The sequence below is a fragment of the Sphingobacterium faecale genome, from assembly GCF_016746095.1.
GTDB classification, from domain to species: domain Bacteria; phylum Bacteroidota; class Bacteroidia; order Sphingobacteriales; family Sphingobacteriaceae; genus Sphingobacterium; species Sphingobacterium faecale.
In genome coordinates, this window is sequence record NZ_JAERTY010000007.1 from 115,344 (window position 1) to 230,115 (window position 114,772).

Below are 114,772 nucleotides of genomic sequence, written 5' to 3' on the forward strand. Positions count from 1 at the left end.
AAGAGATCTAATTACTCCATACTCAATACTCAATACAAAGATAATGTTAAGCATTAAAAATTTACATGCGTCTATAGAAGACAAACAAATATTAAAAGGATTAAACTTAGAAGTTAAACCAGGAGAAGTACATGCTATTATGGGGCCTAACGGCGCGGGTAAAAGTACTTTGGGAAATGTGCTTGCAGGTAGAGATTCTTATGAAGTAACAGAGGGAGTAGCTATGTTAGATGGGATCGATCTATTAGATCTGTCTCCAGAAGATAGAGCTCGAGAAGGGTTGTTTTTAGCTTTTCAGTATCCGGTGGAGATCCCTGGTGTATCTAATATCAACTTCCTGAAAACAGCGGTTAATGATATTCGTGAGTATAAAGGATTGCCTCCGATGGAAGCCAAAGAATTCTTGAAAACGGTAAAGGAAAAGCAACAATTAGTTGAATTCTCAGCTAATTTAGCGAACCGTTCTTTGAATGAGGGATTTTCTGGCGGTGAGAAGAAACGTAATGAGATTTTTCAACTAGCCATGTTAAATCCGAAATTGTCAATTTTAGATGAGACAGATTCAGGTTTGGATATTGATGCGTTGCGTATTGTCGCGAATGGAGTGAATCAGCTTCGCTCAAAAGACAATGCATTTGTCGTAATTACACACTACCAGCGCTTATTGGATTATATCGTGCCGGATTTTGTACATGTACTCTATGATGGACGTATCGTGAAAACAGGAACAAAGGAGCTGGCATTAGAGCTCGAGGAGAAAGGTTACGATTGGCTTAAAGAGTTAGAAGCTCAATAAGGCTAGTCGGAAGATATAGAGAGGGCTTTGAATATTGTTCGGGGCCATTTACAAAAAATAGATTCGCTTTGAAGGATTTGGTGTCGGGCGGGTTGAAAAATAATAACATGAGTACTATAGTAGCAAATTCTTTATTCGAACAGTTGGCTTCTACTTTTCAAGAGTTGGAATCGACTAATGAACCTTCATCGTTAAAAGAGATACGAAAGGGTGCCTTTGCTCAATTCGAGCAGCAGGGATTCCCTACGGTGAAAAATGAGGATTGGAAATATACAAACATCCATAGTCTAGTTAATAAAACTTATTTATTGAACGAAGATGTGGATGTGTCGGATTTGGATTTTAGCCAGGCGGATATTCCTGGATTAGATGCGCATCGTATTGTATTGATTAATGGGCAATATGTACTTGCTTTTTCTTCGTTGGAAGATGAGGTCGGTGTTACGGTAAAACCAATTGAGGAAGCGGTGTCAGAACAAGCTTTTCAAAAGCACTTTGCTCAACATGCAGATAAAACAGGAAGTGCTGTAGTAGCATTGAATACAGCCTTACATACTTCCGGACTCTATCTAGCTGTAGGTAAGAATAAGATTGTTTCCAAACCTATTCAGATAGTTCACGTAGCTACAGGTAGTAGCGATTTTTTTGCACAGACTAGAAATTTGTATGTCATCGAAGCAAATGCCGAAGTAGAGATTATTGAGTCTTTTATTACCTTGGAAAATTCTGCAAAGAACTTACAGAATAAGGTAACGGAGATTGTGTTAGATGAAAATGCAAAAGTTCAACACTATTACTTGCAGCTAGCATCTGAGGTTGGACATTATATCAACCATACTGAAGTTTATCAGGCAAAGTATAGTCTTTACAATAACTATAACTGTAACTTCCCTGGGGTATCTTTTGTGCGCAATGATATTAATGTGCGTCTAGATGCAGAGAATGTAGAGTCCCATTTGTATGGTATTAATCTATTAGCTGACAAGCAGCTTGTGGATAACCATACAATTGTAGATCATATGAAGCCTCATTGTGAGTCTTACGAGTGGTATAAGAATATTCCACAGGACGAGTCTACAGCCGTTTTTAATGGTAAGATATTTGTTCGCGAGGATGCGCAGAAAACAAATGCTTTCCAACAGAATAACAATATGTTGATTGGTGATAAGTCGACCGTAAACACAAAGCCACAATTGGAAATATTTGCGGACGATGTCAAATGTTCACATGGTTGTACTATGGGACAGTTTGATGAGGAGGCACTTTTTTATCTGCGAGCGAGAGGAATTGGAGAAGAATCGGCACGAACATTACTAGTCCATGCATTTGCATTTGACGTGACTTCCAGATTCTCTAATGAGGTCGTAAGAGAATATGTTGAAAATTTGGTCTCTAAAGGGCTTGAGAGAAAGTAATTAATAGTAGTGTAGTTTATATGAAAGCGTCTAGGATTTTTCTTAGACGCTTTTTTGTATGTTATTCTTTGGAGATATTTTGTGTTATTGGAAGATTGAATGGTACACGAACACTTGATACAGGATTGATTTTTTAGACTAAGAGTAAGCTCTTCGAGAATTTTGGCGAACTCCTGCTCTGGAGAAGTTGGTTAGTAGGAACGGAAGGTGAGATCGGGGATTGATAGAGCCACCTATCTATCATTTGGGATGAGTCACTTGATATAAAGAGGATGCTCGTTAGCTAAAAGAGTTTACTATTTTATAAGCGGAGCTCGCGTATGGTTTATAACAATAAGTTGTCAGAGGTATAGAACAATCCCTTTTTGTCTCTGTACGAGCAGTATATTGTCGCGAATTAGCTGTTTGTGTATTGAAGCTTTCTTTGATGTATACATACCCAGCTCTAGTTCGGAAGGAGTAAGCTTTATTTTTTAAAGAGTTTGCTGTCGGAGAGATTGATAGAGGTCATTACCTATAAAAGGGATGTTGTTATGTTAAAGGGTACTTTTCGGTACAGCGGTGCTAATATTTGATATAAAGGTTTGTTTTTCGGCAAAATTATTTTGAGCCCCCCCCCAATATTGGCCTAAAAACAAACCTTTTTCGTGTTTTTCAGATGCATCTTTGATATGTTAAACATTTTTCATCATGATTACACCAAATTACTATTGTAAGACTGCAGCAGAGTTGTTGAATTACGCAGAACACATTTTTCAAAAGATGACAGAGAGTAAAAATCTGTTTACGAATCCTGTACCTAGTTTAATTATATTCGAGGGCGTTTTAATTGGATATCGCGATGCTTACGCGGAGGCAGTTCACCGGGATATGCGTGCGGTTGTTATTAAAGGTCAGAAAGGAAAAGAGTTACAGGAAGTGATTTATCGGCTATCCCATTATGTAGATGCTGTAGCGCAAGGAGACCCAGCTATTATATTGGCAGCAGGTTATCGCCCATCGCAACCGACCACTCAGTCTGTAGGTCGGACACCTCAGGCACAGGGCTTGCGGGTAAAAAATGTAGGGATTGGTACGTGTGCGGTTCAAGTGAAAGTTGACCCTTGGAAACCAGCGAGGCTCTATCAGTACATGTATCGTAAGAAAGGAACCGTAAATTGGAATAGTACCTTATGGGGCAGCTCTAGAATCGAGCTTGAAGGATTGGAAATGTTAAAAATGTATGAGTTTAAGGTTTCCTACCTTGGGAGGGATGGCGTAGCCAATTTCAGTGATATTATTACTGCACTAGTGGTGTAGCCTGTTAGGTATACAATTTGCCAAAGAAATAGAACAGGAAAAGATTATACTACCAACGAAAAAATAATTTATAAAAATAGCTCATAATAAAAAAGCTCCGAAATTTCGGAGCTTTTTTATTATGAGCGAAAGACGAGATTCGAACTCGCGACCCCAACCTTGGCAAGGTTGTGCTCTACCAACTGAGCTACTTTCGCTTGTTTAGTGATACAAAAATAAGGTATTTTACGATGCTTGTCAAGAGGAATAGTAAAATACTTAAAGAGATTTGTATAGGGCATCTACACAGTTTATTCCGTCGATGGCCGCGGAGACAATTCCTCCTGCGTAGCCGGCGCCTTCAGCACAAGGGTAGAGTCCTTTTATCTGGGGATGCTGTAGCGTTTCTTTATCCCGAGGTATCCTTATCGGAGACGAAGTCCTTGATTCTACTCCGACCAAGATTGCTTCGTTGGTATAATAGCCTCTCATCTTTTTGCCGAATATAGGCAGCGCACCACGAAGAGCCTCGTGGACAAAGCTAGGGAGGACCTCGTTAAGATCTGCTGATTTGGTGCCAGGTTTGTAGGAGTTGACAGGCAGGTCTTGGGATAATCTGTTTTCGACAAAGTCAACCATACGCTGCGCAGGAGCTACAAGCTGGCCTCCTCCTAATTGGTGGGCTTTCTGTTCGACTTTTCGTTGGAAGTCAAGAAGAGCGAATGGGTTATTGAGGGCATTGGGAATATCTTCTAGGTTGATCTGGATGACTGTTCCTGAATTGGCCGTAATGTTATTTCTTTTAGAGGGCGACCAACCGTTAACCACGATTTCATCGGGTTCGGTTGAACAGGGAGCTATAATTCCTCCAGGACACATACAAAAAGAGAAAACACCTCTGTCATTCACCTGTTCGACAAGACTATAATAGGCAGGAGGAAGATTCTCGTGGCGCGTACTGCAGTGATATTGAGCTTGGTCAATAATGGATTGAGGGTGTTCTATCCGTACTCCTAGAGCAAAAGGTTTGGCTTCAAGTTGCCAATTCTTTTCCCGAAACAATTCATAGATATCCCTTGCTGAATGCCCCGTTGCCAATAGGATATGATTGGCTTCAAATCGTTTGCCATCTGCTGTTGTTACCGCAGTGACCTCATCAAATTGAACTATGATGTCGTCGACCCTGCTGTCAAAATGGATTTCTCCTCCCATTTCTAAAATGCGGTTACGCATATCTTCAATAATATGGGGAAGCTTGTTGGTTCCGATATGAGGGCGGGCATCTACTAAGATATCCGCATCTGCACCATGTTCTACGAATATGGAAAGTACCTTTTCTACGTTTCCTCTTTTGTCCGATCGGGTATACAATTTACCATCCGAGTACGTGCCGGCACCTCCTTCTCCAAAGCAGTAGTTGGATTCTGGGTTTACTACTCCGTCCCGATTGATTCGGGCTAAATCCCTACGACGGTCTCTTACGGTTTTACCTCTTTCCAAGACAATTGGCTTTAGGCCAATTTCCAAACAACGATAGGCAGCGAACAAGCCAGCAGGCCCAGCACCGATAATAATTACAGGCTTGGCATCCTTTACCTGTTGGAGATTTGATGTGAATTGGTGCAGAATGGGAGATTCGTCTATGAAAAACACAACCCGTATTCTGTATACAACGGCTCTAGACCGAGCATCAATAGAGCGTTTACGAATATGGATGCCCTTGATACGATTGGGACTGATTTTTAATTTAATGGATCCTTGCTGGATAATATAATTTTCGTCCTTGATAAAGTCGGGGCTTATTGCCAATTCAATCTCTTTCTGCATACTGTGTTAAGTTGGGTTTTTATCCCACAATCGAGTACAAAAGTAACAATTTAGCAGACATATATCGATATCAAAAAGTTGGCATTAGCTTTGTTTTTGAAAACTAATTTGTACTTTTAAGGAACTAGATTTAAAATAATTCATATGAATAGATTATTAATTGCAATTATCGGGTTGTTTACTGCGCTTTCTTTTAGTTCATGCGGTTATAATACCATGGTTTCTAAAGATGAAAATGTTAAAGCGAAATGGGCACAGGTTGAGAATGCTTACCAAAGACGGGCTGATTTGATTCCAAATCTGGTTTCGACAGTCAAAGGTGCTGCACAACATGAACAGGGTACTTTGACTGCTGTGGTTGAAGCAAGGGCCAAGGCAACCTCTGTCAGCGTGAACCCTGAAAATCTGACAGAAGAATCTATTGCAGAGTTTCAAAAAACACAAGACGCATTGTCGCAATCTATCGGACGCTTATTGGTCAGTGTGGAGGCTTATCCTGATTTGAAAGCCAATCAGAGTTTCCAAGAATTGCAAGCCCAATTAGAAGGAACGGAAAACCGTATTTCTGTCGAGCGGAGGGCATATAATGAAGCTGTTCAGGATTATAATACGACGGTGAGAAGTTTTCCGAATAATATTGTAGCTGGAATGTTTGGTTTTAAATCAAAAGGAACATTTCAAGCTACAGAAGGTTCTGATAAAGCACCTACAGTATCTTTCTAATGTTTTATAAAAAACAATTATTGTTAAGATAGGGGAGGATGGGTATTGGTGTCCAGTACTCATCTTTTTTTTATAGATTTTAAACTGGCATCGCATGTCTATTTTAAATACAGAGGAACAAGAGCGGATAGCGCATGCTGTCAGTCTAGCTGAAAATAAAACTTCGGGGGAGATACGTATTGTGGTCGAGAATGTGGTAGGTGATGTTACTGTGCTTGAGAAGGCCTCACAGTATTTTCAAGAATTGGATATGCATAAAACAGCACTACGCAATGGCGTACTGATCTATGTAGCTGTTGTTGATCACCAATTTGCTATTATTGGTGATATTGGGATTAACACACGTGTGGACAAGGATTTCTGGGAAGCCACAAAAGAAAAGATGCTGATTCATTTTAGAACAGGAAATTTCTTTGCGGGCTTAGTTGAAGGGATACATCAGGCTGGCGAGCAACTTCATCTTTTCTTTCCCAGACAGAAGGATGATATCAATGAACTGCCGAACGAAGTGTATTTTGGAAGGAATTAACCCTCCGTATTCTATTGGGTGTTCCTATCTTAAATAGTCTCGAAAATAGCGTGGTGACTGCTGTGGTGCTAGGCTCAAAGTATCTCTTTCTAGAGAAGGTTATATATTCAAATAAGCGATTTCAATGAAAAATACCAGAAAAATCTTCTATTCGTTGATTTTAAATATGGTGGTTTTGTTTCTACTATCTTTTGTTTATGCATCAGTAGCTATAGGCCAGGAGTTTCCGTCGGTATCAAAAACATTGGTCACCGATTATACCAATACGCTGACTTCTTCCGAAATACAGGCTTTGGAACGTAAGCTCGTAGCATTTGATGACAGTACCTCTACGCAGATAGCGGTTGTATTGGTTAATTCTACCGGTGGATACGATATTGCTGACTATGCTGTTCGTTTGGCACAAAAGTGGGGGGTAGGGAGCAAAAAATATAACAATGGCGTTATGTTGCTTGCAGCTATAGGTGATCGTGCTGTTACCATTCAGACAGGTTACGGTATAGAAGGGGCGATACCAGATGCCATTGCTTATCGAATCATTGAAAATGATATTAAGCCAGCATTTCGTTCGGGTGATTACTACCAAGGGTTGAATGAAGCAACTAGTTCTATTATTTCTTATACGAAAGGAGAATATAAAGCTGAGCCTAAGGCTTCGTCCGAATCGGGGGGGAGTCGTATTGGGGGGCTGTTTATAATTATCGTTATTTTTATTATTATCTCCTTGATTTCTAAGGGAGGAGGGGGGCGTAATAAAGGACGACGGGTTATTGATGGTAAAGGATCTTCTGATCTTTTCTGGTGGATGTTGTTAAATGGATTAGGTGGCGGTTCCCGAGGTGGTTCAGACCGAGACGGAGGCTTTGGTGGCGGCTTCGGCGGCGGTAGTGGCGGTGGTTTTGGAGGTTTTGGTGGCGGAGGTTTTGGTGGCGGTGGCGCTAGTGGCCGTTGGTAATAGAATATGGAGTAAGTAAAGTTAATTAAATATAGATATGATGAAGAAAATGTTAATGTGTAGTATTGCTATGCTACCCGCAATGATTTTTGCGCAGGAACAATATACGATCAAAGGTAAAATAGGAAGTTTTAATGCGCCAGCTAAGGTGTATATGCAATATAGAGACAATGGACAAGAGAAGCTTGACTCGGCTTCCTTCTCAAATGGAGAATTTAAGTTTAACGGCGTTGTGAATGAACCGTTGCAGGCCTATCTAATCTTGTCTCCAGAAGGCAAGGCACTACGGCAATTGCAGGCACCGGATTTTGGCTCGTTGTACCTTTCTAAAGGAGTGATATCTGTTGTTGGTAATTCGTTGAAGGAGGCTAAAGTCTCGGGGAATGCAATCAATGATGAATTTGCAAAATATCAAATAGCGGGTAAGGACTTAGCTACAGCAATGGATGCGCTGAATAGTGAGTTTTATGCTGCGACCGACGAGCAAAAAGGAGAAGAGACGTTTATTGCTTCTTTGCAAGAGCGAGCACAAGATATTTATAAGAAGCAAGAACTCGTAGATAACGAATATATCAAAGCAAACCCTAATAGTTATGTAACACTTACACTTTTGGATGAGAAAATAAGTCCTGAAAATGTACTTGAGTTAGAGACAAATTTCAATGCTTTGTCTCCAGCACTGAAGGCAACAACAAAGGGCAAGGCCGTGAGTGCTAAAATCGAGTCCATGCGTAAATTGGCGGTAGGTATGCCTGCACCTGATTTTATATTACCTGATACGGCAGGGAATGATATTGCACTTTCTTCTTTGAAAGGGAAATATGTACTTGTTGATTTTTGGGCTTCATGGTGTGGGCCTTGTCGCCATGAAAATCCATTTGTGGTAGCTGCTTATAATAAGTTTAAAGATAAAGGTTTTACCGTGTTTGGAGTGTCCTTGGATAATCCGGGAAAGAAAGATGCTTGGACAGCTGCCATCGAAGAAGATAAGCTGGGACAATGGCAGCATGTGTCGGACTTGAAGGGATGGAAATCAGCTGTTGTGGAGCTGTACGCTATTAACGGTATTCCTCAAAACTACCTGTTGGACAGGGACGGGAAGATTGTAGCATCCAATTTACGTGGGGAGGCTTTAGAAGCGAAACTGGCAGAGCTGCTTAAATAATATTCCTTAAATTGAAGAAAGGGCTGTCTCCATTATTAGGAGACAGCCTTTTTTTTGCATTGTGAGGAGATAATTTTGATGAAGAATAGTGATCAACGGAATAAATGATAATTATAAAAAAATAAATAGGATGGAAAGCTTAACAGAAAAGGAACTATTAGAAATACAGGGAGGCTATAGTCTGGGAGTAAGTTATATCTCGTGTGAGGTGATGATCTTGATGTCCAAGAGTTGGATTCGCAAGAAATGAAAATGGTTGATGGTGGTATTTGGCCAACAGTATTAGGTGGATTGTTGCTTTATGGCATAGTAAGTGCTATAGAGAATCCAAAAGAATTTCGTGACGGTTTTTTAGGGAGATAATTTAAATGAGACTTGAAATGGAAAATTTAAACGAACAAGAGATGATCAACTGCAACGGTGGTGATGCAGGATCAAAAGCAGGAGCTAAATTATTCGGTCGCGCAGTAGGCCTCGCTATCGGAGGACCGATTGCAGCAGCTTATTATGCTGGATGTGATTTAGGTTGGTGGTAGTATACTATAAAAGGACTGGATCTCTATGAGGTCCAGTCCCTTTTATTTTTTCAATATTAATAGAGGCGTGTTTACGAATGAAGTTTGATATTTATTTTTATAAAAGGCCACATACGTATATCATTGTATTACTTACGGTTTTCTATGCTTTAAATAGACATTTCATACGTCCTTATATTAGAGCGGAGTATCCTGATTGGAAAGTTGTACAGTTGATACTCAGTTCGTTGCCTAATTTTTTAGGGTCTCTTATATTGTATATTTTTATTACACGTATTTTGATCGGATATAATGGACTAAGAGCCTCTTTGTTTATTGTAGGCTACTCCGTTTTCCATGAAGTCATAAATGTCTGGTTGGACAATATTCGATTCGACTGGAATGATATCATGGCAAGTATATTAGCTGTTATTGTTTCAGGGTTAATTGATTATACCATTTCCCTTAAAAGACTGAGCGCATAGTCTATCGTGTTGATATTGCTCAGTGCTATTCTTAACTGTCCCTTTACTTCTTTTAAGTTGCTGATGCTTGGGTGCTTTTGTACAAAAGCCAATACTTTACCAAACTGATTGGATTCAAAGTAAGCGGATTTAGGATTGTTGACAAAATACCCCTTGAGCGTCTGCTTTTTAAATGAAATCTTTTCGAAACCTATTTCTTTGCCAAGCCATTGTAATCGTAGCGTATTAAATAGCTCGAATACTGGAGGAGGAATAGGACCGAATCTATCTTCTAGCGCTTTTATAAATGTACCTAGCTGTGTTTCATTTTCTAGTTTGGCTATATCGTTATATAGATTGTAACGTTCGCTTATATTAGTCACATATTCGTCCGGTATCATTACTTCCAGGTCGGTGTCGATCTGCGTAAATGTCACATATTTCCGATTTTGTTCATCCTCGAAAAGCTCACTAAATTCATCTTCTTTAAGTTCTTGTACAGCTTCGTCCAAAATCTTATTGTACATTTCGAATCCTATTTCTGCAATAAAGCCAGATTGTTCACCGCCCAACAGATTACCCGATCCTCGTATATCGAGATCGCGCATGGCTACGTTGAACCCTGATCCTAACTCTGAAAACTCTTCAATGGCGGATAGACGTTTGTAAGCCTCTGGTGTCAGGGTGGAAAGAGGAGGGCTGAGCAGGTAACAAAATGCTTTTTTATTGGATCGTCCCACACGACCTCTCATCTGGTGCAGATCACTCAGGCCAAACATATGGGCGTGGTTGATGATAATTGTGTTGGCATTGGGGATGTCCAAGCCTGCTTCGATGATGGTCGTTGCTACCAATACGTCAAAATCATGATTGATAAATTTTAGCATTACATCCTCTAGATCGTCGCCTTCGAGTTGTCCGTGTGCAACGCCAACTTGGGCTCCAGGGACTAGTTTTTGAATCATAGCCCCTAATTGTTTGAGATCCGCCACCCGGTTATGTATAAAGAATACCTGTCCACCACGCTCTAACTCATAGGCTACGGCTTCTTTTATCAGGGTCTCGTTGAATACGTGCAACTCCGTTTGTACAGGCTGACGGTTCGGAGGCGGAGTCGAGATAATGCTTAAATCTCGAGCGCCCATAAGTGAAAAATGTAATGTGCGCGGTATTGGGGTAGCTGTCAATGTTAATGAATCGACATTCGCTCGCATAACTTTTAACTTTTCTTTTACAGATACCCCAAATTTCTGCTCTTCGTCAATAATCATAAGTCCCAAATCCTTAAATTTTACATCTTTACTAACAAGTCGATGTGTACCTATGATAATGTCAACTTTGCCTTCTTCCAGTTTTTTTAACGTTTCTTTTATTTGTTTCGTTGTTTTAAATCGGTTGATGTAATCTATGTTGGCAGGAAGTCCTTTCAGACGTTCAGAGAATGTACGATAATGTTGTAGAGCGAGGATGGTTGTAGGAACCAACACGGCGACCTGTTTGCTGTCTGCAACAGCTTTAAAGGCAGCTCGAATAGCTACTTCTGTTTTACCGAACCCTACATCCCCACACACCAACCGATCCATCGGGTGAGGAGATTCCATGTCCCGTTTGACATCTGCGGTTGACTTCTCTTGGTCGGGGGTGTCTTCATAGATAAAGGAAGCTTCAAGCTCTTTCTGCAGGTAGGTGTCTGGGCTGAATGCATTTCCAGTCTGCGCCTTACGAATCGCATAGAGTTTGATGAGATCTCTAGCGATGTCCTTAACTTTTTTCTTCGTTGTTTTTTTAAGCTTATCCCAAGTGTCTGTTCCTAGTTTATTCATCTTTGGGATAGCACCTTCTTTGCCTGAGTATTTAGAGATCCGATTTAAGGAGTTAATGTTAACATATAGCAAATCATTGTCTGCATAGACTAGGCGTATCATTTCTTGGGATTTGCCATTTACATCTACTTTCTCAAGGCCTGCATATTTCCCTACGCCGTGGTCGATGTGAGTTATGTAGTCTCCTGGTTTTAAGTCTCTCAGTTCTTTTAGGGTAATAGCCTGAGACCGTTCATATCCTTTTTTTCGCTTATATTTATAATAGCGATCAAAAATCTGGTGATCGGTATAGCAGGCTAATTGGATCTGATCATCACGGAATCCCTCACGAAGAGCTTTGTAGATCGGAGTAAAGGAAATAGTTTTGTCTAAATCTTCTAAGATGGCGTAGATACGCTCGATCTGTTTGGTAGAATCGGAGAATATGAGATTATTTATTCGCTTTGTCTCGTTCTCTTTAAAGTTATGTATCAAAAGATTGAAATCCTTGTTAAAGGAGGGTTGTGGATGGGTATCAAATTGTATGATGTGATCCGCTTTAAAAAAGAACTGTTTTCCAAATTCTACATTGGGAAATTCAAATAATAAAGCACTGAAATTTTTGTCATCGGTGAACGTAAATCGGGGATCTACCCATTCGGCGTTATTCTTAATTTCTGCTTCCGAGAGTGCCTTCCAGAATTGAGAAGCCTTTTTATAGCCGTTGGATATGATGTCTAGTGTGAACTGAACATCCTTTATCCATATTATTGCTTGTTGATCTATGTATTCCAGTAGCGATATGTGATTGTTGGCTAAGAATTTTGCTTGAACATTGGGCACAATTGTCACCGTATGTATGTTGTTGACCGACAACTGTGTTTCGATGTCAAAGGTTCGAATACTTTCTATTTCATCCCCAAAAAATTCGACCCGATAAGGAAGATCATTGGAGAAGGAAAAGATATCCACTATACCCCCTCTTATTGCAAATTGTCCTGGTTCATAAACAAAGTCTACGCGTTCAAAATCATACTCATATAGAAACTCATTAATGAAATCTATGCCCAATTTTGTGTTTTGAGTAATCGGAAGTGTATTTTTCTCTAGATCAGAGCGGTTTATAACTTTTTCAGCAATTGCCTCTGGGTATGTCACGACAATCTTTGGAAGCCCTGTATCACGATTTAGCGAGCTCAATGTTTCAGCGCGTTGTAGAACATGGGCACTATCAAGTTGGGTAAATTCAAATGCTTTTCTGTAAGACGTGGGGAAGAATAGGATCTGTCTGTCGAATAGACTTTCTAAATCACTCAAGAAATAAGACGCATCTTCATGGGTAGGTAAGATAAAGATATAAGGTCTTTCTTCTTCTCTATATGCAGCAGTGGCTATCATTGCATCTGCCGATCCAATTAATCCTTTTAGGTGTATTTTGGGATTTTTTTGCTGAATAGATTGTACAAATGTAGTTAGCTGTTCTGTTTTTGCGTATTGTGATAAAATTTCTTGAATGCCCACTTGAATAATAGTTTTTGTAAAATTAAGAATTTTTGACAGGTTTAAGTTGTGGTGTTATCTAGACTTTCTTTTATTTCTTCTAAAATGGAAGTGTTTTCCTGAAGATCAAACTGAAGATCTTCATGTAAAGCCATTATGTTGTTATATGTTGTTTTAATCCGGGTAATTATATATTTATGTAACTTTGTTGCTGCTTGGAGGTGACTTTTCTGGTACAATACAGGATATTGCTGATAGGGGTAAACAAGTATAAACAATCGACATTCTGCTGTGCTGAATTTGTCTTTTGTGACTTTTTCGTGCTCGTTGATTAATCCGCTTGCTTGTCTTAGAATATTGTTGAGTGATTTGTAGTTGGAAAAAGAGGCGCTGTTTGAGACTTGTCTTGCAGTATCGTGAAATAGGCCTTTTAATTTTTCTTTTAAGTATTCAATTCTATTTTCAAGATCATATTCATTCTCTAATAACTGGTAATGCAGCTGTTTTAGTAACATTTTGTCTTTATTGATTAGACGTATTAAGAGTTTGTCTTTTTCTTTTTGAGAAAGGCAAAGTACTGCAGATCTGAGCTCAAGGTCTTTATGTAGGGACATGCTGTAAATTTACGTATTGTAATTGGATTTAACTCATTTGATGGAGAAAGGATGGGGAAGATATTTGAGTTATTTAGCTGAATTTTTTCTTAAGCTATTCTTGAATTCCAGGGTTTTTATCTATGTTTGAATGATATAATATTCTAAACTATTTGTAGAATGGTGCTGAAAATAAAGATGGATGCGACATAACATATTCCTACCGAATCTATTTCTGTTTTTTGTAGTCACAGTAGTGCTTTTTTCCTGTAATGGATCCTATGACAAAAGAAAGGAGGCCGATTATAGTGAAGCATTGGTGCGCTCACTGTTGCTGAGGACACAGGGGCTGCGACTTGATACCTTAGAAACCGAACAGTTTATTAAGTCTGTAATTAAATCTAAACAAGGTGACTCTTCAGGTTTGGTTGCCTATTATGGAATTTTAGGGAATATTTCTGCAAAACAATATGATCGATTAAATCCTCGTAGTGAATCTTATTATCAGCATGCTCTTGAACTTGCCAATAGGGAGGATTTGCGGGTAATGAAGATTTGGAGTTTGGTCAACTATGCCTACTACTTTTATACCTTTAGGCAGACTGAAAGAGCATTGCCCCTGTTTATGGAGGCAACTTTTTTGATTGATACTTTGGGAGAGGACTATGTTATCTTGCCAGAGGATACCTTCAGGAAATTAGGTTTCTTTTTCGGTAACCTAGGAAATTATGAAGACGCTATTTATTATCTGGGAAAAGGAGATCGTTACGCAACAATATTGGCTCCGAGAGAGCGGGGTGCGTTGTTGGATAATTTGGGGCAATATCATCTGTATAATCGAGATACAACTATTGCACTTAACTACTTTTTAGAGGCAGAATCACTGGCTTTAAAAGCTAAAGATTATGTACGATATGGCAAAGTATTGGGCAATATCGCTTTGGTGCACTTGGGAAGGGGAAACTATGAACAGGCATTGGCTCTAGTTAATCGGGATCTACGATACTCAGAGGCGGCTAATAGTGTTCAGAATACAATGTATGCACAGGTCTTAAAAGCAAAAATTCTTTTAAAAATGGATAGTGTTACTGCTGCCTCTGAGATGTTGAGAAGGGCAGAGCTATATGCCAATTCAAAGATTTATTTGAAGACTGATGTACTCAGGATCAACCGCTTAAAGCTTGATATTGCATTAAGAAAAAAGGATGAGGGACAGGAGCTTTTGATACGCCGTAAACTAGAGCTTTTAGAAGGGCTTGTGACAGATTTGGATGGAGAGAGGACTTTGTTACAAAATAAGTGGCAGGTTGATAAGGAGAAGAAAGAGAAAGCACTTCTCGAAGCAGAGTCTGGTTATCAAGTAGAACGATATAGAAGGGTGATACTGAGTACTCTTGTGGTAATGGTAGCCTTGGGTTTATTTATCGTTCTTTCTTATTTCAAACGCTTGTCGAAAGCTCGGGAATTAAAGTATGAAAAAACGGTGGTCGAGTTACAGTTGAAAAAAATATCGGTAGATAAGAAGCTTTCAATGGCCAATGAAACATTGGAGTCATACAAAGAATATCTTGCAGAAAAGAATAGACAGATTGATAATCTCCAACGAACTATTCATAGGATTAATGATTCTGAATCTCATTATTTAGAGAGAGAGAAAGGGTTATTGCAAGAAATCTTAGATTCTCACCTTTTGACAGAGGAAAACTGGGCAAGTTTCAGAAGATCTTTCGATGCTCATTATCCTATGTTTTACCTGAATTTGAAACGCGATTTTCCTGAATTAACAGATTCTAATATGCGTTATATCATTTTAACTAAGTTGGGGCTCTCTGTAGTAGAAATATCGAATCTATTAGGGATTTCGACAGAATCTGTCAAAAAGAGTAGACAACGGCTAAAGAAAAAAATGGGGGATCGTTTTAGAGAATTTGAACAGGCTATATATCAATAGTTTTCTCGTGAATATGCTATATAATTGAAAAGTACCATTTAATAGGTTGATTACACCATTAATAATGGTGTTATTAGTGTATTTTTGTATATGGTTGGTCGAGTACCTATAATTGAGCAATGCACGGTGTCAAGTGGCGTGAATAATGATGTCACAGTCGAAAAATTGAGCGACTATTTGGTGCGTAATGAAAATCTGGTTTTTCCGCACCGACACAATTTTTACCATTTTCTGCTGTTTACTGCGGGTAGTGGCCAACATACTATCGATTTTGAAGCTTTTAATATTGAGTCCTGGCAAATTTATTTTATGTCTCCCGGTCAAATTCATACCTGGAGTTTTGAAGGAAATATGGAGGGGTTTGTCGTTAATTTCAATAAGGATCTTTTTAAGACGTTGCTGATAAATCCAGATTACTTATCCCATTTCTCTTTTTTTTCGGGAGTAGTAAAAGACGAGGTTTTTGTTGTCGATGTAGATAAGCAGAAAATAGTGGAGGATGTGTTGGAGAAAATGCGTCATCATCAGAATGATAAAGGGCTTATCTCCACGTCGCTGCTGTATTTGTTTCATCTGTTGGAGGCAGGAAGAGAACGTAATACGACTTTTGAAGCGAATCGATATAATCATACGCTGTTGAGAAACTTCTTGCAGCTTATCGAATTGAATTATAGAAAACTAAGGTTGCCTAAGGATTATGCTTCTTTGTTGTATATTACACCTAATCATTTAAATGCACTGTGTAAAGAGTTGCTGGGGATGTCGGCAGGAGAGGTTATACGGGATCGGGTGATTTTGGAGGCAAAACGGCTGCTTGTTATACGAGATTTTTCAATAGCTGAGATTGCTTATGAATTGAACTTCAATGATAATTCTTATTTTACGAAGTTCTTTAAAAAAATTGAAGGAATGACTCCTGAAGAGTTTAGAAAGAAAAATTATAATTATGGAAAATAATAAAGAAATAACAAAACAATATACTTTGCCTGGTGAATTTAAAAGTGCGATAGATGGGAAGTGCCCACGTTGTAGAAAGGGAGATATGTTTAACGCACCTTTGTTTAGTTTCAAATCGCGTAAGATGAAGAGTCACTGTCCACATTGTGGCTTGAAGTTTGAAAAGGAGCCTGGCTATTTTTACGTAGCGATGTATGTGAGTTATGCTTTTGTGGTTGCTGAGCTAGTGACAGCTTGCGTTGCTACCTATATTTTTACACATAATCTTGAATCTCCATGGCTGTACCTTACGGTGGCTATATTGGCAGCCTTTATTATGGCTCCTTTTAACTATCGTTATTCAAGAGTAGTCCTGATGTACTGGTTGACACCCCAATTTAGATTTAGGGAAGAGTTTTTTTTACGGGAGAAACCGGAATAGATTATATGGATAAAATGCGGTCCTCCTTTATTAGGTATAAAAGAGGACCGTATTTTTATAGAATAGGGTTGTCTTTTAGATATTTCTCCCAAGCCCATGCAGAAGCCATCATCTCGTCTATACCTAATTGGGCGGTCCAGTTGAGTTCTTTAGAGGATTTGGTTACATCGCCCCAAACTTTTATGATATCACCTTCTCTTCGTGGACCAAATGTATAGTTTAACTTTTGTCCAGCAGCTTTTTCAAAGGCCGAAATTGCTTCTATTACGGAGTAGCCATTTCCTGTACCAATATTGAAAACATCGTATCTGCCGTTAGGATTTCCTTTTTCCAATAGGTTGATTGCCGCTACGTGTGCTTTGGCAAGATCTACAACATGGATATAGTCACGTATGCAAGACCCATCAGGGGTATCGTAGTCATTGCCGAATACGGTTAATTTTTCACGTTTTCCAATTGCTGTCTGGGTGATGAATGGGAGTAAATTCTGTGGCACTCCGTTGGGCAGCTCGCCGATCAGTGCGGTATCATGTGCGCCGACTGGGTTGAAATAACGCAGGGCGATAATATTGTAGTTATTATAAGCGAGTGCTGTCTCCGACAGTATTTCTTCTGCTATCTGTTTGGTGTTTCCATAGGGCGAAGTTGCTTTTTTTACAGGTGCACTTTCTGTGACCGGCAGTGTGTCTGGTTCACCATACACCGTACAACTCGAAGAGAAAACAAAATTCACGGGTGTATCTCTATAAGAATTTAGCAGATTGAGTAAGGAGAAAAAATTGTTGTGATAGTATTTTAGAGGATCTGCAACAGACTCTCCTACGGCCTTGGATGCAGCAAAGTGTATAACACCAGTTATTCCGGATTGGCTGCGTACGAATTCACGTGTTTTATTTTCATCACAAAGATCAAGCTGGTGGAACTCTGGACGTACTCCAATAATACGTTCAATCTGATCTAGAATTTTGATGTTCGAATTGGAGAGGTTGTCTACAATTACAGGAGTATATCCGGCATTGAAAAGCTCGACCACGGTGTGAGAACCTATATATCCCGTACCTCCTGTTACTAATATTTTGTTCATATGTTTTGATTTGTGTTTTCTATAGCGTAAAGGTCTTTAAAATATTTTATCGATTTGATGAGGCCTGCTTCAAGGCTTATTTTGGGAGTCCAGTCCAAGATCGTGGTTGCTAGATCAATGTCTGGTCGACGGCGTTTTGGATCGTCTTCTGGAAGGGGTTCAAGTTTTATTTTAGAGCTACTGTTGGTCAGGCTTATGATTTTCTGAGCCAGATTCAATATAGTGAGCTCCTCTGGATTGCCTATGTTCACAGGATAGGTGTAGGGGGAGAAGAGAAGCCTATAAATTCCTTCAACCTGATCCGATATGTAACAAAACGAACGGGTCTGTTCTCCAGTTCCGAATACGGTAATATCTTCTCCTCGGAGTGCCTGGCCAATAAAAGAGGGCAATGCCCGGCCATCATTGGGGCGCATGCGGGGGCCATATGTGTTAAATATGCGTACAATACGGGTGTCTAGTCCGTGGAAGTTGTGATAAGCCATCGTAATGGCTTCTTGGAACCTCTTGGCTTCATCATAGACACCGCGAGGGCCTACAGGGTTGACATTACCCCAATATTGTTCGGATTGAGGAGATACCAACGGGTCTCCATATACCTCTGAGGTGGAAGCGACAAGAATACGCGCTTTCTTGTCTTTTGCCAGCCCTAGGAGATTGTGTGTACCTAGGGATCCGACCTTGAGGGTCTGTATCGGTATACGTAAATAATCGATAGGACTCGCAGGTGAAGCAAAGTGCAGTATATAGTCCAGTGGTCCAGGGACATGGACGAACTTGGATACATCATGGTGTAGGAAATCAAAGTTTTCTAGACCAAATAGATGTTCTATGTTATGAAGGCTGCCTGTTATCAGATTGTCCATGGCAATGACATGGAATCCTTCTTGTATAAAGCGGTCACAAAGATGGGACCCCAAAAAACCAGCTGCCCCTGTTATCAGTATTCTTTTTCGCACGTTCACCTGCACGTTGTTTCGAATTAGAAAAGGTTTAATATCTTTGACGAAGATAAGTATTATTTCACAATATGCGATTGTTGTACGATTTGGGGATTGGACTTTATACCTTGCTTTTGCGGGTTGTTTCGTTATTTCACCCCAAAGCCAAGCTATGGATAGATGGTCGGAAAGGCGGGGTGATTGAGATAGAACAAACGATTGAAAAGGGTCATCGTTATATATGGTTCCATTTTGCTTCTCTGGGCGAGTTTGAGCAAGGACGGTCTGTTTTGGAGCAGATAAAAAAAAGTTTTCCACAGGAAAAAATTGTAATAACATTCTTCTCCCCCTCGGGATTTGAAATAAGGAAAAATACGAATCTGGCGGAGTATGTGTTTTACCTTCCGGTAGATACCAAGCATAATGCTCGCCGTTTTATTGAGGCTATTCAGCCAAAGTTTGCGGTTTTTACGAAATACGAATATTGGTATCACTATTTCAACGAACTGAAGAAGCAAGATATTCGATTATTGATGATTTCTGCAATTTTCAGAGAACAGCAACTTTTTTTTAAACCTTATGGAGGTTTCTATAGAGGTATTTTGAAGAAAGTTTCATTTTTCTTTACACAGAATATGGATTCTGTCCATATGCTGAAATGGATTGGTATTACCAATGCAGGGTTGGCTGGGGATACGCGTTTTGATAGAGTCGTAGAGCTTCCAAAAGTGCATCAAGAAAATCCTGTTGTGTCCTCTTTCCTGAACGGACAGCATGCAGTTGTTGCTGGAAGTACTTGGCAAAAGGATGAAGAGCTCTTGCAGCAATTGATTATAAAAGCAGGAAATTGGTGCTTGATTTTGGCTCCGCACGAGATACATGCTGATCATATTGCTGAGATTAAGAAGTTGTTTCCCAAAAGTATCCTTTATTCACAATTTTCCGCCTATAGTGTGGAGGAGGTTCAGGAAGCTAGGGTGTTGGTCATTGATAACATAGGTATGTTGTCTTCGCTGTACCACTATGCAGATATAGCTTATATTGGAGGTGGTTTTGGAGCAGGCATCCATAATACATTAGAAGCTGTAACTTATGGTAAACCGGTTATATTCGGCCCGAAATACGAGAAATTTCAGGAAGCTGTGGATCTGGTTACTCTAATGATAGGTTTTTCTATTTCTAATAATACCGAATTGCAGGAGGTGTTTGTGGCACTCCAAGATGTAGAGAAAAGACGCGAAATAGGGACTGCCGCGTTGGAGTATGTGAAACAACGTGCTGGCGCTACCCAGATTATTATGAAGTACCTAGAGACAGAAGAGCTTTTGACGAAGTCCCTCTAAAAAGAAGAGGCTGCCCCTAAGGACAGCCTCAATTTATTAAAAAATTGAAAATTGGACGTAATTGACTTAGTAGTAAGTATATCTTCTTACTCCTGCGATATGTCGTGCAAGACGCATGACTTGATGTGTATAGCCATATTCATTATCATACCACACATACAGATTGACATGCTTACCATCTGCTGAAACTATGGTCGCCGGGGCATCCACAACAGAAGCGGCGGAAGTACCTATAATATCGGAAGAGACCAGTTCGACATTGTCTGAAAATTTGATCTGTTCTACCAGACTACCATATAGGGCGCTTTCCTTTAGAATATTGTTGAGTTCCTCTACGCTTGTTTTTTTGTTAAGCTCAAGATTCAAAATTGCCAGTGATCCATTAGGAACGGGTACACGTATGGCATTGGAAGTCAGTTTTCCAGCCAGTTCGGGCAATACTTTTGCAACAGCAGAACCTGCTCCGGTTTCTGTGATGACCATATTCAGTGCTGCTGCACGACCTCTTCTGGTCTTTTTATGCATGTTGTCGACCAAGTTTTGGTCATTGGTATACGAGTGTATGGTCTCTATATGGCCGTGTTTGATGCCAAGGGTACGTTGGACGACTTCCAAAATTGGAGAGATGGCATTGGTGGTACATGAAGCGGCAGAAAAGATCGTTGTATTTTCCAAATCGATCATGTCATTGTTGACGCCGTATACAATATTGGGTACGCCTTTGCCTGGAGCTGTCAGTAGAACCTGGGATGCTCCTTTGGCGGTAAGATGTCTTGCTAACTCTTCGTTATCCCTAAATGCTCCTGTGTTATCGATGACCAACGCATTCTCGATACCATACTTGGTATAATCGATCTCTTCCGGATTTTTTGCGGATATGATGTAGACGGTTGCTCCGTTTATGATTAATGCTCCCTTTGTTTCGTCAACTTCGACTACCCCCTCAAAATCTCCATGGATAGAGTCATTTTGAAGTAGTGTTGCTCTTTTTTGCAACGTTTTGAGGTCTACATTATCACGTGTCACGATAGCACGGAGGCGTAATTGATGCCCAGCACCAGCCTTGCTGATTAGTTCACGTGCCAGTAGACGTCCTATCCTGCCAAAACCATACAGGACAACATCTTTTGGTGCAAAAGATTTATGCTCTTGTGCCGAAAGTAGTTCCTTCTTGATAAAGTATAGAATGTTTTCTTCTTCTATATTTTGATTCCGAACTTCTAAAGCTAGCTTGCCAATATCTAAACGGGAAGGTGCCAGCTTTAAATGCTGCATAGATTCCGCTATCTGCAATGTTTCAAAAATACTGATTGGACTATCGGATAGCGCCTTAGATTCTTGATGCAAGGTGAGAATGCGACTTACTCTACGATCGAAAAGTTGATTTCTGAAGAAGACTAATTCAATAGAGTGGTTGTACCATAGATTGCTGACAATCTGTACCAGTTTAACAGCCGCGTTCTGTTTACTTTTGTAACTTTTGATTTCAGACTCAAAAGTCGATTTTTGTACCATAATTCTTGCTATAACTTTATGGGACAAAAATAGGGGAATAAAAAGGTAAAGAGCGAAAGATTTTAAAGAATTGATAAAAATGAAATGCTTTTAAGGTTTTTCTTTTTTATTTTCTTATTATTAATCCTGTTTTGTTGCGGATTATTTAAAATAAGTGCGCTTATTTAATGCCTTGAAAAGCTGTCGGTGCATTATTTTGGTATGAAAAAAAGCTCTGAGGCTATAAAATCTGCGAATAGTTTGCCTTCGCGTGTCAGTTTATAGGAGCCATTAGGTTCTGATTGGACTTTTTGTTGTTCGACGAATAATGTAATTTCACGTAGAAAATGTGACTGTAAATCTGTTCCAAAGCGCTCTTCTATCTCTCGAAGCTCTACCCCCCACATAGTCCGCAGTGAAGTCATGATATATTCATTGTAGGAATCTATTAAGGAGAGCTGTTCAACCTCTTGGTAGGAGGTGTTGTCCTGTAAGGCGGCCATGTATTTTGCGTTGTTGGCGATATTCCAACTGCGTGATACACCATTGTATGAGTGTGCTGAGGGGCCGATGCCTAAATAATGCTTACCTTTCCAATAGTTGGTGTTATGTATCGCATAGCTTCCGTTTTTTGCGAAATTAGAAATCTCATAGTGCTCATATCCGTGTGATGTGAGTGTTTCCATAAGCATCTGCATCTGCACTTCAGCTTGTTCGTCTAAAATGGCTGGAGTCTTTCCGGATTTGATTTGATGCGCTAGTGCTGTTCGTTGTTCGACGGTCATCGCATAAGAGGAGATATGGGGTACTTCCAGTTGTATGAGTTTGTTGATATTACTCGACCATTTCTCATTGGACAGTAGAGGGTACCCATAGATGAGGTCGCAGGTTATATTTTCGAAACCTGCATCTTGAACTCTTTTGATTGCTGTATCGGCTTCTTGCGCATTGTGTGCTCTATTCATCCACAAGAGATCTTCTTCGAAAAAGGATTGAATACCGATACTAAACCTATTGATCGAAGTCTGTCTTAATGCATTTGTTTTTTCTGAAGTAAGATCGTCCGGGTTCGCTTCCATTGTGATTTCTGCCTGCGAATCTATATCGAAATGGCGGGCGACTTGATCAATGATCTGTTGTATCTCTGAAGCCTCTAGGATCGAAGGTGTCCCCCCGCCGAAGTAGATGGAATGTATTCGTCTGTCTTCTATATAATGGGAGCGAGCTGCTAGCTCTTTATGCAGAGCTAGCAGTAAATCTTCTTTGTACTTTAATGAGGTTGTGAAATGGAAATCACAATAGTGACATGCCTGTTTGCAGAATGGAATGTGGAAATATATCATTTGCGCTCATAGTAATTGTCGCTCGACTCGATGTCTGCAAGACGTTGTGTCGGATCTATCCATATTTTGGAAGGTGTTTTAGATACAGGAAACGTGTATGTTGGCACAGTCCAATTCCAATCTTCCAGAATAGTTCTTTTTACATTTTGATAAATAGTATAGTCTTCAGCCGGTTTTTCGCCACGCATCTCTCGCAGAGGGATATAAAATAGTTCTTTAGTGCCGTCCTCATACTCAATCAGTACATCTAGCGGCATTGCAAGATTCGATTTGTTCTGCAGGGTAACATGATTGGCTGTTACCTGTTGAATGCCGTAATCTATATGCCGTGTGGTGTTGACGAACAGGTTGAAGTACCATTTGAGATTGATTCCTGAGATGTCCTCTGCAACTCGCTTGAAATCATTGGGTGTGGGGTGTTTGAATTTCCATATATCATAGAATTTCAAAAATGTCTTATCTAAATTCGATTTTCCTATGATATAGCCAAGTTGTTCCGCGAGGACAGCTCCCTTGTTATAGGCTTGGTTGCTATAGCCGTAATTGGTGTTGTAGTAATCCGCAAGGAGACTCATTGGTTCTTCTTTCCCTGATAAGGCCAATTTATAGTAAGCACGATAGGCGTCTATCATTGGGTTCGTTTCCAGAGTTCCCTTTTTATAGAAAAGTTGTTGCATACCTAGCTCTTCTACATAACTGGTAAAACCTTCGTCAAACCATTCGTCTACTGTTTCATTGATTCCGAAAAGATGTTGATACCAAGAGTGGGCCGCTTCGTGGAAGATCACACCGACGAGGCTTTTTATATTTCTGCCTCCGGTCACTAAGGTTGCGGTTCCATATTCCATCCCGCCATCGCCTCCTTGGATGATGGTGTATGTAGGCCAGGGGTATGGCCCGAATTTTTGACCACACATGTCAAAAAAATCAGCAGCAAGACCTAGGGCTTGTTTCCAGTTCGCTACGATGGAGTCATTGGTAGGAATGTAGACGGTATAAAGTGTCGTTCCATTTTTGTTTTTAGTCGAATCGACGACAAATTTTGGATCAGCAGCCCATACGAAATCGTGTATGTTTTCAGCCTTATAATGCCAGGTAGCTTTATTGTTTTCCGTCTTAATTTTTGCTTTGTGCCGATAACCTTTTACTTCGCTTGGGTTCTGTAATACACCAGATGCACCGACTATATAGTTTTTGTTTAAGTGTATGGAAACGTCAAAATTTCCAAAAGGGGCAACAAACTCTCGGGCTACATACTCATCTAGATGCCATCCGAATTCGTCAAAGTGTGCCATTTTGGGGTACCATTGTGCCATGGAAAGAGCGACATCTTCTTTAGAATTTCGTCCCGTTCGTCTGATTTGCTCGGGAACCTGAGCAGTCCATGTCAGTTCAAAGGAAGCCGTTGCTCCGTCTGCTATTGCTTCTGGAAGTGTGACTTCTAACAATGTTCCATCTGTCTTGAAATTGGTTTTTTTTCCGTTCATAGACAAGGTTTTGATCTTTTGGTAACCGATTTGCTCTGGGGTGAGTGTAGCGATACGACTTTCCCGTTTCGGGTTATCTTTGGTGCCTATGTTTGTGGTCATCCTGCTGTCGGGATCAGCAATGTTAGCTAACCTATAGTCCATCATACTTCCTGGTTGAAAAGCGTTGAAGTAGAGATGGAAGTATACTTTGGATAAACGCAGGCCTGAATTATTGGTGTACTTGAGGGTCATCGTTCCATCGTACTGGTAGTTTTTCTCGTCGACATCGACATCTATTTTGTAGTCGACGTGTTGCTGCCAATAGCCTTTGCGCTGAGCAAAGGTTGAGTGAGTGCCAATTAAGGCTATTAATGCTAATAAGAAAACTTTTGACTTCATCTTTCAAACATACAAAAACCCAGGTAAATTTTGGTCAATACGGAGTTGAAAAAGAAGTGTTACGGGGTTCTTAGAATTTAAAATATTCGATATTGCTCTGTAAAAGGGCTTCGTGCATTAGGAGGTTGTCATCGTCAGCCTGAAAGAGCTTGTTCCGCCAGTATCTGGTTGGTTTTTCTTTTCGCATATAGATAACATATAGATTGCCACCGGAACGGGTAAGGCTTCGTAGGTGATCGATCTCTATAATGGGATAGACAGATACCTGTTCAGAGAAAGCAACGGTTAGACTTTCTGGGGTTAACGTCCATATGGAGGGGCGTTGACTTACTTTTACGGCTATATATAAGATGGCGGGAATAGTTAAAAGTACAATGATGATTTTATAGATCTCATCAAGAGGAATATAAGAACTGATGCCGCCGATGGTAAACAGCAGTAGAAAAAAGCAAAGCATATATTTTCCTCTATGGAGTGTATTGATCTGGAAAGTTTGATTCATCAAACAAAGATAGCGAACTTTTGGGCCTATAGTTTGAAATACTTTTCAGGATTTATCTTTTTGTCGTCTTTTAAAATCTCGTAATGTAAATGGGGCCCTGTGCTTCTGCCGGTGCTTCCTAATAAACCTACAGTTTTACCTGCATCTACAGTTTCACCTTTCTTTACTTTGGTTTTTGAGAGATGGGCATATCGGGTTTCGTATCCATTTTTATGTTTTATTTTGACAACATTTCCATACTCCCCTTCATATCCAGAGAAAGTAACCTTTCCGGATGCTGTGGCTTTTATAGGGTCTCCCGTGTTACCTTTTAGGTCGACGCCGGAGTGCATTTCTCGGCCTCTATTCGTAAAGGGATTGGCTCGGTATCCAAATTTGGATGTTACCCTGCCGTTATGTGGTATACCGATGGGCAGACTGGATAGCTTGTAGTCCAGATCTTTTAGGGCTTCTTCGTAATATTCGCTAAGCAGATCGATGTTTTCCTCATCCGGTTCGATTGGGCCTCCTGCGTTTTGTAGTGCAATCGTTTTTAGCCCCCGCTTTTTCATTTTTTGATTGATGATTGTGAGTGTCGAGTCTATCTTGTTAAATGATCTTTTTGCTTCTATTATTCCGCGCTCGGTCTCATTTTTCTTTAAAGTCAGCTGGCGGTTTTTCTGATTTATTTGATTCAATGTAGCCTCATACCTAGAGTTTAGCTCTTTCTCTTGTCTATGTGACATATAGAGGAGCGAGCCGGCAAGTGTAACAATAACGGCTAGCAGTAACAGCGTAATATTTTTTAAGTTCTTTACAATAAATGTGGGGACAAGTAGGCTCTTGTCTTTATGTCCCTCTATGCAAATCAATACAGATGATTTCTTCTTTAACATATTCTCAACTTTTATTGGGTATTACATACGGTGCCTGCAAAAGTACATATTATGTGCTTAAGTATCAATTTGTTGTTGTTGATTTTCAATATGTTATTGTTAAAGTATGTTAAAAATGTTCATTTTTGTGCTATGTCGTTCGCAAGTAAACTTATAATATGGTATCAGTCAGAGGGACGCGATTTACCTTGGAGGAAGACCCGGGACCCCTACATTATTTGGTTGTCAGAGATCATTCTTCAACAGACTAGAGTAGAGCAGGGATTGCCCTATTTTTATACTTTTAGAGAGCATTTTCCGACCGTTCTGGACTTTGCTGAAGCTAGCGAAGATGAACTGCTAAGATTGTGGCAGGGGCTAGGTTACTATTCGCGCGCTAGAAATATGCACAAAACTGCTAAGATTGTTGCATATGAACTAAAAGGGGAATTTCCTGTTGATTATGATAGTCTTTTGCGCTTACCAGGGATCGGAGAATACACGGCGGCAGCAATTTCTTCTTTTTCTGTAGGAGAAAGTAAAGCTGTATTGGATGGGAATGTGTTTCGAGTGCTTTCGCGTGTTTTTGGAATTTCGACAGCTATCAACAGTACCGAAGGTAAAAAGCTGTTTCAATCCCTCGCTCAGGATTTGATCAGTACGATAGATCCTGGCACCTATAATCATGCTATTATGGATTTTGGAGCTACTGTTTGCAAGCCGAAAGCACCTCTTTGTGAGTCTTGTGTGTTTCGTGGAGAATGTGCAGCTTTTGAAGAGGGCTCTGTAGCGCTTCTCCCCGTTAAGATTAAGTCCAAAAAATCCAGAGATCGTTATTTCAATTATTTTTTGGTTGAAGAAGATGGTTTGGTGTTGATGGCTCGACGTGGAGGGGATGATGTTTGGGCAAACATGTATGAATTTCCACTCCTAGAGACGAGGGAGGATCTTGATCTCGAAACTTTGATGCGCACAGACGAGTATCGGTTTTTTTTCGGTAGTACTGTGGTAGAACCTATAGGTGGAATAACCAAACATGTGCTGAGTCATCAGAATATCTATGCCCGATTTTTTAGATTACCTGATGCGAAGAGTGTTTTGGAAAAAAAAGATACCTGGCATTATTTTTTTTTAGAAAATTTGGATAAATTAGCTAAGCATAAACTTATTTTTTCTTTCATAGATAAGTATTTTAAAGACTAAATCAAATTCCTAAATTATTATGTCAAGTGTCAACAAAGTTATTTTAGTGGGTCATCTGGGGAAAGATCCTGAGCTACGTTATTTAGAAGGGAATATTAGTGTTGCTAGTTTTCCTCTAGCTACTTCTGAAACATTTAATAGAGATGGCAAGAGAGTCGAACAAACCGAATGGCATACTGTTGTTATGTGGAGAGGGTTGGCTGATGTTGCAGCTAAATATCTAACGAAGGGACGTCTAGTTTATATTGAAGGTAGGCTTCGTACGAGAAGCTACGAAGACCGTGAAGGTATCCGTCGATTTGCGACAGAGATAGTTGCTGAGAGTTTTAATCTGCTTGGGCGTCGTTCGGATTTTGAAAATAATGCTAATTCCCCAGTGGCAAGCGATAAAAAGGCACAGGCACAGGCACAGGAACAACAAGTCGATTTCACTGAAAATAATGACGAAGACGACGGCCTTCCTTTTTAAACGATAAATAATAGGAAGGCGTTCTTGAAATTTTATTTTTTGCCGTATCTTTGGCTTTATGTTGCAAGATAAGATTAAGCAGTATACACAAGAGATTGAGCAGTTTGCTCCAGGTTCGGCAGCCGATGTAGAGGCTTTCCGTTTGAAGTTTTTGGTTTCTAAAGGTATCGTAAAAAGTTTGTTTGAAGAGTTTAAAACTGTTTCTGTTGAAGAGAAGCGAGTTTTGGGTAAGGTCTTGAATGAATTTAAACAATTGGCAGAGGATAGATTTCAAGAAGCTCAAGTGGAGTTTCAGCAATCTAGTGGTGATTTAGAAAGGAAAGAGGGGGATTTGACGCTTCCTGGTGAAGGAATAGAGTTGGGGTCTCGACATCCGCTATCTCTGGTTCGTAAGGAGATTGTTGAAATTTTCAAAAAGCTTGGATTTGTGGTGTCTGAAGGTCCAGAAATAGAGGATGATTGGCATAACTTTTCTGCCCTGAACTTCCCACCGGAGCATCCCGCTCGTGATATGCAAGACACCTTCTTTATTAAGAAGCAGGAAGGTAATGATATCGCTCTACGTACACATACCTCTTCGGTGCAAGTCCGTATGATGGAGATGGGGAAACCTCCCTTCCGTGCCATTATGCCAGGGCGTGTATACCGGAATGAGGCTATTTCTTCTCGAGCACATTGTTTTTTTCATCAGGTGGAAGGTTTGTATGTAGATGAAAATGTTTCGTTTGCTGACTTAAAACAAACACTTTTTCATTTTGTACAAGAGCTGTATGGAGAGGGAACGAAAGTGCGTTTCCGCCCTTCTTATTTCCCATTTACAGAACCATCTGCTGAGATGGATATTTCCTGTACGATCTGTAAAGGTACAGGGTGCAACCTATGCAAGGGATCTGGATGGGTCGAAATCCTTGGGTGTGGAATGGTAGACCCCAATGTGTTAGAAAATTGTAGTATTGATAGTAAGAAGTATAGTGGTTTTGCATTTGGGATGGGAATAGAGCGTGTTACCAATCTGAAGTATGAAATAAAAGATTTACGTCTTTTCTCTGAGAATGATACGCGGTTTCTGTCGCAGTTTGAAACAGAGATTATATAATGAAGCATATCAGCATTTATATTGCATTCACCTTTTTAAGTGTCTTCTTTTGGAGTTGTGGGAGTGGAGGATGCAATATTGTGCCTAATGTGACGTTTCAAATAACGGTCACGCAGGGATCCCATCCTAATCTATACAAACCTGGGGGGTGGGTATATGCGGATGGAGGTGTCTGTGGACTTATTGTGTACAATGATGGAGGTAATGTTATAGCTTATGATCGTTGTAGTACGGTCAATATCCAGGAGCGGAATCGCGTTGAAGTCAATGGTTTTGAAGTCGTGGATAGTGCCTCTGGTGCTAAATGGTTGCTTTTGGATGGTTCTCCTGCACATATCGCGGAATGTCATCTGAAACCGTATCGGGTCAGTAAGACCGGTGACTTCTATAAAATTTACAATTAATATGAGTCAAGAAGATCTGGTTATAGTTATAAAAAGGGCTGCGCGAGACTTGTTCCGTAAATATGGCTATAACAAAACCAGTGTCAATGAGTTGGCTAAACAGGCCAAGATTTCCAAGGTCACTTTCTATAAATACTTTTCCTCTAAGGAATCTATTCTTCACGAAGTTCTCCTAGATTATATACGGGAGAATGTACAGGATATTCTGAATTCCGGTGTTCGTGAAAAAGATCTTCCTACTTTTTTGGCTAATACGATTTTAAGGGTTAGTCGGGTAACTTATACGGTCTGTAACGAGTTTGTAGGATGGGAGTTTATTCGTGAATCTACCAACGCTCAAGAGTATCTGAAAACTTTATCCGACGACCTTGAGTTTTTGCTGCTAAGCTCTTTTATTCAAAATGAAACTATTGGCAATACTATCGCCGAGGAAAAGCTGACCTTTCTGATAAAGACCAGTAAAAACATTGTCTTTTCATTTGCCTTTACTGCGGTAACTGATGCCGATGTTAAAAAGAACTTTATTTCTTTCCAAAAGGAAATTCTACCTTATTTGGTTCAAGCGACTATCGCTTAATGCTGTCTGATTGTATTTTCCTATTATTGTCAGTGCGTTCCCCCTTTTTATGATGCTGTTAATATGCTGCTAAAAATGTATTTTTGCAGACATATGGGAAGAAGAATACCGCAAGAAAAAAGAAGCCTGAGCAATATTGAGATTTTTGATATTGCTGAGGAGGGAAAAGGTGTAGGAAGACATGACGATTTAGTGCTGTTTATAGAAAAAGCCATTCCGGGAGATGTGGTCAATGTAGAGTTGCAGCGCAAGAAAAAGAGTTTTGCAGAGGGACGCGTTACGGAGATCGTCTCAGCATCTCCTTATCGTACTGATCCATTCTGTCCTCATTTTGGAGTGTGTGGTGGATGTAAATGGCAACATATGTCATACGATGCTCAGCTGAAGTTTAAACAGCAGAGTGTTGATAATGCACTGTCTCGTATAGGTAAAGTAGATACTGCTGGCATGGAGCCTATTTTAGGTTCGGAGCAGACGCAATACTATCGGAATAAATTGGAGTATACGTTTTCGAATAAGCGTTGGTTGACTAATGTTGACGAGGCTACGGATGCGAATGATATGGATGCTTTGGGATTCCATGTCCCGGGACGATTCGACAAAATTCTAGATATTGAGCATTGCTTCTTACAGGAAGAACCTTCTAATAAGTTGCGTAATGCTATTCGTAGGTTTGCTGTTGAAAATAAAATTTCCTTTTATGATCTGCGTATGCATGAAGGGGCGCTACGTAATTTGATTATCCGTACTTCCTCTACAGGTGAGGTTATGGTTATTGTGGTTTTTGCATATCCAGAGGAAGGTCAGGTGGAACTGTTAATGGAGCATATTGCCTCTCAATTTCCAGAAATAGTTTCTTTATTATACATTGTCAATCAAAAGAAAAACGATACGATCTTTGATCAAGATATTCAGGTATTCCGTGGTCGGGATTTTATTTATGAAGAGATGGAAGGCTTGCAGTTTAAGGTTGGTCCAAAATCTTTCTATCAGACAAATTCACGCCAAGCTTATGAACTGTACAAAATCACACGAGATTTTGCAGGACTACAGGGGAGTGAGTTGGTCTATGATTTGTACACGGGAGCGGGTACGATTGCCAATTTTGTCGCTCGAAATGCAAAAGAGGTTATTGGAGTAGAGTATGTTCCTTCTGCGATTGAGGATGCGAAGGTTAACTCTTCGATTAATAATATCGAGAATACGAAGTTTTTTGCTGGAGATATGAAAGACGTGCTGACGGTAGACTTTATTGCGGAACATGGTAAACCTGATGTATTGATTACTGATCCTCCACGGGCAGGTATGCATCCTGATGTTGTTAAGCGCATATTGGAGATGGAGGCTGCAAAAATAGTATATGTCAGTTGCAATGCTGCTACACAAGCACGCGATTTGGAGATGCTCTGTACTAAATATGATGTTGTGCGTATTAAGCCTGTCGATATGTTTCCTCAGACACAGCATGTTGAGAATGTGGTTTTACTACAGTTAAAATAAAGCAATATGGATTTAAGTGATCTTTTAAATAATAAATCTACTAATGGAGCGGAGGACGTGCCTTCGAAGGGCAATAGTCCTTTAACAAGCTTGAAAGTTGATTTGGATTTTTATAGCGAGTCTATAAAAGAGATTTCGGGTGAGATGATTGCGGAGGGGTATACACTTTATCCTATTTTTATCGCTCATCAGCACGAGGTGAGCTTAGGGGAGGTTATACTGGACAAGGCCGAGCTGAACACAAATTGGTCGATAAATGCGAGCTCATTGGAAGAATTTGTGGAAAAAGGAGTAATTGAAAGTGATAGAAAAGCTTATTTTGAAAAGCACTTTAAAAAGGCAGACGATTTTATGTGCTTATTTGTGGTTGTCCCTGAAGGTGCCAATTTTGTTTTTTACCCGTTTAAGTAGTTGCAGGTGTTTAATACTTTTTAACATTCTGTAGTCTAATATTTGTTTACATTAGTACCAATGATTAGATTTTTTATTAAGATAACGATCTTGTTCCCCATCTTATTTTTTATTACACAGAGGGGCACGGCACAGATGACAGAGTTGCCAAAGGTCTCTGGTTTAATCTTGGAAAAAGGGACAGGGAACAGGTTGGCAGATGTTAATGTGATCAACCTCAAAACGAATAGAAAGGTTACTTCGAATAATTTCGGCGTTTTTTATATTGATGCAATGATTGGGGATAGTCTTTCTATTACAAAGGTAGGCTATGGTTCTTTAAAAACAGTGTTGTACACTTTAAATGACGTCGTATTGGAAATGCAACCAGGGATGCAGATTGAAACAGTTGTAGTTGCACGCCAGACGAGACAACAAGAGATGGAAGATATTCTACGGGATTATGAAAAGAAAGGAATTTATAATGGAGGTAAGAATAAGGTCGGAACGTATCTAAATAGTCCGGCTACCGCGTTGTATAACCTTTTTGGTAGAGAGGCTAAGAATATGAAGCGGTTTGAAAAATATATGAACCGTGAGGTCAATGAAATTGCTGTAGATCGGATTTTTACGAAAAGTGCTGTTTCAGAGCATACAGGATTGGAAGGAGAGGCGCTTACAAATTTTATGGAGATATACCGTCCGTCTTATGAACAATCAAAGAACTGGGGGCAATATGATCTGCTAAATTATATTGTGAGTTCTTTTAAAACGTGGGATGGGCAAGGCAGACCGGCTCCTGTTAAATTGCCGAAGTTAGAGATTCCTCCACAAAATTAAATAAAATGAAGTGCTATGTCGTGGGTTTATGTCTTATCCTTACTTTTGGCATTTACTTTGTTTAATAGTTAGGGATATATAGAAAATATTATTTGTAAAGTTATGAAAATGAATCAGAAATTGGCAGTGTATGGTCTTTCTTTGGCTACCTCTGCATTGTTATTAGGGAGCTGTTCGACTATTCAAAATGCCAATAATGCAACTAAGGGCGGAGCTATTGGTACAACAGCAGGCGCTGGTCTTGGGGCATTGATCGGTGGTAAGGCTGGTAATACAGCTATAGGTGCTATCGCGGGCGCAGTGATTGGTGGTGCTGCAGGTACGCTGATCGGAAATAAAATGGATAAACAGGCGAGAGAGATTGAAAATACAATTGCTGGTGCTGAGGTGGAGAAGGTAGATGAAGCTATCTTGGTGAAATTTGATTCGGGTATTTTGTTTGACTTTAATAAATCTACGCTAAAAGGTGATGCTAAGACAAATATTGCAAAGCTGGTCGAGACTTTAAATAAAGAACCGAATACAGATATTTTAGTTATCGGACATACAGATAATGTAGGGACCTTAGCCGCAAATGATAAGGTGTCTAGTGACCGTGCTAGATCGGTAAGAGATTATGCGGTATCTCAAGGTTTATCAGCATCTCGCATTGCAACAGAAGGTAAGAACTATTCGGAGCCCATTGCATCTAATGATACGGAAGCGGGACGTGCGCAGAACCGTCGCGTGGAGATTGTGATCACTGCGAGTAAGAAAATGCAGGATGAAGCGAGAAGAGAAGTAGGGCAATAGTATTTTTTGTCTAAAGATATCTTGAAAGGCTCTCCAGATGGAGAGCTTTTTTTATATCTATATACTTTTGAGTGGATGGGCGATGAACGATAAATAGCCTTAATCAGGTAGGGAATAAATAAGAATATGTTGTTTAGACGTAGATGCAGAGGGCTTATGGTTATTTGTTAAAATTTAGTAAGCTCTGCCAAACTGTCATAAAAAATGATATTTTATTTTTAACTTTGTAGTCTTTTATAATAAGCTATGTTAGAATTAACACATACAACAAAGACACACGATGAAAATCGTCAAGGAGAGGCCTTAGAGTTTGCTCCAACCGGTAAATCGGATGGTAGGAAGCTTTATATTGAGAGCTATGGTTGCCAGATGAATTTTTCGGACAGTGAGATTGTTGCGTCTATATTGATCGATAAGGGGTTTGAGACAACTAAAGACTACAAGGAAGCCGATGTTGTATTTATTAATACGTGTTCTATCCGGGAGAATGCCGAACAGCGTGTTCGGAACCGTTTGAAGGAGTTTGAATCGGCTAAAGCGAAGAATCCAGGAATGGTTGTTGGTGTGTTGGGCTGTATGGCTGAGCGACTGAAAGCCAAGTTTCTTGAAGAAGAGAAGCTGGTGGATGTAGTCGTAGGCCCTGATGCTTATCGTGACCTCCCCAATTTGATTGAAAAGGTAGATGACGGGAACAAGGCTGTCAATGTATTATTGTCCCGTGAAGAGACGTATGCAGATATCAGTCCAGTACGGTTAAATTCCAATGGAGTTTCTGCTTTTATATCTATTATGCGTGGGTGTGACAATATGTGTTCCTTCTGCGTTGTACCGTTTACCCGTGGAAGAGAGAGAAGCCGAGATACACATTCTATTGTCAAAGAAGCACAGGATTTGTTTGATGCGGGGTATCGTGAGGTGACGTTGTTGGGACAAAATGTCGATTCTTATAAATATACGCCTAAAGTCGAAGAGGGAGAAGAGCCGGCGAAGACGGTCAATTTTGCTAACTTATTGGAGCTTGTTGCTCAGGTAAGTCCGGATTTACGTATACGTTTCTCTACTTCTCACCCAAAAGACATTACGGATGAGGTATTGTATGCCATTGGACGGTATGAAAATATATGTAAGTATATACATTTGCCTGTACAATCTGGCAACTCAAGAGTACTAGAGTTGATGAATCGTACGTATGATAGAGAATGGTATATGGAGCGTGTGGAGGCTATTCGTCGCATTATACCGGAGTGTGCGATTTCAACAGACGTTATTACAGGCTTTTGTACAGAGACTGAAGAAGAACATCAGGAGACGCTCTCGATGATGGATTTCGTGAAGTATGATTTCGCTTATATGTTTGCTTATTCAGAACGGCCTGGTACGTTGGCGGCGAAACGCTATGCCGATGATATACCTGAGGATGTTAAAAAGAGAAGATTGACAGAGGTTGTAAATAAACAGCAAGAACATAGTTTAGAACGTATACAGCAATACGTAGGAAAAGTTCATAAAGTATTGATCGAAGGTTTTTCTAAGCGTTCGGATCAAGATTATTGTGGTCGTAACGATCAGAATACGATGGTTGTATTTCCAGTGGATACACGGTTCAAGGTCGGGGATTATGTTCACGTGCTAGGCGAAAGCTGTACATCTGCGACATTAATCGGACGTATTGTTGAGTAATAATTAGTCAAAAAATTCAAACAAAATATCTCATTATTCAATACTAAGATATATGGATGTCCAAGATATAAAAAATAGATTTGGGATTATAGGGAACTCTCCTTTGCTTAATCGTGCAATCGATGTGGCAAAGCAGGTGGCACCTACAGATATATCTGTTTTGATACAAGGAGAGAGTGGTGTGGGGAAGGAAGTTTTCTCTCATATCATCCATCAGTTGAGCTCGCGTAAGCACGGGCCTTTTATTGCGGTCAATTGTGGCGCTATCCCTGAGGGAACAATTGACTCGGAGTTGTTTGGGCATGAGAAAGGCTCCTTCACTGGGGCGCATGAAGCACGCAAGGGCTACTTTGAAGTGGTTGACGGAGGGACTATTTTTTTAGATGAAGTGGGGGAATTGCCTCTAAATACACAAGCTCGTCTTCTGCGGGTTTTGGAATCAGGAGAATATATCCGGGTTGGGTCTTCGAAGGTCCAAAAAGCTAATGTCCGTGTTGTTGCTGCTACGAATGTCGATGTATATGAGGCTGTTAAAAAGGGGAAATTCCGCGAGGATTTGTATTATAGACTAAATACTGTTCCTTTGCGGATACCATCTTTGAGGGAGCGGAAGGAAGATATATTTCTCTTGTTTAGAAAGTTTGTTGTTGATTTTACTGATAAGTACCGGTCGCCTGGCGTACAATTGACACCTGATGCTCAGGAATTGTTGACAAATTATAACTGGCCAGGTAATGTACGACAACTAAAGAATATTGCAGAACAGATAGCTGTTTTAGAAAAGGAAAGAATTGTTGATGCGCGAATTCTCAGCAATTATTTGCCTGCCGAGAAAAACTCTAGTAGCTTGCCTGTTTTTGTGAAAGAGCAAAGTAAAGAGGATTTTTCAGAACGCGATATCCTATATAAAGTCCTTTTTGATATGAAGAAGGATATGGTCGATTTGAAAAAACTGGTGGTAGAACTGTTGCAAAATGGTGCTAATCCCGCTTCTTACGATCAAAATGCTCAATATATAAATCAGTTGTACCAAGAAATAAAGCCAAGTACACCACAGTTGTATAATGAAGATTCAGGACAGACTGCTGCACTGACTATACATAATCCGAATAACATCCCCTCGGGCAATAGTTATGTTTCGATTGATGATACGCAGGATGTGGAAGAGGTTGAGGAATCGCTTTCTTTGGTAGACAAAGAGTCTGATATGATTAAAAAGGCTTTGAAGAAGCATAAAGGTAAACGGAAATCGGCTGCTCAAGAGCTTGGTATTTCGGAGCGTACCTTATATAGAAAAATTAAAGACTTAAATTTAGACTAGATACTTATGTGGGGATTAACAGGTCAGATTAGAGCTATTGGAGCAATGGTAGTTGTGCTTTTATTTATCCAAGGTTGTCGTGTTAAATATGGTTTTACAGGAGGCTCTATTCCAAAAGATATGAAAACTTATTCTGTTTTATATTTTGAGAATATTGCACCTATGGTATATACGACACTTAGCCAGAATTTTACTGAAGGTTTGAAAGAACGAATTCGGACACAATCTAGTTTGAGTCAGGTTAATGCGGATGGGGATGCTATTTTTGAGGGTATGATAACGAACTATACGATTACACCTGCGTCTGTTGCGGCCGGAGGGCTTGAACGAGCTGAAAACAGTAGATTGACTATTACCGTAAAAGTAAAATATACGAATCGTCTCGATCAGACCGGTGAAAGTAATTTTGAGGAGAGTTTTTCTCAGTTTAAAGAATTCGCAGGCTCGGATGTTACTCGATTTGAAGCGGAGTTAAATCAAGAGATTATCAAAGCCCTGACCGAAGATATTTATAACAAAGCATTTGCTAACTGGTAGTATTAACCGTTTTAGATATGACAGATTTAAACCATTCGGCACATATACTATATAGACAGGCTATTGTTGATCCTTCTAGATTGACAGAAGAAGATTTGCTCGGGCTGATTGTACGGTTCCCTTATTCTCAACCTTTAATATTTGCATATGAACGTAGAAAAAAGCTTGTTAAGGAGGAATCCCCTAATAGAGAGTTGGCTCTTCTTTACGCCACTAATGCAAATTGGCTTTGGCACTTTGTGAACGCACCCGTAGTGGAAGTAGAGGAAGTTGTTCCTGAAGTTGAGGAATACATCCCTTTCGAAATTTATGAAAATAAGGAAGAAGTTTCGGCGCTGGTTGAGACTAACTCCTTTAATGAACAAGATGGGATACTGACAATCCCGCTGGACGTCAAAGAGGAAGAAAAGAAGGAGGATGGTTGTGAAATAGAAATTGATGTAAAGTCACAAGAGGAAGAAGTTGAATTGGACAAGCTTGTTCATGGCGGTGCAGTATTGGGTGATTATTTTGTCTTTGAAAAGAAGGAAAAAGAAACGGACGGTGATTGTTCGGATATTGTGAATCTATCACCTGAAGAAGAGCCTGAGGATGTCAGTTTGTATAATGACGATCTTATGCCTTATAGTTTTAGATGGTGGTTGCATAAGACAAGGTTAGAACACGCGGACACTTACCAGCCTTTTATGGTGCCACATCTGCCTAAGCCGGAGAAGGGACATTTTGATTTGTCGAAATTGGATGAAGCGATTCTTGATCAACAGATCAAAGAAAATATTATTCATTTTCAGGAGCCGGAAAGTAAACTTAGTGATGCTGTAAAGAATAGTCCTCCGAAACCGGTAGAGCCCAAGAAGAGTGATGAGGTGATTGAGCGATTCATCAAGGAAGAGCCTATTATACAGGCTCCCTCTGCTCAGAATCTACATAATGAAAATATGGCTAGACAGAGTGCCGAGGATAACTATTCTCTTGTGACGGAGACTTTGGCTAATATTTACATTGACCAAGCGCTCTATCTTAAGGCTATTGAAGTGTTCAAAAAATTAATTTTGAAATATCCAGAAAAAAAATCGTATTTTGCGACCCAAATTCAAGAATTAGAGAAAAACTTATAAATAATATTAACTAAGAAATGACAACATTATTCATTATCCTGATTATTTTGGTAAGTGTGGTTTTAGCATTTTTTGTGCTTATCCAAAATCCAAAAGGTGGAGGTTTATCATCAGGATTTGCTGGTGGGAGTAACTTAATGGGGGTTCAACGTACTGGCGACTTTTTAGAAAAAGGTACATGGACACTAGTAATAGCGCTTATGGTATTTAGTTTAGCTATCAATATTCTGGGCCCAGGTTCTGGTTCTAATTCAGGAGGCCTTTCTAATCAGATTGAAGCTCCAGCGCAAGCGCCTTCTTTGAACTTGAATGCTCCGGCTCAGGGTCAACAAGAAACTCCTGTTAAACCTGATTCAGGAAAATAGGGAATTAGAGAAACAAAAAGCCTTACAATCTTTGTAAGGCTTTTTTTTTGCCCGACTGTCATACTGACATCGCTCTGTAAGAAAGACTGTCATTTCTATTGACCAAAGTGAAAAAATGGCAATATTTTAGCGCCTATTTCATTTGGCACAGTTGGTGATAATGTAGTACAAAGGTTAAATTAAACAATAAACGTATAATAGTATAATTATGGCATTAAGTATTAAACCTATTGGAGACAGAGTAGTAGTAGAAGCTGCTCCAGCAGAAGAGAAAACAGCATCAGGTATCTACATCCCGGATACGGCTAAAGAAAAACCATCACAGGGTACTATCGTTGCGGTTGGCACTGGAAAACCAGAGGAACCACTTACTGTTAAAGTTGGTGACAAGGTGTTGTATGGTAAATATGCAGGTACTGAAATTACTTATGAGGGTAAAGAGTATCTGATTATGCGTGAGGCTGATATTTACGCGGTACTTTAATTAGAATATCGAAATTAAAAAACAAAAATAAGGGTTATCAGAGAAGTATTCTGGAATATCTATTGTCTAAATACTCAATACTAACTACTTAATACTAACAAAATGGCAAAACAAGTTAAATATAACGTTGAGGCGCGTGAAGCCCTTAAAAAAGGAGTTGATACCTTAGCAAATGCAGTAAAAGTTACATTGGGTCCAAAAGGGCGTAACGTGATTATCGAGAAAAAATTCGGTTCTCCAGCGATCACTAAAGATGGTGTGTCTGTAGCTAAGGAAATCGAGCTTAAAGACTCATTAGAAAATATGGGTGCTCAGATGGTCAAAGAAGTAGCTTCTAAAACAGCTGACCAAGCTGGTGATGGTACTACAACAGCTACTGTTTTGGCACAGGCTATCGTTGCTCCAGGAATCAAATCTGTAGCTGCTGGTGCTAATCCAATGGATTTGAAAAGAGGTATCGACAAAGCTGTTGCGGCTGTAGTTACTAATTTGAAATCGCAATCTCAAACTGTAGGTGCTGACAATAATAAAATCAAACAAGTTGCTTCTATATCAGCAAACAACGATGAGGTTATCGGGTCTTTGATCGCTGAAGCGATGGAAAAAGTTGGTAATGATGGCGTTATTACCGTTGAAGAAGCTAAAGGTACTGAAACTGAGGTTAAAACTGTAGAAGGTATGCAGTTTGATCGCGGTTACTTATCTCCTTACTTTGTAACTAACTCGGATAAAATGGAAGCCGAATTAGAAAACCCTTATATCCTAATTTACGATAAGAAAATTAGTAATATGAAGGAGTTGTTACCAGTTTTAGAGAAACAAGTTCAAACAGGTAAACCGTTGTTGATTATTGCAGAAGATTTAGATGGCGAGGCTTTGGCTACTTTGGTAGTAAACAAGATTCGTGGTTCTTTGAAAGTTGCTGCAGTTAAAGCTCCAGGATTTGGTGATCGTCGTAAAGCGATGTTAGAAGATATCGCAATCTTGACTGGTGGTACTGTCATCTCTGAAGAGAGAGGTTATAAATTAGAAAATGCAGAATTATCTTACTTAGGCCAAGCTGAAAAAGTGGTAATCGATAAGGATAACACTACAGTAATCAATGGTTCAGGTAATGCTGATGACATTAAAGCTCGCGTTGCACAGATTCGTTCGCAGATTGAAACTACTACGTCTGACTATGACCGCGAGAAATTGCAAGAGCGTTTAGCTAAGTTGTCTGGTGGTGTCGCTGTTTTATACGTTGGCGCTACTACTGAAGTGGAGATGAAGGAGAAGAAAGATCGTGTGGATGATGCATTGCATGCCACTCGTGCTGCTGTTGAAGAAGGAATCGTCGCTGGTGGAGGTGTAGCCTTTATTCGTGCAGTCGAGGCCTTAGCAGGTCTTAAAGGTGATAATGAGGACGAGCAAATCGGTATCGATATCATCAAAAGAGCTATCGAAGAGCCTTTACGTCAAATTTGTTTTAATGCTGGTGTTGAGGGCGCTGTGATCGTACAGAAGGTGAAAGAAGGAACTGTTGATTTTGGATATAATGCTCGTACGGATAAGTTTGAGAACTTAATCGGTGCAGGTGTTATTGATCCTACAAAAGTATCTCGCGTAGCTTTGGAAAATGCTGCTTCAATCGCTTCTATGTTGTTGACAACAGAGTGTGTATTGGCAGATGAGCCAGAAGAGGCAGGTGCTAGTGCTGGTGTTCCGCCAATGGGCGGCGGCATGGGCGGAATGATGTAATAATTGTTCTTATCATATATAAAAAAATCCCGGGCTGTTTTAGTCAGGGATTTTTTTGTTCCTTCGAAATGAAGCACTCAGTTTTATGATATTATGTTTCGTAGGATGGTGAAAATAAAAAGAATGATTCCAAGTATTAAAATAGCGCTTTGGCCGTACAATACCTTCTTTAATTTCAGTTCTCCATTTGTCGGTTGCGGTATGATTTGTAGGTAAAATCCCAGAATTAAATAAGGTATGAGCAGGGGTAACAATGGGTTTTCCAGAAATGCTTGCCTAACATCTCCATTGAGTAGAGAGTGCGCTGCACGTTGTCCTCCGCATCCCGGACAGTCTAGTCCGGTTATAGCCTTAACAGGGCATTTTGGAAAAAATAAGCTTTCCAAAGGATTAAAATATTTATATAAAAGAGCAACCGTTACCAGGGTCAGAGGGTAAAGCAAAAGAACGCTCTGTCGCTTGTTTAGCCTCATTGAAATGCTCCGCTAATCAGACCTAAGCCAAATATACCTATTCCCAGTAACCATACGGCAGCACAGGCAACTAGGTTAATTATAATCCATTTTTTAGCATTTTTAGAATCACTTTCAGCACCTGCTATATCGCCAGCATAAAACTTTTTTTCTACTCTAGAAGCATACACTATGGAGGGGATACCAAATATCCAGCAACATATTATCGTCGTGATTATACTTTCTATTAAGTATGTTTTCGGTGGTCTTAAATAGGGTGCGGAAGGATTGTTTGTATTGGGAAATGACGATTCTGTTATTTGTTTTGGGGGTATAGGCGGATGATTTGCGCTATTAGCACTGGTAAATAGATCTGCAAGCTCAGCCACATCTTGAGCTTTTGTCCAAGTTACTAAGTCTTCGGACCATATCAGTGTATTGGGGCCAATCTGTTTCATTCGAAGTTCTTCAAGTGGAATTGGACCAAAGGAGTTCTGGCCGTCCGAATAATGGTAACTTTTAGTTGGCATAGCTTACTTTATCTTAGTATCTTACTAAGATAAACATAAATGTGAAATATGTATAATCCCTATCTTGTTACCGGTGTAATTTTTTGTGTAGGTTTTCTTTTGGTTTTTTATGTCTTTAAGAGTTTTAAGCGTAAGAATGATCACGTGTATGTTAATCTTCCTTCTTCTTTTGTTGAAAAGGTATTATCCGATAGGGTTGGGTTCTATAGGAAATTATCTGATTCTGAAAAGTATATATTTCGAGAGCGAGTTCAGTACTTTCTGAAGCGTGTTAAGATATCAGCAGAAAAAGGAACGAATCTGAAGGATGATGACCGTGTATTGTTAGCAGCTAGTGCTACAATACCACTACTTCATTTTGAAACATGGGCTTATGAAAATCTGGATGAGGTAATCGTTTATCCGGATTATTTCGACGAACGGTTTGATACGGAGGCTGTTCATAAAAATGTTGCAGGCATGGTCGGTTCGGGCGCAATGAATCGGAAAATGGTTTTATCATTGCCTGCTTTGCGGGACGGTTTTGAACAATATAGTGTGGGAAATACTGCTGTGCATGAATTTGTACATCTTATTGATAAGGCAGATGGAGAGGTAGATGGGATACCTGAGTATCTGATACCAAAGGAGTTGATTGATCCATGGATGAAGGAAATGAATCGAACTATACGGGAAATACGGGAAGGAGATTCTGATATTCGGACTTATGCGGGAACAAATGAGGCCGAGTTTTTAGCAGTACTATCGGAGTATTTTTTTAGTAAGCCCAGTCGACTTAAGGAAGATTATCCCGAACTATTCGATTTGCTCGATAAAATTTATAATAGGACGCGGAATTAGCCGCTTTAGCCTTTAAGGGAAGTTCGCAGGTTCTTTTTAGGCTATTAGAGTTAGATTTTAAAATAAATCGCTGTCTATGCCTATTGTTGTTTGCGTTCTGGCGGATTTTCGGAGAGTACCAAACTGTTAACCAATCACCAAGGGTCAATTGAAACACCTTACTTGAATCTTAAGCACATCACATGACACTGTAGACTGTTACATGACTTAATTCTATCTGTCATTTTGTTGTTTAATATCTAAATCCTAAAGTAATCGGAATTAAAAAGGATTGCTGTACTATATGTATTCCAGACTTTATATGAACTCCGAATTTTTCATTCAATTTGCAATTTAGCCCGAGCCCGAACTCTGTGAGCATCGTCCCTTTACCACCTTCATATTGATTCCAGATATGGTTATAGCCTAATTTCAAATGAAATAATGGTGTCATCCTGCTTTTTGACGTTAAATATTCAAAGTCTCCAAAAATTGAAACTCCGCTTATGCTCTCAAAATTCAGATATCCTAAACCAATTCCTGTAAATAACTTTGTATCATTAAATGTCAGCCCGTTAACAGATGTCAAGCTAAAGGCATTTTGCTTTTTATCAAGATTATATCCTTTCCAATTGGGGCTGGGGTCAACCGTAAGGGTCCTGAATAAATAATGTTGATAACCAGTTTCGAATCGGCCAGAATAATTAATTTGTGCATTTGAAACTAATGTTGATAAAATCAATATTTTCAGTGTTATAAATAAGCCTTTCATGTTATTTGGACGTTGTCTTTTTGATGCCGGTAATAGGTGACTTGGGATCGACTTTATCCATATATCGAGATCTCCCGCTGGGCTTACTGCATACTCAACAGTTTGAGAAAAACAGTAAGCCGAACGGCAAAGTCTAAATCGTTAGATAAGCGGTTTTTTATTCAGAAAGCTCGATATGTGATACGAAGTATGCCTTTCCGAAATTTTCGAGGTCATGGGTAACGGTCGCACGAATGGATTTCCATTTGGATTCCAACACGGTCGGATTGTTATCATATCTAAAATTTTCCTGATTGTATTCCCAGATTTCAGCCAACTTTTCTCCTACCTGTTCGTCCTTGTAGGTGAGTTTGATCTGGGCTTCGTTGACGAGCAAATATTGGTAACTGTCACCGTCGTTGTAAAGCCATATAAAGTTCGGTCCAGGGACAATCGACCGGACAAGGGACAGCTCAAAAGGCTCATTGCCCTCATATTTCTCTTTGCTGATAACTTTGATGAACTTAAGATGGCTCATTGGGCCACCGTCCATCATTTGGGGCCCTTTGTAAGCAACTACCTTCGCTTTCACTCTATACGTATAGCCAGCTTCCCTATCGTCAAATCCGGAAAGCGGTAGTTGTGGAGATTCATTCTGTGGCAATAGTAAAGGAATATCCCCGACTGCTCCATAGCGGTGGCTGACCAGTAGTTCTACCTCTTGCCCATCTTTGAGATTAAAAGAGCCATAACCTTTCTCCTTTGAACATGCGGAAATGACAAGTACGATCAATAATAAATAAAGGTGCTTCATGGTTTATAAAAATAATGTGAATTAATGTATATACGATATTTATGTCCATAACGCTACCATAACTAAAGTTTTTTATACTGTTAACGAATTTTCCTTTGTGAAAATCCATGTCGGGGTAAAAGGCGGGAGTGTAATGGTCGATACGCCCCCCCTTATGCCATGTTGTATGAGGTAGGAACGGATTTGGTCGGGTCTTGCGTCTATAGAAATAGGTGGCACGGATATCGTCATCGTTTTGTATAGTATAGAAGATAATGCCGTGCGAACTCAATTGCCTTAATTAATGTTTTATAACCCTTGAATTTCTCTATGTCACACGCAGTTTTATTTTGTTCAAGCCCTGCTTTCTTTGGAACAATCTTGATATAGCAAGCTTCTTGATAATGGCGTCTGCCTCGGTCGATTCAAACGTTTTCAGTCCGCCAATGGATCTTTCCTCTCCGGGGCTCCATTTGACTTGCTGTCTCGAGTACCTTATCGCAAAGGATTTGATGATTAGGCCTCTAATTTTAGGAAAAAAAAAGGTTGAAATATTAATATTTCAACCTTTTGTAGCCCGTAGGGGAATCGAACCCCTGTTTCAAGAATGAAAATCTTGCGTCCTAACCCCTAGACGAACGGGCCTTTGTGTGTTTCGGTGTGCAAATATAGAATTAATATCAAACAAAACAAAAATTAATTTTTTTTTAAATGCAATTGAATTTGTATTTTTAAATATCAATCAGAACTTGAATATGGGTAAGTTGTTTTTAGGAACTTTTTTAATGGTTATTTCTATGGGGAAGGCCCTGTTTGCTCAACAAACTAATGTGGCCGAAAAAGTCCAATTAAGCTGGAGAGCTAGCCCAAATTATAACGGTGATGATAATTTGGACTTGATTCTTGTCATTAGAAATGTATCAACTACAAATTTAGATTTGAATCGATGGGATCTATGGTTTAACGCTATGTATCCTGTTATTGACAAAAAGACGGAGAAATATACTTTTTCTAATCAGCGTGGTAACCTTTTTAGGCTTGAGTTTTCAGGTCAGATTTTAGAACCCAACGACTCGCTGGGGACTGTATATACGACCAAATATGCTATCTCGAATATTTCTACAGTACCTAATGGGTTTTATTTTCAAGATAAAAATAACAGTAAGTTATACTACGCTGTAGAGAACGTGTTGTATATGCCTATAATTCTTTCTGCCACGCAGGAGAACAGTTTTAATGCTGCTTTGTATGCACGGAATGAGAAACTGAATAAGAGGACAGCAACCCCAATGATTTTTCCTACCCCTAAGTCGATAAAGACCGGAAAAGGGAGTTACGAAGTGCCAGCGACATTGCATTGCTTTGTTTCACCGGATTTACATATAGGTTTTGAGTTTCTTAATAGAGTTCCTGCGATTAAAGGCATTGATTTGATCTCCTCTAAGGAGGAAGAAGCACAATTCGTTATTAAGAAAGTTAAAGACATGCATAAAGAGGGTTATAAGCTGTCGGTTTCTAAAGAAGGGATACATATTGAAGTTAGTTCTGAGGCAGGTGCACAATATGCATTACAGTCGTTGATATCACTTTTGAGTCCTGCTATGTATTTTTCAAGTGAAGCTCTTCATATTCCCTATATCCAGGTCGAAGATGAACCAAGGTATGCATACAGGGGCTTCATGATGGATATTGCTCGGAACTTTAAGGATAAAGCTACTATTTTGAAATATTTGGATTTGATGGCGTGGTATAAACTTAATGTTTTCCATTTTCATTTTATCGACGATGAAGGGTGGCGTATAGAGATTCCATCTCTTCCCGAGCTTACTGCTGTAGGGGCTGTACGATCTCCTTTATTTAAGGATGGAAAATCATTACAGCCTGGCTATGGATCGGGAGGGAGTCATGACACAACTAAATTTTTAAGTAAAGGTGATTTTATAGAAATATTAAGATATGCACATGATAGGAATATCATTGTTGTTCCAGAAATAGAAACACCAGGACACGCAAGGGCTGCAATTAAGGCTATGCAGGCTAGATATGAGCGTTTTATGGCTTTGGGGCAGCAAGTCGAAGCCGAGAAATATTTGTTATACGATCCGGAGGATCGTTCAGAATATAATTCTGTACAGCATTTTGGAGATAATGTTATCAATCCTGCGTTACCCTCTACGTATACTTTCTTGGAAAAAGTCATAGACGAGTTTGTAGCGATGTATAGGGAGGCCGGCGTCCCCTTTAGGAAAATTTCTATTGGAGGCGATGAGGTACCTGATGGGGTGTGGACCAAGTCTCCCCAGATTGATGCGCTTATGAGGAAGGAGGGGATGAAGTCTACACATGAGGTATGGCCTTATTATATACAGCGCGTTAATGAGATCTGTGCTGCAAAAGGAGTAGATATGGCAGGTTGGGAAGAAATCGGAATGGTTAATAAAGGACAAGGAATGGTTGTGAATCCAGCACTTCCTAATAAATCTAATATCCAGGTCGATGTCTGGAATAATGTAATCGGTGGCGGGCAGGAAGATCTGGCCTATAGATTAGCAAATGCTGGATATCAGACGGTTCTCATCAGTGCCTCTAATATGTATTTCGATATGATGTGGAATACTAACTTTATGGAACCAGGTTTAAAATGGGCAACTTATGCTGATTTGTTCCATTCGTATTCTTTATTGCCCGAAGATTTTTTTGCTAATATAGACACTTATTATAGTGGAGAGAAATTAGGTAAAAAGGCATTTAATAATCGTGTTAGACTAACAGAGAAGGGAAAAGCTAATTTTTTGGGTATAAAAGGTGGATTGTGGGCTGAGACTGTTCTTACAGAAGAACAAATGGATTATTTGGTTTTTCCCCGTTTTTTTGCCTTAGCCGAACGGGCCTGGTCTTCTAAGCGAAAGTATGAAGACGAATCAAAATTCAACCTGAAGCTTATTGAAGAAGATTATAGGAGCTTTATACATAAGGTCGGTATTGATGAATTAGCAAAGATTAAAGGTGTAGTTAAATTCCGGCTTCCTGGTGTAGGTTTAAAAGAGAATAGCGGTGTATTATTCGCTAACGTTGAATACCCAGGTTTTTCTATATACTATACAACGGATGGAACGTTACCTACGTTGAAAAGTGCCCGTTATGAAGAGGGTAAACCAGTATCTTACAAAAAGGGACAAACCCTTGCTTTTGCAGTGGTGGATACCGAAGGACGTGTGGGGCAGGTGTCTTACTTTAAGAAATAAATGGTATAATATCTTGCATGTCTATATCGGAATGTGAGGCATTATAAAGACAGTTATGACCTTGAACAACGATTAGTTGGGGGGATTCATGTTTGACTCCCCAAAGTTGTTCTATCGTATTGGATATCTCCCGATAGGCGATTAGATCCAGATAGTGTATAATAGTATCTTTTGGTATAAGAACTTTATCGTGCTCTAGATTTCGTTTAGCCATTGCACTTACAGGGCAACGCGTACTATGCTTAAATAGAATGTGTATTGCGTTAGAGGCAAATATATCCTGTATTGAATCCATGGAATTAATTTCTTTCCAAATCATGCTAATAGTTTTATTAAAGATCAGTGAATTTTCCAGCCTCCATCTCTGTAAAGGCCGCTACTATCTGAAACTGATGTGTGGAACGATGCTCAAAGACTGTGGGGAGTAGGATCCCTTCTCCAATATCCTTCGTTGCAGAGGTTCTGAATTCTACGTTGTCAATGCTGATGGATTTTATCTCGCCTTTGTTGGTCAAAGATATCTTGCCATCTATGGTGTTATCGCCAAGCGTCGATAGGTTGGAAAATGAAATAATATTTATTTTATCAGCATTAAAAACCTTTTGAGATACCTCCGTTATCTTCGAAGGACTGTTGCTTAAAAGAGCTGGTAAGAAAAGCATTTGGGTATCATTGAAAAACTGAGTAAGTATATTGTCTATCAAACTGTCGGTATTTTCTTTGCTTTCTTGCTCGTTGATAAAATATTTTTTGGTTTTTTTTGTCTTGTAATTGAATAAAAGAACAATGTTTTCATTGTTTTTATTAATTCCTTCAAAACGACAGTCTGCCGTTTTTTTATCAATAAGAAAAGTACGCTCATTGTTAAATCCCACGATATGGGATGGACCAATAGCTGTATATAGTAAATAACGAGTATTAGCCCATTTATTTGCTTCGCCTACAGATAATTCGACCAAATCCTTACCACTCTGTTCCTGTGCATTTAAATTGCAGGGAATGGATAAAAGTATGTAACCGATCAGGAAAAACGTAAATCCATTGTATTTCATATCACTATGTTTTACATCTGTAAAAAACTACCTCGTTCTATGTTTTTTCTTCGGATATGTGTTGTAGGCAGCGCAGGTTGATTGTGTGCCGCAAGATGATAAAATCGCGGTACCAATAATTAGACAACTCAAAAAGATTAACTTCCTGTTCATGTTCTCAAGATTATCAAAAACAATACCAATACTAGAATGATTGGGCGATATGGCACATTTGAATTGCTGTGATCGCAGCTTCTTCACCTTTATTACCATGTTTACCTCCTGCTCGATCCAAGGCTTGTTGCATATTGTCTGTAGTTAATACGCCAAAGATAACAGGTTTATTGTGTTTGATGCTAACATTTGCTATTCCGTTAGCTACTGCATCACAAATAAAATCAAAATGGCGTGTTTCGCCCTGTATAACACATCCCAGACAGATGACAGCATCGATTTCCTGATTTCTGAGTATAATATCTGCTCCGGAAATCAATTCATAGCTTCCTGGAACTTCAATTACTTGGATGTTTTCTTCAATAGATCCATGTTTTAACAATCCATCTACTGCTCCTGCTAGTAAAGCTCCTGTAATATCAGCATTCCATTGTGCTACTACAATTGCAAATTTTATTCCTTTGGCATTTTTGACCTGTAGGTGTGAAAAATCAGATAAATTTTTTAAGCTACTTGACATGATGAGGTTCTCCTTTTTAATCAAAAAGGCCGCTTATGAAGCAGCCTTTTTATTAGTTTTAATATGAAATATTATTGTTTTGCCTGTACACGAGCTAAAGGTCCATCTATTGTAGACGCTTCTGCACTTTCAGGATATTCTGTTTTTATTTTAGAATATGCTTCTTCCGCTTGTTTATTCTCGTTTATCTGTTCATATACAAGTCCTAGTTTCTTTAAGAAAAGAGGCGTTGTATAGGAGTTCTTTGACTTATTTGCTGCTTTTTTATAATAGTCAGCCGCATTTTTATAGTCATGACTTTCAGAATACGAATCACCAATTAATCCGATTACTAATGGATCCAATATCTCGCTTCCTGTTTCAGCATACTTTTTAAGATACTTGATAGCTTCCTGAAAATTCTGCTGACGTAAGTATAAGCTGCCCAAATATGCATTCGCAATATTTGCTGATGGTGTATTTGAGTATTCGTCAGCTATTTCTTTAAAGCCTAAGAATGTGCCGTCTCCGTCTATTGCTTTTTTCTGTAAGGAGTCGATTAAGGCGTATTCCTCTGCTTTGTACATCGCATCAGTTGCTTTTTCCGCTCGAGGAGCGAGATAAAATTTCTGATATCCAAAATATAGTAAAATCAATACAATGATTCCTCCTAGGATAAAAACCACACTCTTTTGATTGTCTTGAAAAAATGAACCTTTTTTCTCGGTTGAATTGATATTCGTTGACATTAGTTTATTTTAAATAATTATACGGAACGCAAAAATACACTTTTATTAAATATTTGCAATACTTTGTTGTTATAAAATGCTAATTTATTGCCTCTTAAGAGGTACGAATCTCCTGATGCTTATCCAGTAGTTCATATTCTGAATTTTGACTCTTGAATTCTGGGACAATAACTTTCATTTGTTTAACAATATTTGTGTTGTGCTGTGAGTCGGTAATATCCAACAGCTTTTGTAGTTGTGTAGATATTTTGTCAAAATCATTGTCTCTGACCTTGGCAATCATGATTTTTTGATGATGAGTCGGTAGAGTGTTCTCTAAGTCATTGAGAAGCTCTTCATAAAGCTTCTCGCCAGGACGTAGCCCTGTAAACTTTATTTCTATATCTTGATTGGGGATATATCCGGAGAGTTTTATCATTTTTTGAGCGAGATCTACAATTTTGACAGACTTTCCCATATCGAATACGAAGATTTCTCCGCCTTGTCCCATACTTCCTGCCTCGATGACGAGTTGACAGGCTTCTGGGATAGTCATAAAGTAGCGGGTTATCTCCGGATGAGTGACGGTGACTGGTCCTCCTTTTTCGATTTGCTCCCTGAATCTAGGAATCACAGAACCGTTTGACCCTAATACATTCCCAAATCTGGTTGTTATAAATTTTGTACCAGCTTTGTTTTCTTTTGTTATTTTGCTATTTAGCGATTGTACATATATCTCTGCTATACGCTTTGTGGCTCCCATCACGTTTGTCGGGTTGACCGCCTTATCAGTAGATACAAAGACAAATTTCTGAACATTATATTCGACAGCGAGATTAGCTAGATTCATGGTGCCGAAAATGTTAGTCTTTACTCCTTCAATTGGATGGTTCTCCATCATAGGTACATGTTTGTAGGCTGCTGCATGGTACACAATATGTGGCCTAAAAGTTTCGAATAAAATATTCATTCGCTCCCTACTTTTGACATCTGCAATAAACGTATGAAAAAGCTGGTCCTTAAAGTTTTCCTGAAGATCGAGCTGTAGATTGTGCAGAGGAGACTCGGCTTGGTCACATAATATGATCATTTGAGGAGAGTACTGACCTAATTGTTTTGCAATTTCGCTACCTATTGAACCTGCTGCACCGGTTACTAGTACACGCTTCCCTTTGAGTTGTTCTAGTACAGTCTCATTTTCTAGTTTGATGGTTGATCTGTCAAGTAGGTCTTCTATCCTAACATTTTTTATCTGATTTACTGCTAAATCTCCATTCATAATTTTTTTTATTGGAGGTAGCGTCAGTACAGATACGTTATGTTCAAGGCATATTTCGATGATCTCTGATTTTTTGTCAGGAGGTATAGACGGTGTAGCAATAATAAGTTCATCTACAGCACATTTATAGATGACCTTAGAAAGTTCTTCAGAACCGAATATTTTGACACCATCAATTGACTTTCCTATCTTAGACGAATTGTCGTCCAAATATCCAACTATTATTTTATTAGAGGTCAGATCATGGTCAAATGTTCTTTTTACGGCAATTCCTAATTCTCCAGCACCAAAGACCAGTGTGTTTTTCTTAATTTTCCGGACTGTTTTTGAGTACTGAAAAAAGATCTTAATGGATGTCCTATAGGTTATTAATCCCGCAAAAAGGAAAAGAGAATAGATAATTATAAGTCTACTATCCAGAAATTTAGGCACACGAAAAGCTAATCCAAACAACTTGAGAGCAAAAAGTATAATTATTGTAAAAAGGATGGTAGATAGAATCCTTATGGAATCAGCTGCACTTGTGTAACGGACAATACCTGAATAAAGTCTAAATATGGAGAATGATATTGCTGTAGCACCAATGCAAAGTAAAAATTGTGTTGCAAAATCATTTGGAGAGACTGCGTAAAACTGGAAGTTATGGAAAAGTGCAAATGCTGTTAAAAACGTTACTGAAGCAACAAACAAGTCTAACGAAAAAATTATCCATCTAGGGACTATTTTAACATGATTGATGACTCTGAATAATTTCATTTATAATTTTACGTAGTGATTCTTACAAATGTAGTAGAAAAATATAACAGTTTTATCTTTATTGTTTTTGTACTGTTAAATGGATGAAACTTAATCTAATATATTTATATTTACTCCATTAATTCGTTTGAAATGGGTAATATGACTAGGATTGCGCAAGATGCGTTTGGGCAAACTCAAGAAGCTTATAAATCGAAGGTAAGTTCAAAATGTAAACTTGTTATCGGCATACCTAAAGAGATTGTTTTTCAGGAAAATAGAATAGCGTTGACACCGTTGTCTGTTGCCCTATTGGTGGAACATGGTCATGAAGTTCTAATTGAAAGTGGTGCGGGGCAGGCTTCTAATTTTTTGGATCATCATTATAGTGAGCAAGGTGCGCAGATTGTCTATGAGAAAGAAAGAGTTTTTAACGCAGATATCATTATAAAGATTGCAAGTCCTACTATTGAGGAAGTAGCTTTGATGAGGAGTAAGCAGATTCTGTTTTCATCGCAACAACCGTCCTTGATGGGGCTCGGTATTCTGAAAGCAATGATGAAAAAACAGATTACAGCTTTGTCCTATGAGTATTTGCAAGATGAAGGCGGGCATCTCACGGTCGTAAGGGCCATGAGCGAGATTGTGGGGGCTACCTCTATTCTTATTGCGGCGGAGTATTTATCTAATGTGTTCGAAGGAAAGGGCTTGATGTTGGGAGGGGTCACAGGTGTGCCTCCGACGGAGATTGTAATTATCGGCGCGGGCACAGTGGGTGAATTTGCCGCGAGGACGGCTATTGCCTTGGGTGCACAGGTTAAAGTTTTTGATAGTTCAGTATTTAGGTTACGCCGGTTGCAAAATAATGTCGGAACGAGGGTGTTTACATCGGTAATACAGCCTATAATTTTAAATAAAGCTATATTGTCGTGTGATGTCGTAATCGGTGCGTTGAGAGCGAAAAATGGTCGCTCACCCTGTATAATATCAGAGGAAACGGTTTCGAAGATGAAGCCTAACTCCGTTCTTATTGATGTTTCTATAGATCAAGGGGGTTGTTTTGAAACCTCGGAAATCACCTCCCACGATCGTCCTGTCTTCAAAAAGTATGAAGTCATACATTATTGTGTGCCCAATATAGCATCAAGGGTGGCTCGTACGGCAACTTATGCGATGACCAATATATTTACTCCAATTCTATTACAAGTTGCCGACTATGGTGGGATAAGTAATCTGATTTGGGGACATAGCGGAGTACGTAATGCAGTATACCTTTATCAGGGCAGTTTGACGAATAAGGATATGGCTGATAAATTTGATATTCCCTACAAAGACTTGAGTTTAATGATAGTTGTAAATCAATAACAAATCGAACAATGTGGTTAACTAGATGTGAATGTATTTTTTTGTTTTTTTCTATTATAATGATCCAATCTGCTATCGCACAGGAAAAGGTTAACTTTTATCCCAACGGTATTTTGAATGCACGGGAGAATGTTGATTTAAGAGATAATGTCCCTGAATTGTATTGCTATAAACCAGTGAACCAGATTCATTCTAAAGTGTTTCTGATTATCCCAGGTGGTGGGTATTCGCGTGTAGCGATCGCCCATGAAGGCCATGATGTGGCCAAGCGTTTGCAAAAGCTTGGTTATGCCTCTTATGTGCTTCGATATAGGTTGCCAACGGATAGTCAGATGATTGATAAAAGAATTGCACCAATACAAGATGCGCAGATGGCCATTACTTATATTCGTAGAAATGGAGAATCGGATGGAGTAAATGTTGGTCAGGTTGGCGTTCTTGGATTCTCAGCTGGAGGACATTTAGCGTCAACTTTGTCAACTCATTTTGGTATTTCTTACATCGGTCCCATTGAGGACGGTATCTTACGGCCTGATTTTTCGGTATTAGTCTATCCTGTAATCACGATGTTGGATAGTATTACACATCAAGGATCTAAAAGAAACTTAATCGGGCCTCTTTTTGAAGAAAGCGATGTTGCTCGATTTTCTAATGAAAGCCAGGTGAATAGAGATACTCCTTCGACTTATCTTGTTCATGCAGAGGATGATGTTGTCGTTCCCATAGCAAATAGCTTATTGTATAAGAAGGCATTGGATCTGTACAGGATACCGAATGAACTATATCAGTATAAATTTGGGGGGCATGGATTTGGTCTGACTAATAAGAAGGAAGATGGCGATTGGTTTGGCGACATGTTAGAATGGCTAGAAAAAAAATCCCTATAGAAATCACTCTAATTGCTTAAACCTGATATATTGTCTTATTAATAGATCTACTTGGCAGTTTTTAGGAAGAGGAGTGGCAGTATTTACAATAGCGTGTAGCGATAGTGTTTCGTTGCCTACTACATATTCTTTGTAGAAACCTCTAAATCGGATGTTTTTTATCCAAAAATCAGCGTTTTCATCAGCGACTACATCGATCCATTCCTGATGGATTGCTATTGAATCTGAAGTTGGTATAGATAAGCTCAGAGCCTGATCTTTCGTTAGCACATTGCTTTTGGCTAGGAGTAATGCTGTATAAGGATTTTTTGGGGTAAAATATAGTGACTCCGGAGATCCTAGGTCTACAATTTTTCCTTGCTTCATGACAATTAGTGTATCAGCCATAGCTAATACTTCGGCGGGATCATGCGAAACAAGGACTACGGTGAGTCCAATTTCATTCACAATCTGGCGAATATCCTGTTGTAAATCATCTCTAAATGCTGCGTCGACTTGGTTAAAGGGTTCATCCATCAATAGTACCTCTGGGTCGTTAATAAGAGCTCTGGCAATAGCAACACGTTGACGTTCTCCACCACTGAGATCGGCGACACGTTGCTGAGCGAGATGATCTATTTTTAAGCGTTGTAGCATCTCTTCTGTTCTCGTCTTCTTATAGTCTAGATTTGTATTGGGCAGCTGAGAAGCAATGTTATCCCAGACTTTGGCATATAAGTTTAAATCATCGAAACCCTGAGAAACCAACTTCATCGCGTCGTGCCCTGGGATAAGTTTGTCCTTGCGGGTTGGAACTAACCATCCTTTGTACCGGATTTCACCCGATTGAGGCTCTAGAAGACCATATATTAGTTTTAATAGTGTGCTTTTCCCGCTCCCTGACTCTCCTATGATCGCTGTTATTTGACCTTGTTGAATATCGAAATCCACCAAGTCTACTGCAACAACCTTTTTTTTGCCTTCAAATATGCTGCTAACATGGCGCCCATGGATTAGTGATATGTCTGTTTTTTGTATATCAGAAGGAATGTATTGACAAGCGGATTTAGATTGAGCCATAAAAAATGCCGAAATGTGATTTCGGCATAAAAGTAATGATTTTTTCTATCAAGGCCTAAAAACCTAGTGTGAGTCCAAAGGTAAAATTGTTTAAATCTTTTTGATCAGGACTGTTTTCAAACATATCGTTAACATAGTATTTGGCAAACACGCCGAAGCAGTCATACCCTATGCGCACAAAAGGACCATATTGAAAGCTTGCAAGGTTGTAGTTGTCTTTAAATTTTTGCTTTCCCTGTTCTTGACTCTTTAATCTTTGAGTCCCTTTTAGTAGGATCCCTGTCATTGCACCAAAGGCAACTTTTACACGATCCCCTTTACTATTTTGAGCACTGCGCCATTCAAAGGCAAGAGGTAGCCTAAGGTAAGTTGAGGTCAGTATATTCTTCGTGTAGTTTACTTCTGTGGGGTCTATATTTTTGTAAGATAGCGACTGTGCATCTTGCTCTAAAACGATATTTTTTTTCAGACGTAGATAGTTCCACTCAAAGCCAGTTGAAAGGTAGGTCTTGAAGTTGTCATTAAACCTTACGCCGACCTGTAGAATGTCAAACCCGAAATTCGATGCTTTTTTGTAAGTTAAAAAGTCGTTTTCTTCTGATAGTGTGAATTTTCCATCATCCATTATCCTAGAGAATCCCCAATCAATACGTGTGAATGTAAGACCGCCAAAAGCCCTTGGATAGGTGGTTTTATTGGAGCCATCTTTTATACCGATGCTAATGTCTAAATCTCTGTCTTGTTGCTCGGGGTTGTCTTGCGCTTGAGCAGAAGAGAGGGATAAGTAGATAAATATTACTCCTAACGTACTATATTTAAGATTGAATGCTTTCATCGTTTTATTTTTTTACGGTTTTTAACTAGTGAATTTATAATGTCTACACGGAAGGAGCCTTCTTCATCGGCCCGAAAACGTATATCCTTTGTGGTACTTATTTCGAGTTTGTCTGATATCGTGTTTAATATTGATGTTACTATATTTTGATTCGATGACTCATGTGGAGTGTGCGCATACATACTTTCTGTTTCTTCGTCAAAACTAATTAACGGTTTTATTCCTTCTATTTCTGTGACTTGACGAATGGGCAGGTCCGCTGCGTTGCGTTGCTGTTGACTTTGTAAACTAGTGAGCATAGGTTTTACTTCTTCTAGGTCATTTGTCGATAGTTCTATTTTTTTTCTCTTCTGTTCTAAGTGATTATTCACTACGCTTTGTACCTGTTTTGATGCTAGTATTACTGTAGATGACATTTTTTCTTTCTCTGTTATCTCATTGGATATCACTTTAGGCGTGGCAGGTTGTTCCTGTTTTATAATACTTGGTAAAGGGGACTCGTCTTTGTCTGGTATTATGCTGACGCTTTTATCTGTTGTAAGGAGATGGTTGCTATTGTCTAACTTTAACCATGTAAGAATAGTACCAAATGCTAGAAATGCTGCGGCAGCATATTTAAACCATGTATTTCTTTTAGAAGGAATACGGATCACTTGTTCCTTTTCGTCCAGTTGCTTTTCGATTTGTCTCCATATGTTTTTAGTTGGTGTTTCTTCAGCTTCATGGAAAGCCCTTCGAAACAATTTGTCAATTTCTTCCTCTTTCATGATGAATTAATGCATTAATTTTGTCAATCTACTTTGTAGCCATTGTCTAGCTCTAGAAAGTTGCGATTTAGAATTTCCTTCTGATATATTCAACATTTCCGCAATTTCTTTGTGTGCGTATCCTTCTACTGCATAGAGATTGAAAACGGTTCTATAGCCTATAGGTAATTGTTGCACTAGTGTCAACAAATCTTTGTATGTCGTCTGATCCGTTCCGATCTGGCTTGTCAGCTGAAGGGAGTCATTCGCTTCGATAGATTCGGTGTTTTTTTTCCTGTTTTTTCTGTAGGTTTCTATAGCTACATTGATCATAATTCTTTTTATCCAGCCTTCAAGTGGCCCTGTACCATCGTATAGATGGTGTTTAGTGAAAACTTTTACAAATCCATTCTGTAAGATATCTTCTGCCTCAAGTGTTGTATTTGCATATCGCATACATATGGCAAGCATTTTCTTAGAAAAATAATCATATAGTGTAGCCTGTGCTTTTCTATCTTGCTTTTTGCACCCTTGCCATATTATATTTAGATTATTATTTTCCAATTAATTGATATTCGTTAATAGGAAGACGTCAGCTCGGCGTAGAAGGTTGCATCGTCTGTTGAAAAAAATTATTTTTTTTCAAAGGATATTGTTCTGGATTGAAAATCAGCTAGCGTAATGTTGACTTCTATGGCATCGGTCGGTAGTAAATTTGGGATCTTTTCCGGCCATTCTACGAAGCAATAGTTGCCGGAATAAAAGTATTCTTCATATCCAAAGTCAAAAGCTTCAGACTCATTCTTTAATCTATAGAAATCAAAATGGAAGATAGGGCCGTTGTCGGAAGCATATTCGTTGACAATGGAAAACGTTGGGCTGGATGTATGATCGTGAACACCAAGTTGTTGGCAGAGTTCATTTATGAGTGTGGTTTTTCCTGTTCCCATTGCCCCATAAAAAAGAAATACCCGGTTCTGTGGATATGCATTTATCATCTCTGATGCGGCTCTCTTTAATTCTGTTAAGTCTTTTACATTGATTTCCATGATATACAAAAATACCTATTTTGGAATATATGTAGCATATGGGATGATCATTTCTTCTAAGGATATGCCTCCATGTTGAAAGGTGCCATTGTAATAATTGACAAATTGATTGTAGTTGTTGGGATAAACAAAATATATATCTTCTTTTGCAAAGACAAAGGTGGAGCTGACATGTAGTTTGGGGAGCTGCGCCTCATTCGGATTCCGTATAGTAAATACATCCTTATCGACATAGTTGAGATTTTTTCCTTGTTTATATCTAAGGTTAGTATTAGTATTTCGGTAGCCCACGACCTTGCTGGGTTTTTTCACCTGAATTGTACCATGATCTGTGGTGATTACTACTCGTACATTTTTTTGAGACAACCATTTTAAAACATCTAATAGGGGGGAATGTTCGAACCAAGATACAGTCAGTGATCGGTATGCGGCTTCGTCATTGGCCAATTCTCTGATCATCGCCATATCTGTTCGTGCGTGAGAAAGCATGTCAACAAAGTTATACACAAGTACATTGAGATCGTTTTGCATGTAGTTACTTATGTTGTCTAACACTTCTTTTCCTTGATCCAAAGTGAGTATCTTGGTGTAACTATGTTTGATCTCTCTTCTGTAAAGCCGTTTGATTTGATCGGCTAAGAATTTATCTTCATGAAGATTCTTTCCTCCTTCATCTTCGTCATTCTGCCAGAGATCAGGAAATCGCTTTTCCATTTCTAAAGGGGTGAGCCCACTGAATATGGCGTTGCGGGCATACTGTGTCGCAGTGGGTAATATACTATAGTAACTGTCTTCTTCTTCAAGTCTAAAATAATCGGTAATAACATCGTTAATTACTTTCCACTGGTCGTATCGTAGATTATCAATCAAGAAGAAAAAAGTGGGCTTTTCGGCTTGAAGGTTTGGAAATACCTTTTTCCGAAAGAGTTGATGTGACAATATTGGACTATACTCAGGATTTTGAATCCATTTGAGATAATTTCTCTCTATAAATTTAGAAAATGTTGTGTTAGCGTCAGCTTTCTGCATAGTGAGTATCTCGTGCATGCTTTCGTCTTCAAGTTTTTCTAGAGATAACTCCCAGTAAATGAGTTTTTTGTAGACTTCAGTCCATTCGTCAAAACTAAGATCATTATTGATGACCATACCTAGGTTTCTAAATTCCTGTTGATAAGCCATTGATGTCTTTTCGCTAACGATTCTTTTGTTCTCTGTGAATTTTTTTATTGTTAGTAGGATCTGCCTAGGGTTTACGGGTTTTATGAGGTAGTCATCAATTTTAGCGCCTATTGCATCTTCCATGAGATGCTCTTCTTCATTTTTTGTTACCAATATAGTTGGTGTTGTCGGATTTATAGCTTTAAGTATACTAAGGGTTTCTAGCCCAGTTAGTCCTGGCATATTTTCGTCTAAAAAAACCAGGTCGAAAGGTTCTTGTCTGAAAGCGTCTACGGCATCGTTGCCATTATTGACAGTACGTACTTTAAATCCTTTTTCTTCTAGTAATAGGATATGAGGTTTGAGAAACTCAATTTCATCATCCGCCCAAAGTATATGTGTTTTTGCCATGCTGTTCTATTGTATTCTGTATCGCTGTTATCGTCTGTTAAATAAAGTGACCTGTAAGGCTAACAGGGTTTCTAAGTGGAAAAGCTAATAGATCAATATAAGCTTATATTTGAACGAACCTAGTCAGAATCCTGATAAAACGCTATTTTTTAACATTAATTAACGGCATTGTGTGTATCTTTGCACTTATCTTAGATGATGCGCTTGTCGATTTTATTCGACAAATATAAAATTACAAAAACTCTTAAGATTAGTGGGGTTGAACAAGAAAAAAATCATTAATGATCCTGTTTACGGCTTTGTTACAATTCCGTCGGGTTTGGTTTTTGATTTAATTGAGCATCCTTATCTTCAACGGCTTCGATATATTAAGCAAGTGAGCATGACGCATATGGTTTATCCTGGTGCGTTGCATACCCGTTTTCAACATGTTATCGGCGCTATGCATCTTATGCAGTTGGCTATAGATACGTTGAGAAGTAAAGACGTGCATGTCAGTTCGGAAGAAGAAGAGGCAGCACTAGTTGCGATACTGTTACATGATATCGGTCATGGTCCCTTTAGTCATTCCTTAGAACATTCACTCATTGAGGGGGTTTCACATGAAATGATTTCTGCGCTCCTGATGGACAAACTTAACAAAGAGTTTGATAGCCGATTGTCCTTAGCCATTATAGTTTTTAATGATCAGTATCCACGTAGATTCCTTCATCAATTAGTTTCTGGACAATTAGATACGGACCGTATGGATTATTTGAACAGGGACAGTTTTTATACCGGAGTATCTGAGGGGGTTATATCTTTTGACCGTATTATTAAGATGCTTACGGTAAAAGACGATGAGCTTGTAGTCGAAGCGAAAGGTATCTATTCCGTAGAAAAATTTTTGATTGCTCGCCGTTTAATGTATTGGCAGGTGTATTTACACAAGACGGTTATTGCAGCAGAACAGATGCTTATCAAAATCTTGAAAAGAGCCAGAATGCTTTGTCAACAAGGTGAAGAGTTACCGGCGTCGCCAGCTTTTTCTCATTTTCTATATGGACAATTGGATGCTGTTTCGTTTGTAAGAGATGCTGTTCATTTGAATTGGTTTACAAAATTGGATGATACAGATATTCTTTCTGCGATTAAAGCATGGGAATTGCATAGTGATTTTGTGTTAAGTTTACTGTGTAAACGCTTGCTAAGACGCAATCTTTTCGTTACGGAGATGAGATCCCAGGATTTCGACCCCAAAGAGATTGATGAATTAAAGAGAAAGGCAAAGATGTATTTTCAGGTGAATGACAGTGACGTTGATTACCTTGTCTATCATCAAGAAGTACAAAATTCTGCATATAATGCGGAAAAAGAACCAATAAAGATTTTAAATAATCGAGACGAATTGTTGGAGATCGCAGAAGCTTCAGATTTATCGAATTTAGAGGCTTTGTCTAGACGGGTAGTAAAGTATGCTTTAACATATCCGAAAGAGTTAAGGCTTGTGATGTAAATATTGGGAATAAAAAGTTGAAAACAAATTGGGAAAAAAAGATACATTTGTAGTTAAATGCAATTTACAGCTGAACAAATAGCAACGTTATTGAACGGAACAATAGAGGGAGATCCTAATGTTTCGGTATCTCAATTGGCAAAAATTGAGGAGGGATCTGCCGAAACGTTATCGTTTCTATCTAATCCCAAATATGAACATTTTCTCTATACTACTAACTCTGCCGTTGTCATTGTCAACCAAAGTTTGGTGTTACAAAGGGAAGTTTCTTGTACATTAATACGGGTTGAAGATGCATATACTGCATTTTCTGAGTTATTGAAGATCTATCATACATTGCGCAACGAGCGTACAGGGAGGGACGAGCAAGTATATATTCATGAAACAGCGAAGATAGGAGAAGGAGGATATATTGGGGCTTTTGCTTACTTAGGGCGTGATGTTCGGGTTGGAAATAATGTGAAAATATATCCAAGAGTATATATCGGAGATAATGTTAGTATTGGGGACGATTGTGTTCTGTTTCCAGGTGTTACTGTTTATTATGACTGTGTAATAGGTGCTAATGTGATTTTGCATGCTGGGGTTGTTGTTGGTAGTGATGGTTTTGGTTTCGCCCCTCAATCGGATGGTAGCTATGATAAGGTCCCTCAGATAGGAAATGTAGTGATTGAAGATAATGTTGAGATAGGTTCTAATACAGTTGTCGATAGAGCGACAATGGGATCAACAATTATCCGTAAAGGTGTGAAGCTTGATAATTTGATTCAGATAGCGCATAATGTTGAAATCGGCGAGAATACGGTGATTGCAGCACAAACGGGAGTGTCGGGAAGTACTAAAGTAGGGCGTGGCGTGATTTTAGGAGGACAGGTAGGGTTGGTGGGACATATTAGTATTGCGAATGGCACACAGGTTCAAGCCCAGTCCGGTATTAATAAAAGTATCAAGGAAGAAAATATGAAATGGGCAGGGACTCCTTTCGCACCATTGACTGCTCATTTACGTTCGCAGGTTTTATATGCTAAGTTGCCAATCTTAGAAAAACGTATTGTAGAACTGGAACAAAAACTTAAAGAGAAATAAAAAACGAATAGCCATAAATTATGGAGGAAATGAACGCGAAGCAACGGACTATTAAATCTGAATTAATTATTTCTGGTGTCGGTTTACATACAGGTAAATCGGTGACTCTGACCATTAAACCTGCTCCAGAAAATCATTGGTTTAAGTTTAGGCGTATTGATCTTGAGGGGCAACCTTTAGTCTCTGTTGATGCTGATAATGTAACTGACACATCTAGAGGTACGACAATATCCGAAAATGGGGCCTCGGTTAGTACAATTGAACACCTAATGGCTGCTTTGATCGGGCTTCAGATCGATAACGTTTTGATCGATTTAGATGGCCCTGAAGTTCCTATTTTAGATGGCAGTTCTACTGTCTTTTTGCAAAAATTAAAAGAAATAGGTTTTGTAGACCAAGATGCGGATCGTGATTTTTATGAAATTAAAGAAAACATTCACTACGTTGATGCGGATCGTAAAGTGGAAATAGTCGGCATGCCTTTGGATGGTTATAGATTGACTTGTATGATTGATTTCAATTCTCCTGTTTTGGGTAGCCAACATGCTTCAATCAGCCAGATTGACGAGTTTGAAAAAGAAATTTCTTCATCACGTACCTTTTGCTTTTTACATGAATTAGAGGCTCTTGTAAACAATAATTTAATAAAAGGTGGCGATTTGTCTAATGCTATCGTTATAGTGGATAAGGAGGTAAGTACCGAAGAGTTGGATAAATTGCAGAATTTGTTTAATAAAAAGGTCACTGTCGCGGATGAAGGAATCCTGGATAATATTCAATTGCGTTATCAGAACGAACCTGCGCGCCATAAATTGTTAGATATGATCGGTGATTTGGCATTGGTTGGACGTCCTTTAAAAGGGCATATTATGGCAGCTAGGCCTGGACATGCCGCTAATGTTTCGTTTGCTAAACGTATTAAGAATCAAATTAAACGTGATAAAGCAAAGAAGAAAATTAATACGTATGATATTCATGCTACGCCGGTGTACGACACGGTTCAGATCATGAATATTTTACCGCATCGTCAACCATTTTTGATGATCGATAAAATATTGGAGCTTTCGGAAACGCATGTTGTTGGATTGAAAAATGTCACTATGAATGAAGATCTATTTATGGGGCATTTTCCTGGTACTCCTATTTTTCCTGGGGTGTTACGTATAGAGGGAATGGCACAAACAGGTGGGATATTGGTACTTAATACGGTGCCTGATCCGGAGAATTGGTTGACATTATTTCTAAAAATAGAGAGTGCTCGATTTAAAAACCAGGTTGTACCTGGAGATACGATTATCTATAGCTGTGAATTGATGGAACCTATTCGTAGAGGTATTGCACGAATGAAGGGGGTGGGGATGGTCGGAGAGAAGATCGTCTGTGAAGCGGAATTAATGGCTCAGATTATAAAAGTTAAGTAAGTCAATATTTAAAATAAATGATACAACCGTTGTCATATATACATCCTGAAGCTAAAATAGCTTCAAATGTAGTTATAGAACCTTTTAGTACCATCCACAAAGATGTGGTAATCGGTGAAGGTACTTGGATAGGTTCGAATGTTACTATTATGGATGGTGCTCGAATCGGTAAGAATTGTAAGATATTTCCGGGAGCGGTTATTTCTGGAGAACCTCAGGACTTGAAGTTTGAGGGCGAAATTACTACTGCCGAAATCGGAGATAATACTACAATTCGTGAATGTGTTACCATTAATAGGGGAACACGCGACCGGTACAAAACCGTGATAGGAAAAAATTGTTTGATTCAGGCTTACAGTCATATTGCTCATGATTGTTTTATTGGAGATAATTGTATCTTCTCTAATTCGAGTACATTGGCTGGACATATTACTGTTGGAGATTATGTAGTTCTCGCGGGGTTGGTTGCTGTTCACCAGTTCTGTCAAATTGGTTCGCATGCCTTTGTTACTGGTGGTACTTTGGTCCGTAAAGATGTTCCTCCGTTTATCAAAGCTGCCCGTGAGCCAATTTCATATGCAGGTGTGAATTCAGTAGGTTTGAGAAGGAGAGGGTATACCTCTGAGCAAATTGCTGAAATTCAAAACATCTATCGTGTACTGTTTGTTCAGAATAGAAATCTTTCGAAAGCTTTAGATTTGGTTGAAGCTGAGTTTGAAGCAACTGAACTTCGAGATGAGATTCTTGCTTTTGTCCGTAATTCCAACCGAGGAGTGGTACGTGGATTTAATCAAGGGAAAATTGGTGCTTAATTTTAAACAGGTTGATTATTGAATATAACTATACATAACTTAGGAAGACGTTTTAATCAGGAGTGGATTTTTAGAAAGATTGATTATACATTTTCTTCCAATCAAAAATATGCAGTTTTAGGTCCCAATGGCTCGGGCAAGTCAACATTAATAAAGACATTGACTGGTCAGCTCACACCTAGTGAGGGGACAATTGAGTTCTCCTTAGCAGGGGGTGTTATGCCTGTCGAAGAGGTCTTTCATCATGTTTCTATTGCAGCCCCTTATATCGAACTTATTGAAGAGTTTACGTTGAACGAATTGCTGGATTTTCATTTTAAGTTTAAGAAATACCTGAACGGGTTTGATAAAGATGCAATTATTTCCATCCTAAGGATGGAAAAATCTCGTAATAAAGAGCTCAAATATTTTTCATCAGGTATGAAGCAGCGCGTAAAATTAGTTTTAGCCTGTTGTAGTGATACAGAGCTACTCTTTTTGGATGAACCTACTAGTAATATGGATGTAGAAGGAGAAACGTGGTATTTGGACCTGTTGAATACAACTATTAGTCAAAATAGGACGCTTATCATAGGTTCCAATCAAGAAAAGGAATATGAATTCTGCGATTCTTTTGTCTCGATATTGGACTATAAGTAAACTGCATTAATACAGCAAGTCTCTTGTACATGCAAGGCATTTTGTCTAAGTTTGTAGCAGAAAATAAAAAGTACAATTCTAATGGCTAAAGCTTCAGAAGTAAAATCAGGAAATATTTTGCGTTTTAACGGCGAATTAGTTGCTGTAGAAGAATATATACACCGTACACCAGGTAACTTACGTGCATTCTATCAAGCTAGAATGCGGAATGTAAAGACGGGTAAGTTGGTTGAATACCGTTTTAGAGTGGACGAGACCGTCGAAATCGCGCGTGTTGAGACCAGTGATTATCAGTATCTTTATGAAGATGGTGATTTCTTTGTGGTAATGGATAATGATACCTATGAGCAGTTCAATATTCCGAAATTCCTTTTTGGGGAGTCGGCACGGTTTTTGAAAGAAGGTATGAACGTGATTGTTGCGTTTGAAAGTGAAGAGCCAATTATGGCTCAAACTCCTAAGAGTGTAGAGTTGGAGATTACGTATACAGAGCCGGCAGTAAAAGGAGATACTTCTACTAATGCTTTGAAAAAAGCTACTGTCGAAACTGGAGTAGAGATAAACGTGCCTCTGTTTATTAACCAAGGAGATAGAGTGAAAGTTGATACACAGAGCGGCGATTATGTCGAACGTGTAAAATAATAAGAATTTTAGGTTTAGGTTGATTATTCGGTCTTGTAAGCGCTCAGCTGCAAGGCCGTTTTTTTGTCTTCAGTTTTGCACAGGATGACTAAAAATGAATTAAGAATATTGTATAAGGAGAAGAGACAGCTGCTCAATGATACAGTATGCAGGTCGTATGATGAGGCTCTGTTAGGAGACCTTCAGAAAATGGATTGGTCGGGTGTGAATTACGTTCATATTTATCTGCCAATGGATGGAGCTAAGGAACCTGACACATTAGGTTTTAAGAAATGGTTGGAGAAGTTGCTTCCTCAGGTGCATTTTGTGATTTCTAGATCTGATTTTCGAAATCATGAGATGATCCATTACCTATGGGACGAGCACACGGTTTTAGAAGTTAATAAATGGGGTATTTTAGAGCCGATAGGGGGATGTCTAGTGGAGGAGAATGCGTTGGATGTAGTACTTGTACCTTTGCTTGTTATGGATCAAGAGGGGAATCGCGTGGGCTATGGAAAAGGTTTTTATGATCGTTTTTTAGCAAAATGCAGTCCTACAGTGCGGACGATAGGGCTAACTTATTTTGAGCCTGTCGAGCGGATATCAGATGTAGGTGAGTGGGATGTCAGGTTACAGTATTGTATTAGTCCTACTAGGACGTATCGATTTATATAATAATAAAGGAGTAGGACAATGTCCGACTCCTTTATTATTATATATGATCCATTATATTATTAATGTGTAACGTTCTTTTTTCCTGCTTTGTGGCCAGCAATAGCGTAATATAAAATAAATAGATAACAAGGTAAAGCGATCCAATAGGCTTGATGTGAGCCTATAACATGCGCTATTTGTCCATATATTAAAGGGATAATAGCCCCACCAGCTATACCCATTACTAGTAACCCTGATGCTGCACTTGTGAATTTACCGACACCTTTAAGCGCTAGAGGCCATATTGCTGGCCATATCAGGGAGTTAGCAAGGCCTAGTAAAGCTACAAAAAGTAGAGAGGTCATGCCTGATGTAAATACAATCGTAACAGTAAATGCTATACCAAGAATTGCACATAATTTCAATGCATTTTCTTGGCTAAGGTATTTTGGTATACATATGATACCGATGATATAGCCTACTACCATTGCTCCCATAGTTAAGCCTGTAAAGAATTTAGCATCTTCTAGGCTTACCCCTTGTGATACGCCATATGCGATAATGGTGTCACCTGCCAATACTTCGACACCTACATATAGGAACAGGGTGATGAAACCTAAGATGACGTGAGGAAAGCTCCATATACTTTTTTTGTCTTCCGACACAGTATGGTGATCTGCGGTTTCTTCCTCATCACCTTTTACTTCAGGCAGATTGGCTTTAGAAATCCAGATCGATAATAGGATCAAGACGACGACAATTCCTATATAGGGATTGACAACCTGTAGAGCGACCTGATCTAGAGCGGCAGCATATTCTGTAGGACTCATATTATCTACTTGTTTGGTTATTTTGTCCGCCTCGCCAAGATTTAAGAATAGTCCTAAGATAATCGGAGCTGCTGCGCCAGCGAACTTATTACAAATTCCCATGATGCTAATGCGTTTTGCTGCAGTCTCAACAGGCCCGATAATGGTAATATAGGGGTTTGAAGCTGTTTGAAGTATCGCCAAGCCGCCCCCCATGATAAATAAGCCAATTAAGAAAATTATATAGGTTCTGGAGAACGCTGCAGGTATGAAAAGTAATGCGCCTATAGCCATAATTCCTAAGGAGATGGACATTCCTTTTTTAAAACCATACTTGTCAAGTACCCAGGTCGAGACAGGTGCCATGACCAGATATGCAATGTAAAAAGCAAAAGTAACGAAATACGATTGGACTTCTGTTAGTTCACATGCTATCCGAAGATAAGGAATTAAGAGGGAATTAAGCCATGTGACAAAACCGAAGATAAAGAAAAGTGCTCCGATAATTATCATTGGACCAACCGTAGATTGGCCATTTTGAGCGTTTAGGTTTTTAGAATCCATTGATTGATTATATTTTTGTAAAGTTTAAGTTTTTTGTAACTACAAGACTAACAAATTTTATTCACTTAAAGAAGAAAAATGTGAGCGGATTAATGAGGCAAAGCCTGATTTTTCTTATATAAAGAATATGGACAATCATGGTGGAATAATAAAAATGCAAATTTGATAAAAAATAGAGAGACTTCGATGGGCGACGTCTCTCTATAACCTAAACCGTATCATATAACCAATAAATGAATGTTATATAATGTTACTACAATTAAAGGTTGAAAATGTTTTATAATACCCTTGACTTTTCAATAATAGCTACAGTCAGTCTAGAAATGCAGATTAGATTTTCTTTTTCATCATACATTTTTATATCCCATACATGTGTCGTCTTTCCAATGTGAAGAGGTGAACATATGCTTTTGAGTATCCCTTGGGATGCCGAGCGGACGTGATTTGCATTGATGTCCAGACCTACTCCAGCATACTTGTCTGTATCAATTATTAGATTGGATGCGACACTGCCGATAGATTCAGCCAATACGACTGAGGCTCCACCATGTAAGATGCCAAAAGGCTGCCGTACGTGGTCTGTAATAGGCATGGTGGCGATTATATGATTATCTTGAATTTCGACAGCTTTAATGTCTAATAGTTTGGTCATGTACTTATCAAAGATACTATTGACCTCTTCTAATGTATATTTTTTATGCCAAATCATAATTTTATTCCTGAGGTTTTAAATATCGTTCCTGTAAAATGATACGATGGTGATTCAAGTGTCCTGCAACTACGTAAATAAAAGCCCGTACAGTGATCAATCGGTCAGATGCCATCCCTTTTCGCGTCAGCTCATGTTCATTAAAGGTGTCGAATAATATTAAGTTTGATTTGCGGACAGCGACAAATTCTTCGATAATACTGGTAAAAGTTCTTTCATTATGTCGTCCATTGGCAACAAATTCGTCCTGTTCGAAAGAGGCAAGAGCTGTCATATCATTCCTGGCAAAGCGTAAAGCTCTATAGGACATGACACGTTCGGTGTCGATAATATGGCACAGTATTTCTTTTATGGTCCATTTTCCCTCCGCATAGCTATAGGATCCCATCTCTTCTGGGATAGCTTTTATGAAATCAGGAAAAGACTCCAGTTGGTTTATGAGCTCTTCTTTCACGTCGCCGACGATGGTTTCAATATAATCATCGTATATGGCTGGATATTCGTCAGACTTGAGTGGGTTCATATTTTAAGTTGCTTTTTAGTATTATTCTGAAAGTTGTTCCTTTTCCTATTTCTGATTCTTTAACAAAAATCTGTCCTTTATGATAACTGACCATCCGCATAGTTAAACTCAACCCTAGCCCCCATCCTCGTTTCCTTGTCGTGAATCCAGGTTGGAATATAGTCTCAAAATTTGATCGAGGTATACCCTTTCCTGTATCACTAATGTCTATAAAAATTTCCTCTTTTGCAATGTTCTCCGTAATGGAGACCTTTATCGTACCCTCTGTACCTATTGCATTTACCGCATTTTTTAACAGGTTTTCTATTATCCAGTCAAATAACGGAACATTGAGCATGGCTTCGACATGTTTATCTCCCTCTAAAATAAACGTTATTTTTTCACTTGTTCTTATCTTGAAGTAATTAATAAAATCGTTCACAACGTGATAGACATTATGATTGGAAAGAGACGGAGTGGATCCAATTTTTGAAAAGCGGTCAGCTACGATTTCTAGTCTTTGCACATCCCTTTCCATTTCATTGACCACATCATCATTCTCCGCATCATATTTCAGACGGATCAGTTCTATCCAGCCCATCAGTGAAGATATGGGTGTTCCCAATTGATGAGCTGCTTCCTTAGCCATGCCGACCCATACTAGATTCTGCTCTGACTTTTTTATGGAATTGAATACGGTGTAGGCGATGGTAAGGAAAATAGCGATAAGAGAAAGTTGTATGTATGGGAATATACGGAGTTGCTGTAATGCACTAGAATCTTTATAATAGACAAGCCAGGATTCACCTGTATCCAATTCTAAGGTTATAGGTGGATGCATTCCCTTCATGATATATAGCTGTTTTTGAAAATAATCAGGATCGTATGTGAGACCTTCTTTATGCTCTTCTTCTGCTTTTATATTCGTTTTTGTACTATCCAAATCCCTCCAGAAAATAATATTCTCTTTAGAATCGATAATAATTGCCGGTAATGAAAGACTATCACGTACGGCATAGATAAAGCTTATAAAGTCGTCGTCAACATCAGGCATGGTCATGATGCTTCTTGTGCTCATTGCCCAGACCTCGGCCTTAGTGCGTTCAGATATTGACAGGTTTTTAACTAAATAATTGGTGTATAGCAGAGAGGCTATACCAATCATCGCCGCAAAAAACAACAATACGATTTTCCAGACCTGTTTATTATACTTATAAGGATTCATTTGCGCGTGTATCAGTATGCAAAATACTGATTTTATTGAAAATTTCTTTTAAAATGTAATTGCCGATAGCAATGCAAACATAGATTGTGTATTAATTTTGCAAATTCTATGCTATAGGAATCATTCAGAAATCAGTAATTTTGCATTATGAGTTTGCAGAAAAAAGTTAGGGTGCGTTTCGCACCAAGTCCTACAGGAGGATTGCATTTGGGCGGGGTAAGAACAGCTTTGTTCAATTATTTGTTCGCTAAACAGCATAAAGGTGATTTTATCTTGCGCGTTGAGGACACCGATCAAACTCGGTTTGTGCCTGGAGCAGAAGAGTATATTAACGAATGTTTGGCTTGGTGCGGAATCTTACCTGACGAAAGTCCTGCTAAACCTGGGGCTTTTGGACCCTATAGGCAGAGCGAGCGTAAGCCATCCTATAGGCAATATGCAGAGCAATTAATTGCATCGGGACATGCTTACTATGCATTTGATACTCCTGAGGAGTTGGATGCACTAAGACAGGCACAGCCTAATTTCCGCTATTCGCACGAGAATAGAATGGAGTTACGTAACTCACTTAGCTTATCTGTTGAAGAAACACAACAGCTATTGGCGGACAATGCACCGCATACCGTAAGAATTAAGATGCCAGAAGATCATATCGTATCTTTTGATGATATGATTCGTGGACGTGTCTCGTTTGAGACTCGATTGGTGGACGATAAGGTATTATTGAAGGCCGACGGTATGCCTACATATCACCTCGCGGTAGTGGTCGATGATAAGGCGATGGAAATATCACACGCTTTCAGAGGTGAAGAATGGTTACCATCTGCACCTGTGCATTTATTGTTGTGGGAATACCTTGGTTGGTCTGCGGATATGCCACAATGGGCACATTTACCTTTAATCTTAAAACCAGACGGTAATGGCAAGTTGAGCAAGCGAGATGGAGATCGTCTTGGTTTTCCTGTCTATGCAATGAATTGGGCAGATCCGAAGACTGGGGATTTGACAAAAGGGTTTAGAGAGTTGGGATTCTTACCTGAAGCATTTGTCAATATGTTGGCGGTATTGGGGTGGAATGATGGGACGGAACAGGAAATTTTCACACTGTCTGAATTGATTTCGAAATTTTCTGTGGAAAGAATTAATAAATCGGGAGCAAAATTTGACTTTGAGAAAGCGAAGTGGTTCAACCATGAATGGATTAAAAACATGGATAATACAGACCTCTTGCCACTGGTGAAGGCGAGTTTTGATCAACATGAGGTCAGTCGAGTTGAAGACGCTTCTGTTGTCGCTGTTTTATCGGCAGTAAAGGATAGAATGACTTATCTTTCTGATTTCTGGGGGCAGGCATCTTTCTTTTTTCAGGTACCCGCAAATTATGATGTGGATGCGGTCAAGCCTAAATGGAATGCCGATAAAGCTAAATTTTTCGAAGATATCTTATTGGAGTTTGAAAATATAGAATGGAAATCGACGGTACTAGAACCTTTCTTTAAGGAGCGTGTACAGGCTTCGGGAATGAAAATCGGGGAATTGATGATGCCTTTCCGTATTATGTTAGTGGGTGGTAAATTTGGGCCAGATGTGTTTCTTATTGCTGAGCTTCTTGGTAAAAATGAGGTGATAAATCGAGTGAAAGTTGCTCTCAACATATTTAATGGTTAATTTAGATTCTTTAGAATCTAAACCAAATTTTATGAGAAAGATCAGTTTATTTGCCTTTACCATCGTGCTAGGGGTATTTTTGTTGTCCTTTGGTAGTAGCAAAGCGGCCAAAGATAGGCCTGAAGAGCGCCTTGGATGGAAATTAGGAGCGCAAGCTTATACTTTTCGCTTGTTTTCGTTTGCGGAAGCGTTAGGCAAGTTGGATAGCTGTAATCTAGGTTATGTCGAAGCTTTTCCCGGACAAACTATCGGTGCTGGAAGTACAGAAAAGATGGGGTATCAATTGTCTCCCGAGGGTAGGCGGCTTGTTAAAAAACTTTTAAAAGAAAAGGGCGTGACGCTGCACGCTTTTGGTGTAGTAGGAGCAAAAGATGCTGAGGAATGGGAGAAGGTTTTTGCTTTTGCTAAAGATATGGGGATTAAAGTGTTGACTGTAGAGCCATCTGATGCTCACTTAGACATCGTCTCTGGTCTTTGCGATAAATATCAGATCAAAGCGGCACTGCACAATCATCCTGAACCGTCAAAATATTGGAATCCGGAGGTGGTTTTGAAGTCACTCGAAGGTAGGAGTAAACTGATGGGAGCTGCAGCAGATGTTGGGCATTGGATGCGTTCTGGCTTGGATCCCGTGGCTTGTTTGAAACAATTGGAAGGACATATTATTCATCTCCATTTCAAGGATTTAAATGAGTTTGGGAATAAGAATGCTCACGATGTCCACTGGGGTACCGGTAAGTTACCTTTGCAGGCTGTTATAGATGAATTGAAGCGGCAGAAGTTTAAAGGTATGCTTTCTGCGGAATATGAATATAACTGGAAAAACAGTAAAGAAGATGTTCGGTTGAGTGCAATAAATTTCAGAAAGCTGATAAAGTAAATAAAAAAGGGGGGGGAAACCTCCCTTTTTTTATTGGTATGTTTTCTCAATATTATCGGATAGCTCTTTGTTGTTTTCCAACATATAGGCTATACTCCTGATAACGCGGTTGTGCTTTTTGACAAATGGATTTTCTTCATTCCAGACGTAACCAGCGAGTACTGCACATACTTTCTCCTTAACGTCTAGGTTTTCAGGTCTATGAAAGAATAGTGTCTGTAGATTGCCCGTATACCACTCTTTTACATACGTGGTGAATACATCAATACCGCGTTGCATATATTGTGTAAAATCTTTTTCCCAATCTATTTGCTCTCCATTAATCTCTCTCCATGCCAGTTTTGCTGCAAGTATGCCGGATTCGGTTGCAAAGCATACTCCGGATGAAAATACCGGATCTAGAAACTCAGAACTATTCCCGGTGAGAGCAAAACCATCACCATACATTTTAGTGACCGCTGCAGAATAGTTTTTTAGATGGATGGGGTCAAAGAGGAACTCGGTTCCGGCAAATCTTTTGACATAGAAATCGGAGAGCTGTATTGCCTTTTTCAGCGCTAAAGCGGTATCGCCATTTGCTGCGAGCTGTTCGATAAAAGCAGTGTCTGCTACTATTCCCAGACTTGTATTGCCATTGGAAAATGGGATAACCCAAAGCCATACTTCTGTATCCAGCACATCAAAAGAAATTTGTGTTCCTTCTACTCCTGCTGGTCTGTTGATGTCTTTGACATGAGAAAAGATGGCAGAATGTGGATTTAGTTTTGAAGGTTTGTCCAAGTGGAGCAATCTTGGTAATACCCGGCCGTATCCACTGGAATCGATTACAAATTTAGCTTTGATCTGTGATTCATTTCCTTCTTTATCCACAATGGTCGTTATAGAATCTGAGCCCTCAAAGGAGATCGCTGTCACCGTTGTTTCAAAGCTGATATCAACGCCCTTCTCGATCAGTGTGTCGGTCATGATCTTATCAAAATCTGCTCTAGGGATTTGCCAGGTCCAATCCCAACCTTCGCCAAATTTTTTGCTGAAGTCAAAAATACTGATCACCTGTCCCCGGATGAAACGGGCGCCAGGCTTCTTTTGGAAATTTTGTTTGTTGAGATTGTCTAGAAGACCTGCTTCTTCAAAGTGATCCATGACACGAGGAATGAGACTTTCGCCTACTACCAGTCTAGGAAATTTACTTTTTTCTACGACTTTGATATTTGCCCCTTGTTTCTGTAAATATCCAGCGGCAACACAGCCCGAAGGTCCAGCGCCAATAATCAAAATGTCAACTTCGCTTGTACTCATTCTATTAAAGAAACCAATTTTAACCTAAATAAAACTGCTTATTTAGTATTCCTCTTTGATCAAGGACTTTATTATAGCAGAAATGTGTTATTTTTGCACTCAGCTATTGACAAAGGTACTTAATTATCTTGTTGACAGAAGAAGATATTCTAAAATTGGAAGTAAAAAGAGGGTATATAAATTAATGATTTCTATTCATAAAGATCTTTCATTAGATCAGTTTGCAAATGTATTATTGCATCACGAACAGGTCGGCTTAGCCGCTGAAACCGTTGAGGTGGCTAAAGAGAGTTTTTCGTTTCTAAAGTCATTTATCGAGAATAAGATAATCTATGGTATAAATACGGGTTTTGGGCCTATGGCTCAGTATCGCATACAAGAGGCCGATCGCATTCAGTTACAGTACAATCTTATTCGTAGCCATGCTTCGGGAACTGGAGATCTGTTGCCGCCCGCTATTGTCAAAGCCGCTATGCTTACCCGCTTATGCAACCTTTCGAAAGGGAAATCTGGTGTGCACATCTCCGTATTGGAGCTGCTGCAGGAATTTATTAACCGCGATATTACCCCTGTTATCTTTGCACATGGAGGTGTTGGCGCGAGTGGTGATTTAGTGCAGTTAGCGCATTTAGCCCTGACATTAATCGGAGAGGGGGAGGTAATATACCAAGAAAAAAGGAGACCGACATCGGAGGTGTTCACAGAATTGGGGTTACGCCCTATTGCAGTAGAAATACGAGAAGGGATTTCCCTGATTAATGGGACCTCAGTGATGACGGGGACGGGAATGGTAAACTATTTCCACGCCAAGCAGCTCCTGTCTTGGTCTGTGAAGCTGTCTTCCATTATGAACGAATTAGTCAAGGCGCACGATGACCATTATTCGAATACCCTAAATGAGGTAAAAAAACATCAAGGACAGCAGGATATCGCTGCGATGATGCGTGCACACTTGGCCGATTCTAAATTGATTCGCAAGCGAGAAGAAGATTTGTATTCGGGCAATAATCTGGAGGAAATTTTTAAAGATAAGGTGCAGGAGTACTATTCGTTACGCTGTGTGCCTCAGATTCTGGGACCTATTTTAGAAACGATTGAACAGGTCGGTGTTATCCTGGAAAATGAGGTGAACTCGGTCAGTGACAATCCGATCATATCGGTGGAAGATCAGAATGTATACCACGGTGGTAATTTTCACGGGGATTATATCTCCTTAGAAATGGATAAATTGAAACTGGCTATTACTCGATTGACAATGTTGTCGGAGCGACAGTTGAATTATCTGATGAACGCCAAGATCAACGAGATTCTACCTCCATTTGTCAATATGGGGAAACTGGGCTTTAATTTTGGAATGCAAGGTGCTCAGTTTACGGCTACGTCGACTACAGCGGAGAACCAGACTCTTTCCAATTCGATGTACGTACATAGTATACCAAACAATAATGATAACCAGGATATTGTGAGTATGGGTACCAATGCAGCTGTTATTACACATAAGGTAATAGTCAATGCGTATGAGGTTTTGGCGATACAGCTCATATCTATTGCTCAGGCTATTGATATTCTATCCTATCAAGAGCTGGTTTCTTCTCCAACGAAAGAGCTTTATGAAGCGATAAGAAATATAATACCTGCTTTTTCAGAGGATAAACCGTTGTATACTGCGATCCAATCTGTGAAAGATTATTTAATGAAACAAGACGCGTCATGATGAAATATCCATATAGTACAGACTGCACAAATACGAATGACCGCGAAGCAGCATGCACAACAATCCGTGCATAATATAGTTTGGATATTCAGTCCCGACTGGTCGGGGCAAGTTAATGGCTATTAAAGAATAAATTATACACATATGAAATATCCATGTAGCACAGACTGCACAAACACGAATGAATATACTTTGGATATTCCATATGACAGATAAAAGACAAATTATATACATATGAAATGTGCATTAGTAACCGGAGGTTCCCGAGGTATAGGTCGAGCGATTTGTCAGAAATTAGCTGCTGATTTAAACTATTATGTCTTAATCAATTATCAGGGTAATGAAGCCGCTGCACGAGAAACGCTGCGGTTAATTGAAGATGCAGGGGGCAAGGGGGCCGTGTTGAAATTTGATGTTGCGGATGAAACGGCTGTGAATACCGCGTTGACAACCTGGATGGAAAATCACTCTGATGCGGTGGTTGAGGTGGTGGTTAATAATGCGGGTATTGCTAAAGACGGTTTGTTTATGTGGATGAAAAAAGAAGATTGGCAAAGCGTATTGGATATATCTTTGAATGGATTTTTTCATGTGACCAACTTTTTTATTCAGAAGATGTTACGTAGCCGTTATGGGCGTATCATCAATGTGGTCTCGGTTTCAGGGGTTAAGGGTACCGCTGGACAGACCAATTATTCAGCCGCTAAGGCGGGTGTAATTGGTGCGACAAAGGCGTTAGCCCAAGAGGTTGCTAAGCGTAATGTGACGGTGAATGCGGTTGCGCCAGGATTTATCCAGACTGATATGACGGCCGAAATGGATGAGCAGGAGTTGGTTAAGCTTATTCCGGCCAATCGGTTTGGGAAAGCAGAGGAAGTTGCAGATTTAATTTCATTTTTAGCATCCAAAAAATCTGGTTATATTACAGGTGAAATTATAAATATTAATGGTGGTATTTATTCTTAGACAGGTATGAGTAAAAGGGTGGTGATTACAGGGATGGGTATCTATTCTTGTATAGGGACAAACTTGGAAGAGGTGAGACAATCACTATTCGAGGGGAAATCGGGTATTGTAGTGGACGAGTCTAGAATAGGGTTTGGATTTAAATCACCGCTTACAGGAATGGTTCCTACTCCCAATCTTAAGAATGAACTGACTCGTAGGCAGCGAATCAGTATGGGTGAAGAGTCAGAGTATGCCTATATAGCTACCCGTGAGGCTTTACAACAAGCCAATATTGATCTTACTTACCTGGAGACTAACGAAGTCGGAATTTTGTATGGCAATGATAGCGTGTCTAAAGCCGTTATTGAGGCTACGGATATCGTGCGTGACAAAAAAGATACGCAACTCATAGGTTCAGGAGCTATTTTTAAGTCCATGAACTCCACCGTAACTATGAATCTAGCTACTATTTTAGGGCTCAGAGGAATTAATATGACCATCAGTGCGGCTTGCGCGAGTGGTTCGCATGCTATTGGCTTAGGTTATATGTTTATCAAGCAAGGCCTCCAGGATATGATTATTTGTGGAGGTGCACAGGAAATCAATCCTTACGCTATGGCTAGCTTTGATGGCCTGGGCGTATTTGCTGAGGATATTGAGCATCCGGAACTGGCATCGCGGCCTTTTGATACTGGCCGTACAGGATTGGTTCCGAGTGGAGGAGCAGCTACGGTTATTTTAGAGAGTTATGAGTCCGCTGTAAAACGTGGAGCTCCTATTATTGCAGAAGTCCTGGGATATGGTTTTTCTTCTAATGGTGGACATATTTCCACTCCAAATATCAATGGACCGGCATTGGCTATGCGTCGTGCTTTGGAGCAGTCTGGAATCGGAGCCGAGGATGTTGATTATATCAATGCCCATGCTACCTCTACACCTATTGGGGATGCCAATGAAGCGAAAGCAATATTAGAAGTATTCGGTGGGAAGCCTTTTGTGAGTTCTACAAAATCAATGACTGGACACGAATGTTGGATGGCTGGAGCAAGCGAGATTGTATATTCGACACTCATGATGCAGCATGGCTTTATTGCGCCTAATATCAATTTGAAACAAGTAGATAAGGAATTAGAGGAATTAAATTTAGTTTCCTCAACGATAAAACGAGAATTTGACATATATTTGTCAAATTCTTTTGGATTTGGTGGAACAAATTCAGCGGTGGTAGTTAAGAGATTTAATAATGAGTAACGCGGATATTAAGCAGAAGATAAATGAAATTTTAGTGGAGGAATTTGAGGTGGAAGCGGAGGTGATACAGCCCGAAGCTCCTCTTCGAGAATCTCTTGATTTGGATAGTTTGGACTATGTGGACCTGGTCGTGTTGATCGAGTCTAATTTTGGTGTCAAATTGGGGGAGTCAGATTTTGCAGGGATGACTACTTTTCAGGATTTTTATAACGTGATTGCACATAAAATATCGGTAAAATAAAATTAGATAACGATGAGCCAATGGGACGGAAGGTCGAAAGGAACACTCCTTGGCTATAAAATTTTTGTTTTCTTTATTAAGAAATTTGGCGTCCGTACTGCTTACGGACTTCTTGTTTTTGTAGCGCTCTATTATTTTCTGTTCTACCCCCGGAGTTTTAAGAATATCTTCTATTACCTCCATCAACGTCAGGGATTTTCAAAATGGACTTCCTTTTGGAAAGTATATCGTGTTTATTTTGTGTTTGGACAGACCATTATTGACAAAGTGGCTATTTCTGCGGGTATGCGCAACCAGTTTACGTATGATTTTGACGGAATAGACTCTCTTAAGGAAATTTTGCAAGAGCGTAGGGGAGGGATCTTGATTTCGGCCCATGTTGGTAATTTTGAAATTTCGGAGCAGTTTTTTTCGGATCTTGATCTCAGCTTTCAGATCAACCAGGTGACTGTAGATCAAGAAGTATCCGTGATTAAAGAATATTTGCAAACGATCGCCGGAAAATCTACTATAAAACATATCTACATCAAGGATGATATGTCGCATGTATTTGATATTAATGATGCGCTTTCTAACAACGAGTTGATTTGTTTTACGGGAGATCGTTATTTTGAAGGTTCTAAAGTATTGGAAGCGGAGCTATTGGGTAGGAAGGCTCTTTTTCCAGCAGGTCCTTTTCATTTGGCATCAAGATTGGGTGTGCCTATAATCTTTGTGTACGTCATGAAAGAGACAAGTAGCCATTACCATCTTTATGCGCGCCGTGCAGGAGCAGTTAAGCGTAGGGATGCACAAGCTGCATTGGAAGCGTATGTAAAAAGTGTGGAGGGAATCTTATCCCGCTATCCGTTACAATGGTTTAACTTCTTTGATTTTTGGAATAGAGAGGAGAGGGCTTCTCCATAGATTATGAAAAATGTTTTAGTAATTTACTACAGTCAGTCTGGACAGCTCGAAGAAATCGCTCAATCCATAGCGCGTCCTTTTTTGGATGATGCGGATGTGAGGCTTGATTTTTACGAGATTCGTACGGTTCATTCTTTTCCTTTTCCTTGGCGAGGGGATGTTTTTTTTGATGTTTTTCCGGAGACTTTTCAGCAAATTCCGGAAGAGATTCATCCTCCGGCACCGCATATTTTAGAGCGTAAGTATGACCTGATTTTATTTCATTATCAAGTTTGGTATTTGACACCCTCTATTCCGACTAATTCTTTTCTCAAAAGTGATTATGCCAAGACCCTCTTGGGAGAGACGCTGGTTGTAACCATTAGTGGATCCCGTAATATGTGGGCCAAGGCACAGGATAAGGTAAAAGCTTTATTGCTCCAGAATGGTGCTCAATTAGTAGGAAATATTGCATTGACAGATAGACATCATAATATGATCTCGGTGGTGACTATCGTAGATTGGTTGTTTTCTGGAGTAAAACGGAAGGCCTACGGTATATTCCCTCTGCCTGGGGTAGCAGATCAGGAGATTAGAGGTGCATCCAAATATGGAGAGACCATTCTTTCTCGATTGAAGGAAGGAGATTTCAGGGGCATGCAGGAATCATTGTTGGCCCAGGGGGCGGTTGATTTTCGGTTTTTCTTAGTTTCGATGGACAAGAAGGCTAATCGGATGTTTCATATCTGGTCAACGTTGATTCTCAAAAACCCGAGAAAACGCAGCGTGTTGGTCTCCTGTTTTAAATATTATGTGATTTTTGCTATATATTTTCTGTCCCCTATTGTATTTTTAATCGAATTATTGCTGTTTCCGATTTTATATTTTGCTAGAATTAAAAAGGAAAAGGCCCATTATCAAGGTATTTAACAGATGAATCAAGTTTTTATAAATCGTGTAAGTAAATTTTTGCCCAATGAACCCATTGTTAATGAAGATATGGAGATATATCTTGGTAAAATTAACGATAGGGAATCTAAAGCTAAGCGCATTGTTTTGCGGAATAACGGTATACAGACCCGGTATTATGCGCTTACAAAAGATGGTGTGCCTACGCATACGAACGTACTGCTTACTGCAAATGCTATCCGCAATCTGTTGGATGCGGATTTTAAAGCTTCGGATATTCAATTGATTTCTTGTGGTACCTCCTCTCCCGATTATTTGATGCCTTCGCACGCTGTGATGGTTCATGGAGAGTTGAAGAATGGACAGTCGGAAGTTAATTCTGCTTCGGGCAACTGTTGTGCGGGTATGAATGCCCTAAAATTTGGTTATCTGTCGGTAAAGGCTGGAAATACTGCGAATGCGGTATGTACCGGCTCTGAGCGCATGTCTTCCTGGATGTTGGCCGATCATTATAATAAGGAGGTTGAAAACCTTAAAGATCTGGAAGAACAGCCAATTATTGCTTTTAATAAGGATTTTTTACGCTGGATGCTTTCTGATGGAGCGGGGGCAATGCTTTTGGAAAATGAGCCAAGAGGACCTCTCCCGATGCGTATCGAATGGATAGAGGGGTACTCTTACGCACATGAGCTCGAAGTGTGTATGTACGCTGGGGCTGACAAGCTTGCTAATGGTGATCTAAAGCCCTTCAGTGATTATCATTCTGTAGAATGGCTTAATCAATCTGTTTTTGCTGTTAAGCAGGATACAAAACTCTTGGATAAATATATTTTGGATAAAGGGGTCGAAAGTATGAAGGACGCCATGGAGAAGCATGGTATTACCCCTGAGGATGTGGACTACTTACTGCCCCATGTTTCGTCACATTATTTTGTAGACGGTCTTTATGATCGCTTTGCGAAAGCAGGAATAGAGATTACAAGGGACAAATGGTTTATGAACTTACGTTCTGTCGGTAATGTGGGAGCGGGTTCGGTGTACCTGATGTTAGAAGAATTAGTCCATTCTGGACGTTTGCAAAAAGGACAACGTATTTTGTTGTGTGTACCTGAGAGTGCACGTTTTACCTATTCTTACGCCTATTTAACTGTTTGCTAATGGTTCCGGTACAAGGAGAAGATATCTTGAAGTTAATTCCACAGCGGTTTCCTATGGTGATGATCGATAGGTTACTTGCATACACCTTAGAGACCGTTGTTGTTGATTTTGAAGTAAAGGTGGATAATCTTTTTGTCCTCGGTATCCACATGCAGGAGAGCGGATTATTAGAACATATGGCACAGTCGGTGGCAGCGCACACGGGCTATAGTTACTATATCCGTGGCGAACAAGCGCCTACTGGATATATCGGTTCCATTCAGAAAGCTGAAGTGCACAGATTACCTTCATTAGGGGAGGTGTTAACCAGTCGGGTGGAGATTGTTCAAGAATTTATGGGCGTTACCTTGGTGCATATAGAAACATATATAGCAGAGGAATGTATAGGCTCTGCGCAGATGAAAACAGTTATTGCTTCAACGTCTTGATATGGCAACAGAATCTATCAAAATACCAATTCATGAGTTTTTACCACATAGGGAGCCTATGTTGATGGTAGATTATATTGTTGAGATCAGTCAAGGGCATGTGATATGTGAATATACGATCGAATCTGACTGTGTGTTTCTGGCGGACAACGCGCTACAGGAGGTCGGGTTGATAGAACATATGGCGCAGACCTGTTCGTCCATCGTGGGACAAAACTATTATACCGCTGATTATGATCCGGAGATCGATGAGCGTGTTATTGGATTCATCTCTGCGATTAAAAGTGTAAGTATTGCGTGTCTGCCCGACAAAGGAGAGTGTATCCGTACGACTGCCAGTTTGGTTTCTCAGTTTGAAGGTGTGGGGTATACCATATGTACCATGTCGGTTATCGCAGAAGTACAGGGCAACAAAATAGCAGAGGCTGAGATCAATTTATTCTTACAGGAGCGTGAGTTTTAATAGCCATTAAATAAACAAGCCGATCCGCCAGTTGGCGGATCATGAGATAAATGCGAAGCATTCATGAGTTCCATCGAGAAAACAAATAAATGCACGAATAATTATATACATATGAAAAAGTCGGAAGTACCTCAGGATAGTGGCCGGATTGTGCAAAAAGGCTCTCGAGAAATGTATTATGCTGTAGATGAGGATGGTAAATATACTACGGCCTTGAGTACAGGCTGGGAAGCGAAAAACATTGTACAGGATCACACGATGGAAGTTCTTCAGGCAGAAATCGATCAGGCTAAGGCGGATGTAAAGGCGGGAAAGCGGAGCCCTGTCTATTATTATATGTTATTGACGAGAATGGATGTAGGCGTTCTGTCGGGTTATACAGGTTTTTGGCAATGGCGTATTAAGCGTCATTTCCGACCAACGGTATTTAATAAATTGAGTGATGATCGGTTACAGAAGTATGCTGATGCATTTGATATTACAGTAGCAGAGTTAAAGAATTTTAAAGGAGATTAATGCAGTTAGATTTTACACATCACCAATCTGCACATTGTGAAAGTGGGGTGGCTTCAAACTTATTAAAAGATAAGGGACTCAATCTCTCTGAGCCTATGGTGTTTGGCTTGGGGGCGGGTATTTTTTATGTCTATCTGCCTTTTTTGAAGGTCAGTAATGCTCCGGGACTGAGTTATCGTCCTATGCCAGGGTGGATCTTTAGCCGTATGGCCAAGCGTTTGGGGATTAAGATTGAGCGGAAGAAGTTTTCGAGTCCGGCTAAGGCTCAACAGCAGCTGGATGAGAACCTAAAACAGCATATCCCTTCAGGATTACAGGTAGGGGTCTATCATCTACCGTATTTTCCGGATGATTACAGGTTCCATTTCAATGCCCATAATCTGGTTATCTATGGTAAGGAAGGCAGTGAGTATCTCGTGAGCGATCCTACTATGGAAGGTGTCCACCGGCTGACGGAAAAGGAGTTGGAACGGGTGCGTTTTGCAAAAGGTGTACTGGCTCCGAAAGGGCATTTATATTATCCAACCTATGTGCCTGCTGAGCATGATATTGATTGGGTAAAAGCTATTCGCAAGTCGATACGGAAAGCCTGCAATGATATGTTGGCTCCTGTTCCTATAGTCGGGGTAAGGGGAATGCGTACGGTAGCCAAGGCTATTGCCAATTGGCCCCAAAAGGTGGGGGTACCGAAGGCCAATTATTACTTGGCTCAGATGGTACGTATGCAGGAGGAGATAGGTACAGGGGGTGGTGGTTTCCGTTATATTTACTCCGCTTTCTTGCAGGAGGCGGGACATAAGACCAATAATGCTGCTTTACTCGATTTATCCAAAGAAATGACAGCGATTGGCGATCTGTGGCGTGATTTTGCTGTTAATGCTTCTCGGGTATATAAAAAGAGGAGTAATCAAGATGATGTGTATAATACATTGTCTGCGGAGTTGCTTCACTTGGCGGATCTTGAAGAAGCTTTTTTTAAGAAGCTGAAAAAAGCTGTTTAGATAATATGGAGATCATTCGAATAGATAGTCTTTCTAAGAAATATAAAGACAGCGATTATTACTCGGTGGAGAATCTCAGTCTTCAGATTTCCGAGGGGGAGGTGTTTGGACTATTGGGACCGAATGGTGCTGGTAAGACGACATTAATCTCGATGCTATGTGGTCTGGTCAAGCCTACGTCAGGTAGCTTTACTATTGCTGGTCTTTCTTATCGGGAATCGGCCATGGCTATCCGCCGATTGATTGGTGTTGTTCCACAGGAATATGCATTGTATCCCACACTGACCGCTACGGAGAATCTGGTTTATTTTGGGGCGATGTATGGCTTGAAAGGAAAGAATCTAAACCAATTGGTGGAGGCGGGTTTAGCAGAAATGGGGCTATCCAAGTTTGCACATAAAAAAATAGGCGCTTTTTCGGGAGGTATGAAACGTAGGGTCAACCTATTGGCGGGAATTCTACATGATCCAAAATTGCTTTTTTTGGATGAACCTACCGTTGGGGTGGACGTGCAGTCTAAAAACGCAATTCTTGATTTTTTGAAAGAGCGAAACCAATCGGGTATGACCTTGGTATATACTTCGCACCATCTTATTGAAGCGCAAGAATTGTGTGATCGTATTGCCATTATTGAAGGAGGAAAGGTTATCGCTCAGGGGACACCTCAGGAATTGATTCACACGACTCAGGACGCACGCAATTTGGAAGATGTGTTTATTGCATTGACAGGAAGGGGGCTTAGAGATGCTATATAAGTTGGGGATGGCTATTCGGAAGGAGCTCATCCTTCAATCTCGAGATATTGGCGGGCTTATTATTCTTTTCGTGATGCCTATGGTTCTGTTGGTTACCATTACTATGGTGCAGAAGGGATCCTTTGACTCTATCACGGGGACTCGGATTCCTGTGCTGTTAGTCGATAATGATCGAGGAGAGATTGCGGAGACGGTTAGAAAAGAATTAGGGAGTACAGGGAATTTTGCAATTGTCGAGGAGATCGGTGATCAGACGCTGTCCGAGGCATCCGCCAAGGATGCTGTCTTTAGAGGAGATTATCAATTGGCTATTGTACTTCCACCAAAATTGAGTGACGATCTGAATCTACATATTAAACAGAACGTGGATAGAGTAATGGCGGAGTTTTCGTATTCCGATTCGGATACGGTCCATGCTGCTGCGGTGACAATCCAAAAGAAGGATGTTAATCTGTATTTTGATCCTGCTACACAGGAATCTTTTAAAACTGCGATAAAAAGTTCTATCGATAAGCTGATTGCTACGATAGAGAAAGATAAGGTTTACAAAGTATTTCAGGAAGAACTGGGAGTCAGCGAAGAAGCTGTGTTTGATCAGGATCAGATTCTCCAATACCGTGAGATTGGCCCTGCGGAAGGAGGAGCTGCGATAAAGCCTAGTGCTGTACAGCACAATGTACCAGCTTGGTCTTTATTCGCTATTTTCTTTATCGTTGTCCCTCTTTCTATCAATATCGTGAAAGAAAAGTCACAGGGTACTATGGTCCGTCTTATCACGAATCCTGTGCCTTATACGTTGTTTCTTTTGGGGAAGACTTTTACGTATCTGTTGGTTAGCCTGATTCAATTTTATTTGATGCTTGTGGTTGGGGTATATATATTTCCACTGCTGGATTTGCCTTCCTTTGAGGTCGGTGCTAATTTTATGCAGTTGTCTACCATGGCGCTTTTTGCAGGGCTTGCCGCTATAGGTTTTGGTATCTTATTAGGAACGATAGCCACGACACAGGAACAGTCTGCTCCATTTGGGGCTACATTTGTTGTTATTTTGGCGGCGATAGGCGGGGTGTGGGTGCCTGTTTTTGTGATGCCTGCTGTGATGCAGACTATTTCAAGGCTTTCTCCCATGAACTGGGCACTGAACGGTTTTTATGATATTTTGCTCCGGCAGGGGAGTTGGATGGCTATTCTGCCTCAACTAATTTTATTACTTTTGTTTTTTATGCTTACGTTGCTGATAGCGGTCCTCTATGATAAGAAGAAAAGAACTATATAGTGAAGCGAGCCATTTGACCGTGTCCAAATGGGGGGATGTGCGGTTCAATGAGGTGGATTCCTTGGGGATTGTATGGCATGGCCATTATATCACTTTTTTTGAAGATGGACGTGAAGCTTTTGGCAGAGAACATGGTATAGATTATTTGACTGTGCAGGCTGCAGGTTATACGATACCCATTGTTAAGTCCGTTTGTGAACATAAGTTGCCGTTGCGTTATGGGGAGAAGTTTAGAGTAGATACTTCTTTTGTGAACACTCCTGCTGCCAAGGTGGTTTTTAGGTATCGAATATTTAACGAACAGGATGAGCTGGTCTGTATAGGAGAGACCACACAGGTCTTCTTGGATAGTGAGGGATTATTGACATTGAATACGCCGGATTTTATGCTTCGTTGGAAGAAGAAGGTGGGGTTATTATAGTGTTTAAGCCGGTATACATATCGTCAGTAAATTGTGTTACTCCACTAGGTATGGATCTGGATAGCAATTGGTCTGCCTTAATGCGGAGCGAAAGCGCCATCCGTACAGTAGATATAGGGATGCTTAAAAGTGTACCTGTGGCTCGCTTTGCTGATCCACTGGCATTAATGAAAGATCTGTCTTTATCTTTTCTGGAAAATCTGTCTTTACAGGTGGTGGTACCACTGTTAAAGGATAAAACTATTACAGAGCGAACAGGATTTGTCCTTTCGACAACGAAAGGGAATATAGATAAACTGCGGTCTACTTCTGCTCAGGAAGCTCAATTGGGGAGAATGGGGGAAGTACTGGCCGATAGATTTGGTTTTACTGCTAAACCCATCGTTGTTTCTCATGCCTGTGTTTCGGGATTGTTGGCGGTATCCGTTGCCAAACGATTGATACAGATGGGACAATATGATGAGGTATTGGTATTGGCGGCTGATCAGGTCAGTGAATTTGTGCTGTCTGGGTTTCAGTCGTTTCAAGCAATGAGTAGTGGGCCGTGTCGTCCGTTTGATGTGGAACGTGATGGCGTGACTTTGGGAGAAGCTGTTGCTGCGGCTTGGGTCACTGGGCAGCGGGCAGGTAGTTTGGTACAGGTTCTGGGCGAAGGGGCGATCAATGACGCGAATCATATATCCGGACCTTCGCGCACAGGGGAGGGACTGGTACGGAGTGTAGCGGCCGCTTTTAAGGAGGCTGATATTACAGGTGACCGTATTGATTTTATCTCGGCGCATGGTACAGCAACATTGTATAACGATGAGATGGAAGCTATCGCATTTGATCGTATAGGCTTATCAGGGGTGCCTACGCATAGTTTAAAAGGCTATTATGGTCATACTTTGGGAGCTTCTGGTTTGTTGGAGTTGGTGATATCTATCAAGTCCATGTATGAAAATAGGTTAGTTGCGACCAAGGGCTTTGCTAACCTGGGAACGTCCAAATACCTCCATGTTATTCAGGATACGGCCTCGGCGGCTTTAAATTGTTGCCTGAAGACTGCTTCTGGTTTTGGGGGGAGCAATACGGCTATGATTATAAAAAAGGTGTAGTGGCAGAGACATTTTACATATCAGCATATACCACAGTGTTTGATCGACAGGTGGCGATCAACGGAGAGGTTGTGTATTCGAGTGAAGCAAGTTCCTTTGCTACGTTTGTGAAAGAAGCTGTGAAAAATATTCAGGTCGATTATCCTAAGTTTTATAAGATGGATAATCTGAGTAAGTTGACCTTCACAGCGGGCGAATACCTTTTACGGAATAGGGCTACTGTAGAGGATACTGCCGTTATCTTGGCAAATCGGTCAGGGAGTCTGGACACGGATAGCCGGCATTGGGAGACGATTCAGGACGAAACGAATTATTATCCTAGCCCTGCTATATTTGTATATACATTGGCAAATATCTGTGCAGGAGAGCTGTGTATACGGCATCATTTGCTTGCGGAGAATGCCTTTTTTGTGTCTGACGGCTATGATGCGGAGAGTTTGCATGCTTATGCAGCGTATCTGTTGCTGTCTGGGAAGGCATCACGTGTGTTGTGTGGTTGGGTGGAATTATTTGGTGAAGAATATAAGGCGGTCATGTATACAGTAGAACGTACTGGGATATTACCGCATACGATAGAACAAATTGATCAATTATTTTTAATATAAAAATGGAAGAATTAAAAGAAGAGCTAAAAGGTAAGATCATTGAGGTTTTAAATTTGGAAGATATTGAAGTATCCGATATCAATGATGATGACTCCTTGTTTGGAGATGGTCTGGGATTGGATTCTATCGATGCTTTAGAGCTTATTGTTCTGCTGGATAAAGGCTATGGTATCAAATTGAGTGATCCTAAGCAAGGTAAGGCTATATTTGAATCGATCAATACAATGGCTGATTTTATCTCGAAAAATAGAACCAAATAGCTGATGTCACGCGGTGTAGGTATTACCGGAATGGGAATTGTTTCGGCCATAGGTCTTTCTGTGGAGGAGAATCTATTGGCTCTGTCTCAATCACGGTGTGGAATAAGCCGCATTGATAATTTTGATACGAGGCATCGGGATAATGTCTTGGTTGGTGAGATCAAGCTTTCCAATCGTGATTTAGAAGATCGCATAGGCCTTACAAAAGGACATAGTCTGACCCGAACGGGGATGCTGGGCATTCTGGCTGCCCGTCAGGCATTGCAGCAGGCGGAACTTGATCTGAAAGATACGTCTATCCGTACGGGATTGATTTCTTCTACTAGTGTAGGAGGAATGGATGTTACCGAAAAATATTTCTATGCCTATATGCAGGACGTAGAATTACAGCATTATATACGTAGTCACGATGCTGGTGTATCTACGCAACAGATTGCTGATGATCTAGGGCTGAGGGGTGCCGTCACGACCATCAGTACGGCTTGTTCTTCGGCTGCCAACGCGATTATGCTAGGGGCTAGGCTCATAAAGAGTGGCCGGTTGGACCGCGTTATCGTGGGAGGGACGGACGCTTTGAGCAAGTTCACCTTGAATGGCTTTAATACGCTCATGATTTTGTCGGATACCTATTGTAGACCTTTTGATCAGCATCGTAAAGGGCTGAACCTGGGAGAAGCAGCAGCTTATTTGGTTTTGGAATCGGAGGAGTTGATTGCGAAAGAAGAAAAGACGGTATTGGCGCGTGTTGTTGGTTATGGTAACGCGAATGATGCCTTCCATCAAACGGCATCGTCCGAGAATGGTGAGGGGGCATTTTTAGCTATGCAGAAGGCTTTTGCTGTCGGTGGAATAGAACCTCGCCAAATTGATTATATCAACGTGCATGGAACGGCTACACCCAATAACGATCTGTCTGAGGGTAGGGCTCTTTTGCGGGCTTTTGGTGAAAAAGTGCCGATATTCAGTTCAACCAAGTCCTTCACAGGACATACCTTGGCGGCGGCAGCTGCAATAGAGGCTGTGTATAGTGTTTTGGCTATCCAAGAAGGAATGGTATTTCCTAACCTTCATTTTGAGACGGCCATGGAGGAGTTTGATCTCATTCCACAAGTGGATGTATTGCATAAGGAGATTGACTATGTATTGTCCAATTCTTTTGGCTTTGGAGGGAATTGTTCGACGTTAATTTTGGGGAGGTAGTTGTCAAGTGAACAAGTTATCAAGAGTTTAGTTTTCTGGATAACACGATTACAAGATAACTTGATAACTGTTTTAAAAGAAGAAATGAAAGAAAAGTGTTTTATTCGAGGTATTGGTGTGGTCTCTGCACAGGGGATCTGGCGGTCTGATTTTTTTGATGAGGCTGTAGAGATTACCGTGAGTAAAGCTTATGCTGAACAGCCTTCTTACAAAGAGCTTATTGCCCCTAATATGATCAGGCGTATGTCCAAAGGGATCAAAATGGGCATATATGCTGCGCAGCAGGCCTTAGATGAGGCAGGTGTGAGCGAATTAGATGCTGTAATTACGGGTACAGGCCTAGGCTGTTTGGAGGATTCGGAGAAATTTCTAAAAAATGTGTTGGATAACGATGAGGAGTTTTTGACACCTACTTCATTCATTCAGTCTACGCATAATACTGTGGGTGCACAGATAGCGCTGCGATTGGGCTGTAAAGCTTATAATTTTACTTACGTGAATGGAGCGGTATCCTTTGAATCGGCCTTGTTGGACAGTTTGGAACAGCTGCAGGGAGGTGATGCACATTCGATACTTGTTGGTGGCATCGATGAAATATCGGGACATACTTTTACGCTAAAGCAATTGATCGGAGAAGTGAAGGCTGACGATGTACAAGAAACAATACGAACATCCAATAGTGCAGGGGTCAATTACGGTGAAGGTGCTACGTTCTTTACGCTTAGCCATGTTTCTTCTGTAGACAGCTATGCGGAAGTGGTGGATGTATGCGTGCAAAATCGACTGGACAAAGAGGAGTTGGCTGATTTTGTAGATCGTTTTCTCGACGTTAATAAACTGGATCGATCCGTTATTTCGGCGTTGGTTCTTGGTAATAGCGGTGATATAACATATGATCATTATTTTGAGGAGTTAGGGAAATTGTTCGAAGATCGGGTACAGTTGTACTATAAGCATCTTTACGGGCATTCTGATATCGCCTCGGCCTTTGGTATGGCTACCGCCGCTTATGTGTTGAAAGAACAGTCTATCCCGGAGAATATTGTTTGGAAGGCGGGAAAACAAATACCGCTTACTTACGTTTTATTATATAACCAGTATAAAGGTAGAGATCATAGCTTGGTGTTGTTGAAAAGAAGTTAGGGAGTTATCGAGTGAACAAGTTGTGAAGTTATCAACAGTTTAGTTTTCTGGATAACAGGATCACTTGATAACAGGATAACACGAAAATTATAAAAATATGTTCAGACATAAAAATATCGTTCCGGTTTTATTGTCCTTAGGGATATTGGCAGCGATATTGGCTTTGTTTTCCGTTATTTCTTGGTCTTGGTGCTTTCTTTTGATTATGCTTTGGATAGGACTAACGACTTGGGGCTCGTTTGATATTCGCCAAAGTTATTTTACCGATGTTTTTTATAAAAAGACAAGGCATGACGGACGAAGCTTAGCGCTTACGTTTGATGATGGACCGACACCGATTACGGAGGATTTCTTGGATTTGTTGAAAAGCTACGATGCAAAAGCTACATTTTTCTGCATCGGTAAACAGATCAATAAGCACCCTCGTATATTTAAACGTATTTTAGAGGAGGGGCATACGATCGGTAATCACACGATGATGCATTCCAAAGCATTTGGTTTTCTTACCGCGGAGCAGGTTATTTTGGAGATTGATAGTTGTGATGCGGTTGTTAATGACCTGGTACCACTGAAGCCCCGTCTTTTCCGCCCACCTTTTGGGGTGACTAATCCACCAATGGCCAAGGCAGTCCAACAGACCAAACATCAAGTTATTGGGTGGAGTATTCGCTCATTGGATACGGTTCTTACCAATGAGGACAAAATCTATGAACGAGTGGTCCGAAGGTTGCAGCCTGGTGATATCGTTTTGTTTCATGATACCTCCGTAAAAACTCTTAGGGTATTAGAACGGGTACTTGTTTATATGAAAGAGCGTGATTGGCATTCGGTAACTGCGGATGAATTGCTAAATTTGCACGCATATGAAGATTAATTTTTTGTTATCCTTTTTTTTAGCGTTTTATGTTTCTTTCGGTGTTGCTCAGGAGCAAAAAATGTCTGCTTCCGAGATTTCCTCTTTTCAGAATTTAATGCGTAAAACGGCTCAGATCAAAACATTGACAGCTGATTTTGTACAGTACAAAAAAGTCGGTTATGTTAAGAATGAGTTGATTTCTTCGGGTAAGTTTTATGTGAAGAATCCAGATAAGCTGGCGTGGTTTTATAGCAACCCTACGGCTTATACCATGGTTTTCAATGATAAAAAGATGATGATCGAAGAGAAGGGAAAGAAAAAGATCATGGATATGGGGCGTAGTAAACAGTTTGAGAAGATCAGTCAAGCGATACAGGCCAATATGAATGGTGGCACCTATCAAGGGACAGAGTTCTCCCCCTCTTATTTTCAAAGTAATAAACTGTATATTCTAAAATTAGATCCTATTGCTAAAGAGGTTAAAAAGGCTATGAAGCAATTGGTTGTCAGTTTTGATAAATCCACCTATCAGGTCGCGGAGGTCATGTTATTGGATAATTCAAATGGTTCTACACGTTTCGTGTTTACCAATCATAAGATAAACACGACATTGGCAGAATCGATTTTTGATCTTTAACTCGTTTTGTAAGATTGCTGTCTTGTTTTTTCAGACTGTTTTTTCCGTACATCTATATTACGCTATTAGGGGCTGTATCAGAGTAGAACTCATCGTCATTTCGACTGCACTATCTTTCGCTCGATGACTAATCCCGATTTGGGGATGACGAGGGAGCTTCAATGATGATACAGCCACCCAGCTTCTATTTTTGAAATTTATTCTTCCATTCTGGAGAGTTGAATTTTTCTTCTATTTTGCGTGCATTTTCCTCGATTTTAGCAATATGAGCTTTCCATTCTGGAGAGTTATATTTTTCTTCAATTTTGCGCGCATTTTCTTCGATCTTGGCAATGTGAGCTAACCATTCCGGAGAGTTATATTTTTCTTCAATTTTTCGTGCATTTTCTTCAATCTTGGCAATGTGAGCTTTCCATTCTGGGGAGTTGAATTTTTCTTCTACTTTTTTACGGGTATCTTCCTCGATTTTGGCAATATGAGCTTTCCATTCTGGAGAGTTATATTTTTCTTCAATTTTGCGTGCATTTTCTTCGATTTTGGCGATATGAGCCAACCATTCCGGAGAGTTGAATTTTTCTTCAATTTTACGGACATTTTCCTCCATCTCGACCAGGTATGCTTCCTGCTCCGGTGCTTTTAACTTTTCTTGGATCTGCTGCCCCATTTTATTGGTGTCGGGTAGGATGAGCGGATGTATGGTGTTTTTGACCGAATCATCTAATAAGTTGATGTCCGTCAGTGAGGTGATGGCAGGGGCTGGGAGTATAGTGGTCCCGCTGGATAGACTATCTGCTTTTGTTGTTAGGGCTTTTTTATCATTTGCTGGGCTCTCGGCATTTGGCTTGGTCCAGGCTACTGATATCAAGGTAAAGGCCACTAGTAATGAAGCGGCTAACTGATGCTTGAGATTGGTATATGATGTTTCCATTCTTGCTTGAGTTATTCTTTTTATTCTATGTAATAGTTTATGCTCCGTTCCGGTGGCAGCAAGACTCATTCTAAGAGAATTAGCATTCTGCTTTAGTAATTCGACATTAAGAAGTGCTTTTGCATAAAGCGTAGGTTCAGGAAAAAATTGTACAACGCGGTCATCGCAGGCTTGTTCACGCTCTGTCCGGATGTGTCTAGACATAAGCCATATAAATGGATTGAAAAATAGGATTGTTTCGAGTATGATGTTTATCATATTTAACAAATAGTCGTTGCGTTTAATATGTGCCAATTCATGTAGTAGAAGTGCTTCTACTTCAGAAAGAGACATCTTGTTGACATAGGCAACTGGAAAGATAATGACGGGTTTGAAAAAGCCCATTGCCAGAGGTTCATAAATAGCTTCCGATAATAGTAATTTTACATCTTTAGTGATACCGAGACTAATGATACTATCGTAAAAACGCTGTTGCCAAGTGTGGGGAACAGGGAAGTTTGAAATCCGTTTTAGATTTTTAATGCGGAGATAGCTATTGGCACATAATATAGATTGTACAAGAATACCGAGCAGATATAGAGGAACAATATAAATAAAGTATTGCTGTATGGTGGGCTGGGCTTCTTGGAAATACTCCATATAGAATAACATTTTGCTTTCTTCAGGCAGAGCGATGTGCTTCCCTGATAAAAACGAATAGTCCAATAGATTGAAAAATGTGTAAGTGAAGCTTATAAAAACGATAAGCTGAGCTGTTAAGGCAAGGTTGTGCTTTGTGTTGGCTTTTAATCCGGGAATAGCGAGATATAGCCCAAATAGAATAAGGTATATAGCGGCTCCTTGCCATAAGGAATGTAGGAGACTCCAACCTAATGCTGTGCTGATAGATGACATCAATGCTTCCATGTTACTTGTTTTCTAGTTGATTTAAATAATCTTTGATCAAGTCTATTTCTTCTTTGCTGGCCTTATGGTTACCTAGTGCCTGCATGACCAATCTTGAAGTCGAACCGTTGTATACGGTATCAATCATTTTGTTCAAGAATTGATTTTGCGTTTTTTCTTTATTGATATTGGCGGTATAGATATGTGTTTTTGAAGAAGTGTCGCGGATCACCATTTTCTTCTCATGCATAATCTGCATAAGTTTAAGGATCGTGGTATATCCGACATCTTTTTTATCTAGGGTTTCGAAGACTTCGCGTACGCTACATTGTCCTTTGTTCCAAAGAACCTGCAGGATTTCCATTTCACTCTCAGTGGGTTTCATCTTTTCTTAAGTTTATCTACGAATCTTTTCGTAATCAAATCTACGAAAGAATTCGTAAATACAAAATAAAAAATGAATTGAAATTTTTTCTAGCTGGGTCATTAGGAAATTAGCAGTGAGATACAGTGGAGATATACTACAGATATAGTGGAGAATCTACTAAGATGGTAGATGCTTCCGAAATGCCTTATAGGTTATAGCGTATCAGGTCTAAGTATAACACGCTATCAACACGGAGAGAACACGGACTCAAGTCCGATGGAGTGGCTTTTGGAGTTGAATCGTTGATGCACTGTCTGTGTCTTAACAGCGAATGGGGTTCGCTTGTTCAATATACGGTTGCTTCGTCATGATGGGAGGGCTCGAGTCATCGTGTATTCTCTTTTTTATAGATTTCTGCCCAAAGGTGCTGCCGAATATGGATCATTTTATATAAGTTTGAAGACTAAAGAGGACATATGCTTTTACAGGATTTTTATAGTGTACAGACATTAAAGCAGCTCGATGAGCAAAAGTATAGCGCGGATATTACTTTGAATAAGGATCATGCTATTTTTAAGGGACATTTTCCGGATAAGCCTGTGACTCCTGGGGTGTGTATGATGCAGATTGTCAAGGAGCTGAGTGAACAGGTTTTACAGAGGAAGCTTTTTATGTATAAATCTTCCAATGTGAAGTTTATGGCTTTGATCAATCCAGAAGTGAATGCGGATCTAAGATTGGAACTTGACTTTTCGGGTTCGGACGAGTCTGATTATAAGGTGAAAAATACGACCTATTTTGAAGATACGGTCGCGTTAAAATTGGTATGTACATTTAAGGTGAAATAGATGGTTAATACTTTGATATCTTTTTTGTTGACAATCTCCTTTTGGTTTCAAATCGATTTATCTTCGGTTCGCTCGAATTTTGAAAAATCGGATACCTCTAAAGAGGCTGCTGCGACATTGTATAATCAGCTCAAGAATTATAATAAAACGGATCCGGTGTTGCTGGCTTATAAAGGGGCGGCCTATGCTATGCAAGCTCGCTATGCCTCCGATCGAAAAGACAAAAAAGAGCTTTTTGTTGCAGGGGCTAAGGATATCGAAAGTGCTGTCGCTGCTGCGCCCAATAATGTGGAGATCCGTTTGGTACGACTGATTATTCAGGAGAATACGCCCAAAATCCTAAAGTATAAAGGAAATATTAATACGGATAAGCAAATGATTTTGTCTAATTTTGGTTCGCAGACCAAGGTGGTGAAAGATATGGTCAAGCGCTATGCCGATAGCCGTTCGGCTGTCTTTACTGCGGCTGAATTGCGTACATTAACCCCGTAGAACTCGTATGGAAGATTCTTTACAACAGCGGCTTACTCATTTGGGAATTGTTGTTGTTATACCTACGTATAATAACGAGAAGACGCTGTGTCGCGTGTTGGATGGTGTTTTGAACTATACGGAGCAGGTTATCGTGGTGAATGACGGTTCGACGGATGGGACTTCCCGGATATTAGATGATTATAAGGGTATAGAACGTATCGACTTTGCGCAGAATAAAGGCAAAGGTTGTGCATTGCGGGCTGGTTTGGCAAGAGCACGGGAGCAAGGGTATGAATATGCTGTGACAATTGATTCGGATGGTCAGCACTATCCTAGTGATTTGGTTGCTTTTGTCGAGGAGATTGAAAGATCGGAAACACCTGTTTTGCTGATCGGTGCTCGTAATATGACACAGGATTCTGTCCCCAAAAAGTCTTCTTTTGGAAATAAATTTTCCAATTTCTGGTTTTGGTTTGAGACGGGCATCCGATTGGAAGATACGCAATCGGGATACAGGGCCTACCCCTTAAATGTTATTCCGAGGAAATATTACACCCGTAAGTTTGAATTTGAAATTGAGGTTATTGTACGTGCTGCATGGAATGGTGTAGCTGTTAGAAATATACCGGTACAGGTGCTGTATGATCCTTCGGAGCGTGTTTCTCATTTTCGACCTTTTAAGGATTTTACGCGGATCAGTATCTTGAATACGGTATTGGTGTTTCTTACTTTTTTTTATATTATCCCCCGAAATTTTTTCCGCTCGTTCAAAAAAAAAAGTTTGAATGATTTTATAAAGGAAAATATCTTTGGTTCAGAAGACTCTCCGGAGAAGATGGCGGCCTCTATTGGTTTTGGTGTTTTTATGGGGATTGCTCCTGTTTGGGGATTTCAGACAGCACTGGTTATTACTTTGTCGGTTTTTTTTCGATTGAATAAGGTATTGTCCTTTGCTTTTTCAAATGTTAGTTTACCTCCTTTTATACCATTGATTATTTATGCGTCGCTCCTTGTTGGCGGATTGGTGCTACCCTCAGCTGGTGCTAATGGGGTGTTGAAATTGGATAGTATTAGCTTTGATACGATACAGCAGCATTTGGTGCAATATCTGGTCGGGTCTTTATTGTTAGCGACGATAATGGGGCTATTGGTCGGATTTGGCAGTTATATTTTAATCCGTATGAAGCAGAATAAATCGGTGTCAGCTGAATAATGCATTTGTTTTTTTACCATATTTATTGTTGGGTACAACGACACAAGCTGATTGCGCTGGTATTGTCGGTATTGTTTTTATTGTTTTTTGGTTTTCTGGCTTCTAAGATCCGTTTTGAAGAAGATATAACACAGATTATCCCAAAGAGTGAGCGGTCAGATCTAACTACAAAAGCGATTCGGCAGGTTAATTTTTCGGATAAAATCACTGTTCTTATAGAGCGGTCCCCAACTGCGGCTGTGGAGGATCTTGTGGAGGCGGCTCAAGGTCTTGCGGATACCTTATCTCAAGATAGCCTTTATATCCGCGAGATTACAGGGCAGTTGGATGAAGGAGTGATAGGGCAGGCTTACGATTTTGTATATGAGCATATTCCTTTTTTTCTTGATGGGTCGGATTATGATAGTTTGGCGGTACGTATATCTAAAGAGGGATTGTCTCAGCGCATGGCAGCAAATTATGAAACGCTGTCTTCGCCATCAGGCTTTGTCTTAGGAGAATTTATTCAGAAGGATCCCTTGGGACTGGCTGTAATGGGACTCCAAAAGCTCCAACGGATCAGTGTGGGGGATCACTTTTTACTTTATGATGGTTTTATAACAAGTAAGGATACGACGCAAATACTTCTCTTTTTAAGCCCCAAATATGAAGGTGCCGAGACGGAGAAGAATAAAGCTTTTGCGGAGGAGCTGTATGGTTTGCAAAAAATCTGGAACAGCACCTATGAGGGACGTGTCCGTATTTCTTATTTTGGTTCTGCACTGGTTGCTGTCGCGAATGCGGATCAGATTAAAGGGGATATTCTAAAGACGATACTGCTATCGATGTCGGTGCTGATGGTGCTCTTGATTCTGTTTTATCGGAAGTTGTATATTCCGTTGTTGGTGTTTATACCGACCATTTTTGCAACGGTGTTTGCATTGGGCTGCCTTTACTTGTATAAGCCTGTGATCTCGGCCATATCACTGAGTATTGGGGCTGTTCTGATTGGTATTACTATAGATTTCGCTTTGCATATTTTGACCCACTTCAAGAAGAATACGGATGTAAAGGTATTGTTTAAAGAGTTGACTAAGCCGCTATTGATGTCGGGGACGACGAATGCGGTAGCTTTTCTCTGTCTTCTTTTTGTTCATTCTACAGCATTAATTGATCTGGGAATTTTTGCATCGATTACGCTGGTCGCTTCCTCGGTATTCACGTTGCTTATTATTCCACATCTTTATAAGCCTAAAGAGGAGCTTCGGCATAATAGCTTGTTGGATAAGGTGGCTGCATTTCCTTTTGAGCGAAGTAAGGTATTACTTGTTTCTTGTATCGTCCTGATCGGAGTCAGTTTATTTACGAGTGGTAAAGTGCGTTTTAATAATGATCTGGCTGGCTTGAACTATATGCCAGCTGACTTAGCGGATACAGAATCCCGTCTGGATAAGCTCATGAATACCTCGGCCAAATCGTTGTATGTGGTGGCGACAGGTAATACCTTGGATACGGCGTTGCAGCGGAATGAAGAGGTTGCTGCTTACCTTAATCTAGCTAAGGCGGAGGAGCTTATATTGGACTTTTCTAACGTAGGTGATCTGTTGAATCCTATTCAGGTTCAACAAGCTAAAATAGCAGCATGGAACTCCTTTTGGCATTATCATAATAAAGAGTTGGTTATACGTAATCTCCGGAATATAGGGGAGGAATATGGATTTACAGCAGATGCCTATGAGCAGTTTTTTGGACTGTTGCGAGAGCCTTTTTCTCCGATGGCACTCTCGGATTTGGAACTGTTACCGAATGTAGGTGTCCGTGATTTTGTTGTTAGCAAGAATGGGTTCTTTACCGTATCATCGATGGTTAAACTCGAGGAGAAGCATAGAAATCAGCTTGTCAAGAAACTGGAGGAAATGCCTGGCGTGGTGGTGGTCGATCGGAAGCAATTGAATGAAACCTTTTTAGGGAAGTTGAGAGACGATTTTAATGCGTTGGTAGGGTATTCTTCGGTGGCTATATTGTTAATCCTGTGGGTGTTTTTTAGGCGATTGGAACTGGTGTTGCTCGCTGCTATTCCGATCGGTCTTACAGGGTTGGTAACGGCTGGGATAATGGGGCTTTTTGGGCTTGAGTTTAATATTTTTTCTGCGATCGTATGTACTTTGGTATTTGGACATGGCGTGGACTTCAGTATTTTTATGACAGCGGCCTTGCAAAAGCAGTATAGTACGGGGGAGGATGAGCTTCAGGTGTTCCGTACTTCTATTTTATTGGCTGTGTTGACGACTGTATTGGCTATTGGGGCGCTGATATTTGCCAAACACCCTGCATTGATTTCTATTTCTTCGGTGTCGTTGATCGGGGTTTTTGCTGCAGTGGTGATTACGTTTGTGTTTTATCCTATTATCTTTCGTTTCTTTATTACGGATCGGGCTAAACATGGAAAGTCACCGTTCACTGTCTTTATTCTGTTCTGGTCTTTATTGCTTTTCCTATATTATGGTTTAGGTTGTATTTTTCTTTCTTTCTTCGCGCGATTGGTGCTTCCTATTATTCCTGTCAAACGTGAGCGTAAAGATGGTCTTTTAAGATACTTGATCTCTAAGTTTATGAAGTCGGTGTTGTATGGCTATCCGTTGGTGAGCAACAAAACGGCTAATCCTTACGGCGAACGCTTTGAGAAGCCTGCGGTAGTGATCGGTAATCATAGTTCTTTTCTAGATACCCTTACCATGGGGATGTTGGTTCCGAAGATGATCTTTCTGGTGAATGACTGGGTTTGGAAATCTCCGATTTTTGGAAGGGCTGTTCGGGTTCTTGGATTTTATCCGACAAGTAATGGGGTGGAGGGGAGTCTAGACTTTTTGAGAGCAAAGGTGGAACAGGGATATTCTATTGTCGTCTTTCCGGAGGGGACACGATCCTATGATAATCAGATAAAACGCTTTCATAAAGGCGCATTTTATCTTGCAGAACAGTTGCAATTGGATATCCTACCTATTTATATTCATGGTAATGGTGATGTGTTGCCTAAGGGTGATGTGTTGATCTTTCCCGGACAGCTTCGTCCGATAGTTGGGAAGCGTATCTCGGTAGTGGATGAAACTTATGGTACGACTTATTCGGAAAGGACGAAAGCGATTTCTGCTTCCTTTAAAGCGAATTTTGAAGACCAACGGTTTGCTCTTGAAAATGCGGATTATTTTGTGGCTAAGATCCATTTGGCGTATCTCTATAAAGATGATGAAATCGTTGAATCTGTAAAAGATTCCTTAAAACGTTGGAAGCAATTGTTTTGGGAGCTTAATCGGCAGTTGCCAGACGGAGGGGATTGGTTGCACTGGAGCTCTTCGTTCGGAGAATTGGATTACCTCTTGTCATTGCACCAGGGGAAACGGAAGGTATATGGTTTGATCGAAGAGGTGGAACATAGAAAAGTGGCTGAAAGTATTTACTGGTCTTCTTCTCGAGCGGTACGTTTTGTCGCTGTGCAGCAACGCAGTGATGTGCTGGTGATATCGAAGTTGTTACTTGGGGCGGATTACCTATGGGATGGATGGTTAGATTATCCCTGCATCGTAAATCTTAATAGTGGTAATAACCTTGATCTGTTGCTGGAAAGGAACTTTGTTCTGGAATCCGTTGAAAATGGTATTCAGTTTTATAGGAGGGGGCATGCTTAAGTCTGACTATGATGTGGTGATTGTGGGCAGTGGACTGGGGGGCTTGGCTGCTGCGGTTATCTTAGCTAAAGAAGGTAAGCGTGTGTGTGTACTGGAGAAGAACAATCAGTTTGGAGGCAATCTACAGACTTTCTCACGAAGTAAGAAGATTTTTGATACGGGAGTACATTATATCGGTGGCTTGTCGAAAGGACAGAATTTATACCGTTATTTTTCCTATCTGGGTATTATGGATAAGCTCCATCTGGAACAAATGCCGGAGGTATTTGACTATGTAGGTTTTGGGGATGATGATGTGGAGTATCCTTTGGCCCAAGGTTATGATTCTTTTATCGAACAACTGTGTGTGTTTTTTCCAAATGAGAGTGCTGCATTGGAGCAATACGTGAGCGATCTACAGCGCGTATGTGAGGCTTTTCCTTTGTATAATTTAACGGAACCTGAAGATGTCTCTTATCAGCACCCCTTTTCGGGACTGAGTGTATATGCCTATTTTGAAAAGTTGACTTCTGATGTCACTTTGCGGGCAGTATTGGCTGGTGCCAACTTTTTGTATGCGGGGGATTCGAGGCGAACACCTTTTTATCTTCACGCTCTTACCGTAAATTCATATATACAGAGTTCATACCGTTGCGTAAATGGAGGTAGTCAAATCAGCAAACAATTGGTTAGACAGCTTCGAAATTTGGGAGGGGTTGCGCTACGGCATCAGGAGGTTGTACAGTATCATAGTCGGGATGGTCGTATATATAAGGTAGAAACGAAAGCAGGGGAGCAGTATCGTGCGGACTTGTTTATTTCTAATGTGGAGCCACAAACGACTTTGAAACAGGTGGATAATGCTTTGTTCCGTTCGGTCTATGTTGACCGGATACAGCATTTACCGCTCACAGTATCTTCTTTCAGTGCGCATTTTGTTTTGAAAGAGGGAGTTGTTCCCTACGTTGGGTCGAATCTATATTATCATCGGGATAAACAGGGGATGTGGAATCTTCCGGCGTATGAACAGGAGCAATGGCCTGAGATGTATATGTTGTCGATGACGGAGGATAAGAATGCTCCTGGATATGCGGATACATTGACTTGTCTCAGTGTGATGCAATTTGAAGAGGTGCGGCCGTGGAGCCTGTCAAAAAATACGGTGGTGGAGGTGTGTGATAGGGGGAAAGATTATGATGCTTTTAAGGATAGTAGAATAAATCGGATATTGGATAAATTAGAGGTACGCTGGCCAGCACTACGGGAATCGGTATTGGCTGTGCACGCTTCTACTCCACTGTCTTATCGGGATTATATTGGTACGAGCGAAGGGAATCTATATGGGCCTGAAAAGGATGTAAATTATGAGATGCAGACCAAAATTTCTCCTAGGACAAAGATTCCTAATTTGTTTTTTGTAGGTCAGAGTGTCGGGATGCATGGTGTACTGGGGGTGACCATTGGTGCTGTGGCTACGTGTATGGAGGTGTTGGGGGGAGGATTCTATTTATTGGCTAAAATTAAAGCAGTGACGGATGAGTAGAATTGTGCAATTTATTTTTCTGTTGCTCGTGTGTTCTTCCTGTGCATCGAATAGAATTTCGAAGCGGTATGCCCGTTCGTTTGTGGAGCAGGTCGATACAGTTCGGCTGGTGCGGGAGGAGGATACGGTGCGTGTTCTGAGCAATCGGGATTATGTGGTAAAGAATCGGTATGGTACTTGGGAACTTTATGTGTCGGGCGATTCTTATGGTCTGGGGAATCGGATGGGATTGCTGACAGCGGATTTGTTTAGGCATCAACAGGCGGTCTTTATGGGGAAGTTGGAAGGCATGGTGTCTTCTAGATTTAAGCGTCGTTTGGTATCTAAGTTTATTCATTGGTATGGCCGGCACTTGGATGATTATATTCCGAGGGGATATCTTGATGAGATTTATGCTTTGTCTACGCATTTGGATAACAGATATGCGTATGCCGGTGATAATTTTAGTCTGACATTATTTATGCACGCCGCGCATGATTTAGGGCACGCTTTGCGGGATTTGGCAATTGTTGGATGCTCGTCGGTAGCTTCTTGGGGGGATAATACGGATGATGGTCAACTTTTGATTGGTCGGAATTTTGATTTTTACGTGGATGATGAGTTTGCTGAAAACAAAGTTATTAATTTTGTGCGACCTCATGGAGGGATACCTTTTATGTCGATTTCTTGGGCAGGGATGATTGGTGTTGTTTCTGGAATGAATATGGAAGGCCTTACGGTAACGATGAATGCGGGTAAATCATCTATTCCTCTTTCTGCAAGGAGGCCGATTTCTATTGTCGCTCGTGAGATTTTGGAAAAAGCTGGTACTATTGAAGAGGCAATTGCGGTGGCAAAGGAGGCTCGGTCTTTTGTCTCGGAATCTTTGATGATCGGGAGTGCCCATGATAAAAAGGCGGTTCTTTTGGAAATATCTCCTAAAAAATTTGATGTGTTTGAGGTCGAAAACAGTCAACAATTATTATGTACTAACCATTTTCAGTCCGATACGTATGCTTCTGATAAGCGTAATATAGCCCATATTCAGAATAGCCATTCGAAGTATAGGTATGACCGGCTTTCAGAACTGTTGGGGCAGGAGGATAAACTTAACCCGACCAAAATGGTGGATATATTAAGGAATAAAGAGGGCTTGACAGGTGAGGATATCGGTTATGGAAATGATAAGTCGCTAAATCATTTATTGGCCCATCATGCGGTGGTCTTTAAACCGGAGGATAAATTGGTATGGGTATCTAATTCGCCTTATCAGCTGGGAGCGTTTACGGCTTATGATCTAAAGGCTATCTTCTCGGATGAGTCTGTCGTGGGGAGGTCTCGGCTCATGGATTCGCTTACCATAGTGGAGGATTCTTTTGTGCAGTCTGCCGCATATAAAGATTACGAACGCTATAAAAGTGAATCAGATCGTATTATGCAGGCGATACGTTTGAAAAGGGAAATTTCGGAAGAGGATCTCAGAAAGTTTAAGGCGCTTAACCCAAATCTTTGGTTAGTTTATTATATTGCTGGACGGTATTGGTATAAAAGAGGAGATTACGATAAGGCGATGGTCGAGTTTTCGAAGGCGTTGACGCTGGAAATTCCTACGGTACAGGCTGAAAAAGAAATACAGAAATTATGGGACAAGTCAAACAGAAAGCATCGGAAATAGTTTATTCTTCGATGCGTGCAATTGAAGCTTTTCAGGAGGTACTATTGCAGCAGCAATTGGTCTATTTGGCAGAGCGATCGCCGTTTTATCAGCGTTTATTTGCGAAGCATAATATCGATGTATCTAATGTGAAGACCTTGTCTGATCTCCAATCATTACCTACAACCTGTAAAGATGATCTGCAACTGTATAATGATGATTTTCTGTGTGTGCCTCCTGAGCATATTATTGATTATTGTACAACTTCTGGAACATTGGGCACACCGGTTACTTTTGGACTTACGGACAAGGATCTGGATCGTTTGGCTGCCAATGAGATGCAATCTTTTGAAACTGTAGGAATAAAACAAGGGGATCGCGTGCAGTTGATGACGACTATCGATCGTCGGTTTATGGCGGGACTGGCGTATTTTTTGGGTTTGAGAAAATTGGGCGCTGGCGTAATCCGTGTGGGGTCAGGAATCCCTCAGATGCAATGGGATTCTATACTGAAGTATAAGCCGACTTATCTGATTGCGGTTCCTTCTTTTTTATTGAAGCTGATTGAATTTGCAGAACAACATGATATTGACTATAATAAAAGTAGTGTTAAAGCGGTAATCTGTATCGGCGAGGCCTTACGTGACAAGGATTTGAATAATACGATTCTTACGGACCGTATTATTAGTAAATGGAATATCAAGCTGCACTCTACGTACGCTTCTACGGAGATGGGGGCTGCATTTACGGAGTGTGGTCATTTTGCGGGGGGACATGTGCAACCTGATCTGATTATTACGGAGATTGTGGATGATGAGGGTGAAGTGGTTGCGGATGGGGAGAGTGGTGAGCTTGTCGTCACGACACTGGGGGTGGAGGGTTTGCCGCTGTTACGTTTTAAAACAGGGGATATCGTGCGTAAGCATGTAGAACCTTGTGCCTGTGGGCGTCATACGTATCGTATAGGCCCCGTGGAAGGGAGAAAGCAGCATATGGTCAAATATAAGGGCACGACTTTGTATCCGCCTGCTATGCATGATCTATTGGCGGGTTTTCCTGAAGTATTGTTGCATCAGATTGAGCTGTTTCATAACGAGATCGGTACGGATGAAATCGTGATACGTTTGGTGTCTGCGAATTCGTCGGAAGAGTTTATCGGAGGAATTAAGGATCATTTTAGGGCAAAACTGCGTGTTGCCCCAAAGATTGAACTGTGTGTGCTTGAAGAGTTGCAACAGTCGGTTTTTAATCCGCTAAGTCGGAAGCCGATTACTTTTATCGATAATAGGGTATAGCTTTGATGTGCTTATTATCTCAATAACTCTTTTAGGTCATCCTGAGATAGTGATTTTACGAAGCTTTCCTCGGTGGTAACGAGTGATGTCGCTATCGATTTCTTGCGATTCTGCATGGCTACTATTTTTTCTTCGACAGTATCCTTACTGATAAATTTGTAGATGAATACATTACGGGTCTGGCCGATGCGGTGGCTTCTGTCTATGGCCTGCTGTTCGACCGCTGGGTTCCACCACGGATCGAGTATAAATACATAATCGGCTTCGGTAAGGTTGAGACCTACACCTCCTGCTTTTATTGAAATGAGGAATAGTTTGATATTGTCATCTGTTTTGAATTCCTGTACGGCCTGAGCTCTATTTTTTGTGGTACCATCGAGGTAGGCAAAAGGAATATTTAGTTTTTGGAAGTGATTCTTGAAGATTTCGAGGTGCTTAACAAATTGAGAGAAAATCAAAACCTTGTTTCCTTCTGATGATATGGCATCGAGCATTTCAAGAACAGCTTCGAACTTACCCGATCCTGCTTGGTAATTTTCTTCCACCATCTGGGGATGGTTGGCCAATTGTCTTAGCTTGGTTAGGCCTTGTAGTAATGCAATCTGCGACCCTTTGCCTTGCTGTTGTACCGTACTGTCTAATATGGCGTTGCGGTACTCCGATTTGGTGGTCTCGTAGCGTTCGGATTGGTCTTCTGTCATCTCGCAGTAGATAATCTGTTCTGTCTTGGGCGGTAACTCTGTGGCGACTTGATTTTTTGTCCGTCGGAGTACAAAAGGCTTTATGATGGCTTGTAGTCTTTTGGCGGAGGCCTCGTCTTTTTTCTTTTCAATGGGGGTGACAAACTCTTTTTGAAAGAACGAATAGCTGCCCAATAGACCTGGATTTGTAAAGTGCATCTGTGACCATATATCTGAAACCGAATTTTCAACAGGCGTACCGCTGAGGGCTAGTTTGTGACGGCTTTTTAAAACTTTAATTGCCTTAAAGGACTTAGATGTCGGATTTTTTATGTTTTGACTTTCATCTAAGATGATGTAGTTAAAAAAGCATTTGCTTAATATGGCTTCATCGCTACGGACAATACCGTAGGTGGTGATAACTAAGTCAAAATGGGTAAAGGCATAAGGATCTTTGAAACGGTTTGTGCCGGTGTGTAAAAGAACTCTTAGCTTGGGGGCAAAGTTATCTGCCTCTTTTTGCCAATTGTATACTAGGGAGGTCGGTAATATCAGTAGAGACGTCTTTGCATGATCCGTATCTTTTAACTCTTCTTTCTGTTTCTGCAGTAGCGCTAATGTCTGTACAGTTTTTCCCAACCCCATATCGTCAGCGAGTACTCCTCCGAATTTATACTCTTGAAGGAAATGGAACCAATTATAGCCTGCTTGTTGATAAGGACGTAGTTGGCCAACGAATCCTTGTGGCTGTCCTATTTCTTGTATCTCTTCGAAATTGCTGAGTTGTTGTAGCTTGCGGCTCATACTTAGTGCTGTATGCTCCGATATTTCATGAAGAATTCCGATATGAGCTTTGTTAAGCTGTAGACTGTCTTTTTTGAGTGCAAATTGAAACAAGTGTTCATACTGGGCGAACCACTCTTCGGGGATAATAGCCACTTCGCCATTGGGTAATACGAATTCCTGTATATGATTAAGGATATGATCCCGTAATTGTATAAAGGGTATTTTGTATGGGCCGAAGTTGGCGAAGGCGCGTACATCAAACCAATCGTTATCTTCGACGACTTCAATATCCAATGAGGTTTTTCCGATAAAGATTTGTTTACCTCCTGTGTCTTGTTTTATTTGGAAGCCTTGAGTTAATAGTTCTTCTTGGTGGTGATTGAGCCAGTCGAATATGCTAAACGTATTTTCGGGATCTGGAACATAGCTTCCGAATAGGGAGTCTTCTTGTTTAAGTCCTAAGTCTAAAAGGTGCTGATGCTGTTTTTCTTCCCAGGCAGCGGATCGCTTGATTCTTGAGAAAGTATACCAATCCTTTTCTTTTTCATATTGCAGACGTACCGATATTTTGTGATCTCCGCCATAGGAGAAGGAGTAATCACCGTAGTTGAACGAAAGCTGTACGTGGGACTGCCCTTCGATAACATAGTTTAAGGTCAGTACGGGGGTGGCATCTTCCTTGATCGTCTTAATGTCAAATCCCTCGGCGTAAACGTTGTTTTTTTCTATCAGATTGGCGACGAATGTTTCAAAGTATTTTTTCTCTGTAGCGCGCGTTACGGTGATATAGCGTTTGTTTAAGAAGGGGCTGAGTTTTTTTCCTTCCAATGGTTGGTTAAAATGGTACAGCGTATTGTCCATTAATAACCATGCTTGGGCGTTGATAATGACTTCGGCATTTTTGAACATGAACTCCATCCGATGCCCATTGTATTTCAGTGTCGGGAAATAACGTGTCTCTACTTCGTTTCGTCTGAAATGAAATAGAATCGATGTAGGTAATGGGGCTATTTGTAGCTTTTGATCCGCAGAATAGCCATCTTTCTTATTCATTAGGAATAACGGCTTTTGGCCAATTAATTCTAATGCTTTTAATAATTTCTGCTCTAATTTGGGGCGTATATAATCGTATATTTTTTGATCGAATATATTGAGAAAGTAGTCCGCTGGGCGAATGGCTTTTTTATGATACTTTTTGATGACCTGTGTCTGTTCGACTTCGTCCAACAGTTTGATGATTTTATAGTCCTGCTCATCCAAAGCTGCGGCATATTCTTCAACGGTATTGGAGAACACTCTTTTGGAAGATAAAGAAAGACTGCCATTGGCATTGAGTTGTACAATGTGTGGTTCTATGAGATAGCCTAAATAGGGATGTTCACCGAGTGAATAAACCAATTGGTAACGAATAGATTTTTCTGTTTGCCGCATCTTTACTAATACTTCCTTAAGAAGGCATCTAATATAACCCGAATAACGATAAAGTAAAAATAAAAAGGTAAATAGTTCGTTGTTAGTTATTAGCTATTGGCAGATGGCTTATAGCAGATAGCGGATGGCAGATAGCCATAAGCTAATAACCATCGGCTATAAGCTTATGGCTATAAATCCTTCATAGACAAAAGTAGCTGGACCTTTAAGTATGACATTGGTAAATCTTTGGCCGTTTTTCTCAAAGGACACGTATAATTGTCCGCCTAATGCACGGATAGGGATTTCAAGAGGTCCATTCAAATCTTCTTCGATTGCCATAGCCATAGCAACAGCGGTGGCGCCGGTACCACAGGCGTAGGTTTCATTTTCTACACCCCGTTCGAAGGTGCGGAGGAAATAACCAGCTCCTTCTTTTTCTACAAAATTGACATTAATACCATCCTGTCTGTAGGTACTGTTGTTGCGTATGGCATATCCTTGTTGGTATACATCGAGCTGTGTGAGGTTTTTTGCTTTGGTCACATAGTGTGGCGAACCGGTGTGCAAGACGTAAGCTTCTCCATCTTTTTGAATTTCATAGACATCAGTCATTCCAAGTTTTACCTGTTCTCTTTGGATAGTTGCATCGTGCTCTCCATCTACTGCCAAAAAGACAGTTTTGTCTTTTATGATACCAAGATCGCGGGCAAATGCGACAATGCAGCGCCCTCCATTGCCACACATGCTGCCTTCACGGCCGTCGGAATTAAAATAGACCATTTCGAAATCAAGCTCGTTGGTGTTTTGTAGCAGCATTAGCCCGTCCGCACCGATTCCAAACCTGCGATCACATAAATGCTTTACTAGCGCGGTGCTGATGTTATTCAATCCCTTATCTCTATTGTCGATTAGGATGAAATCATTGCCTGCGCCCTGATATTTATGAAATTTAATTTTTTGGTCCATAAAACTTGAAAATATGCATCAAATTTAATATTCTTGTTACAATTGTGCGTCAACGTGTTAAAACATGTTAAAAACCTAAAAAAGTCACTGTTTATTAACAAATTTTAACTGACAAAAGTTGTGACAGGCCGTGTGATGGTACTACATTTGACTAACACAATTTGTACTTAATTAGAATAACAAAGTTAGAAATTAAAACAGCAAAGTAATATGAAAAAAATAGGAGTAAGTTTATTAGCAGCTGTCCTAGGAGGGGCAATTGCTGTAGGGGGATACAAGTTTTTTGAAAACAAGCAATTGGATAATATGACTTTTGAAGAGAAACAAAAGGTCTATTATGCAAGTAATCCAACGAGTACAGCATTGTCATCTACGGGTAATCCCGATTTTACGCAGGCAGCAGCGGCAGTTTCGCCAGGTGTAGTGCATATAAAAGTTTCTGTTACGACACGTGGTGGTCAACGTGGTGGCGGTGGTTCAGGCTCGCCTTTCGATCTGTTTGAAGAGTTTTTCGGTATGCCTCAACAACGTAGAGGTCAGCCAGCACAACCTAGACAGGCACAGGCATCTGGTTCTGGTGTAATTATATCGCCTGATGGTTATATTGTCACCAATAATCACGTCGTTGAAGACGCGGACAAAATAGAAGTTCAACTAACGGACAATCGTAGTTTTGAAGCTAAGGTAATCGGCCGTGATCCTAATTTTGATCTGGCCTTGATTAAAGTAAATGCTACGAACCTTCCGATGGTAAAATTAGGTAACTCGGATGATGTACAGGTTGGAGAATGGGTACTGGCAGTCGGATATCCGTTGGGTTTGCAGTCTACCGTAACAGCAGGTATCGTCAGTGCTAAAGGACGTCGTATTGGTATCTTGGATGAGCCTTCTCAACAACGTGGCTTTGGACAAGGTGGACAACCTGAGCAGATGGTCAGTACAGCTATTGAATCTTTTATCCAAACGGATGCGGTAATTAATAAAGGTAATAGTGGTGGTGCATTGGTCAATGCCCGTGGTGAACTGATTGGTATCAACTCTGCTATTGCGTCGCCAACTGGTACGTATGCGGGATATGGTTTTGCAATTCCAATCAGTCTTGCTAAGAAGGTCCTGGATGATTTTAAAGAATTTGGTAGTGTTAAGCGTGGTTTCGTAGGGGTTAGTTTTAAAGAGGTTGGTGTCGTGCGCAAGGAATACGGATTGGATGATGTCAATGGACTGTATGTGGAAGAAGTGGTGAAAGGTGGTGGTGCAGAAGGTGCTGGAATTAAGAAGGGGGATATCATTACTAAAGTAGACGGAAAAATTATCTACGGATCACCTGATTTGCAGGAACGTGTAGCCAGACTTCGTCCAGGTGATAAAGTGAAGCTTACCTATAAGAGGGATGGAAAAGAGAAGGACGTTATGGTAACACTAAAGGGAGAAGAGGTTAATAAGTCTTCCGGAAATGAGGAAGGATCAAGTGCCAGTGCAACGCAGATCTTTAATAAATTGGGAGCGAGTTTTATCCCTGCAACTGACGCGCGTAAGAAAGAGTTAGGCATTACTTCTGGGGTAGTGGTGACTCAAGTGCACCGCGGAGGAGTGTTCGAATACTTTGGTGTAGAAAGAGGCTTGGTGATTACGGACGTTAATGGTAAAACAGTGAATAGTGTGGATGATGTTGAATCTGCTCTAGCATCTACAAAACGTAATATTGTACGTATAAAAGGAGTTCCTCAACGTGGTAGTACGGTGGAGTTGAATGTTCCTATTGAGTATTAAACAGTAGAATAGTTTAAATAAGAACAAAGTATGGTTTCGAAAAAAGCCATACTTTGTTTTTTTATATATAATCTGGATTTTTGAGGGATGAATATTTTAATGGTATGTTTGGGTAATATCTGCCGGTCACCGCTAGCCCATGGTGTATTGCAACAGATGGCTGTGGCTAAGAATTTAAATTGGCATGTGGATTCGGCAGGGACGGGAGACTGGCATGTGGGGCAGGCTCCTGATCATCGGTCGATAGCTGTTGCGAAAAAATATGGTGTGGATATCTCTGGGCAACGGGCGCAACATTTTACCGTAGCACTTTTCGATTTGTATGATCTTATTCTGGTCATGGACAGACAAAATTATCAGGATGTATTAGGTTTAGCAAATACAGCAGAGCAAAAAGACAAGGTCAGATTATTTTTAGATGATGATGTTGTTCCTGATCCTTATTTTGACGATGCGCTATTTGAACCGGTATACGATATGGTCGAAAAGCGATGTCAGCAGTTGATATCGGAGTTATCTTAAAGAATGGCATGACAATTCTTTCTGTTGAAATCATTATTTTTGACTTTTTATAAATATGAAATACTCATGTTTATCAAGGTGCAAACATCCATAGTCCTTCAGCTAGCGGATGACAGATAAAAAACAGGTTAGACATATATGAAAGCAGCAGAAGTAAATAAAAAATGGAATATCCTGAGAGAGGCTCTCGCTCAAAGTTTTGATATGGAATTGCCCGATATAAAGGTGGTTTTGTTTTTAATCGGGGTTCAGGAATTGGGCCAAGGACCAAAGAAATTTTCTAAACGGGAGAAGGAAGAGTTGATGCATATTGCGACTTGTAGGCTCTTTAGTTCGATGGGCTTTTATGAGCTCGAAGGGCTCGACGAACAGGGATGGCCACATTGGAAATTGGTGAAAGCTATTCCAAATTATACCTTATTGGAACAGGAATTAATTATGAAATCGTTGATTATTGATTATTTTCAGGAATTGGAAGTGATATAACTTATTTTTATGAAAAGATTTTTACTTACTTTTTTTTTAGGACTATTTCTTGTGGCAGCGCAGGCGCAGAAGCCACAGCATTATTATGTGGAGCTTAAGACCAGTAAAGGGAATATTTTGATTCAGCTTTATAATGAAACTCCTAAACATAGGGATAACTTTAAGAAATTAGTCAACGATGGCTATTATGACTCTTTGCTTTTTCATCGGGTAATCCAGAATTTTATGATCCAAGGTGGAGATCCTGATTCGAAAAATGCGGCGGATAATGCCATACTGGGCAATGGCGGTCCTGACTACAAAGTGAATTCTGAGATACAGGATGGTCTTATCCATAAAAAAGGAGCGTTAGGAGCTGCTCGAGATAATAATCCCGCAAAGCAATCTTCTGCATCACAGTTTTATATTGTTCAGGGACGTAGGTTTACGAGCCAAGGATTAGATTCTCTGGAACAATTTCGATTGAATGGAAAGAAGCTTTCGGCTTTACAGCGTGATCAATATATGACTGTAGGTGGAGCGCCTCATCTGGATGGCAATTATACGGTATTTGGTCAGGTAGTCCATGGATTGGAGGCGGTAGACGGTATTGCTGGTGTCAAAACAAACGCCCAGGACAGACCTGTTGTCAATGAACGTATGTTTGTGCGGTTATTGACGAGAAGAGAGGCTGTAAATCAGGATCGGGAATTACAAGGTCTTAAGCCCAAATCAGGATTTCTTACAGAATTTTTTGATGCTTTTAAGTCAAAGAAATATAAGCTGTAAAAGGTTTTGTTAAGTGATTAATTAATAATTGACTAGTAATGAAGATTGTAACATATAATGTGAATGGGATACGGGCAGCCTTGAAGAAAGATTGGATAGGTTGGTTGAAGACTGTGAATCCGGATGTGGTCTGTCTGCAGGAAATTAAAGCTACGCCGGATCAGGTTCCTGAAATAGCTTTTTTTGAACAGATGGGGTATGAACATTACTGGTATCCGGCACAAAAAAAGGGGTACAGTGGTACGGCTATTTTAACTAAAAAGACTCCTAAACATGTGGAGTATGGGTGCGGACATGAGGATTATGACTTTGAAGGAAGGATTATCCGTGTAGATTTTGATGACGTTTCGGTGATGAGTACGTATTTCCCTTCTGGTACAACGGGGGATACTAGGCAAACCTTTAAGTATCGTTTTTTAGACGATTTTCAAGCGTATGCGACTAAACTAGTGGAAGAAAAGACTAATCTTGTCGTATGTGGTGATTTTAATATTTGCCATCGAGCGATTGATATCCATAATCCGAAGTCAAATGCCAATACTTCGGGATTTTTGCCTGAAGAACGTGAATGGATGGAGAGTTTTATTAATTCGGGCTTTATTGATACATTCAGGCATTTGCATGCGGAACCACATAACTATACCTGGTGGAGCTACAGAGCTGGATCACGGGGTAAGAACCTCGGCTGGCGCATCGACTATAATATGGCATCGGTAGCCTTGAGAGATCGGATTAAATCTGCTCATATTCTGAGCGATGCTGTGCATTCGGACCATTGTCCGGTGTTACTCGAATTGGGAGACTAAATCAATGTATACGAGGCGGCGCATTTTTGCGTTTCCTCGACTTTACATTTGATTAGTCGACAGCCGTATTGGGCGAGTTGTTGTGGCCCAATTTGCTCTACTAGATACTTTGCTATATTTTCTGCAGTGGGATTGAATGGAACGAGAACGAGGCTGTCTGCTGCTATGTCCATGAGCCCTGACAGTAGGGGATCTTCATTCCAAATAAGAAATTTGTGATCAAAATTTTCTTCTAGCCACATACATAGCTTTTCTTTGATGACAGAGAAGTCTACTACACGGCCGACTGTGTCTAATTCTTCTGCTTGAACAATAAAGTGTATACGGTAATTGTGACCATGTAGGTACCTGCATTTTCCTTCGTGTCCTACGACCCTGTGCCCACACGAAATATCGTGATATCTCTCTGCTGTAATCATATTGCAAACTTAGATAAAAAGCACTGTATTCGGTAGAAAAGACTTGGTAAACTTGAATTTATCCGTTTGGAACTAGTTTGGTCTGGACTCGCTTGCCTTGTTGATTAAGTCCTATGAATAGGATATAATCGACTTTTGTAGTTAATCCGGACGTGCCCTCTCGCTGTACAATGAATAGGTTCGTTACATTCATCTTTATGCCATTTAAAGTTGTTTCTATGTAGTATGTCTGGTTATCTATACTGCGTAGATATAGCTTTTGCTCAGGATAGGAAACCAAGGAGAACTCCATGTTGCTTTTGTCACGTGAACTCCAATCTATACCGTAGGCAAACTTGCGCTGTATGGCTGTTAATGGTTTAACCTCTGCGTTGTTATCAAAAAGCTGTCTACTGATCTTGATGGGTTCGTCCATGTCGATATTTCCCTGAGGATTCTTATTGACTTGGTAGAGGTACGTGTTTTTCCCTCTATTGTGTTGTATGTAAAACAGGAGATCTTTTGCTTTTGGAATGGGATGTCCATCTTGCGCCTGCGCTGAACATAAAAATAAGACGGCGCAGAGGATAGGGATGAATATTTGTTTGTACATAGATTTTAATCCCGTCTTCCTCCAAACATCTTGGCAAGTAGCCATATTAGAAGTGCAACGACTACGACTACGATAAGAATACCCGACCAAACTCCGGCTTTGAAAATACCTCCAATAATCTCACAACTGGTCAATGACATTATAGTCAGGATCATTAGTGTTATAGTGCTTAATTTTTTCATATGTATATAATTTACAGTTGCTATATGGAATATCCCAATTGCATTATGCACGACTTTATTACTGTTGGTGTGCATGCTGCTCCGCGGTTATTGGTGTTTGGGCAGTTATACTACATGAATATTTCATATTTGACTTTTAATTATTAACAAGTAAGCTGCAAAAAGGTTTATTTCTTTAGTTTTAAATAATTGTAAAGAATCAGTGTTGGATCGGTTCTATACGAATAAATGTATAGCGGACACGCTGGTTTGTATATCAATAATTACAATGGGAGAGGTATGTGAAAAATCCCAGGCTTTTTGGTTCCTGGGATTTTAAGTTTATTTAATACTACTAATTTTTGCTGTTATTCTGCTCTTAATATTTTTGCAGCTTTGACCATAGATTCTAATGCTGCTTTTGTTTCTGGCCAAGCACGTGTTTTTAGACCACAGTCTGGGTTGACCCAAAGTTGTTCAGAAGGAACAACTGCTTTTGCCTTGCGCAATAGATCGACCATTTCTTCTGTGCTAGGTACACGAGGAGAGTGGATGTCATATACGCCCGGGCCGATGTCGTTTGGATATTTAAAGTCGCCAGCGAACGCATTTAATAATTTCATCTGTGAACGTGATGTCTCAATGGTAATCACATCGGCATCCATCGCTGCGATATCTTTGATTACATTGTTGAATTCGGAATAACACATGTGGGTATGGATCTGTGTATCGTCTGCAACATTGGAGGAGGAGACACGGAACGCACGCACGGCCCAATTCAAATATTCTTGCTGATCGGCTTTCCGTAAAGGAAGTCCTTCACGTATTGCAGGCTCATCAATCTGAATGATTTTGATGCCTGATTTTTCTAATGCTTGCACTTCATCCAATATCGCTAATGCAATTTGATAGGTCGTGGTAGAACGTGGCTGGTCGTTGCGGACAAATGACCATTGAAGGATGGTAACAGGACCAGTCAACATTCCTTTTACAGGACGGTTGGTCAATGATTGCGCATAAGCTGACCAACGCACTGTCAT

At 40.1% G+C, this 114,772-nt stretch carries 114 protein-coding genes and 2 tRNA genes (1 of these 116 running past the window's edge); 76 read left to right on the forward strand and 40 right to left on the reverse strand.

The window, feature by feature from the left end; translation table 11 throughout:
* The first annotated feature begins 43 nt into the window (after nt 1-43).
* From sufC to JKG61_RS12795, 3 genes are all read left to right on the forward strand, one after another.
* Entirely contained in the window at nt 44-796 is a 753-nt protein-coding gene (sufC, locus tag JKG61_RS12785; protein WP_202103375.1) for a Fe-S cluster assembly ATPase SufC, read from the forward strand.
* 107 nt (nt 797-903) lie between these two features.
* Nucleotides 904-2,211 (forward strand): Fe-S cluster assembly protein SufD, encoded by a 1,308-nt coding sequence (gene sufD, locus JKG61_RS12790; RefSeq protein ID WP_202103376.1) that lies wholly within the window; start codon nt 904-906, stop codon nt 2,209-2,211.
* Nucleotides 2,212-2,901: 690 nt separating this feature from the next.
* Nucleotides 2,902-3,510 carry a fibronectin type III domain-containing protein gene (locus JKG61_RS12795; RefSeq protein WP_202103377.1) on the forward strand — a complete coding sequence of 203 codons (609 nt, stop codon included), beginning with the start codon at nt 2,902-2,904 and terminating at the stop codon, nt 3,508-3,510.
* Between the two features lie 124 nt (nt 3,511-3,634).
* Here the strand turns inward: JKG61_RS12795 and JKG61_RS12800 are convergent.
* Both JKG61_RS12800 and JKG61_RS12805 read right to left on the reverse strand, forming a co-directional pair.
* Nucleotides 3,635-3,707: transfer RNA gene (locus JKG61_RS12800), tRNA-Gly, on the reverse strand.
* Nucleotides 3,708-3,768: 61 nt separating this feature from the next.
* Nucleotides 3,769-5,316, reverse strand: coding sequence for an NAD(P)/FAD-dependent oxidoreductase (locus JKG61_RS12805; protein WP_202103378.1), 1,548 nt, complete (start codon nt 5,314-5,316; stop codon nt 3,769-3,771).
* Between the two features lie 144 nt (nt 5,317-5,460).
* On the opposite strand from JKG61_RS12805, the gene JKG61_RS12810 reads away from it, so the two are divergent.
* The 7 genes from JKG61_RS12810 (at nt 5,461) to JKG61_RS12840 (ending at nt 9,688) form a co-directional block, all read left to right on the forward strand.
* The gene (locus JKG61_RS12810) at nt 5,461-6,039 is read left to right on the forward strand and encodes a LemA family protein (RefSeq protein ID WP_021071088.1); all 579 of its coding nucleotides are present in this window, start codon (nt 5,461-5,463) and stop codon (nt 6,037-6,039) included.
* 94 nt (nt 6,040-6,133) lie between these two features.
* Nucleotides 6,134-6,568 carry a TPM domain-containing protein gene (locus tag JKG61_RS12815; RefSeq protein WP_202103379.1) on the forward strand — a complete coding sequence of 145 codons (435 nt, stop codon included), beginning with the start codon at nt 6,134-6,136 and terminating at the stop codon, nt 6,566-6,568.
* 124 nt (nt 6,569-6,692) lie between these two features.
* Nucleotides 6,693-7,523 (forward strand): TPM domain-containing protein, encoded by an 831-nt coding sequence (locus JKG61_RS12820; RefSeq protein ID WP_202103380.1) that lies wholly within the window; start codon nt 6,693-6,695, stop codon nt 7,521-7,523.
* 37 nt (nt 7,524-7,560) lie between these two features.
* Nucleotides 7,561-8,688, forward strand: coding sequence for a TlpA disulfide reductase family protein (locus JKG61_RS12825; protein ID WP_237249470.1), 1,128 nt, complete (start codon nt 7,561-7,563; stop codon nt 8,686-8,688).
* Between the two features lie 252 nt (nt 8,689-8,940).
* Nucleotides 8,941-9,051, forward strand: a complete 111-nt coding sequence (locus JKG61_RS23320; RefSeq protein ID WP_394371088.1) for a hypothetical protein — start codon at nt 8,941-8,943, stop codon at nt 9,049-9,051.
* 17 nt (nt 9,052-9,068) lie between these two features.
* Nucleotides 9,069-9,224 carry a hypothetical protein gene (locus JKG61_RS12835; RefSeq protein ID WP_021071094.1) on the forward strand — a complete coding sequence of 52 codons (156 nt, stop codon included), beginning with the start codon at nt 9,069-9,071 and terminating at the stop codon, nt 9,222-9,224.
* Between the two features lie 77 nt (nt 9,225-9,301).
* Nucleotides 9,302-9,688, forward strand: a complete 387-nt coding sequence (locus JKG61_RS12840) for a hypothetical protein (protein ID WP_202103382.1) — start codon at nt 9,302-9,304, stop codon at nt 9,686-9,688.
* Here the strand turns inward: JKG61_RS12840 and mfd are convergent.
* Both mfd and JKG61_RS12850 read right to left on the reverse strand, forming a co-directional pair.
* Nucleotides 9,655-12,990 carry a transcription-repair coupling factor gene (mfd, locus tag JKG61_RS12845; protein ID WP_202103383.1) on the reverse strand — a complete coding sequence of 1,112 codons (3,336 nt, stop codon included), beginning with the start codon at nt 12,988-12,990 and terminating at the stop codon, nt 9,655-9,657. The genes JKG61_RS12840 and mfd overlap by 34 nt on opposite strands.
* A gap of 41 nt (nt 12,991-13,031) precedes the next feature.
* Nucleotides 13,032-13,583 (reverse strand): hypothetical protein, encoded by a 552-nt coding sequence (locus JKG61_RS12850; RefSeq protein ID WP_202103384.1) that lies wholly within the window; start codon nt 13,581-13,583, stop codon nt 13,032-13,034.
* Nucleotides 13,584-13,764: 181 nt separating this feature from the next.
* Here JKG61_RS12850 and JKG61_RS12855 point away from each other — a divergent pair, with 181 nt between their 5' ends.
* The 3 genes from JKG61_RS12855 (at nt 13,765) to JKG61_RS12865 (ending at nt 16,891) form a co-directional block, all read left to right on the forward strand.
* The gene (locus JKG61_RS12855; protein ID WP_202103385.1) at nt 13,765-15,513 is read left to right on the forward strand and encodes a hypothetical protein; all 1,749 of its coding nucleotides are present in this window, start codon (nt 13,765-13,767) and stop codon (nt 15,511-15,513) included.
* A gap of 90 nt (nt 15,514-15,603) precedes the next feature.
* Complete coding sequence (locus tag JKG61_RS12860) at nt 15,604-16,470, forward strand: helix-turn-helix domain-containing protein (protein WP_202103386.1); 867 nt, start codon at nt 15,604-15,606, stop codon at nt 16,468-16,470.
* Complete coding sequence (locus JKG61_RS12865; RefSeq protein WP_202103387.1) at nt 16,460-16,891, forward strand: DUF983 domain-containing protein; 432 nt, start codon at nt 16,460-16,462, stop codon at nt 16,889-16,891. The genes JKG61_RS12860 and JKG61_RS12865 overlap by 11 nt, the downstream gene beginning before the upstream one ends.
* Before the next feature lie 55 nt (nt 16,892-16,946).
* Here the strand turns inward: JKG61_RS12865 and galE are convergent, their stop codons facing one another.
* Both galE and JKG61_RS12875 read right to left on the reverse strand, forming a co-directional pair.
* The gene (galE, locus tag JKG61_RS12870) at nt 16,947-17,975 is read right to left on the reverse strand and encodes a UDP-glucose 4-epimerase GalE (RefSeq protein ID WP_202103388.1); all 1,029 of its coding nucleotides are present in this window, start codon (nt 17,973-17,975) and stop codon (nt 16,947-16,949) included.
* On the reverse strand, nt 17,972-18,934 hold the full coding sequence (locus JKG61_RS12875; RefSeq protein WP_317192408.1) for a UDP-glucuronic acid decarboxylase family protein: 963 nt from the start codon (nt 18,932-18,934) through the stop codon (nt 17,972-17,974). The genes galE and JKG61_RS12875 overlap by 4 nt, the downstream gene beginning before the upstream one ends.
* A 71-nt stretch (nt 18,935-19,005) precedes the next feature.
* Here JKG61_RS12875 and JKG61_RS12880 point away from each other — a divergent pair, with 71 nt between their 5' ends.
* Nucleotides 19,006-20,259 (forward strand): 3-deoxy-D-manno-octulosonic acid transferase, encoded by a 1,254-nt coding sequence (locus tag JKG61_RS12880; protein WP_202103390.1) that lies wholly within the window; start codon nt 19,006-19,008, stop codon nt 20,257-20,259.
* Nucleotides 20,260-20,325: 66 nt separating this feature from the next.
* Here JKG61_RS12880 and JKG61_RS12885 read toward each other — a convergent pair whose 3' ends face one another.
* The 5 genes from JKG61_RS12885 to JKG61_RS23175 form a co-directional block, all read right to left on the reverse strand.
* Nucleotides 20,326-21,774: a glyceraldehyde-3-phosphate dehydrogenase gene (locus JKG61_RS12885; RefSeq protein ID WP_202103391.1), complete on the reverse strand. Its 1,449-nt coding sequence runs from the start codon at nt 21,772-21,774 to the stop codon at nt 20,326-20,328.
* A 191-nt stretch (nt 21,775-21,965) separates the two neighbouring features.
* Entirely contained in the window at nt 21,966-23,096 is a 1,131-nt protein-coding gene (hemW, locus tag JKG61_RS12890; protein WP_202103392.1) for a radical SAM family heme chaperone HemW, read from the reverse strand.
* Nucleotides 23,093-24,964, reverse strand: a complete 1,872-nt coding sequence (locus tag JKG61_RS12895) for a M1 family metallopeptidase (RefSeq protein WP_202103393.1) — start codon at nt 24,962-24,964, stop codon at nt 23,093-23,095. Before JKG61_RS12895 ends, hemW begins: the two co-directional genes overlap by 4 nt.
* Nucleotides 24,965-25,034: 70 nt before the next feature.
* The gene (locus JKG61_RS12900; RefSeq protein WP_202103394.1) at nt 25,035-25,466 is read right to left on the reverse strand and encodes a hypothetical protein; all 432 of its coding nucleotides are present in this window, start codon (nt 25,464-25,466) and stop codon (nt 25,035-25,037) included.
* A gap of 26 nt (nt 25,467-25,492) precedes the next feature.
* Nucleotides 25,493-26,341 carry a M23 family metallopeptidase gene (locus tag JKG61_RS23175; RefSeq protein WP_202103395.1) on the reverse strand — a complete coding sequence of 283 codons (849 nt, stop codon included), beginning with the start codon at nt 26,339-26,341 and terminating at the stop codon, nt 25,493-25,495.
* Between the two features lie 132 nt (nt 26,342-26,473).
* On the opposite strand from JKG61_RS23175, the gene mutY reads away from it, so the two are divergent.
* From mutY to groL, 16 genes are all read left to right on the forward strand, one after another.
* Nucleotides 26,474-27,523, forward strand: coding sequence for an A/G-specific adenine glycosylase (mutY, locus tag JKG61_RS12910; protein WP_202103396.1), 1,050 nt, complete (start codon nt 26,474-26,476; stop codon nt 27,521-27,523).
* Between the two features lie 19 nt (nt 27,524-27,542).
* Nucleotides 27,543-27,992, forward strand: a complete 450-nt coding sequence (locus JKG61_RS12915; RefSeq protein WP_202103397.1) for a single-stranded DNA-binding protein — start codon at nt 27,543-27,545, stop codon at nt 27,990-27,992.
* A 58-nt stretch (nt 27,993-28,050) separates the two neighbouring features.
* Nucleotides 28,051-29,088, forward strand: a complete 1,038-nt coding sequence (gene pheS, locus JKG61_RS12920; protein WP_202103398.1) for a phenylalanine--tRNA ligase subunit alpha — start codon at nt 28,051-28,053, stop codon at nt 29,086-29,088.
* Entirely contained in the window at nt 29,088-29,492 is a 405-nt protein-coding gene (locus tag JKG61_RS12925) for a hypothetical protein (protein WP_202103399.1), read from the forward strand. The genes pheS and JKG61_RS12925 overlap by 1 nt, the downstream gene beginning before the upstream one ends.
* 1 nt (nt 29,493) lies before the next feature.
* Complete coding sequence (locus tag JKG61_RS12930) at nt 29,494-30,069, forward strand: TetR/AcrR family transcriptional regulator (RefSeq protein ID WP_202103400.1); 576 nt, start codon at nt 29,494-29,496, stop codon at nt 30,067-30,069.
* A gap of 93 nt (nt 30,070-30,162) precedes the next feature.
* Complete coding sequence (gene rlmD, locus JKG61_RS12935) at nt 30,163-31,569, forward strand: 23S rRNA (uracil(1939)-C(5))-methyltransferase RlmD (protein WP_202103401.1); 1,407 nt, start codon at nt 30,163-30,165, stop codon at nt 31,567-31,569.
* A gap of 6 nt (nt 31,570-31,575) precedes the next feature.
* Nucleotides 31,576-31,980, forward strand: a complete 405-nt coding sequence (locus tag JKG61_RS12940; protein WP_202103402.1) for a hypothetical protein — start codon at nt 31,576-31,578, stop codon at nt 31,978-31,980.
* 60 nt (nt 31,981-32,040) lie between these two features.
* Entirely contained in the window at nt 32,041-32,799 is a 759-nt protein-coding gene (locus JKG61_RS12945) for a hypothetical protein (protein ID WP_202103403.1), read from the forward strand.
* A gap of 108 nt (nt 32,800-32,907) precedes the next feature.
* On the forward strand, nt 32,908-33,591 hold the full coding sequence (locus JKG61_RS12950; protein WP_237249471.1) for an OmpA family protein: 684 nt from the start codon (nt 32,908-32,910) through the stop codon (nt 33,589-33,591).
* Between the two features lie 246 nt (nt 33,592-33,837).
* The gene (miaB, locus tag JKG61_RS12955) at nt 33,838-35,271 is read left to right on the forward strand and encodes a tRNA (N6-isopentenyl adenosine(37)-C2)-methylthiotransferase MiaB (RefSeq protein WP_202103405.1); all 1,434 of its coding nucleotides are present in this window, start codon (nt 33,838-33,840) and stop codon (nt 35,269-35,271) included.
* 52 nt (nt 35,272-35,323) lie between these two features.
* Nucleotides 35,324-36,592 (forward strand): sigma 54-interacting transcriptional regulator, encoded by a 1,269-nt coding sequence (locus tag JKG61_RS12960; RefSeq protein ID WP_202103406.1) that lies wholly within the window; start codon nt 35,324-35,326, stop codon nt 36,590-36,592.
* A 6-nt stretch (nt 36,593-36,598) separates the two neighbouring features.
* Complete coding sequence (locus tag JKG61_RS12965) at nt 36,599-37,129, forward strand: LptE family protein (protein WP_202103407.1); 531 nt, start codon at nt 36,599-36,601, stop codon at nt 37,127-37,129.
* A gap of 17 nt (nt 37,130-37,146) precedes the next feature.
* On the forward strand, nt 37,147-38,247 hold the full coding sequence (locus JKG61_RS12970) for a hypothetical protein (protein WP_202103408.1): 1,101 nt from the start codon (nt 37,147-37,149) through the stop codon (nt 38,245-38,247).
* A 17-nt stretch (nt 38,248-38,264) separates the two neighbouring features.
* Entirely contained in the window at nt 38,265-38,612 is a 348-nt protein-coding gene (gene secG, locus JKG61_RS12975; RefSeq protein ID WP_202103409.1) for a preprotein translocase subunit SecG, read from the forward strand.
* A 208-nt stretch (nt 38,613-38,820) separates the two neighbouring features.
* Nucleotides 38,821-39,096: a co-chaperone GroES gene (locus tag JKG61_RS12980; protein ID WP_202103410.1), complete on the forward strand. Its 276-nt coding sequence runs from the start codon at nt 38,821-38,823 to the stop codon at nt 39,094-39,096.
* A 102-nt stretch (nt 39,097-39,198) separates the two neighbouring features.
* Nucleotides 39,199-40,836, forward strand: coding sequence for a chaperonin GroEL (groL, locus tag JKG61_RS12985; RefSeq protein ID WP_202103411.1), 1,638 nt, complete (start codon nt 39,199-39,201; stop codon nt 40,834-40,836).
* A gap of 83 nt (nt 40,837-40,919) precedes the next feature.
* Here the strand turns inward: groL and JKG61_RS23325 are convergent, their stop codons facing one another.
* Both JKG61_RS23325 and JKG61_RS12995 read right to left on the reverse strand, forming a co-directional pair.
* Nucleotides 40,920-41,309 carry a DUF2752 domain-containing protein gene (locus JKG61_RS23325; RefSeq protein ID WP_202103412.1) on the reverse strand — a complete coding sequence of 130 codons (390 nt, stop codon included), beginning with the start codon at nt 41,307-41,309 and terminating at the stop codon, nt 40,920-40,922.
* A complete protein-coding gene (locus tag JKG61_RS12995) occupies nt 41,306-41,818 on the reverse strand; it encodes a CD225/dispanin family protein (protein WP_202103413.1) in 513 nt (170 codons plus the stop codon). Before JKG61_RS12995 ends, JKG61_RS23325 begins: the two co-directional genes overlap by 4 nt.
* Nucleotides 41,819-41,866: 48 nt before the next feature.
* On the opposite strand from JKG61_RS12995, the gene JKG61_RS13000 reads away from it, so the two are divergent.
* On the forward strand, nt 41,867-42,658 hold the full coding sequence (locus JKG61_RS13000) for a M90 family metallopeptidase (protein ID WP_202103414.1): 792 nt from the start codon (nt 41,867-41,869) through the stop codon (nt 42,656-42,658).
* Nucleotides 42,659-42,890: 232 nt separating this feature from the next.
* Here the strand turns inward: JKG61_RS13000 and JKG61_RS13005 are convergent, their stop codons facing one another.
* From JKG61_RS13005 to JKG61_RS13015, 3 genes are all read right to left on the reverse strand, one after another.
* Nucleotides 42,891-43,409, reverse strand: a complete 519-nt coding sequence (locus JKG61_RS13005) for a hypothetical protein (protein WP_202103415.1) — start codon at nt 43,407-43,409, stop codon at nt 42,891-42,893.
* 157 nt (nt 43,410-43,566) lie between these two features.
* Entirely contained in the window at nt 43,567-44,202 is a 636-nt protein-coding gene (locus tag JKG61_RS13010; RefSeq protein ID WP_202103416.1) for a hypothetical protein, read from the reverse strand.
* A gap of 552 nt (nt 44,203-44,754) precedes the next feature.
* A tRNA-Glu gene (locus JKG61_RS13015) sits at nt 44,755-44,826 on the reverse strand.
* A 110-nt stretch (nt 44,827-44,936) separates the two neighbouring features.
* On the opposite strand from JKG61_RS13015, the gene JKG61_RS13020 reads away from it, so the two are divergent.
* Entirely contained in the window at nt 44,937-47,426 is a 2,490-nt protein-coding gene (locus JKG61_RS13020) for a family 20 glycosylhydrolase (protein ID WP_202103417.1), read from the forward strand.
* Here the strand turns inward: JKG61_RS13020 and ytxJ are convergent.
* The 5 genes from ytxJ to JKG61_RS13045 all read right to left on the reverse strand — a co-directional run bounded on the left by ytxJ (nt 47,416) and on the right by JKG61_RS13045 (nt 51,893).
* Entirely contained in the window at nt 47,416-47,745 is a 330-nt protein-coding gene (gene ytxJ / locus JKG61_RS13025; protein WP_202103418.1) for a bacillithiol system redox-active protein YtxJ, read from the reverse strand. The genes JKG61_RS13020 and ytxJ overlap by 11 nt on opposite strands.
* A gap of 13 nt (nt 47,746-47,758) precedes the next feature.
* Nucleotides 47,759-48,478 carry a hypothetical protein gene (locus JKG61_RS13030; RefSeq protein ID WP_202103419.1) on the reverse strand — a complete coding sequence of 240 codons (720 nt, stop codon included), beginning with the start codon at nt 48,476-48,478 and terminating at the stop codon, nt 47,759-47,761.
* Between the two features lie 184 nt (nt 48,479-48,662).
* Entirely contained in the window at nt 48,663-49,151 is a 489-nt protein-coding gene (gene ribH / locus JKG61_RS13035; RefSeq protein ID WP_202103420.1) for a 6,7-dimethyl-8-ribityllumazine synthase, read from the reverse strand.
* Nucleotides 49,152-49,222: 71 nt separating this feature from the next.
* Nucleotides 49,223-49,879, reverse strand: coding sequence for a tetratricopeptide repeat protein (locus JKG61_RS13040; RefSeq protein ID WP_202103421.1), 657 nt, complete (start codon nt 49,877-49,879; stop codon nt 49,223-49,225).
* A 94-nt stretch (nt 49,880-49,973) separates the two neighbouring features.
* Nucleotides 49,974-51,893 (reverse strand): nucleoside-diphosphate sugar epimerase/dehydratase, encoded by a 1,920-nt coding sequence (locus JKG61_RS13045; protein WP_202103422.1) that lies wholly within the window; start codon nt 51,891-51,893, stop codon nt 49,974-49,976.
* Nucleotides 51,894-52,025: 132 nt separating this feature from the next.
* Here JKG61_RS13045 and JKG61_RS13050 point away from each other — a divergent pair, with 132 nt between their 5' ends.
* Both JKG61_RS13050 and JKG61_RS13055 read left to right on the forward strand, forming a co-directional pair.
* Nucleotides 52,026-53,237, forward strand: coding sequence for an alanine dehydrogenase (locus JKG61_RS13050; RefSeq protein ID WP_202103423.1), 1,212 nt, complete (start codon nt 52,026-52,028; stop codon nt 53,235-53,237).
* Between the two features lie 59 nt (nt 53,238-53,296).
* Entirely contained in the window at nt 53,297-54,124 is an 828-nt protein-coding gene (locus JKG61_RS13055; RefSeq protein ID WP_237249472.1) for an alpha/beta hydrolase, read from the forward strand.
* A 3-nt stretch (nt 54,125-54,127) separates the two neighbouring features.
* Here JKG61_RS13055 and JKG61_RS13060 read toward each other — a convergent pair whose 3' ends face one another.
* The 6 genes from JKG61_RS13060 to porX form a co-directional block, all read right to left on the reverse strand.
* Nucleotides 54,128-55,183, reverse strand: a complete 1,056-nt coding sequence (locus JKG61_RS13060) for an ABC transporter ATP-binding protein (RefSeq protein ID WP_202103425.1) — start codon at nt 55,181-55,183, stop codon at nt 54,128-54,130.
* 55 nt (nt 55,184-55,238) lie between these two features.
* Complete coding sequence (locus tag JKG61_RS13065; protein ID WP_202103426.1) at nt 55,239-56,018, reverse strand: outer membrane beta-barrel protein; 780 nt, start codon at nt 56,016-56,018, stop codon at nt 55,239-55,241.
* Nucleotides 56,015-56,785, reverse strand: coding sequence for a hypothetical protein (locus tag JKG61_RS13070; protein ID WP_202103427.1), 771 nt, complete (start codon nt 56,783-56,785; stop codon nt 56,015-56,017). The genes JKG61_RS13065 and JKG61_RS13070 overlap by 4 nt, the downstream gene beginning before the upstream one ends.
* A gap of 6 nt (nt 56,786-56,791) precedes the next feature.
* Nucleotides 56,792-57,328: an RNA polymerase sigma factor gene (locus JKG61_RS13075; protein WP_202103428.1), complete on the reverse strand. Its 537-nt coding sequence runs from the start codon at nt 57,326-57,328 to the stop codon at nt 56,792-56,794.
* A gap of 68 nt (nt 57,329-57,396) precedes the next feature.
* Nucleotides 57,397-57,813 (reverse strand): tRNA (adenosine(37)-N6)-threonylcarbamoyltransferase complex ATPase subunit type 1 TsaE, encoded by a 417-nt coding sequence (gene tsaE / locus JKG61_RS13080; protein WP_202103429.1) that lies wholly within the window; start codon nt 57,811-57,813, stop codon nt 57,397-57,399.
* Between the two features lie 15 nt (nt 57,814-57,828).
* Entirely contained in the window at nt 57,829-59,382 is a 1,554-nt protein-coding gene (porX, locus tag JKG61_RS13085) for a T9SS response regulator signal transducer PorX (protein ID WP_202103430.1), read from the reverse strand.
* Between the two features lie 259 nt (nt 59,383-59,641).
* On the opposite strand from porX, the gene JKG61_RS13090 reads away from it, so the two are divergent.
* From JKG61_RS13090 to JKG61_RS13120, 7 genes are all read left to right on the forward strand, one after another.
* A complete protein-coding gene (locus tag JKG61_RS13090) occupies nt 59,642-60,877 on the forward strand; it encodes an HD domain-containing protein (protein WP_202103431.1) in 1,236 nt (411 codons plus the stop codon).
* Nucleotides 60,878-60,934: 57 nt separating this feature from the next.
* On the forward strand, nt 60,935-61,963 hold the full coding sequence (gene lpxD / locus JKG61_RS13095) for a UDP-3-O-(3-hydroxymyristoyl)glucosamine N-acyltransferase (protein ID WP_202103432.1): 1,029 nt from the start codon (nt 60,935-60,937) through the stop codon (nt 61,961-61,963).
* Nucleotides 61,964-61,992: 29 nt separating this feature from the next.
* Complete coding sequence (locus tag JKG61_RS13100) at nt 61,993-63,384, forward strand: bifunctional UDP-3-O-[3-hydroxymyristoyl] N-acetylglucosamine deacetylase/3-hydroxyacyl-ACP dehydratase (RefSeq protein WP_202103433.1); 1,392 nt, start codon at nt 61,993-61,995, stop codon at nt 63,382-63,384.
* A gap of 17 nt (nt 63,385-63,401) precedes the next feature.
* Entirely contained in the window at nt 63,402-64,196 is a 795-nt protein-coding gene (gene lpxA / locus JKG61_RS13105; protein ID WP_202103434.1) for an acyl-ACP--UDP-N-acetylglucosamine O-acyltransferase, read from the forward strand.
* An 18-nt stretch (nt 64,197-64,214) separates the two neighbouring features.
* Nucleotides 64,215-64,835: an ABC transporter ATP-binding protein gene (locus JKG61_RS13110; protein ID WP_202103435.1), complete on the forward strand. Its 621-nt coding sequence runs from the start codon at nt 64,215-64,217 to the stop codon at nt 64,833-64,835.
* Nucleotides 64,836-64,916: 81 nt separating this feature from the next.
* Nucleotides 64,917-65,477 carry an elongation factor P gene (efp, locus tag JKG61_RS13115; protein ID WP_202103436.1) on the forward strand — a complete coding sequence of 187 codons (561 nt, stop codon included), beginning with the start codon at nt 64,917-64,919 and terminating at the stop codon, nt 65,475-65,477.
* Nucleotides 65,478-65,561: 84 nt separating this feature from the next.
* On the forward strand, nt 65,562-66,134 hold the full coding sequence (locus tag JKG61_RS13120; protein ID WP_202103437.1) for a 5-formyltetrahydrofolate cyclo-ligase: 573 nt from the start codon (nt 65,562-65,564) through the stop codon (nt 66,132-66,134).
* A 59-nt stretch (nt 66,135-66,193) separates the two neighbouring features.
* Here the strand turns inward: JKG61_RS13120 and JKG61_RS13125 are convergent, their stop codons facing one another.
* From JKG61_RS13125 to JKG61_RS13140, 4 genes are all read right to left on the reverse strand, one after another.
* Nucleotides 66,194-67,486, reverse strand: coding sequence for a sugar MFS transporter (locus JKG61_RS13125; RefSeq protein WP_202103438.1), 1,293 nt, complete (start codon nt 67,484-67,486; stop codon nt 66,194-66,196).
* A 277-nt stretch (nt 67,487-67,763) separates the two neighbouring features.
* The gene (locus JKG61_RS13130) at nt 67,764-68,195 is read right to left on the reverse strand and encodes a hotdog fold thioesterase (RefSeq protein WP_202103439.1); all 432 of its coding nucleotides are present in this window, start codon (nt 68,193-68,195) and stop codon (nt 67,764-67,766) included.
* 4 nt (nt 68,196-68,199) lie between these two features.
* Nucleotides 68,200-68,718, reverse strand: coding sequence for a DinB family protein (locus JKG61_RS13135; protein WP_202103440.1), 519 nt, complete (start codon nt 68,716-68,718; stop codon nt 68,200-68,202).
* A complete protein-coding gene (locus JKG61_RS13140; RefSeq protein WP_202103441.1) occupies nt 68,699-69,922 on the reverse strand; it encodes a sensor histidine kinase in 1,224 nt (407 codons plus the stop codon). The genes JKG61_RS13135 and JKG61_RS13140 overlap by 20 nt, the downstream gene beginning before the upstream one ends.
* A 147-nt stretch (nt 69,923-70,069) precedes the next feature.
* On the opposite strand from JKG61_RS13140, the gene gltX reads away from it, so the two are divergent.
* Nucleotides 70,070-71,590 carry a glutamate--tRNA ligase gene (gene gltX, locus JKG61_RS13145; protein ID WP_202103442.1) on the forward strand — a complete coding sequence of 507 codons (1,521 nt, stop codon included), beginning with the start codon at nt 70,070-70,072 and terminating at the stop codon, nt 71,588-71,590.
* Nucleotides 71,591-71,621: 31 nt separating this feature from the next.
* Nucleotides 71,622-72,470, forward strand: a complete 849-nt coding sequence (locus JKG61_RS13150) for a sugar phosphate isomerase/epimerase family protein (RefSeq protein ID WP_237249473.1) — start codon at nt 71,622-71,624, stop codon at nt 72,468-72,470.
* Nucleotides 72,471-72,500: 30 nt separating this feature from the next.
* Here the strand turns inward: JKG61_RS13150 and JKG61_RS13155 are convergent, their stop codons facing one another.
* The gene (locus tag JKG61_RS13155; RefSeq protein WP_202103444.1) at nt 72,501-73,769 is read right to left on the reverse strand and encodes an NAD(P)/FAD-dependent oxidoreductase; all 1,269 of its coding nucleotides are present in this window, start codon (nt 73,767-73,769) and stop codon (nt 72,501-72,503) included.
* Between the two features lie 184 nt (nt 73,770-73,953).
* Here JKG61_RS13155 and JKG61_RS13160 point away from each other — a divergent pair, with 184 nt between their 5' ends.
* The 21 genes from JKG61_RS13160 (at nt 73,954) to JKG61_RS13260 (ending at nt 91,533) form a co-directional block, all read left to right on the forward strand.
* Nucleotides 73,954-75,483, forward strand: coding sequence for an HAL/PAL/TAL family ammonia-lyase (locus JKG61_RS13160; protein WP_202103445.1), 1,530 nt, complete (start codon nt 73,954-73,956; stop codon nt 75,481-75,483).
* A gap of 234 nt (nt 75,484-75,717) precedes the next feature.
* A complete protein-coding gene (gene fabG, locus JKG61_RS13165; protein ID WP_202103446.1) occupies nt 75,718-76,449 on the forward strand; it encodes a 3-oxoacyl-ACP reductase FabG in 732 nt (243 codons plus the stop codon).
* A gap of 6 nt (nt 76,450-76,455) precedes the next feature.
* The gene (locus JKG61_RS13170; RefSeq protein WP_202103447.1) at nt 76,456-77,682 is read left to right on the forward strand and encodes a beta-ketoacyl-[acyl-carrier-protein] synthase family protein; all 1,227 of its coding nucleotides are present in this window, start codon (nt 76,456-76,458) and stop codon (nt 77,680-77,682) included.
* On the forward strand, nt 77,675-77,923 hold the full coding sequence (locus tag JKG61_RS13175) for an acyl carrier protein (RefSeq protein WP_021071159.1): 249 nt from the start codon (nt 77,675-77,677) through the stop codon (nt 77,921-77,923). Before JKG61_RS13170 ends, JKG61_RS13175 begins: the two co-directional genes overlap by 8 nt.
* A gap of 12 nt (nt 77,924-77,935) precedes the next feature.
* Complete coding sequence (locus JKG61_RS13180; RefSeq protein ID WP_202103448.1) at nt 77,936-78,829, forward strand: LpxL/LpxP family acyltransferase; 894 nt, start codon at nt 77,936-77,938, stop codon at nt 78,827-78,829.
* Nucleotides 78,830-78,832: 3 nt separating this feature from the next.
* Entirely contained in the window at nt 78,833-79,738 is a 906-nt protein-coding gene (locus tag JKG61_RS13185; protein ID WP_202103449.1) for a hypothetical protein, read from the forward strand.
* A 3-nt stretch (nt 79,739-79,741) separates the two neighbouring features.
* Complete coding sequence (locus tag JKG61_RS13190; protein ID WP_021071162.1) at nt 79,742-80,875, forward strand: beta-ketoacyl-ACP synthase III; 1,134 nt, start codon at nt 79,742-79,744, stop codon at nt 80,873-80,875.
* Nucleotides 80,875-81,303 carry a hypothetical protein gene (locus JKG61_RS13195; RefSeq protein ID WP_021071163.1) on the forward strand — a complete coding sequence of 143 codons (429 nt, stop codon included), beginning with the start codon at nt 80,875-80,877 and terminating at the stop codon, nt 81,301-81,303. The genes JKG61_RS13190 and JKG61_RS13195 overlap by 1 nt, the downstream gene beginning before the upstream one ends.
* Before the next feature lies 1 nt (nt 81,304).
* Nucleotides 81,305-81,766 carry a hypothetical protein gene (locus tag JKG61_RS13200; RefSeq protein WP_202103450.1) on the forward strand — a complete coding sequence of 154 codons (462 nt, stop codon included), beginning with the start codon at nt 81,305-81,307 and terminating at the stop codon, nt 81,764-81,766.
* A 111-nt stretch (nt 81,767-81,877) separates the two neighbouring features.
* Entirely contained in the window at nt 81,878-82,282 is a 405-nt protein-coding gene (locus tag JKG61_RS13205; protein WP_202103451.1) for a hypothetical protein, read from the forward strand.
* Nucleotides 82,282-83,283 carry a BtrH N-terminal domain-containing protein gene (locus JKG61_RS13210; RefSeq protein ID WP_202103452.1) on the forward strand — a complete coding sequence of 334 codons (1,002 nt, stop codon included), beginning with the start codon at nt 82,282-82,284 and terminating at the stop codon, nt 83,281-83,283. Before JKG61_RS13205 ends, JKG61_RS13210 begins: the two co-directional genes overlap by 1 nt.
* 5 nt (nt 83,284-83,288) lie before the next feature.
* A complete protein-coding gene (locus JKG61_RS13215) occupies nt 83,289-84,038 on the forward strand; it encodes an ABC transporter ATP-binding protein (RefSeq protein WP_202103453.1) in 750 nt (249 codons plus the stop codon).
* A gap of 7 nt (nt 84,039-84,045) precedes the next feature.
* Nucleotides 84,046-85,314 carry an ABC transporter permease gene (locus JKG61_RS13220; protein WP_202103454.1) on the forward strand — a complete coding sequence of 423 codons (1,269 nt, stop codon included), beginning with the start codon at nt 84,046-84,048 and terminating at the stop codon, nt 85,312-85,314.
* Nucleotides 85,289-85,735 carry an acyl-CoA thioesterase gene (locus JKG61_RS13225; RefSeq protein WP_202103455.1) on the forward strand — a complete coding sequence of 149 codons (447 nt, stop codon included), beginning with the start codon at nt 85,289-85,291 and terminating at the stop codon, nt 85,733-85,735. The genes JKG61_RS13220 and JKG61_RS13225 overlap by 26 nt, the downstream gene beginning before the upstream one ends.
* Nucleotides 85,708-86,832, forward strand: coding sequence for a beta-ketoacyl synthase N-terminal-like domain-containing protein (locus tag JKG61_RS13230; RefSeq protein WP_202103456.1), 1,125 nt, complete (start codon nt 85,708-85,710; stop codon nt 86,830-86,832). Before JKG61_RS13225 ends, JKG61_RS13230 begins: the two co-directional genes overlap by 28 nt.
* The gene (locus JKG61_RS13235; protein WP_202103457.1) at nt 86,832-87,437 is read left to right on the forward strand and encodes a beta-ketoacyl-[acyl-carrier-protein] synthase family protein; all 606 of its coding nucleotides are present in this window, start codon (nt 86,832-86,834) and stop codon (nt 87,435-87,437) included. Before JKG61_RS13230 ends, JKG61_RS13235 begins: the two co-directional genes overlap by 1 nt.
* 2 nt (nt 87,438-87,439) lie before the next feature.
* Nucleotides 87,440-87,697 (forward strand): phosphopantetheine-binding protein, encoded by a 258-nt coding sequence (locus JKG61_RS13240; protein ID WP_021071172.1) that lies wholly within the window; start codon nt 87,440-87,442, stop codon nt 87,695-87,697.
* A gap of 3 nt (nt 87,698-87,700) precedes the next feature.
* A complete protein-coding gene (locus JKG61_RS13245) occupies nt 87,701-88,897 on the forward strand; it encodes a beta-ketoacyl-[acyl-carrier-protein] synthase family protein (protein ID WP_202103458.1) in 1,197 nt (398 codons plus the stop codon).
* Between the two features lie 84 nt (nt 88,898-88,981).
* A complete protein-coding gene (locus JKG61_RS13250) occupies nt 88,982-90,040 on the forward strand; it encodes a beta-ketoacyl synthase N-terminal-like domain-containing protein (RefSeq protein WP_202103459.1) in 1,059 nt (352 codons plus the stop codon).
* Between the two features lie 97 nt (nt 90,041-90,137).
* Nucleotides 90,138-90,914, forward strand: coding sequence for a polysaccharide deacetylase family protein (locus JKG61_RS13255; RefSeq protein ID WP_202103460.1), 777 nt, complete (start codon nt 90,138-90,140; stop codon nt 90,912-90,914).
* Nucleotides 90,904-91,533 (forward strand): outer membrane lipoprotein carrier protein LolA, encoded by a 630-nt coding sequence (locus JKG61_RS13260; protein WP_202103461.1) that lies wholly within the window; start codon nt 90,904-90,906, stop codon nt 91,531-91,533. Before JKG61_RS13255 ends, JKG61_RS13260 begins: the two co-directional genes overlap by 11 nt.
* Before the next feature lie 184 nt (nt 91,534-91,717).
* On the opposite strand, the gene JKG61_RS13265 is transcribed toward JKG61_RS13260, so the two are convergent.
* Together JKG61_RS13265 and JKG61_RS13270 are read right to left on the reverse strand one after the other, a co-directional pair.
* Nucleotides 91,718-93,367 carry a M56 family metallopeptidase gene (locus JKG61_RS13265; RefSeq protein ID WP_202103462.1) on the reverse strand — a complete coding sequence of 550 codons (1,650 nt, stop codon included), beginning with the start codon at nt 93,365-93,367 and terminating at the stop codon, nt 91,718-91,720.
* A 1-nt stretch (nt 93,368) separates the two neighbouring features.
* Nucleotides 93,369-93,731: a BlaI/MecI/CopY family transcriptional regulator gene (locus JKG61_RS13270; RefSeq protein WP_021071178.1), complete on the reverse strand. Its 363-nt coding sequence runs from the start codon at nt 93,729-93,731 to the stop codon at nt 93,369-93,371.
* A 458-nt stretch (nt 93,732-94,189) separates the two neighbouring features.
* Here JKG61_RS13270 and JKG61_RS13275 point away from each other — a divergent pair, with 458 nt between their 5' ends.
* The 7 genes from JKG61_RS13275 to JKG61_RS13305 are packed head-to-tail and all read left to right on the forward strand — an operon-like array spanning nt 94,190 to nt 104,363.
* Entirely contained in the window at nt 94,190-94,561 is a 372-nt protein-coding gene (locus tag JKG61_RS13275; RefSeq protein ID WP_202103463.1) for a hotdog family protein, read from the forward strand.
* Nucleotides 94,562-95,053 (forward strand): hypothetical protein, encoded by a 492-nt coding sequence (locus tag JKG61_RS13280; RefSeq protein ID WP_202103464.1) that lies wholly within the window; start codon nt 94,562-94,564, stop codon nt 95,051-95,053. It begins immediately after the preceding gene.
* Between the two features lie 7 nt (nt 95,054-95,060).
* Nucleotides 95,061-96,248 (forward strand): DUF2062 domain-containing protein, encoded by a 1,188-nt coding sequence (locus tag JKG61_RS13285; RefSeq protein WP_202103465.1) that lies wholly within the window; start codon nt 95,061-95,063, stop codon nt 96,246-96,248.
* Nucleotides 96,248-99,913, forward strand: a complete 3,666-nt coding sequence (locus JKG61_RS13290; RefSeq protein WP_202103466.1) for a 1-acyl-sn-glycerol-3-phosphate acyltransferase — start codon at nt 96,248-96,250, stop codon at nt 99,911-99,913. Before JKG61_RS13285 ends, JKG61_RS13290 begins: the two co-directional genes overlap by 1 nt.
* Nucleotides 99,879-101,435 (forward strand): phytoene desaturase family protein, encoded by a 1,557-nt coding sequence (locus JKG61_RS13295; protein WP_202103467.1) that lies wholly within the window; start codon nt 99,879-99,881, stop codon nt 101,433-101,435. The genes JKG61_RS13290 and JKG61_RS13295 overlap by 35 nt, the downstream gene beginning before the upstream one ends.
* A complete protein-coding gene (locus JKG61_RS13300) occupies nt 101,428-103,089 on the forward strand; it encodes a C45 family peptidase (protein WP_202103468.1) in 1,662 nt (553 codons plus the stop codon). Before JKG61_RS13295 ends, JKG61_RS13300 begins: the two co-directional genes overlap by 8 nt.
* Nucleotides 103,056-104,363 (forward strand): phenylacetate--CoA ligase family protein, encoded by a 1,308-nt coding sequence (locus JKG61_RS13305; protein WP_237249474.1) that lies wholly within the window; start codon nt 103,056-103,058, stop codon nt 104,361-104,363. The genes JKG61_RS13300 and JKG61_RS13305 overlap by 34 nt, the downstream gene beginning before the upstream one ends.
* A 14-nt stretch (nt 104,364-104,377) precedes the next feature.
* Here the strand turns inward: JKG61_RS13305 and JKG61_RS13310 are convergent, their stop codons facing one another.
* Nucleotides 104,378-107,260: a DEAD/DEAH box helicase gene (locus JKG61_RS13310; protein WP_202103469.1), complete on the reverse strand. Its 2,883-nt coding sequence runs from the start codon at nt 107,258-107,260 to the stop codon at nt 104,378-104,380.
* 156 nt (nt 107,261-107,416) lie between these two features.
* A complete protein-coding gene (gene dapF, locus JKG61_RS13315; RefSeq protein WP_202103470.1) occupies nt 107,417-108,208 on the reverse strand; it encodes a diaminopimelate epimerase in 792 nt (263 codons plus the stop codon).
* A gap of 210 nt (nt 108,209-108,418) precedes the next feature.
* Between dapF and JKG61_RS13320 the strand changes: the two genes are divergently transcribed.
* The 5 genes from JKG61_RS13320 to JKG61_RS13340 all read left to right on the forward strand — a co-directional run bounded on the left by JKG61_RS13320 (nt 108,419) and on the right by JKG61_RS13340 (nt 112,560).
* Nucleotides 108,419-109,978 (forward strand): Do family serine endopeptidase, encoded by a 1,560-nt coding sequence (locus tag JKG61_RS13320; protein WP_202103471.1) that lies wholly within the window; start codon nt 108,419-108,421, stop codon nt 109,976-109,978.
* An 87-nt stretch (nt 109,979-110,065) separates the two neighbouring features.
* Nucleotides 110,066-110,500, forward strand: coding sequence for a low molecular weight protein-tyrosine-phosphatase (locus JKG61_RS13325; RefSeq protein WP_021071189.1), 435 nt, complete (start codon nt 110,066-110,068; stop codon nt 110,498-110,500).
* A gap of 138 nt (nt 110,501-110,638) precedes the next feature.
* Nucleotides 110,639-110,986 (forward strand): hypothetical protein, encoded by a 348-nt coding sequence (locus JKG61_RS13330; RefSeq protein WP_202103472.1) that lies wholly within the window; start codon nt 110,639-110,641, stop codon nt 110,984-110,986.
* Between the two features lie 9 nt (nt 110,987-110,995).
* Nucleotides 110,996-111,754 carry a peptidylprolyl isomerase gene (locus JKG61_RS13335; protein WP_202103473.1) on the forward strand — a complete coding sequence of 253 codons (759 nt, stop codon included), beginning with the start codon at nt 110,996-110,998 and terminating at the stop codon, nt 111,752-111,754.
* A 38-nt stretch (nt 111,755-111,792) separates the two neighbouring features.
* Entirely contained in the window at nt 111,793-112,560 is a 768-nt protein-coding gene (locus JKG61_RS13340) for an exodeoxyribonuclease III (RefSeq protein WP_202103474.1), read from the forward strand.
* On the opposite strand, the gene JKG61_RS13345 is transcribed toward JKG61_RS13340, so the two are convergent.
* The 4 genes from JKG61_RS13345 to metE all read right to left on the reverse strand — a co-directional run.
* Nucleotides 112,557-112,979, reverse strand: coding sequence for a 6-pyruvoyl trahydropterin synthase family protein (locus tag JKG61_RS13345; RefSeq protein WP_202103475.1), 423 nt, complete (start codon nt 112,977-112,979; stop codon nt 112,557-112,559). The genes JKG61_RS13340 and JKG61_RS13345 overlap by 4 nt on opposite strands.
* Nucleotides 112,980-113,037: 58 nt before the next feature.
* Nucleotides 113,038-113,571 carry a DUF4833 domain-containing protein gene (locus JKG61_RS13350; protein WP_202103476.1) on the reverse strand — a complete coding sequence of 178 codons (534 nt, stop codon included), beginning with the start codon at nt 113,569-113,571 and terminating at the stop codon, nt 113,038-113,040.
* 5 nt (nt 113,572-113,576) lie between these two features.
* Nucleotides 113,577-113,753 carry a hypothetical protein gene (locus JKG61_RS13355; RefSeq protein WP_202103477.1) on the reverse strand — a complete coding sequence of 59 codons (177 nt, stop codon included), beginning with the start codon at nt 113,751-113,753 and terminating at the stop codon, nt 113,577-113,579.
* 347 nt (nt 113,754-114,100) lie between these two features.
* A protein-coding gene (gene metE, locus JKG61_RS13360; protein ID WP_202103478.1) for a 5-methyltetrahydropteroyltriglutamate--homocysteine S-methyltransferase crosses the window boundary here: on the reverse strand, nt 114,101-114,772 show its end. Its footprint extends 1,641 nt past the window's final position; 672 of the gene's 2,313 nt are visible here — the last part of the coding sequence; its start codon lies off the right edge, out of view; it ends in the stop codon at nt 114,101-114,103.

What these genes read in the sequence shown, in the direction of transcription:
- JKG61_RS13270 (WP_021071178.1), bottom strand. Translation starts at nt 93,731, where the DNA reads ATGAAACCCACTGAGAGTGAAATGGAAATCCTGCAGGTTCTTTGGAAC.
- JKG61_RS12945 (WP_202103403.1), top strand. Translation starts at nt 32,041, where the DNA reads ATGATTAGATTTTTTATTAAGATAACGATCTTGTTCCCCATCTTATTT.
- JKG61_RS12960 (WP_202103406.1), top strand. Translation starts at nt 35,324, where the DNA reads ATGGATGTCCAAGATATAAAAAATAGATTTGGGATTATAGGGAACTCT.
- JKG61_RS12795 (WP_202103377.1), top strand. Translation starts at nt 2,902, where the DNA reads ATGATTACACCAAATTACTATTGTAAGACTGCAGCAGAGTTGTTGAAT.
- JKG61_RS12970 (WP_202103408.1), top strand. Translation starts at nt 37,147, where the DNA reads ATGACAGATTTAAACCATTCGGCACATATACTATATAGACAGGCTATT.
- JKG61_RS13070 (WP_202103427.1), bottom strand. Translation starts at nt 56,785, where the DNA reads ATGAAAGAGGAAGAAATTGACAAATTGTTTCGAAGGGCTTTCCATGAA.
- ribH (WP_202103420.1), bottom strand. Translation starts at nt 49,151, where the DNA reads ATGTCAAGTAGCTTAAAAAATTTATCTGATTTTTCACACCTACAGGTC.
- JKG61_RS12835 (WP_021071094.1), top strand. Translation starts at nt 9,069, where the DNA reads ATGGAAAATTTAAACGAACAAGAGATGATCAACTGCAACGGTGGTGAT.
- JKG61_RS12815 (WP_202103379.1), top strand. Translation starts at nt 6,134, where the DNA reads ATGTCTATTTTAAATACAGAGGAACAAGAGCGGATAGCGCATGCTGTC.
- lpxA (WP_202103434.1), top strand. Translation starts at nt 63,402, where the DNA reads ATGATACAACCGTTGTCATATATACATCCTGAAGCTAAAATAGCTTCA.
- JKG61_RS13340 (WP_202103474.1), top strand. Translation starts at nt 111,793, where the DNA reads ATGAAGATTGTAACATATAATGTGAATGGGATACGGGCAGCCTTGAAG.
- JKG61_RS13295 (WP_202103467.1), top strand. Translation starts at nt 99,879, where the DNA reads ATGGTATTCAGTTTTATAGGAGGGGGCATGCTTAAGTCTGACTATGAT.
- JKG61_RS12965 (WP_202103407.1), top strand. Translation starts at nt 36,599, where the DNA reads ATGTGGGGATTAACAGGTCAGATTAGAGCTATTGGAGCAATGGTAGTT.
- JKG61_RS13200 (WP_202103450.1), top strand. Translation starts at nt 81,305, where the DNA reads ATGGCAACAGAATCTATCAAAATACCAATTCATGAGTTTTTACCACAT.
- JKG61_RS12925 (WP_202103399.1), top strand. Translation starts at nt 29,088, where the DNA reads ATGAAGCATATCAGCATTTATATTGCATTCACCTTTTTAAGTGTCTTC.
- JKG61_RS13040 (WP_202103421.1), bottom strand. Translation starts at nt 49,879, where the DNA reads ATGTCAACGAATATCAATTCAACCGAGAAAAAAGGTTCATTTTTTCAA.
- JKG61_RS12885 (WP_202103391.1), bottom strand. Translation starts at nt 21,774, where the DNA reads ATGGTACAAAAATCGACTTTTGAGTCTGAAATCAAAAGTTACAAAAGT.
- JKG61_RS12995 (WP_202103413.1), bottom strand. Translation starts at nt 41,818, where the DNA reads ATGCCAACTAAAAGTTACCATTATTCGGACGGCCAGAACTCCTTTGGT.
- groL (WP_202103411.1), top strand. Translation starts at nt 39,199, where the DNA reads ATGGCAAAACAAGTTAAATATAACGTTGAGGCGCGTGAAGCCCTTAAA.
- dapF (WP_202103470.1), bottom strand. Translation starts at nt 108,208, where the DNA reads ATGGACCAAAAAATTAAATTTCATAAATATCAGGGCGCAGGCAATGAT.
- JKG61_RS13280 (WP_202103464.1), top strand. Translation starts at nt 94,562, where the DNA reads ATGGTTAATACTTTGATATCTTTTTTGTTGACAATCTCCTTTTGGTTT.
- JKG61_RS13215 (WP_202103453.1), top strand. Translation starts at nt 83,289, where the DNA reads ATGGAGATCATTCGAATAGATAGTCTTTCTAAGAAATATAAAGACAGC.
- JKG61_RS13245 (WP_202103458.1), top strand. Translation starts at nt 87,701, where the DNA reads ATGTCACGCGGTGTAGGTATTACCGGAATGGGAATTGTTTCGGCCATA.
- JKG61_RS12930 (WP_202103400.1), top strand. Translation starts at nt 29,494, where the DNA reads ATGAGTCAAGAAGATCTGGTTATAGTTATAAAAAGGGCTGCGCGAGAC.
- JKG61_RS13060 (WP_202103425.1), bottom strand. Translation starts at nt 55,183, where the DNA reads ATGGCTCAATCTAAATCCGCTTGTCAATACATTCCTTCTGATATACAA.
- JKG61_RS13100 (WP_202103433.1), top strand. Translation starts at nt 61,993, where the DNA reads ATGAACGCGAAGCAACGGACTATTAAATCTGAATTAATTATTTCTGGT.
- mutY (WP_202103396.1), top strand. Translation starts at nt 26,474, where the DNA reads ATGTCGTTCGCAAGTAAACTTATAATATGGTATCAGTCAGAGGGACGC.
- JKG61_RS13320 (WP_202103471.1), top strand. Translation starts at nt 108,419, where the DNA reads ATGAAAAAAATAGGAGTAAGTTTATTAGCAGCTGTCCTAGGAGGGGCA.
- JKG61_RS13195 (WP_021071163.1), top strand. Translation starts at nt 80,875, where the DNA reads ATGGTTCCGGTACAAGGAGAAGATATCTTGAAGTTAATTCCACAGCGG.
- JKG61_RS12865 (WP_202103387.1), top strand. Translation starts at nt 16,460, where the DNA reads ATGGAAAATAATAAAGAAATAACAAAACAATATACTTTGCCTGGTGAA.
- JKG61_RS12855 (WP_202103385.1), top strand. Translation starts at nt 13,765, where the DNA reads ATGCGACATAACATATTCCTACCGAATCTATTTCTGTTTTTTGTAGTC.
- JKG61_RS13355 (WP_202103477.1), bottom strand. Translation starts at nt 113,753, where the DNA reads ATGAAAAAATTAAGCACTATAACACTAATGATCCTGACTATAATGTCA.
- JKG61_RS13150 (WP_237249473.1), top strand. Translation starts at nt 71,622, where the DNA reads ATGAGAAAGATCAGTTTATTTGCCTTTACCATCGTGCTAGGGGTATTT.
- JKG61_RS13240 (WP_021071172.1), top strand. Translation starts at nt 87,440, where the DNA reads ATGGAAGAATTAAAAGAAGAGCTAAAAGGTAAGATCATTGAGGTTTTA.
- JKG61_RS13345 (WP_202103475.1), bottom strand. Translation starts at nt 112,979, where the DNA reads ATGATTACAGCAGAGAGATATCACGATATTTCGTGTGGGCACAGGGTC.
- miaB (WP_202103405.1), top strand. Translation starts at nt 33,838, where the DNA reads ATGTTAGAATTAACACATACAACAAAGACACACGATGAAAATCGTCAA.
- ytxJ (WP_202103418.1), bottom strand. Translation starts at nt 47,745, where the DNA reads ATGATTTGGAAAGAAATTAATTCCATGGATTCAATACAGGATATATTT.
- porX (WP_202103430.1), bottom strand. Translation starts at nt 59,382, where the DNA reads ATGGCAAAAACACATATACTTTGGGCGGATGATGAAATTGAGTTTCTC.
- JKG61_RS13325 (WP_021071189.1), top strand. Translation starts at nt 110,066, where the DNA reads ATGAATATTTTAATGGTATGTTTGGGTAATATCTGCCGGTCACCGCTA.
- JKG61_RS13260 (WP_202103461.1), top strand. Translation starts at nt 90,904, where the DNA reads ATGAAGATTAATTTTTTGTTATCCTTTTTTTTAGCGTTTTATGTTTCT.
- JKG61_RS12940 (WP_202103402.1), top strand. Translation starts at nt 31,576, where the DNA reads ATGGATTTAAGTGATCTTTTAAATAATAAATCTACTAATGGAGCGGAG.
- JKG61_RS13290 (WP_202103466.1), top strand. Translation starts at nt 96,248, where the DNA reads ATGCATTTGTTTTTTTACCATATTTATTGTTGGGTACAACGACACAAG.
- JKG61_RS13300 (WP_202103468.1), top strand. Translation starts at nt 101,428, where the DNA reads ATGAGTAGAATTGTGCAATTTATTTTTCTGTTGCTCGTGTGTTCTTCC.
- JKG61_RS13020 (WP_202103417.1), top strand. Translation starts at nt 44,937, where the DNA reads ATGGGTAAGTTGTTTTTAGGAACTTTTTTAATGGTTATTTCTATGGGG.
- JKG61_RS13210 (WP_202103452.1), top strand. Translation starts at nt 82,282, where the DNA reads ATGCAGTTAGATTTTACACATCACCAATCTGCACATTGTGAAAGTGGG.
- JKG61_RS13045 (WP_202103422.1), bottom strand. Translation starts at nt 51,893, where the DNA reads ATGAAATTATTCAGAGTCATCAATCATGTTAAAATAGTCCCTAGATGG.
- JKG61_RS13220 (WP_202103454.1), top strand. Translation starts at nt 84,046, where the DNA reads ATGGCTATTCGGAAGGAGCTCATCCTTCAATCTCGAGATATTGGCGGG.
- JKG61_RS13135 (WP_202103440.1), bottom strand. Translation starts at nt 68,718, where the DNA reads ATGAACCCACTCAAGTCTGACGAATATCCAGCCATATACGATGATTAT.
- gltX (WP_202103442.1), top strand. Translation starts at nt 70,070, where the DNA reads ATGAGTTTGCAGAAAAAAGTTAGGGTGCGTTTCGCACCAAGTCCTACA.
- sufC (WP_202103375.1), top strand. Translation starts at nt 44, where the DNA reads ATGTTAAGCATTAAAAATTTACATGCGTCTATAGAAGACAAACAAATA.
- JKG61_RS13160 (WP_202103445.1), top strand. Translation starts at nt 73,954, where the DNA reads ATGATTTCTATTCATAAAGATCTTTCATTAGATCAGTTTGCAAATGTA.
- JKG61_RS12820 (WP_202103380.1), top strand. Translation starts at nt 6,693, where the DNA reads ATGAAAAATACCAGAAAAATCTTCTATTCGTTGATTTTAAATATGGTG.
- JKG61_RS13065 (WP_202103426.1), bottom strand. Translation starts at nt 56,018, where the DNA reads ATGAAAGCATTCAATCTTAAATATAGTACGTTAGGAGTAATATTTATC.
- hemW (WP_202103392.1), bottom strand. Translation starts at nt 23,096, where the DNA reads ATGATATATTTCCACATTCCATTCTGCAAACAGGCATGTCACTATTGT.
- JKG61_RS13335 (WP_202103473.1), top strand. Translation starts at nt 110,996, where the DNA reads ATGAAAAGATTTTTACTTACTTTTTTTTTAGGACTATTTCTTGTGGCA.
- fabG (WP_202103446.1), top strand. Translation starts at nt 75,718, where the DNA reads ATGAAATGTGCATTAGTAACCGGAGGTTCCCGAGGTATAGGTCGAGCG.
- JKG61_RS13030 (WP_202103419.1), bottom strand. Translation starts at nt 48,478, where the DNA reads ATGAAATACAATGGATTTACGTTTTTCCTGATCGGTTACATACTTTTA.
- JKG61_RS13250 (WP_202103459.1), top strand. Translation starts at nt 88,982, where the DNA reads ATGAAAGAAAAGTGTTTTATTCGAGGTATTGGTGTGGTCTCTGCACAG.
- JKG61_RS13050 (WP_202103423.1), top strand. Translation starts at nt 52,026, where the DNA reads ATGGGTAATATGACTAGGATTGCGCAAGATGCGTTTGGGCAAACTCAA.
- JKG61_RS13170 (WP_202103447.1), top strand. Translation starts at nt 76,456, where the DNA reads ATGAGTAAAAGGGTGGTGATTACAGGGATGGGTATCTATTCTTGTATA.
- JKG61_RS13255 (WP_202103460.1), top strand. Translation starts at nt 90,138, where the DNA reads ATGTTCAGACATAAAAATATCGTTCCGGTTTTATTGTCCTTAGGGATA.
- JKG61_RS12880 (WP_202103390.1), top strand. Translation starts at nt 19,006, where the DNA reads ATGCGATTGTTGTACGATTTGGGGATTGGACTTTATACCTTGCTTTTG.
- JKG61_RS13180 (WP_202103448.1), top strand. Translation starts at nt 77,936, where the DNA reads ATGAGCCAATGGGACGGAAGGTCGAAAGGAACACTCCTTGGCTATAAA.
- JKG61_RS13125 (WP_202103438.1), bottom strand. Translation starts at nt 67,486, where the DNA reads ATGGATTCTAAAAACCTAAACGCTCAAAATGGCCAATCTACGGTTGGT.
- JKG61_RS13305 (WP_237249474.1), top strand. Translation starts at nt 103,056, where the DNA reads ATGGGACAAGTCAAACAGAAAGCATCGGAAATAGTTTATTCTTCGATG.
- JKG61_RS13350 (WP_202103476.1), bottom strand. Translation starts at nt 113,571, where the DNA reads ATGTACAAACAAATATTCATCCCTATCCTCTGCGCCGTCTTATTTTTA.
- rlmD (WP_202103401.1), top strand. Translation starts at nt 30,163, where the DNA reads ATGGGAAGAAGAATACCGCAAGAAAAAAGAAGCCTGAGCAATATTGAG.
- JKG61_RS12900 (WP_202103394.1), bottom strand. Translation starts at nt 25,466, where the DNA reads ATGAATCAAACTTTCCAGATCAATACACTCCATAGAGGAAAATATATG.
- JKG61_RS13285 (WP_202103465.1), top strand. Translation starts at nt 95,061, where the DNA reads ATGGAAGATTCTTTACAACAGCGGCTTACTCATTTGGGAATTGTTGTT.
- JKG61_RS23325 (WP_202103412.1), bottom strand. Translation starts at nt 41,309, where the DNA reads ATGAGGCTAAACAAGCGACAGAGCGTTCTTTTGCTTTACCCTCTGACC.
- secG (WP_202103409.1), top strand. Translation starts at nt 38,265, where the DNA reads ATGACAACATTATTCATTATCCTGATTATTTTGGTAAGTGTGGTTTTA.
- JKG61_RS13185 (WP_202103449.1), top strand. Translation starts at nt 78,833, where the DNA reads ATGAAAAATGTTTTAGTAATTTACTACAGTCAGTCTGGACAGCTCGAA.
- JKG61_RS13330 (WP_202103472.1), top strand. Translation starts at nt 110,639, where the DNA reads ATGAAAGCAGCAGAAGTAAATAAAAAATGGAATATCCTGAGAGAGGCT.
- efp (WP_202103436.1), top strand. Translation starts at nt 64,917, where the DNA reads ATGGCTAAAGCTTCAGAAGTAAAATCAGGAAATATTTTGCGTTTTAAC.
- JKG61_RS12915 (WP_202103397.1), top strand. Translation starts at nt 27,543, where the DNA reads ATGTCAAGTGTCAACAAAGTTATTTTAGTGGGTCATCTGGGGAAAGAT.
- JKG61_RS13140 (WP_202103441.1), bottom strand. Translation starts at nt 69,922, where the DNA reads ATGAATCCTTATAAGTATAATAAACAGGTCTGGAAAATCGTATTGTTG.
- JKG61_RS12825 (WP_237249470.1), top strand. Translation starts at nt 7,561, where the DNA reads ATGATGAAGAAAATGTTAATGTGTAGTATTGCTATGCTACCCGCAATG.
- JKG61_RS13130 (WP_202103439.1), bottom strand. Translation starts at nt 68,195, where the DNA reads ATGATTTGGCATAAAAAATATACATTAGAAGAGGTCAATAGTATCTTT.
- JKG61_RS12810 (WP_021071088.1), top strand. Translation starts at nt 5,461, where the DNA reads ATGAATAGATTATTAATTGCAATTATCGGGTTGTTTACTGCGCTTTCT.
- JKG61_RS13275 (WP_202103463.1), top strand. Translation starts at nt 94,190, where the DNA reads ATGCTTTTACAGGATTTTTATAGTGTACAGACATTAAAGCAGCTCGAT.
- lpxD (WP_202103432.1), top strand. Translation starts at nt 60,935, where the DNA reads ATGCAATTTACAGCTGAACAAATAGCAACGTTATTGAACGGAACAATA.
- JKG61_RS13155 (WP_202103444.1), bottom strand. Translation starts at nt 73,769, where the DNA reads ATGAGTACAAGCGAAGTTGACATTTTGATTATTGGCGCTGGACCTTCG.
- JKG61_RS23175 (WP_202103395.1), bottom strand. Translation starts at nt 26,341, where the DNA reads ATGTTAAAGAAGAAATCATCTGTATTGATTTGCATAGAGGGACATAAA.
- JKG61_RS13000 (WP_202103414.1), top strand. Translation starts at nt 41,867, where the DNA reads ATGTATAATCCCTATCTTGTTACCGGTGTAATTTTTTGTGTAGGTTTT.
- JKG61_RS12895 (WP_202103393.1), bottom strand. Translation starts at nt 24,964, where the DNA reads ATGAAGTCAAAAGTTTTCTTATTAGCATTAATAGCCTTAATTGGCACT.
- JKG61_RS12980 (WP_202103410.1), top strand. Translation starts at nt 38,821, where the DNA reads ATGGCATTAAGTATTAAACCTATTGGAGACAGAGTAGTAGTAGAAGCT.
- JKG61_RS13010 (WP_202103416.1), bottom strand. Translation starts at nt 44,202, where the DNA reads ATGAAGCACCTTTATTTATTATTGATCGTACTTGTCATTTCCGCATGT.
- JKG61_RS13005 (WP_202103415.1), bottom strand. Translation starts at nt 43,409, where the DNA reads ATGAAAGGCTTATTTATAACACTGAAAATATTGATTTTATCAACATTA.
- JKG61_RS12860 (WP_202103386.1), top strand. Translation starts at nt 15,604, where the DNA reads ATGGTTGGTCGAGTACCTATAATTGAGCAATGCACGGTGTCAAGTGGC.
- tsaE (WP_202103429.1), bottom strand. Translation starts at nt 57,813, where the DNA reads ATGGAAATCAATGTAAAAGACTTAACAGAATTAAAGAGAGCCGCATCA.
- JKG61_RS13055 (WP_237249472.1), top strand. Translation starts at nt 53,297, where the DNA reads ATGATCCAATCTGCTATCGCACAGGAAAAGGTTAACTTTTATCCCAAC.
- JKG61_RS13310 (WP_202103469.1), bottom strand. Translation starts at nt 107,260, where the DNA reads ATGCGGCAAACAGAAAAATCTATTCGTTACCAATTGGTTTATTCACTC.
- JKG61_RS12950 (WP_237249471.1), top strand. Translation starts at nt 32,908, where the DNA reads ATGAATCAGAAATTGGCAGTGTATGGTCTTTCTTTGGCTACCTCTGCA.
- JKG61_RS12805 (WP_202103378.1), bottom strand. Translation starts at nt 5,316, where the DNA reads ATGCAGAAAGAGATTGAATTGGCAATAAGCCCCGACTTTATCAAGGAC.
- sufD (WP_202103376.1), top strand. Translation starts at nt 904, where the DNA reads ATGAGTACTATAGTAGCAAATTCTTTATTCGAACAGTTGGCTTCTACT.
- JKG61_RS13265 (WP_202103462.1), bottom strand. Translation starts at nt 93,367, where the DNA reads ATGGAAGCATTGATGTCATCTATCAGCACAGCATTAGGTTGGAGTCTC.
- galE (WP_202103388.1), bottom strand. Translation starts at nt 17,975, where the DNA reads ATGAACAAAATATTAGTAACAGGAGGTACGGGATATATAGGTTCTCAC.
- JKG61_RS13120 (WP_202103437.1), top strand. Translation starts at nt 65,562, where the DNA reads ATGACTAAAAATGAATTAAGAATATTGTATAAGGAGAAGAGACAGCTG.
- JKG61_RS23320 (WP_394371088.1), top strand. Translation starts at nt 8,941, where the DNA reads ATGGTTGATGGTGGTATTTGGCCAACAGTATTAGGTGGATTGTTGCTT.
- JKG61_RS13205 (WP_202103451.1), top strand. Translation starts at nt 81,878, where the DNA reads ATGAAAAAGTCGGAAGTACCTCAGGATAGTGGCCGGATTGTGCAAAAA.
- JKG61_RS13190 (WP_021071162.1), top strand. Translation starts at nt 79,742, where the DNA reads ATGAATCAAGTTTTTATAAATCGTGTAAGTAAATTTTTGCCCAATGAA.
- JKG61_RS13175 (WP_021071159.1), top strand. Translation starts at nt 77,675, where the DNA reads ATGAGTAACGCGGATATTAAGCAGAAGATAAATGAAATTTTAGTGGAG.
- JKG61_RS12850 (WP_202103384.1), bottom strand. Translation starts at nt 13,583, where the DNA reads ATGTCCCTACATAAAGACCTTGAGCTCAGATCTGCAGTACTTTGCCTT.
- JKG61_RS13225 (WP_202103455.1), top strand. Translation starts at nt 85,289, where the DNA reads ATGATAAGAAGAAAAGAACTATATAGTGAAGCGAGCCATTTGACCGTG.
- JKG61_RS12840 (WP_202103382.1), top strand. Translation starts at nt 9,302, where the DNA reads ATGAAGTTTGATATTTATTTTTATAAAAGGCCACATACGTATATCATT.
- pheS (WP_202103398.1), top strand. Translation starts at nt 28,051, where the DNA reads ATGTTGCAAGATAAGATTAAGCAGTATACACAAGAGATTGAGCAGTTT.